The sequence below is a fragment of the Massilia sp. CMS3.1 genome, assembly GCF_051262535.1.
Lineage (GTDB): Bacteria > Pseudomonadota > Gammaproteobacteria > Burkholderiales > Burkholderiaceae_D > Telluria.
The window spans coordinates 1-112,519 of record NZ_JBIMES010000009.1 but is presented as its reverse complement, the minus strand read 5'-3'; the positions used below and the strand labels follow the sequence as shown (position 1 = coordinate 112,519).

The 112,519-nt window shown below is 63.7% G+C and carries 107 protein-coding genes, 1 tRNA gene and 3 pseudogenes (1 of these 111 cut by a window edge); 68 read left to right on the top strand and 43 right to left on the bottom strand.

What is annotated here, in order from left to right:
• Window positions 1-406 carry the 5' portion of a DEAD/DEAH box helicase gene (locus ACHAC9_RS15850; RefSeq protein ID WP_435761054.1) on the bottom strand. The gene continues 2,711 nt to the left of window position 1, outside the view, so the window shows 406 of its 3,117 coding nt (coding positions 1-406); it begins with the start codon at window positions 404-406; its stop codon lies beyond the left edge, outside the window.
• 237 nt (window positions 407-643) lie between these two features.
• Here ACHAC9_RS15850 and ACHAC9_RS15845 point away from each other — a divergent pair, with 237 nt between their 5' ends.
• On the top strand, window positions 644-2,998 hold the full coding sequence (locus tag ACHAC9_RS15845; RefSeq protein WP_435761052.1) for a Tex family protein: 2,355 nt from the start codon (window positions 644-646) through the stop codon (window positions 2,996-2,998).
• Between the two features lie 58 nt (window positions 2,999-3,056).
• On the opposite strand, the gene ACHAC9_RS15840 is transcribed toward ACHAC9_RS15845, so the two are convergent.
• On the bottom strand, window positions 3,057-3,365 hold the full coding sequence (locus tag ACHAC9_RS15840) for a hypothetical protein (protein WP_435761050.1): 309 nt from the start codon (window positions 3,363-3,365) through the stop codon (window positions 3,057-3,059).
• 156 nt (window positions 3,366-3,521) lie between these two features.
• Here ACHAC9_RS15840 and grxD point away from each other — a divergent pair, with 156 nt between their 5' ends.
• Window positions 3,522-3,839, top strand: a complete 318-nt coding sequence (gene grxD / locus ACHAC9_RS15835) for a Grx4 family monothiol glutaredoxin (protein WP_435761048.1) — start codon at window positions 3,522-3,524, stop codon at window positions 3,837-3,839.
• A complete protein-coding gene (locus ACHAC9_RS15830; protein ID WP_435761046.1) occupies window positions 3,832-4,419 on the top strand; it encodes a UbiX family flavin prenyltransferase in 588 nt (195 codons plus the stop codon). Before grxD ends, ACHAC9_RS15830 begins: the two co-directional genes overlap by 8 nt.
• A 14-nt stretch (window positions 4,420-4,433) precedes the next feature.
• Here the strand turns inward: ACHAC9_RS15830 and ACHAC9_RS15825 are convergent, their stop codons facing one another.
• The 3 genes from ACHAC9_RS15825 to ACHAC9_RS15815 all read right to left on the bottom strand — a co-directional run bounded on the left by ACHAC9_RS15825 (window position 4,434) and on the right by ACHAC9_RS15815 (window position 6,472).
• Window positions 4,434-4,607 carry a hypothetical protein gene (locus ACHAC9_RS15825; protein WP_435761044.1) on the bottom strand — a complete coding sequence of 58 codons (174 nt, stop codon included), beginning with the start codon at window positions 4,605-4,607 and terminating at the stop codon, window positions 4,434-4,436.
• A gap of 114 nt (window positions 4,608-4,721) precedes the next feature.
• Window positions 4,722-5,135 (bottom strand): hypothetical protein, encoded by a 414-nt coding sequence (locus tag ACHAC9_RS15820; protein WP_435761042.1) that lies wholly within the window; start codon window positions 5,133-5,135, stop codon window positions 4,722-4,724.
• Window positions 5,136-5,419: 284 nt separating this feature from the next.
• Complete coding sequence (locus tag ACHAC9_RS15815; protein WP_435761040.1) at window positions 5,420-6,472, bottom strand: MBL fold metallo-hydrolase; 1,053 nt, start codon at window positions 6,470-6,472, stop codon at window positions 5,420-5,422.
• Between the two features lie 120 nt (window positions 6,473-6,592).
• Here ACHAC9_RS15815 and ACHAC9_RS15810 point away from each other — a divergent pair, with 120 nt between their 5' ends.
• The 7 genes from ACHAC9_RS15810 to ACHAC9_RS15780 all read left to right on the top strand — a co-directional run bounded on the left by ACHAC9_RS15810 (window position 6,593) and on the right by ACHAC9_RS15780 (window position 13,994).
• Window positions 6,593-7,003: a MerR family transcriptional regulator gene (locus tag ACHAC9_RS15810; RefSeq protein WP_435761038.1), complete on the top strand. Its 411-nt coding sequence runs from the start codon at window positions 6,593-6,595 to the stop codon at window positions 7,001-7,003.
• Between the two features lie 118 nt (window positions 7,004-7,121).
• A complete protein-coding gene (locus tag ACHAC9_RS15805; RefSeq protein WP_435761036.1) occupies window positions 7,122-8,318 on the top strand; it encodes an isovaleryl-CoA dehydrogenase in 1,197 nt (398 codons plus the stop codon).
• A gap of 119 nt (window positions 8,319-8,437) precedes the next feature.
• Window positions 8,438-10,261, top strand: coding sequence for a bifunctional isocitrate dehydrogenase kinase/phosphatase (gene aceK, locus ACHAC9_RS15800; protein ID WP_435761034.1), 1,824 nt, complete (start codon window positions 8,438-8,440; stop codon window positions 10,259-10,261).
• Window positions 10,258-11,457, top strand: a complete 1,200-nt coding sequence (locus tag ACHAC9_RS15795) for an acetyl-CoA C-acyltransferase (protein ID WP_435761032.1) — start codon at window positions 10,258-10,260, stop codon at window positions 11,455-11,457. Before aceK ends, ACHAC9_RS15795 begins: the two co-directional genes overlap by 4 nt.
• Window positions 11,458-11,602: 145 nt before the next feature.
• A complete protein-coding gene (locus tag ACHAC9_RS15790) occupies window positions 11,603-12,271 on the top strand; it encodes an SDR family oxidoreductase (protein ID WP_435761030.1) in 669 nt (222 codons plus the stop codon).
• A gap of 33 nt (window positions 12,272-12,304) precedes the next feature.
• Complete coding sequence (locus ACHAC9_RS15785) at window positions 12,305-13,432, top strand: acyl-CoA dehydrogenase family protein (protein WP_435761028.1); 1,128 nt, start codon at window positions 12,305-12,307, stop codon at window positions 13,430-13,432.
• Between the two features lies 1 nt (window position 13,433).
• Entirely contained in the window at window positions 13,434-13,994 is a 561-nt protein-coding gene (locus ACHAC9_RS15780) for an N-acetyltransferase family protein (RefSeq protein WP_435761026.1), read from the top strand.
• A gap of 132 nt (window positions 13,995-14,126) precedes the next feature.
• On the opposite strand, the gene ACHAC9_RS15775 is transcribed toward ACHAC9_RS15780, so the two are convergent.
• From ACHAC9_RS15775 to ACHAC9_RS15765, 3 genes are all read right to left on the bottom strand, one after another.
• Entirely contained in the window at window positions 14,127-15,188 is a 1,062-nt protein-coding gene (locus ACHAC9_RS15775) for a S66 peptidase family protein (protein WP_435761024.1), read from the bottom strand.
• A gap of 103 nt (window positions 15,189-15,291) precedes the next feature.
• A complete protein-coding gene (locus ACHAC9_RS15770; protein ID WP_435761022.1) occupies window positions 15,292-18,048 on the bottom strand; it encodes a TonB-dependent receptor in 2,757 nt (918 codons plus the stop codon).
• A 185-nt stretch (window positions 18,049-18,233) separates the two neighbouring features.
• Entirely contained in the window at window positions 18,234-20,021 is a 1,788-nt protein-coding gene (locus tag ACHAC9_RS15765; protein WP_435761020.1) for an ABC transporter substrate-binding protein, read from the bottom strand.
• A 249-nt stretch (window positions 20,022-20,270) separates the two neighbouring features.
• On the opposite strand from ACHAC9_RS15765, the gene ACHAC9_RS15760 reads away from it, so the two are divergent.
• The 3 genes from ACHAC9_RS15760 to ACHAC9_RS15750 all read left to right on the top strand — a co-directional run bounded on the left by ACHAC9_RS15760 (window position 20,271) and on the right by ACHAC9_RS15750 (window position 25,858).
• A complete protein-coding gene (locus ACHAC9_RS15760; protein WP_435761018.1) occupies window positions 20,271-21,509 on the top strand; it encodes a nucleoside recognition domain-containing protein in 1,239 nt (412 codons plus the stop codon).
• Between the two features lie 16 nt (window positions 21,510-21,525).
• Window positions 21,526-22,995: a D-alanyl-D-alanine carboxypeptidase/D-alanyl-D-alanine endopeptidase gene (dacB, locus tag ACHAC9_RS15755; protein WP_435761016.1), complete on the top strand. Its 1,470-nt coding sequence runs from the start codon at window positions 21,526-21,528 to the stop codon at window positions 22,993-22,995.
• 394 nt (window positions 22,996-23,389) lie between these two features.
• Window positions 23,390-25,858 (top strand): TonB-dependent receptor plug domain-containing protein, encoded by a 2,469-nt coding sequence (locus ACHAC9_RS15750; protein WP_435761014.1) that lies wholly within the window; start codon window positions 23,390-23,392, stop codon window positions 25,856-25,858.
• A gap of 70 nt (window positions 25,859-25,928) precedes the next feature.
• Here ACHAC9_RS15750 and ACHAC9_RS15745 read toward each other — a convergent pair whose 3' ends face one another.
• The 10 genes and pseudogenes from ACHAC9_RS15745 to ACHAC9_RS15700 form a co-directional block, all read right to left on the bottom strand.
• Window positions 25,929-26,561, bottom strand: a complete 633-nt coding sequence (locus tag ACHAC9_RS15745) for a hypothetical protein (RefSeq protein ID WP_435761012.1) — start codon at window positions 26,559-26,561, stop codon at window positions 25,929-25,931.
• A gap of 167 nt (window positions 26,562-26,728) precedes the next feature.
• Entirely contained in the window at window positions 26,729-27,355 is a 627-nt protein-coding gene (locus ACHAC9_RS15740) for a M15 family metallopeptidase (protein ID WP_435761010.1), read from the bottom strand.
• A complete protein-coding gene (locus ACHAC9_RS15735) occupies window positions 27,352-28,257 on the bottom strand; it encodes a LysR family transcriptional regulator (protein WP_435761008.1) in 906 nt (301 codons plus the stop codon). Before ACHAC9_RS15735 ends, ACHAC9_RS15740 begins: the two co-directional genes overlap by 4 nt.
• Before the next feature lie 311 nt (window positions 28,258-28,568).
• A pseudogene (locus ACHAC9_RS15730) lies at window positions 28,569-29,336 on the bottom strand (N-acetylmuramoyl-L-alanine amidase); the annotation flags it as partial.
• Window positions 29,337-29,366: 30 nt separating this feature from the next.
• On the bottom strand, window positions 29,367-30,290 hold the full coding sequence (locus ACHAC9_RS15725) for a BadF/BadG/BcrA/BcrD ATPase family protein (protein ID WP_435761006.1): 924 nt from the start codon (window positions 30,288-30,290) through the stop codon (window positions 29,367-29,369).
• Between the two features lie 121 nt (window positions 30,291-30,411).
• Window positions 30,412-32,010: a glycoside hydrolase family 10 protein gene (locus ACHAC9_RS15720; RefSeq protein ID WP_435761290.1), complete on the bottom strand. Its 1,599-nt coding sequence runs from the start codon at window positions 32,008-32,010 to the stop codon at window positions 30,412-30,414.
• Window positions 32,011-32,044: 34 nt separating this feature from the next.
• Window positions 32,045-32,890: an acyltransferase family protein gene (locus ACHAC9_RS15715; RefSeq protein ID WP_435761004.1), complete on the bottom strand. Its 846-nt coding sequence runs from the start codon at window positions 32,888-32,890 to the stop codon at window positions 32,045-32,047.
• Between the two features lie 12 nt (window positions 32,891-32,902).
• Complete coding sequence (locus ACHAC9_RS15710; protein ID WP_435761002.1) at window positions 32,903-34,168, bottom strand: MFS transporter; 1,266 nt, start codon at window positions 34,166-34,168, stop codon at window positions 32,903-32,905.
• Between the two features lie 76 nt (window positions 34,169-34,244).
• Window positions 34,245-35,123 carry an N-acetylmuramic acid 6-phosphate etherase gene (gene murQ / locus ACHAC9_RS15705; RefSeq protein WP_435761000.1) on the bottom strand — a complete coding sequence of 293 codons (879 nt, stop codon included), beginning with the start codon at window positions 35,121-35,123 and terminating at the stop codon, window positions 34,245-34,247.
• Window positions 35,124-35,215: 92 nt separating this feature from the next.
• Window positions 35,216-35,959, bottom strand: coding sequence for a GntR family transcriptional regulator (locus ACHAC9_RS15700; RefSeq protein WP_435760999.1), 744 nt, complete (start codon window positions 35,957-35,959; stop codon window positions 35,216-35,218).
• 115 nt (window positions 35,960-36,074) lie between these two features.
• On the opposite strand from ACHAC9_RS15700, the gene ACHAC9_RS15695 reads away from it, so the two are divergent.
• The 14 genes from ACHAC9_RS15695 (at window position 36,075) to ACHAC9_RS15630 (ending at window position 53,367) form a co-directional block, all read left to right on the top strand.
• Window positions 36,075-37,409: a serine hydrolase domain-containing protein gene (locus ACHAC9_RS15695; protein ID WP_435760998.1), complete on the top strand. Its 1,335-nt coding sequence runs from the start codon at window positions 36,075-36,077 to the stop codon at window positions 37,407-37,409.
• A 122-nt stretch (window positions 37,410-37,531) separates the two neighbouring features.
• Window positions 37,532-38,767: a D-amino acid dehydrogenase gene (locus tag ACHAC9_RS15690; RefSeq protein WP_435760997.1), complete on the top strand. Its 1,236-nt coding sequence runs from the start codon at window positions 37,532-37,534 to the stop codon at window positions 38,765-38,767.
• 73 nt (window positions 38,768-38,840) lie between these two features.
• Window positions 38,841-39,899 (top strand): AI-2E family transporter, encoded by a 1,059-nt coding sequence (locus tag ACHAC9_RS15685; protein WP_435760996.1) that lies wholly within the window; start codon window positions 38,841-38,843, stop codon window positions 39,897-39,899.
• Window positions 39,900-39,994: 95 nt separating this feature from the next.
• Entirely contained in the window at window positions 39,995-42,064 is a 2,070-nt protein-coding gene (locus ACHAC9_RS15680; protein ID WP_435760995.1) for a sensor histidine kinase, read from the top strand.
• Window positions 42,065-42,130: 66 nt separating this feature from the next.
• Window positions 42,131-42,577: a YchJ family protein gene (locus ACHAC9_RS15675; protein WP_435760994.1), complete on the top strand. Its 447-nt coding sequence runs from the start codon at window positions 42,131-42,133 to the stop codon at window positions 42,575-42,577.
• Between the two features lie 24 nt (window positions 42,578-42,601).
• Window positions 42,602-44,209: a carboxyl transferase domain-containing protein gene (locus ACHAC9_RS15670; RefSeq protein ID WP_435760993.1), complete on the top strand. Its 1,608-nt coding sequence runs from the start codon at window positions 42,602-42,604 to the stop codon at window positions 44,207-44,209.
• Window positions 44,210-44,218: 9 nt separating this feature from the next.
• Window positions 44,219-45,004, top strand: a complete 786-nt coding sequence (locus ACHAC9_RS15665) for an enoyl-CoA hydratase/isomerase family protein (protein ID WP_435760992.1) — start codon at window positions 44,219-44,221, stop codon at window positions 45,002-45,004.
• A 19-nt stretch (window positions 45,005-45,023) separates the two neighbouring features.
• The gene (locus tag ACHAC9_RS15660) at window positions 45,024-46,364 is read left to right on the top strand and encodes an adenosylmethionine--8-amino-7-oxononanoate transaminase (protein ID WP_435760991.1); all 1,341 of its coding nucleotides are present in this window, start codon (window positions 45,024-45,026) and stop codon (window positions 46,362-46,364) included.
• 2 nt (window positions 46,365-46,366) lie between these two features.
• Window positions 46,367-47,548: an 8-amino-7-oxononanoate synthase gene (bioF, locus tag ACHAC9_RS15655; RefSeq protein ID WP_435760990.1), complete on the top strand. Its 1,182-nt coding sequence runs from the start codon at window positions 46,367-46,369 to the stop codon at window positions 47,546-47,548.
• 62 nt (window positions 47,549-47,610) lie between these two features.
• Window positions 47,611-48,384 (top strand): dethiobiotin synthase, encoded by a 774-nt coding sequence (bioD, locus tag ACHAC9_RS15650; protein WP_435761288.1) that lies wholly within the window; start codon window positions 47,611-47,613, stop codon window positions 48,382-48,384.
• Window positions 48,385-48,394: 10 nt separating this feature from the next.
• Window positions 48,395-49,426 (top strand): biotin synthase BioB, encoded by a 1,032-nt coding sequence (gene bioB, locus ACHAC9_RS15645; RefSeq protein WP_435760989.1) that lies wholly within the window; start codon window positions 48,395-48,397, stop codon window positions 49,424-49,426.
• Window positions 49,427-49,473: 47 nt separating this feature from the next.
• Window positions 49,474-51,516, top strand: a complete 2,043-nt coding sequence (locus tag ACHAC9_RS15640; RefSeq protein ID WP_435760988.1) for an acetyl/propionyl/methylcrotonyl-CoA carboxylase subunit alpha — start codon at window positions 49,474-49,476, stop codon at window positions 51,514-51,516.
• Window positions 51,516-52,445 carry a 2-hydroxyacid dehydrogenase gene (locus ACHAC9_RS15635; protein ID WP_435761286.1) on the top strand — a complete coding sequence of 310 codons (930 nt, stop codon included), beginning with the start codon at window positions 51,516-51,518 and terminating at the stop codon, window positions 52,443-52,445. The genes ACHAC9_RS15640 and ACHAC9_RS15635 overlap by 1 nt, the downstream gene beginning before the upstream one ends.
• 1 nt (window position 52,446) lies before the next feature.
• Window positions 52,447-53,367, top strand: a complete 921-nt coding sequence (locus ACHAC9_RS15630) for a hydroxymethylglutaryl-CoA lyase (protein WP_435760987.1) — start codon at window positions 52,447-52,449, stop codon at window positions 53,365-53,367.
• A 119-nt stretch (window positions 53,368-53,486) separates the two neighbouring features.
• Here the strand turns inward: ACHAC9_RS15630 and ACHAC9_RS15625 are convergent.
• A tRNA-Pro gene (locus ACHAC9_RS15625) sits at window positions 53,487-53,563 on the bottom strand.
• 84 nt (window positions 53,564-53,647) lie between these two features.
• Between ACHAC9_RS15625 and ACHAC9_RS15620 the strand changes: the two genes are divergently transcribed.
• Window positions 53,648-54,256 (top strand): hypothetical protein, encoded by a 609-nt coding sequence (locus ACHAC9_RS15620; RefSeq protein ID WP_435760986.1) that lies wholly within the window; start codon window positions 53,648-53,650, stop codon window positions 54,254-54,256.
• 30 nt (window positions 54,257-54,286) lie between these two features.
• Here the strand turns inward: ACHAC9_RS15620 and rsmI are convergent, their stop codons facing one another.
• Window positions 54,287-55,192: a 16S rRNA (cytidine(1402)-2'-O)-methyltransferase gene (gene rsmI / locus ACHAC9_RS15615; RefSeq protein WP_435760985.1), complete on the bottom strand. Its 906-nt coding sequence runs from the start codon at window positions 55,190-55,192 to the stop codon at window positions 54,287-54,289.
• Between the two features lie 12 nt (window positions 55,193-55,204).
• Between rsmI and ACHAC9_RS15610 the strand changes: the two genes are divergently transcribed.
• From ACHAC9_RS15610 to ACHAC9_RS15585, 6 genes are all read left to right on the top strand, one after another.
• Entirely contained in the window at window positions 55,205-56,467 is a 1,263-nt protein-coding gene (locus ACHAC9_RS15610; RefSeq protein WP_435760984.1) for a penicillin-binding protein activator, read from the top strand.
• 1 nt (window position 56,468) lies between these two features.
• Entirely contained in the window at window positions 56,469-56,828 is a 360-nt protein-coding gene (locus ACHAC9_RS15605) for a YraN family protein (protein ID WP_435760983.1), read from the top strand.
• Window positions 56,829-56,907: 79 nt separating this feature from the next.
• A complete protein-coding gene (locus tag ACHAC9_RS15600) occupies window positions 56,908-57,504 on the top strand; it encodes a phosphoheptose isomerase (RefSeq protein ID WP_435760982.1) in 597 nt (198 codons plus the stop codon).
• Window positions 57,497-58,132, top strand: coding sequence for a BON domain-containing protein (locus ACHAC9_RS15595; protein ID WP_435760981.1), 636 nt, complete (start codon window positions 57,497-57,499; stop codon window positions 58,130-58,132). The genes ACHAC9_RS15600 and ACHAC9_RS15595 overlap by 8 nt, the downstream gene beginning before the upstream one ends.
• 39 nt (window positions 58,133-58,171) lie before the next feature.
• The gene (locus ACHAC9_RS15590; protein ID WP_435760980.1) at window positions 58,172-58,687 is read left to right on the top strand and encodes a peroxiredoxin family protein; all 516 of its coding nucleotides are present in this window, start codon (window positions 58,172-58,174) and stop codon (window positions 58,685-58,687) included.
• 182 nt (window positions 58,688-58,869) lie between these two features.
• Window positions 58,870-59,511 carry a hypothetical protein gene (locus tag ACHAC9_RS15585; protein ID WP_435760979.1) on the top strand — a complete coding sequence of 214 codons (642 nt, stop codon included), beginning with the start codon at window positions 58,870-58,872 and terminating at the stop codon, window positions 59,509-59,511.
• Window positions 59,512-59,516: 5 nt separating this feature from the next.
• On the opposite strand, the gene ACHAC9_RS15580 is transcribed toward ACHAC9_RS15585, so the two are convergent.
• Together ACHAC9_RS15580 and ACHAC9_RS15575 are read right to left on the bottom strand one after the other, a co-directional pair.
• Complete coding sequence (locus tag ACHAC9_RS15580) at window positions 59,517-59,948, bottom strand: PaaI family thioesterase (protein WP_435760978.1); 432 nt, start codon at window positions 59,946-59,948, stop codon at window positions 59,517-59,519.
• 41 nt (window positions 59,949-59,989) lie between these two features.
• Window positions 59,990-61,984, bottom strand: a complete 1,995-nt coding sequence (locus tag ACHAC9_RS15575) for a helicase-related protein (RefSeq protein ID WP_435760977.1) — start codon at window positions 61,982-61,984, stop codon at window positions 59,990-59,992.
• A gap of 254 nt (window positions 61,985-62,238) precedes the next feature.
• On the opposite strand from ACHAC9_RS15575, the gene ACHAC9_RS15570 reads away from it, so the two are divergent.
• The 16 genes from ACHAC9_RS15570 (at window position 62,239) to ACHAC9_RS15495 (ending at window position 77,369) form a co-directional block, all read left to right on the top strand.
• Window positions 62,239-64,077: an ATP-binding protein gene (locus tag ACHAC9_RS15570; protein WP_435760976.1), complete on the top strand. Its 1,839-nt coding sequence runs from the start codon at window positions 62,239-62,241 to the stop codon at window positions 64,075-64,077.
• The gene (locus tag ACHAC9_RS15565) at window positions 64,074-64,478 is read left to right on the top strand and encodes a response regulator (RefSeq protein ID WP_435760975.1); all 405 of its coding nucleotides are present in this window, start codon (window positions 64,074-64,076) and stop codon (window positions 64,476-64,478) included. The genes ACHAC9_RS15570 and ACHAC9_RS15565 overlap by 4 nt, the downstream gene beginning before the upstream one ends.
• Entirely contained in the window at window positions 64,468-65,997 is a 1,530-nt protein-coding gene (locus ACHAC9_RS15560) for an HD domain-containing phosphohydrolase (protein WP_435760974.1), read from the top strand. The genes ACHAC9_RS15565 and ACHAC9_RS15560 overlap by 11 nt, the downstream gene beginning before the upstream one ends.
• 14 nt (window positions 65,998-66,011) lie before the next feature.
• Window positions 66,012-68,036, top strand: coding sequence for an ATPase, T2SS/T4P/T4SS family (locus ACHAC9_RS15555; RefSeq protein WP_435760973.1), 2,025 nt, complete (start codon window positions 66,012-66,014; stop codon window positions 68,034-68,036).
• Window positions 68,037-68,045: 9 nt separating this feature from the next.
• Window positions 68,046-69,179, top strand: coding sequence for a type II secretion system F family protein (locus ACHAC9_RS15550; RefSeq protein ID WP_435760972.1), 1,134 nt, complete (start codon window positions 68,046-68,048; stop codon window positions 69,177-69,179).
• A 120-nt stretch (window positions 69,180-69,299) separates the two neighbouring features.
• On the top strand, window positions 69,300-69,866 hold the full coding sequence (locus tag ACHAC9_RS15545) for a prepilin-type N-terminal cleavage/methylation domain-containing protein (RefSeq protein ID WP_435760971.1): 567 nt from the start codon (window positions 69,300-69,302) through the stop codon (window positions 69,864-69,866).
• 18 nt (window positions 69,867-69,884) lie between these two features.
• Window positions 69,885-70,409 carry a prepilin-type N-terminal cleavage/methylation domain-containing protein gene (locus ACHAC9_RS15540; RefSeq protein ID WP_435760970.1) on the top strand — a complete coding sequence of 175 codons (525 nt, stop codon included), beginning with the start codon at window positions 69,885-69,887 and terminating at the stop codon, window positions 70,407-70,409.
• Window positions 70,406-70,840 carry a type II secretion system protein gene (locus tag ACHAC9_RS15535; protein ID WP_435760969.1) on the top strand — a complete coding sequence of 145 codons (435 nt, stop codon included), beginning with the start codon at window positions 70,406-70,408 and terminating at the stop codon, window positions 70,838-70,840. The genes ACHAC9_RS15540 and ACHAC9_RS15535 overlap by 4 nt, the downstream gene beginning before the upstream one ends.
• A complete protein-coding gene (locus tag ACHAC9_RS15530; RefSeq protein ID WP_435760968.1) occupies window positions 70,837-71,304 on the top strand; it encodes a PilW family protein in 468 nt (155 codons plus the stop codon). Before ACHAC9_RS15535 ends, ACHAC9_RS15530 begins: the two co-directional genes overlap by 4 nt.
• A complete protein-coding gene (locus tag ACHAC9_RS15525; protein WP_435760966.1) occupies window positions 71,301-72,221 on the top strand; it encodes a DNRLRE domain-containing protein in 921 nt (306 codons plus the stop codon). The genes ACHAC9_RS15530 and ACHAC9_RS15525 overlap by 4 nt, the downstream gene beginning before the upstream one ends.
• A gap of 12 nt (window positions 72,222-72,233) precedes the next feature.
• The gene (locus ACHAC9_RS15520; protein WP_435760964.1) at window positions 72,234-73,388 is read left to right on the top strand and encodes a GGDEF domain-containing protein; all 1,155 of its coding nucleotides are present in this window, start codon (window positions 72,234-72,236) and stop codon (window positions 73,386-73,388) included.
• On the top strand, window positions 73,385-74,488 hold the full coding sequence (gene pilM, locus ACHAC9_RS15515; protein WP_435760963.1) for a pilus assembly protein PilM: 1,104 nt from the start codon (window positions 73,385-73,387) through the stop codon (window positions 74,486-74,488). The genes ACHAC9_RS15520 and pilM overlap by 4 nt, the downstream gene beginning before the upstream one ends.
• Window positions 74,481-75,131, top strand: a complete 651-nt coding sequence (locus ACHAC9_RS15510; RefSeq protein ID WP_435760961.1) for a PilN domain-containing protein — start codon at window positions 74,481-74,483, stop codon at window positions 75,129-75,131. The genes pilM and ACHAC9_RS15510 overlap by 8 nt, the downstream gene beginning before the upstream one ends.
• Window positions 75,128-75,694, top strand: coding sequence for a GspMb/PilO family protein (locus ACHAC9_RS15505; protein ID WP_435760960.1), 567 nt, complete (start codon window positions 75,128-75,130; stop codon window positions 75,692-75,694). Before ACHAC9_RS15510 ends, ACHAC9_RS15505 begins: the two co-directional genes overlap by 4 nt.
• Window positions 75,691-76,020, top strand: coding sequence for a hypothetical protein (locus tag ACHAC9_RS15500; protein ID WP_435760958.1), 330 nt, complete (start codon window positions 75,691-75,693; stop codon window positions 76,018-76,020). Before ACHAC9_RS15505 ends, ACHAC9_RS15500 begins: the two co-directional genes overlap by 4 nt.
• 8 nt (window positions 76,021-76,028) lie before the next feature.
• Window positions 76,029-77,369 carry a type II secretion system protein GspD gene (locus ACHAC9_RS15495; protein WP_435760957.1) on the top strand — a complete coding sequence of 447 codons (1,341 nt, stop codon included), beginning with the start codon at window positions 76,029-76,031 and terminating at the stop codon, window positions 77,367-77,369.
• Between the two features lie 71 nt (window positions 77,370-77,440).
• On the opposite strand, the gene lipA is transcribed toward ACHAC9_RS15495, so the two are convergent.
• From lipA to ACHAC9_RS15460, 7 genes are all read right to left on the bottom strand, one after another.
• The gene (lipA, locus tag ACHAC9_RS15490) at window positions 77,441-78,427 is read right to left on the bottom strand and encodes a lipoyl synthase (protein ID WP_435760956.1); all 987 of its coding nucleotides are present in this window, start codon (window positions 78,425-78,427) and stop codon (window positions 77,441-77,443) included.
• A 41-nt stretch (window positions 78,428-78,468) separates the two neighbouring features.
• A complete protein-coding gene (gene lipB, locus ACHAC9_RS15485; RefSeq protein WP_435760955.1) occupies window positions 78,469-79,143 on the bottom strand; it encodes a lipoyl(octanoyl) transferase LipB in 675 nt (224 codons plus the stop codon).
• Window positions 79,144-79,175: 32 nt separating this feature from the next.
• Entirely contained in the window at window positions 79,176-79,442 is a 267-nt protein-coding gene (locus ACHAC9_RS15480; RefSeq protein WP_435760954.1) for a DUF493 family protein, read from the bottom strand.
• A 68-nt stretch (window positions 79,443-79,510) separates the two neighbouring features.
• On the bottom strand, window positions 79,511-81,430 hold the full coding sequence (locus ACHAC9_RS15475; protein ID WP_435760953.1) for a DUF6600 domain-containing protein: 1,920 nt from the start codon (window positions 81,428-81,430) through the stop codon (window positions 79,511-79,513).
• A gap of 127 nt (window positions 81,431-81,557) precedes the next feature.
• On the bottom strand, window positions 81,558-82,193 hold the full coding sequence (locus tag ACHAC9_RS15470) for a LysE family transporter (RefSeq protein ID WP_435760951.1): 636 nt from the start codon (window positions 82,191-82,193) through the stop codon (window positions 81,558-81,560).
• Between the two features lie 102 nt (window positions 82,194-82,295).
• Window positions 82,296-82,580, bottom strand: a complete 285-nt coding sequence (locus ACHAC9_RS15465) for an HU family DNA-binding protein (RefSeq protein WP_435760950.1) — start codon at window positions 82,578-82,580, stop codon at window positions 82,296-82,298.
• Window positions 82,581-82,705: 125 nt separating this feature from the next.
• Complete coding sequence (locus ACHAC9_RS15460; RefSeq protein WP_435760949.1) at window positions 82,706-82,921, bottom strand: BrnA antitoxin family protein; 216 nt, start codon at window positions 82,919-82,921, stop codon at window positions 82,706-82,708.
• A 198-nt stretch (window positions 82,922-83,119) separates the two neighbouring features.
• Between ACHAC9_RS15460 and ACHAC9_RS15455 the strand changes: the two genes are divergently transcribed.
• Window positions 83,120-84,064 (top strand): DUF808 domain-containing protein, encoded by a 945-nt coding sequence (locus ACHAC9_RS15455; protein WP_435760947.1) that lies wholly within the window; start codon window positions 83,120-83,122, stop codon window positions 84,062-84,064.
• Window positions 84,065-84,227: 163 nt separating this feature from the next.
• Window positions 84,228-86,714: a TonB-dependent receptor plug domain-containing protein gene (locus ACHAC9_RS15450; RefSeq protein WP_435760946.1), complete on the top strand. Its 2,487-nt coding sequence runs from the start codon at window positions 84,228-84,230 to the stop codon at window positions 86,712-86,714.
• An 85-nt stretch (window positions 86,715-86,799) separates the two neighbouring features.
• On the opposite strand, the gene ACHAC9_RS15445 is transcribed toward ACHAC9_RS15450, so the two are convergent.
• Complete coding sequence (locus ACHAC9_RS15445) at window positions 86,800-87,267, bottom strand: hypothetical protein (RefSeq protein ID WP_435760944.1); 468 nt, start codon at window positions 87,265-87,267, stop codon at window positions 86,800-86,802.
• A 36-nt stretch (window positions 87,268-87,303) separates the two neighbouring features.
• Here ACHAC9_RS15445 and ACHAC9_RS15440 point away from each other — a divergent pair, with 36 nt between their 5' ends.
• The 3 genes from ACHAC9_RS15440 (at window position 87,304) to ACHAC9_RS15430 (ending at window position 90,142) form a co-directional block, all read left to right on the top strand.
• Window positions 87,304-88,587 carry an SDR family oxidoreductase gene (locus tag ACHAC9_RS15440; protein WP_435760943.1) on the top strand — a complete coding sequence of 428 codons (1,284 nt, stop codon included), beginning with the start codon at window positions 87,304-87,306 and terminating at the stop codon, window positions 88,585-88,587.
• The gene (locus ACHAC9_RS15435; RefSeq protein ID WP_435760941.1) at window positions 88,587-89,051 is read left to right on the top strand and encodes a DUF2269 family protein; all 465 of its coding nucleotides are present in this window, start codon (window positions 88,587-88,589) and stop codon (window positions 89,049-89,051) included. Before ACHAC9_RS15440 ends, ACHAC9_RS15435 begins: the two co-directional genes overlap by 1 nt.
• Window positions 89,052-89,122: 71 nt before the next feature.
• Window positions 89,123-90,142: a zinc-dependent alcohol dehydrogenase family protein gene (locus tag ACHAC9_RS15430; protein WP_435760939.1), complete on the top strand. Its 1,020-nt coding sequence runs from the start codon at window positions 89,123-89,125 to the stop codon at window positions 90,140-90,142.
• Between the two features lie 3 nt (window positions 90,143-90,145).
• Here ACHAC9_RS15430 and ACHAC9_RS15425 read toward each other — a convergent pair whose 3' ends face one another.
• The 4 genes from ACHAC9_RS15425 to ACHAC9_RS15410 form a co-directional block, all read right to left on the bottom strand.
• Complete coding sequence (locus ACHAC9_RS15425; protein WP_435760938.1) at window positions 90,146-90,937, bottom strand: glutaminyl-peptide cyclotransferase; 792 nt, start codon at window positions 90,935-90,937, stop codon at window positions 90,146-90,148.
• A 70-nt stretch (window positions 90,938-91,007) separates the two neighbouring features.
• Entirely contained in the window at window positions 91,008-91,496 is a 489-nt protein-coding gene (locus tag ACHAC9_RS15420) for a DUF6644 family protein (protein WP_435760937.1), read from the bottom strand.
• Window positions 91,496-91,846: a DUF6152 family protein gene (locus ACHAC9_RS15415; RefSeq protein ID WP_435760936.1), complete on the bottom strand. Its 351-nt coding sequence runs from the start codon at window positions 91,844-91,846 to the stop codon at window positions 91,496-91,498. Before ACHAC9_RS15415 ends, ACHAC9_RS15420 begins: the two co-directional genes overlap by 1 nt.
• 67 nt (window positions 91,847-91,913) lie before the next feature.
• Window positions 91,914-92,504 carry a histidine phosphatase family protein gene (locus ACHAC9_RS15410; RefSeq protein WP_435760934.1) on the bottom strand — a complete coding sequence of 197 codons (591 nt, stop codon included), beginning with the start codon at window positions 92,502-92,504 and terminating at the stop codon, window positions 91,914-91,916.
• A 110-nt stretch (window positions 92,505-92,614) separates the two neighbouring features.
• Between ACHAC9_RS15410 and ACHAC9_RS15405 the strand changes: the two genes are divergently transcribed.
• The gene (locus ACHAC9_RS15405; protein WP_435760933.1) at window positions 92,615-93,265 is read left to right on the top strand and encodes a DUF6624 domain-containing protein; all 651 of its coding nucleotides are present in this window, start codon (window positions 92,615-92,617) and stop codon (window positions 93,263-93,265) included.
• 59 nt (window positions 93,266-93,324) lie between these two features.
• Here the strand turns inward: ACHAC9_RS15405 and ACHAC9_RS15400 are convergent, their stop codons facing one another.
• A complete protein-coding gene (locus ACHAC9_RS15400; protein ID WP_435760931.1) occupies window positions 93,325-94,344 on the bottom strand; it encodes a zinc-binding alcohol dehydrogenase family protein in 1,020 nt (339 codons plus the stop codon).
• A gap of 166 nt (window positions 94,345-94,510) precedes the next feature.
• Between ACHAC9_RS15400 and ACHAC9_RS15395 the strand changes: the two genes are divergently transcribed.
• The 5 genes and pseudogenes from ACHAC9_RS15395 to ACHAC9_RS15375 all read left to right on the top strand — a co-directional run bounded on the left by ACHAC9_RS15395 (window position 94,511) and on the right by ACHAC9_RS15375 (window position 99,565).
• Entirely contained in the window at window positions 94,511-95,035 is a 525-nt protein-coding gene (locus ACHAC9_RS15395) for a (2Fe-2S)-binding protein (protein ID WP_435760929.1), read from the top strand.
• Window positions 95,032-96,063: an FAD binding domain-containing protein gene (locus tag ACHAC9_RS15390; RefSeq protein WP_435760928.1), complete on the top strand. Its 1,032-nt coding sequence runs from the start codon at window positions 95,032-95,034 to the stop codon at window positions 96,061-96,063. The genes ACHAC9_RS15395 and ACHAC9_RS15390 overlap by 4 nt, the downstream gene beginning before the upstream one ends.
• Window positions 96,056-98,344, top strand: coding sequence for a xanthine dehydrogenase family protein molybdopterin-binding subunit (locus tag ACHAC9_RS15385; RefSeq protein WP_435760926.1), 2,289 nt, complete (start codon window positions 96,056-96,058; stop codon window positions 98,342-98,344). Before ACHAC9_RS15390 ends, ACHAC9_RS15385 begins: the two co-directional genes overlap by 8 nt.
• A 39-nt stretch (window positions 98,345-98,383) precedes the next feature.
• Window positions 98,384-98,808 (top strand): annotated as a pseudogene (locus ACHAC9_RS15380) (DoxX family protein).
• A gap of 10 nt (window positions 98,809-98,818) precedes the next feature.
• Window positions 98,819-99,565, top strand: coding sequence for an SDR family oxidoreductase (locus tag ACHAC9_RS15375; protein ID WP_435760924.1), 747 nt, complete (start codon window positions 98,819-98,821; stop codon window positions 99,563-99,565).
• A gap of 4 nt (window positions 99,566-99,569) precedes the next feature.
• On the opposite strand, the gene tssG is transcribed toward ACHAC9_RS15375, so the two are convergent.
• From tssG to tssE, 3 genes are read right to left on the bottom strand one after another with little or no spacing between them, the layout of a single operon-like run.
• A complete protein-coding gene (tssG, locus tag ACHAC9_RS15370; protein ID WP_435760923.1) occupies window positions 99,570-100,655 on the bottom strand; it encodes a type VI secretion system baseplate subunit TssG in 1,086 nt (361 codons plus the stop codon).
• The gene (tssF, locus tag ACHAC9_RS15365; RefSeq protein WP_435760921.1) at window positions 100,619-102,460 is read right to left on the bottom strand and encodes a type VI secretion system baseplate subunit TssF; all 1,842 of its coding nucleotides are present in this window, start codon (window positions 102,458-102,460) and stop codon (window positions 100,619-100,621) included. The genes tssG and tssF overlap by 37 nt, the downstream gene beginning before the upstream one ends.
• Before the next feature lie 5 nt (window positions 102,461-102,465).
• Window positions 102,466-102,954 carry a type VI secretion system baseplate subunit TssE gene (tssE, locus tag ACHAC9_RS15360; protein WP_435760919.1) on the bottom strand — a complete coding sequence of 163 codons (489 nt, stop codon included), beginning with the start codon at window positions 102,952-102,954 and terminating at the stop codon, window positions 102,466-102,468.
• Window positions 102,955-103,171: 217 nt separating this feature from the next.
• On the opposite strand from tssE, the gene tssK reads away from it, so the two are divergent.
• From tssK to ACHAC9_RS15340, 4 genes are all read left to right on the top strand, one after another.
• A complete protein-coding gene (gene tssK, locus ACHAC9_RS15355) occupies window positions 103,172-104,512 on the top strand; it encodes a type VI secretion system baseplate subunit TssK (protein WP_435760917.1) in 1,341 nt (446 codons plus the stop codon).
• A gap of 109 nt (window positions 104,513-104,621) precedes the next feature.
• Window positions 104,622-104,885, top strand: coding sequence for a PAAR domain-containing protein (locus ACHAC9_RS15350; RefSeq protein WP_435760915.1), 264 nt, complete (start codon window positions 104,622-104,624; stop codon window positions 104,883-104,885).
• Between the two features lie 11 nt (window positions 104,886-104,896).
• Window positions 104,897-106,168: a hypothetical protein gene (locus ACHAC9_RS15345; protein ID WP_435760914.1), complete on the top strand. Its 1,272-nt coding sequence runs from the start codon at window positions 104,897-104,899 to the stop codon at window positions 106,166-106,168.
• A gap of 121 nt (window positions 106,169-106,289) precedes the next feature.
• Complete coding sequence (locus ACHAC9_RS15340) at window positions 106,290-106,718, top strand: hypothetical protein (RefSeq protein WP_435760913.1); 429 nt, start codon at window positions 106,290-106,292, stop codon at window positions 106,716-106,718.
• A 166-nt stretch (window positions 106,719-106,884) separates the two neighbouring features.
• Here the strand turns inward: ACHAC9_RS15340 and ACHAC9_RS15335 are convergent.
• Window positions 106,885-107,381, bottom strand: a pseudogene (locus ACHAC9_RS15335) (LysR substrate-binding domain-containing protein).
• Between the two features lie 247 nt (window positions 107,382-107,628).
• On the opposite strand from ACHAC9_RS15335, the gene ACHAC9_RS15330 reads away from it, so the two are divergent.
• On the top strand, window positions 107,629-107,898 hold the full coding sequence (locus tag ACHAC9_RS15330; RefSeq protein ID WP_435761298.1) for a hypothetical protein: 270 nt from the start codon (window positions 107,629-107,631) through the stop codon (window positions 107,896-107,898).
• Window positions 107,780-108,082 (top strand): HAD hydrolase-like protein, encoded by a 303-nt coding sequence (locus ACHAC9_RS15325; protein ID WP_435760911.1) that lies wholly within the window; start codon window positions 107,780-107,782, stop codon window positions 108,080-108,082. The genes ACHAC9_RS15330 and ACHAC9_RS15325 overlap by 119 nt, the downstream gene beginning before the upstream one ends.
• A gap of 191 nt (window positions 108,083-108,273) precedes the next feature.
• Here the strand turns inward: ACHAC9_RS15325 and ACHAC9_RS15320 are convergent, their stop codons facing one another.
• From ACHAC9_RS15320 to ACHAC9_RS15310, 3 genes are read right to left on the bottom strand one after another with little or no spacing between them, the layout of a single operon-like run.
• Entirely contained in the window at window positions 108,274-108,801 is a 528-nt protein-coding gene (locus ACHAC9_RS15320; protein WP_435760909.1) for a sterol desaturase family protein, read from the bottom strand.
• The gene (locus ACHAC9_RS15315) at window positions 108,794-109,570 is read right to left on the bottom strand and encodes a fatty acid desaturase (RefSeq protein WP_435760907.1); all 777 of its coding nucleotides are present in this window, start codon (window positions 109,568-109,570) and stop codon (window positions 108,794-108,796) included. Before ACHAC9_RS15315 ends, ACHAC9_RS15320 begins: the two co-directional genes overlap by 8 nt.
• Window positions 109,571-109,581: 11 nt before the next feature.
• On the bottom strand, window positions 109,582-109,788 hold the full coding sequence (locus ACHAC9_RS15310; protein WP_435760906.1) for a hypothetical protein: 207 nt from the start codon (window positions 109,786-109,788) through the stop codon (window positions 109,582-109,584).
• Window positions 109,789-110,437: 649 nt separating this feature from the next.
• Between ACHAC9_RS15310 and ACHAC9_RS15305 the strand changes: the two genes are divergently transcribed.
• Window positions 110,438-110,737: a hypothetical protein gene (locus ACHAC9_RS15305; RefSeq protein WP_435760905.1), complete on the top strand. Its 300-nt coding sequence runs from the start codon at window positions 110,438-110,440 to the stop codon at window positions 110,735-110,737.
• A gap of 1,367 nt (window positions 110,738-112,104) precedes the next feature.
• Here the strand turns inward: ACHAC9_RS15305 and ACHAC9_RS15300 are convergent.
• A complete protein-coding gene (locus ACHAC9_RS15300; RefSeq protein ID WP_435760903.1) occupies window positions 112,105-112,407 on the bottom strand; it encodes a hypothetical protein in 303 nt (100 codons plus the stop codon).
• Window positions 112,408-112,519: the final 112 nt, after the last annotated feature.

Sequence of the window (112,519 nt, the reverse complement as noted above, 5' to 3'; positions counted from 1 at the left end):
CGGTCGCGCTGGTGCTTTGCGAGGAGCCGCTGCGCATCGCGATGAAGAAGCGCACCAGGTCTTCGTCTTCGCCTTCCAGGTAGGCGGGCGGCGCCGACAGTAAGGAAAACACTTCGTTCACGGGACTGGCGGCGGCGACATCACCATTCGGCCGCAGGCGCGCCTTGCACAGGCAGATGGCCACGTGGCGCCCGCCACTGGTCGGCGCCATCACATACACGAACTTGTACTGGATTGCCTTCGGATCAGGGACATCGGCGCTCAGCTTCGGTTGCGGATGCGCCGCCGCTTCGACCCGTTGCAGCCAAGTCGCTACCGGTGCGGGCAGTGCGGGCGCGCGTGCCGGCGTCGCACGCGGTGCCGGGGCATCGTCCGCGTGTTCGCGTGGGTAATCAACTGTGTGCATTGGGTCCTTGAACCTGTATGAAAAAAAACAACAAACGCCATTATCTCTCATACGGGCACTTCAGTTTTGTTCGGAATCTCACGTTGCCGAGAAATGTTTACGTTGTGAAAGACTGGCCTCCGCATCATGGCATATTGCCGGCTTTCAAAAAAGACGTTGGTGCGAATCCGCTGTCAAGACTGGCGCTTCCTTCGCATTTGCGTAACACTGCCCGCCTGACTCACGGATTTTTGCCCCATGCTGCCTTCCATCGAACAACGCCTCGCCATCGAACTGGCCGCCAAGCCGGCGCAAGTCGCCGCCGCCATCGCCCTGCTGGACGAGGGCGCCACGGTCCCCTTCATCGCGCGCTACCGCAAGGAAGCCACAGGCGGACTCGACGACATCCAGCTGCGCCTGCTGGAAGAGCGCCTGCGCTACCTGCGCGAGCTGGAAGAGCGGCGCGCGGCGATCATCGCCTCGATCACCGAACAGAACAAGATGACGCCGGAATTGCTGCAGTCGATCGCCCTGGCCGAAGACAAGACCCGCCTCGAAGATTTGTATTTGCCATATAAACAAAAGCGCCGTACCAAGGCGCAGATTGCGGTCGAAGCCGGTCTTGCGCCACTGGCCGACGATTTACTTGCCGACCCATCGCGCAATCCGGAACAAGAAGCCGCCAACTACCTGCGCGATGCGTTCAGCAATGCCGACGGCGTCAACAACCCGGGCGTGCCGGACACGAAAGCGGCGCTTGACGGCGCGCGCCAGATCCTGATGGAACGTTTTGCCGAAGACGCGACGCTGCTGCAAGCCCTGCGCGCGTATGTGGGCGAGCACGGCGTGGTCGAGTCGAAAGTGGTCGAAGGCAAACAGGACGAAGGTGAAAAGTTCGCCGATTATTTTGACTATTCCGAGCCATTGGCCAGCGTTCCGTCGCACCGGGCGCTGGCGCTGATGCGCGGCCGCCGCGAAGGCATCCTCGACGTCGTGCTGCGCTTGGACACCGAAGCGGAAAAACCAAAATGGGATGCGCCGCACAATCCCTGCGAAAGCCGCATCGCTGCCCGTTTCGGCATCAAGGGTGCGGGCCGTCCGGCCGACAAATGGCTGCTCGACACGGCGCGCTGGACCTGGCGCGTGAAAAGCTTCATGTACATCGAGACCGAATTGATGGGCGCGCTGCGCGAAAAAGCGGAACTCGACGCCATCAACGTGTTTGCACGCAATTTGAAGGCGCTGCTGCTGGCCGCGCCTGCCGGCCAGCGCGCCACCATGGGCCTCGATCCCGGCTTGCGCACCGGCGTCAAAGTGGCCGTGGTCGACGCCACCGGCAAGGTCCTCGACACCGCCACCATCTACCCGCACCAGCCACGTAATGACTGGGACGGTTCCCTGCATGTGCTCGGCCAGTTGGCGGCGAAACACCATGTCTCCCTGATCTCGATCGGCAACGGCACCGCCTCGCGCGAGACGGATAAACTGGCGCAGGATCTGATCAAGGCGAAACCGGAACTGACACTGACGAAAATTGTCGTCTCCGAAGCCGGTGCGTCCGTGTATTCAGCGTCCGAATTCGCTTCGCGCGAACTGCCCGACATGGACGTGTCGATCCGCGGCGCTGTCTCGATTGCGCGCCGCCTGCAGGATCCGCTGGCCGAACTCGTGAAAATCGATCCGAAGTCGATCGGCGTCGGCCAGTACCAGCACGACGTGTCGCAGACCCAGCTCGCGCGCTCGCTCGACGCCGTGGTCGAGGATTGCGTGAATGCGGTCGGTGTCGACGTGAACACGGCCTCGGCGCCGCTGCTGGCGCGGGTGTCCGGCCTGTCGTCAAGTGTCGCCCAGAGCATCGTCAGCTACCGCGACATGAAGGGCGCGTTCGCCTCGCGCGCGGCCTTGAAGGCCGTGCCGCGCCTGGGAGAGAAGACCTTCGAGCAGGCCGCCGGCTTCTTGCGCGTGATGGGCGGCGAGAATCCGCTGGATGCTTCGGCGGTGCACCCGGAATCCTATCCGGTGGTGCAAAAGATCCTGGCCGACGTCAAACGCGACATGAAGGCGCTGGTCGGCGACAGCGCCCTGATCAAGACCTTGAATCCGGCCAGGTATGCGGACGAAAAATTCGGCGTGCCGACCGTGACCGACATTTTAAAAGAGCTGGAAAAGCCGGGGCGCGACCCGCGGCCGGAGTTCACGACCGCCACGTTCAAGGAAGGCGTCGAGGAGATCAGCGACCTGCGCCCGGACATGATCCTGGAAGGCGTCGTCACCAACGTGGCGGCCTTCGGCGCCTTTGTCGACATCGGCGTGCACCAGGATGGGCTGGTGCACATCTCGGCCCTCTCGACTACCTTCGTCAAGGATCCGCACACGGTGGTGAAGGCGGGCCAGGTCGTCAAAGTCAAAGTGCTGGAAGTCGATCCGAAGCGTAAGCGCATTGCGCTGACGATGCGCCTGACGGATTCGGCGCCGCAGCCGGGTGCGCAGCCGCAGCAACGTGGCGACCGCGATGACCGCAAGCGCGTGGCCCAGCATGGGCGCCAGGAACGCCCGGGCGATAAGGATACGGGCGGTGTGATGGCGGCGGCGTTTGCCAAGCTGCGCAAGTAAGCCGTGATCTGCGCAGTTTGACGCGCAGGGCGCACAGGCGCAGGTGTTGATTGCCGATTCAACTAAAAAACTGCGCCATCTCCGGCACGCGTTTGACCAGCACGCCGAACACATACAGCGCCAAACAGGCCAGCCCGATGCGGTTCATGCTGGCCCGCGACATCGCCGCCTGGCCGGTCTTGCTGATGTGGAGCGCGTCGCGCAGCAGCACGGCCGCATAGATCGTCAACGCCAGGCCGGTGATGACGACACCGGCGCCATCGCGCGTGATGCCGCTGACGATGTCATAGATGCCGATAAAGCCAAGCACGGCAACCAGCACGAAATTGAAACCCGCCGAAGGCGCGGCGTTGGGGCGTTGTTGCATGAACGGTTCCTGAATAGTTGGTACGAGAGAAACCGGGCGATCATACCGCATTCGCAGGCCTCTCCAGCCGCGCAAGCGGGCGCTTGCACACTGCACCGCCGCGGTCGATTTCTTATAGAATGGCGCCATCCCCCATTTCCCACCGAAGGCAAGCACATGAGCGACGTACAAACCTGGATCAAAGACACCGTGACCAACACCCCGGTCGTGCTGTTCATGAAGGGCACCGCGCAATTTCCGCAATGCGGCTTCTCCGGCCGCGCCATCCAGATCCTGAAAGCCTGCGGCGTCGATAACATCGCCACCGTCAACGTGCTGGAAGATCCGGAAGTGCGCCAGGGCATCAAGGATTACTCGAACTGGCCAACCGTGCCGCAGCTGTACGTGAATGGCGAGTTCATCGGCGGCACCGACATCATGAACGAGATGTACGCGTCGGGCGAACTGCAGGCGATGTTCCCGAAAAATGCCTGACCAACGTCCGCGGCGGATCGTCGTCGGCATCACCGGCGCGACCGGCGCGGTCTATGGCGTGCGCCTGCTGGAACGGCTGGGCGCCGTCCCGGGCGTCGAGACCCACCTTGTGGTTTCCGACGCGGCCTCCCTGACCCTGCATCAGGAAGTCGGGATGCAAAGGCGCGAGGTCGAGGCCCTGGCCCACGTCGTCCATAAACATCGCGAAATTGGTGCGTCGATTGCCAGCGGCTCGTTCCAGACCGATGGCATGGTGATTGCGCCCTGCTCGATGAAGACGCTCGCCGCTGTGGCCCACGGCCTGGCGGATAACCTGGTCGCACGCGCGGCCGACGTCATTTTGAAAGAACGGCGGCGCCTGGTGCTGATGGTGCGCGAAACGCCGTTGAACCTGGCGCATCTGCGAAATATGACGGCGGTGACGGAGATGGGCGGAATTATTTTCCCGCCGCTGCCGAGCTTTTATCATCGTCCGGCCAGTATCGAGGAGATGGTCGACCACACACTCGACCGGGTACTGGATTTGCTCGACATCGAGAATGCCGCCGCGCCCCGCTGGTCCGGCATGCGTAGCACTTAGAACGGCAATTGCGCTCAGCGCTTCATCATGTAGTCGCCGTCGCCGGCCTTTTTCAATTCCCTTGCTTCTTCCAGCATTCGGCGCTGAGCGATGCGCTTGCGCAGCACCTCCGCATGGCGCGCGGCCGTCATCGGCGGCGCGGTCATGAGTTCTTTGAGCTGGGCAGTGTTCATGTAATTGCTTTTCATTGGCGCACATCCTCGGCTGTGAGAAATCGATTATGCGCCAGTCCAGACAATTTGTACTGCCTGACTCGGAAGAAAATTTGTAAGCGGAAACGCCTTCGTGAAGAAGGCGCCGGCTTACTTGAGGGGGGGTTGGTGGTTCAACCGTACTAGCATACGGATGAACTCGCGTGCCAGTTGCCGGTGGTGCTCGTCGAGGCGCTGCAGGTCGGCGATCAACTTGACGTCGGCCGATTCGAAGCGCGCGCTGGCGCCACCCTCGGCTTGCGTACCCGGGGTTTCGGAACCGCCGAAGCGCAGCCAGTCGGCAGGCACGCCCAGCCATTGGGCGATCATGCGCAACTTTTCCTGGGTCGGAATGGCTTCGCCAACCAGCCATTTGCGGGCCGCATGCACCGTGATGGGACGGCCTTCGAAGCGAATGTTAAATTCGCGCGCCAGGCGGGTCGGGCTGTCCGGTGAGTAATGTGCGTTTTTCAGCGCTTGCTGGAGACGCTCACTAAAGCTCTCCCGTTCGTTCGTGGAATTCATGATGGCACTATTTTCATGCTCGACTACAAACGTCAGTGGATGGGCTGTCATCCCATTTGTGACATTCATCAGGTCGATGACTTAACAAAGAAGTGGAAATTGAAGAGATTTTCCGCGCGTTAGGCGAATCATGCCATAGAATTTCCGAAATGCATGAATGTATCTTGCTCGTGTACGTACGGAAATAAATTTGTTTCGCGTGCGCGACACGCGTGTTCGGCCGATGGCCGTTGTACAGGATGCGGGTGGGCAGGACGCCCCAGGCGGATCCGGCGAAGAATCGTTCAGGTCAGGTGGAAACGGATGATTCCATCGACGCCAGTTACACGTCTTAACATACCATCATTCCAAAGTTTGTGCAGGTGTGCGAGTGCCTCGCCCAGTGCAAAGCTGAGCTGGTGCGCGTCCAGCTGGCGCCGGAACATGATGGGCACGATGTCCATCGCGCTGACCGGCAGCCGGCACGCCTGTTCCACCTCGGCCAGACGCGCCACGTGGTGCTCGCGCAGCTGAGCGATGCGGGTATGCAGGCCGCGGAACGGTTTGCCGTGCGAGGGCAGCACCAGCACGTCGTCCGGGAGCTGTGCGAACTTGTCGAGCGAATCGAGGTATTGCTGCAGCGGGTTGCCTTCGGGTTCGACGGCAAACACGGAAACGTTCGTTGAAATGCGCGGCAAGACCATGTCGCCCGAGATCAGGACATTGCGTTCCTCCGAATACAGCGCCGCATGTTCCGGCGAGTGGCCAAAGCCGGTCATGACGCGCCAGCGCGCATTCCCGATCGGGACCAGTTGCTTGTCCTGCAGCCGGGTATAGGCGGCGGGCACGCTCGGCACCAGCGATGGATAGTAATTGCGGCGGCTGCGCATCTGCTCGAGCATGGCCGGGTCCACTAAGCCGTGGCGTTCGAAATGGGGAATCGCGGAAGGGCCATCGACGCCCGGCAAGGCGGCCGCCATCATGCGCGCAAAGCCGAATTCGCCGGTCGTCGTCCAGAACGGCGCGCTAAAACGGTCGCATAACCAGCCGGACAGGCCGACATGATCCGGGTGGCAATGGGTCGCCAGCACGCGCAGCACGGGTTCGCCTCCCATGGGACCTTCCAACACCTGTTCCCAATTGGCGCGGGTAGCGTCGTTTGCCACGCCGCAATCAATGACGGTGTATCCACTGCGCCCTTCCCGCTCGTCCTTCAATAGCCACAGGTTGATATGGTCGAGCGCAAACGGCAGCCCCATGCGCAGCCACCCCACCCCTGGCGCCACCTCGCGCACGCTGCCAGGGGCAGGCAATTCATCGGCGAAGGGATAAACGAGCTGGGATTCGAGCGGATTCATGTTCGACAATCTTTCGTAGTGATGCTATGCGGGCGCGCTACAATGTGTTCGACGTTGACGTTGACGTAAACGGAAAACATTCTAAGCGATTCTCCGCTCTGCCACTTTCAGCCGCATTTCATGCCCACGACCTACACCATCGCCGAACTGGCGCGCGAATTCGACATCACCGCGCGTGCGATCCGTTTTTACGAAGACCAGGGATTATTGCGCCCGAGCCGCGCAGGCGTGGGCGGACGCAACCGGGTCTACACGCCGCGCGACCGTACGCGCCTGAAACTGACGCTGCGCGGCAAGCGCCTTGGCCTGACGCTGTCGGAAATCAAGAGCATCGTCGACATGTACGAATCCCCCAAAGACACGGTGGCGCAGATCGACCGCTTCCTCGGCGTGCTGTCGCACCAGCGCGAAACGCTCGAGCAGCAACGCGCCGACATCGAGATGGCGCTCGAGGAAATTTCCGCGCACGAAGAAGAATGCCGGCGCCTGCTGGCCGAGAGCACGCCGCCAGGCGCCAGCCAGGCCGCCTGATTGCCGGGGAAGCTGGCCGGCTTCTGCTAGCCGCTACTTGACGTTTACGTTAACGTCACACACGAGTATCATGCAAAGTGCCCATCTACACTGCCAACCCGTTCACCGAGAGGACGACATGCTGCATCTTCCAGGCTTGACCTTTGACCATGGCGAAGACATCGCCGCGCTGCGCGAAGCAGTCCAACAGTTTGCGGCAGCTGAAATCGCGCCGCGCGCCGCAGAGCTCGACCGCACCGACCAGTTCCCGATGGACCTGTGGCGCAAGATGGGCGAACTCGGCGTGCTCGGCATTACCGTCAGCGAGGAATACGGCGGCGCCAACATGGGCTACCTGGCCCATATCGTGGCGATGGAAGAAATCTCGCGCGCGTCGGCCTCGGTCGGCCTGTCCTACGGCGCCCACTCGAACCTGTGCGTGAATCAAATTAAACGCAACGGCAGCGAAGAACAAAAACGCAAATACCTGCCGAAACTGATCTCGGGCGAGCACATCGGCGCACTGGCGATGTCCGAGCCGAACGCCGGTTCCGACGTGGTCAGCATGAAGCTGCGCGCCGACCTGAAGTCCGGTTCGGGTAGCGACCATTACGTCCTGAACGGCAACAAGATGTGGATCACCAACGGTCCGGATGCCGACACCCTGGTGGTCTACGCCAAGACCGACCTGGAAGCCGGCCCGCGCGGCATGACCGCCTTCCTGATCGAAAAGGGTTACAAGGGCTTCTCGATCGCGCAAAAGCTCGACAAGCTCGGCATGCGCGGCTCGCACACCGGCGAACTGGTGTTCCAGGATTGCGAAGTCCCGGTCGAAAACGTGCTGGGCGGCGTCGGCAAGGGCGTCAATGTCCTGATGTCGGGCCTCGATTTCGAGCGCACCGTGCTGTCGGGCGGGCCGCTCGGCATCATGGCTGCCTGCATGGATTCGGTCGTGCCCTACATCCACGAGCGCAAGCAGTTCGGCCAGGCGATCGGCGAATTCCAGCTCATGCAAGGTAAAGTGGCCGACATGTACTCGACCATGATGGCTTGCCGCGCCTATGTGTACGCCGTCGGCCAGGCCTGCGACCGCGCGACCAACGCAGCGGCGATTCGCGCCCTGCGCAAGGACGCTGCCGGCGCCATCCTGTACAGCGCCGAAAAGGCGACCTGGATGGCCGGCGAAGCGATCCAGACCCTGGGCGGGAATGGGTATATCAACGAGTATCCGGTCGGCCGCCTGTGGCGCGATGCCAAGCTGTACGAGATTGGCGCGGGCACCAGCGAGATTCGCCGCATGCTGATCGGGCGTGAGTTGTTTGGCGAGACGATGTAATCGTCGCCGGGAACGCGGCATCGACCGTCCGTTGGGCTTCATCCCCAGCGGACGCCCAACATCCCATCGTTGCATTGCAATAAAATAGCCGATCACCAGACCCAGGCGCGAGACGAACGATGACACAAGTTGCGTTCCCTAAACTGCTGTCTTCCCAGATCGCGTTCGACATCGCGCGCAGCATTCAGGACGGCTTCGACAAGCACTACCGCCTGTTCCGCGAGGCCAGCCAGGCTGCGAAACGCCATTTCGAGACCGCCAACTGGCCCGTCGCCCAGCGCGCCGCGCGCGAACGGATCGACTATTACGACCAGCGCGTGCAGGAAGCCGTGCACGCCCTGGAAGACGACTACGCGCCCGAAGACCTGGCGGACCACGTCTGGCGCGAAATCAAGCTGCACTACATTGGCCTGCTGTCCGGCCACAAGCAGCCGGAACTGGCCGAAACCTTTTTCAATTCGGTCAGCTGCCACATCCTGCACCGTACCTATTACCACAACGATTTTATCTTCGTGCGTCCGGTGATCTCGACCGAGTACATCGATACCGAAGAGCTGCAACCGGTCTACCGCGTGTACTACCCGGCCGCCGACGGCTTGCGTTTTGCGGTGAAACGCATCGTCACCAATTTCCAGCTCGCCTGCCCTTTTGCCGCGCTCGATCGCGACGTCGCGCTGGTAGAAGCACGCATGCTCGACACCTTCGGCCTGCATCAAACCGAGCCGAACCAGCAATTCCAGGTGCTGTCGAACCTGTTCTTCCGTAACAAGGGTGCGTATATCGTCGGCCGCGCCATCAACGGCGCGCGCGACTACCCGTTCGTGATTCCCGTGCTGCACAACCGGCGCGGCGAACTCGTGCTCGACACCGTGTTGACCGACCCGGAACAGATCGGGATCCTGTTCTCGTTTACGCGCGCTTATTTTTTGGTCGACATGGAAGTGCCCTCGGCCTATGTGGAATTCCTGCGCAGCCTGATGCCACGCAAGCCCAAGAGCGAGATCTACACCCTGCTTGGCCTGCAAAAACAGGGCAAGACCCTGTTCTACCGGGATTACCTGCAGCACCTGAAACACAGCTCGGACCGTTTTCACAGTGCGCCCGGCATCCGCGGCCTGGTCATGCTGGTGTTTGAATTGCCTTCCTTTCCGTACGTGTTCAAGGTCATCAAGGATTTTTATCCGCCACCGAAAGACACGACGCGCGCGCAGATCAAAGAAAAGTATTTGCTCGTCAAACACCACGACCGGGTCGGGCGCATGGCCGATACGCTCGAATATTCGGACGTCGCCTTTCCACTGGCGCGCTTTAGCGAAGAATTACTGGCCGAACTGCGCCGGCATGCGCCCTCGCTGGTCGAGATCGAAGGCGAGCGCATCATCGTCAAGCACCTGTACATCGAGCGCCGCATGGTGCCGCTGAATATGTACCTGACCGAAGCCGAAAAAGCTGGTGACGAGGCGCGCATCGAACACGGCATTCTGGAATACGGGAATGCGATCCGCGACCTGGTCGCCGCGAATATTTTTCCGGGCGATATGCTGTATAAAAATTTCGGTGTCACGCGCCAGGGCCGGGTCGTGTTCTACGATTACGATGAGATCGAAGCCATCACCGACTGCGTGTTTCGCGATATTCCCGAGGCACGCAACGAGGAAGAGGAAATGGCGGCTGAGCCCTGGTACCCAATCGGGAAACATGACGTATTTCCCGAGCAGTTTGGCCGTTTCCTGCTTGGAAATTCGAGGATTCGCCACTATTTTCTGAAGCACCACGCGGACCTGTTGACGCGCGCCTGGTGGCAGGCCCACAAGGACCACATCCTGGCAGGCGAAGTACACGACATTTTTCCTTACCCGCAGCACATCCGTTTTCACCACCCGATTACCACCCCGGCGCCTTCATCTACATACGCGCCATCCTTTTGGAGAACCAACACATGAATGATCCAGTCGTTATCGTCGGCGCCGCCCGTACACCGATGGGCGCCTTCCAGGGCGATTTTTCCTCGAAAACGGCGAGCGACCTCGGTGCGGTGGCCATCAAGGCCGCGGTCGAGCGCGCCGGGGTCGATCCGCAAATCGTCGAGCACGTCTATTTCGGTAACTGCCTGATGGCCGGCCAGGGCCAGGCCCCGGCACGCCAGGCGCTCATCAAAGCCGGCCTGCCGCTCTCCACGGGCGCGGTCACCCTGTCGAAAATGTGCGGCTCGGCCATGCAGAGCGCCATCTTCGCCAATGATGCCCTGCTCGCCGGCAGCGCCGACGTCGTCGTCGCAGGCGGCATGGAATCGATGACCAACGCCCCCTACCTGATCCCGAAGGCACGCGGCGGCTACCGCATCGGCCACGCGCCGATGTTCGACCACATGATGTTCGACGGCCTGGAAGACGCCTATTCGCGCAACGAAAAGACCGGCGAAGGCCGTTCGATGGGCACCTTTGCCGAAGAATGCGTGGCCTCGTACGGGTTCACCCGTGAAGAGCAGGATCATTTTGCGATTACCTCTGTAAAACGCGCCCAGGCCGCCAACAACGACGGCTCGTTCGACTGGGAAATCGCACCGGTCAGCGTCACCTCGCGTAGCGGCGACATCGTGGTCGAGAAGGATGAAGGCCCATTGAAGGCGAAGATCGACAAGATCCCGACGCTGCGTGCGGCGTTCAAAAAGGACGGCACTGTGACCGCCGCGTCCTCCTCGTCGATCAACGATGGCGCCGCGGCGCTGGTCATGATGCGCGAGTCAACAGCCAGGAAACTCGGCCTCACGCCGATCGCGCGCGTCATCGGCCACGCTACCCACGCGCAGGAACCAAACCTGTTCACGACCGCCCCGATCGGCGCGATGCACAAGCTGTTTAAAAAGACCGGCTGGACGGCTGGCGACGTCGACCTGTACGAGATCAACGAAGCCTTTGCCGCCGTGCCGATGGCCGCCATGCGCGATTTAAGCATCCCGCACGACAAGGTGAATATCCACGGCGGCGCCTGCGCGCTGGGCCACCCGATCGGCGCTTCGGGCGCGCGCATCGTCGTCACCTTGCTGGGCGCCTTGAAGAAGACCGGCGGCAAGCGCGGTGTGGCGGCCCTGTGCATCGGTGGCGGTGAAGCGACCGCGATGGCGATCGAGATGGTGTAAGTTGGATGGTCTCCGGGTGCGTTTCGACCCGGAAGCGTTGTACCGCGTGGGCTCTTGAGCCCACCCGGTACAACCGTACGAAATCGAAACGTAATTTTCGCCGCGAACGTTCGCGATTCACTGTTTGACCTGACGGAGTCACACCATGCCTACTGCCCTGATCATCGGCGCCTCGCGCGGCATCGGCCGCGAGCTGGCGCGCCAATACCGCGCCGACGGCTGGCGCGTGATCGCCACCGCCCGCAAACAGCAAGACCTCGACGAACTGGGCCAACTCGGCGCCGAAGCGCATGCACTCGACGTCACGCACGCCGACGCGAGCGCCGCCCTCGGCTTGACGCTCGATGGCGAAACAATCGACAGCGCCTGGCTGGTCGCCGGCCTGTACGGCCCGCGCGACGACGGCTTTCCCACGCAAGACGATTTCGACAGCGTGATGCACACCAACGTGCTGGCCGCGATGCGCCTGCTGCCGATCGTCGCGCCACAAGTGGCCGCGGCGCAGGGCAAACTCGGCGTGCTGTCCTCGCGCATGGGTTCCATCGGCGCACGCAACAGCACCATCGGCTCGCTGTACCGCGCCAGCAAGGCGGCCCTGAATTCCGTACTGCGCGACACGGCACTGACGTTCGGCCCGCAAGGCGCCACCTGCGTCGCCTTCCACCCCGGCTGGGTCCAGACCGACATGGGCGGTGCAAGCGCGGCCATGAACGTCGAAGACAGCGTGCGCGACCTGCGCGCAACCCTGGCAAGCATCACGCCTGACGCGAACGGCACTTTCCTGAACCACGACGGCGACCCGATTCCCTGGTAAGCCGAATAACAAGTCAACAAGACAAGAGACACCATGATCCTGACCGAAGAACACCAGATGATCCGCGACGCCCTGCGCAGCTTTGCGCAGGAACGCCTGGCCCCGCAAGCGGCCCGCTGGGACAAGGAACATTACTTTCCGAAAGCCGAACTGAAGGAACTGGCCCAGCTCGGCGCCTTCGGCGTGGCGGTGCCGGAGCAGTACGGCGGCGCGGGCCTCGACTACGTGTCGCTGGCGCTGGTGCTGGAAGAAATCGCCGCCGGCGACGGCGGCATCTCGACCATCATTTCGGTCAACAACTGCCCGGTCTGCAGCATCGCGATGATGTACGCGAGCGAAGCGCAAAAGCAGCAATGGTTAATTCCCCTGGCGCAGGGTGAACTGCTGGGCGCCTTCGCACTCACGGAACCGCACACCGGCAGCGACGCCGCCGCCCTGCGCACCACCGCGGTACGCGATGGCGATGAATACGTCATCAACGGCACCAAGCAGTTCATCACCAGCGGCAAGTACGGCGACGTCGCGATTGTCATGGCCGTGACCGACAAGGCGGCGGGTAAAAAAGGCATCAGCGCGTTCTGGGTACCGGTGAACACGCCCGGCTACATCGTCGCCGGCCTGGAACAGAAGATGGGCCAGCATTCGTCGGACACGGCGCAGATCGTGTTCGAGAATTGCCGCGTCCCGGCCGCGAACCTGATCGGTGAAGAAGGCATGGGTTATAAAATCGCCCTGTCGGGCCTCGAAGGCGGGCGCATCGGCATCGCTTCGCAATCGGTCGGCATGGCGCGTGCAGCCTTCGAGGCAGCGCTGGCCTACGCCAAGGACCGAACCAGCTTCGGCAAACCGATTTTCGAACATCAGGCGGTGCAGTTCCGCCTGTCGGAAATGGCGATGCAGATCGAAGCGGCGCGCCAGTTGATCCTGCACGCGGCCTCGATGAAGGACGCGGGACTGCCCTGCCTGAAGGAAGCGGCAATGGCAAAATTGTTTGCCTCCGAGATGGCCGAGCGCGTAGTGTCGAACGCAATGCAGGTCTTCGGCGGTTACGGTTATGTGTCCGACTTCCCGATCGAGCGCATCTACCGCGACGTGCGCGTCTGCCAGATTTATGAGGGCACGAGCGACATCCAGAAAATCCTGATCGCACGAGCGCTCTGAGGTGCACGCAGCCGCCTTACCCACGATCCGCAGCGTCGTGCCCGCCGACCTGCCGGCCCTGTTCGTCTATCTCGACGACCACCTGCAAGACAACGGCCGCGACGGCACGCCGCTGTTCCAGCCGATGGCGCGCGCCGATTCGCGCTTCCCGGTCGACAAGCGCGCCGCGTTTGCGCTCGGCCTGGGCGCGGGAGTCGGCGCCCCCGGCTGGCGCCGCGCCTGGATGGCGCTCGATGGAGATGGCGCCATCTGCGGCCACGTCGACCTGCGCGCGCGGCCCGAGCGGGCGTCCAGCCACCGCTGCCTGCTCGGCATGGGCGTGCACCGCGATTTTCGGCGCCAGGGATTGGGTGAGCGCCTGCTGGCCACTGCGCTCGACTGGGCCCGTGGGCAGGCTGCGCTCGATTGGGCCGACCTCGAGGTGCTGTCATCGAACCTGCCGGCACGCCGCTTGTATGAGCGCTGCGGTTTTACCTTTGCCGGCGAATTGCCCGACCTGTTTCGTATCGACGGCGAGCAGCACGGTTACGTGTACATGACTCTTCACCTAGCTGGGGTCTGACATTCGGACACGTCCTCTGCCGTAATATTCAGGCAATGCCTTTTTGAAACGCAGCGACTACCAGGTTCGGGCGGGGCTGAAAGTATGGCTGTGCTCGTGTCCGAATGTCAGACCCCAGCCTTTTACAAGCGCCTAGCTGACTGCGCTTTCCAGCAGCGTCACCGTCTGCCGCTCGGTATCGAGGGTGGCGCGAATCCCCATCGGGATCGTGAACTGGTCGCGGATATGCCCGATCGAGTAGCCCGTCACGGCTGGAACCGAGAGCGGCTGCAAGTGGATGTCCAAGGTCTGGTCGAGGGTCAGCGAGCTATCCTCGTGCTCCGGCCCGCAGTCTTCGCAGATGCCGACCATCACGCCCGCCGCTGTCGACAAGCCGACGGATAAATCGAGCTGGGTCATCCAGCGGTCGATCCGGTACGGCGCCTCGTTGACTTCTTCCAGGAACAGGATGCTGTCTTTAAAATCCGCCGCATACGGCGTGCCGGCCAGCGCTGCGACCAGGCTCAGGTTGCCGCCCATGAGGGGGCCGGTCGCCGTTCCGCCGTGCACGGTGCGCATGGCGAAATGGGGCTTGTCGAGCGCGCGCCGGCTGTTTTCCAGCGCCATCGGAATCGTGTACGTCGGCTGCGGGTCGGTCAGCACCGCCATCATGTGCTCGATCGCATAATCCGTCATCGTCGACGACGCCACCGGGCCGTGGAAGCTCACCAGTCCCGCGTGCTTGTAGATGGCCAGGTGCAGCGCCGTGATGTCCGAGTAGCCCAACAAAATTTTCGGGTTGGCGCGGATCAGCTTGAAATCGAGGTGGGCCAGCAGCGAGATGCAGCCGGAGCCGCCGCGGATCGGCCAGATCATGTTGATTTCCGGGTCGCCGAACATGGCGTGCAGATCGGCCAGGCGCTGCGGTACGCTGCCGGCGTAGTTGCCGTGCACTGCGCGCAGGGACGCGCCTTCGCGTACTTTGAACCCCAGTGCTTCGATGTTGCGGCGCGCCTTGGCGATCGATTTCTCGGTGGCGTAGCCGCCCGGCGCGATCAGGGCGACGGTATCGCCAGGCCGCAGGCGCGGAGGTTTGATCAGCGGTGTCATTTTTAATGGTGCGACACGGCGCCGGCGTCGAGCGGCGGCGGCCGGCATTGGCAGCAATGCGGCCGCTGCCAGCCAGGCCGCGAAGGCGCGCCGGCTGGTGCTCATGCCACCCTCGTTCGGGGAATCAACATGTGACGAAAAAAAGTAACAACCCGTGCCGGGCAAGCGCGGAAGCGCTGCCTGAGGCACGGGCCGCCTGCACGCACAATCAGAAGAACTTGTACGAGAGGTTCAGCGTGTAGGCACGCCCACGCGGATCGGCAACCCGTGGATCCCAGCCGGCGCCGACGACGTCGTCGACGTTGTGCGCGGTGAAGGACGGATCGCGGTCGAACAGGTTCTGGACACCGAAGGTGATCGACGTATTTTTAAAACCCTTGTACGTCGTCGCCAGGCCGAAGCGGGTATAGCTCGACACGTCCGGATCGAAACCCGGCGGCGGCGTACCCTTGCCGGCGTTCGGCAATTGATCCTTGTAGCCCGACGCGAAGTTATTGCTCACCAGGACGTTCCAATCGCCACGGGTCACGCTGAAGGTGGCGCTGTGCTTCCATTTCAGGTACAGGTCGCGCGTGAAGAACAGGCCGACGTATTCCTTGTACGGCTGGCCTTCGATTTCGGCGAATTTAAAACTGTCGGTCCAGGTGCCGTCCAGAGTCGCGTTCCACTTCCAGCCGCCTTCGAACTTGCCGTCGCCGCGCAGGCCGAGGTCGATGCCGCGGGTCTTCGCGCCCGCCGCATTGATCCAGCCGGCCTGGATGTACTGGATCGTGCCGTCCGGATTGCGGATGATGTTGTCCGACAGCGCGACCGGGTTCTGCAGCACGATGGTTGGCGTGCGGTTCAGGATCCGATCCTTCATGTTGATCGCCCACCAGTCGAGCGAAGCCGAGAAGCCCTTGAAGGGCTCGATCACGATACCGAGCGTGCCCTGCTTCGAGGTTTCCGGCTTCAGGTTCTGGTTGCCGCCTGAGAGGTAATCGAAACGATCCGGTGCACAGAAACGCGGATCGTTCGGATTGGCCGCGCAACCGACGGTGTCGACCACGCCGCTCGACATTTCCTGCGGCAGTGCGCCGGTATAAAGCTGGGTAAAGCTCGGGGCCAGGAAGCCCTTGTTGGCAGAGCCGCGGAATAGCAGCCAGCTCGCCGGCTGGTAGCGGAAGGCGATCTTCGGATTCGTGGTCGCACCGATCACGCTGTAATCGTCGCGGCGCACGGCCAGTTGCAGTTCGAGGTCGGTCGTGACCGGAACGATGAACTCGGCAAACAGCGCCTTCACGTCGCGCGTGGCCTTCGGCAGGTTGGCGTTGCCCGGCGACAACAGGATCGGATCGGCCGCCACGTCCTGGGTGTACAGGTAGCTCTCGCGGCGCAAGTCGAAGCCGGCCGCCATCGCCAGCTTACCCGCTGGCAGCTGGAACAGTTCGCCCGACACGGTGCCGTCGAGCTGGGTCATGGTCGTCTTGCCGGTCTGGAAGGCGCCGCGGTATTTGGTGCGTTCGAGCGCATCGATGGCCGCCTGGGTCTGGCTGCCGTCGATCGACCAAGGATTGACGATGCCGCTGCCCAGCACGCTGTAGAAATCGTTCGTGTAGGCGTAGCCGTCGAGCAGCTCCATGTGGGTCTTGCTCTGCGCTTTCGACAGGCCGAGCTTGTAGTCCCAGTTGCGCAGCGTGCCTTCCATGCCGACCAGAAGGCGCCCGCTCTCGGTCGTGTTTTCCTGGGTGCGGTTGCCCAGCGGATTGGCGCGCCACTTGTAGATGATCGGCAGGTTGCGGTTGTAAGTCGGGATGAAGGGCGTCAGGTCCTGGTAATACTGGCCGCCGACTGGATAGGCGTTACGGTTGGCCAGCGAGGTCGAGATCTGGGCCGGGGTCAGGATCGAGATGACTTGCGAACGCGAACCGATCGCCTCGACAAACAGCTTGTGCTCGGGCGCCAGTTTATAGGTGCCGCGCAGCAGCAAATTCGTCTGTTCCGACGGCGACTGCATGACGTAGTCGCCACCGTAGTCGTAGGCGCAGGAATAGGTCGAGCGCAGCGGTGAGGTCACGTCTTTCCACAGAGCACTCTGATATTGCGACATGCCTTCGACGCTGTCGCACTTGCCCTGGAAGCTCAGTGGATTAGCTTGCAGATAGGTGTTGCTGTCGCCTGGCACCTTGAAACCGGTGCCGAGGGCAGTGCCTGCACCGGTCAGCTGGTTGGCGAACGGAGTGCCGGTGGTGTCCGGCGACAGGCCGCGTTGCGGCTGGAAGCCGTTCGCGAACGCGCGCTGGCGCGACTCGAGCTTTTCGTTTTTCGTGAAGGCAACCGTGCCCATGACGTTGAAGCCGTCGTTTTCCAGGTCGCCGTGGCCGACGATCAGCGAGCCGCGGTGGATGTTGCCGCCGCCTGCTTCGGTGACGTTGGTATACGCCGACGCTTCCGCGCCCTGGTAGTCGGTTTTGAGGATGATGTTCATGACGCCACCGATCGCATCGGTGCCGTAGATGGCCGAGGCGCCATCCTTCAGGATCTCGATGCGGGCAATCGCCGCCATCGGAATCGAATTCAGGTCGACCGCCTTGCCGCTCTTGCCGTGGGTCGGCGCGCGGCGGCCATTGATCAGGACCAGGGTGCTGTTCGGTCCCAGGCCGCGGAACGAAGCGAAGCTAGCGCCGCCGCTGACGCGGTCGGCGTCCGGGCCGAACACGTTATTGCCCGAGGTCGGGTTGTCGGCGCCGGTACCGTTCGCCGAAATCATGCTCATCAGTTGCTCGGCCGAGGTGATGCCCTGCTTTTGCAGCATGTCGGCACTGATGACCTGCACCGGCAGCGCGCCTTCTTTCGCCACGCGCTTGATGCTCGAACCCGTGATCTCGACGCGTGCCATCGGGGTATTCGGTTGCAATTCCTGTGCAACCGCCGGGCTCACCACCCCGATCAGGGCAATCAGATGGGCTAATTTCTTTAACTTCACGCGTCTCTCCTATGGATTCCGTCAATCGACTCACTGGGCGGCGATAAATCGCTGGTCATCGTAATGTCATGGCATCACGTTATCTTGTCGTTTCGAGACTACGCCCGGCCTCTGGCGCCATCCAATGAAATAACCGGCTGGAAGTATAACTTCCGGGAATATTTATAAACGGAAATTCGACGGGTCTAGCGCTGCTGCTGGGACAAACGTGCCCTTTGCGCCACATCCACGTCGAGATAGCGCCAGGACGTCAATTCGACCGGATGACGCTTGTAGTTTTTTAGCCACGGATGCCGGATATCGGCGGAGACCGAATGGGTCAGCGGCACCCACGGGTTGTAGGCGTGGATCAGCTGGTTCATCTCGAAGTACAGCCGTTGGCGTGCCGGACCGTCGGCCAGCACGCGTGCCGCCTCGTAGCGGGTGTTGTACGCTGGCAAATTAAAACGTGCATAGTTGGCGCGGCCGGCGTTCGGGCCGTACAGCAGCTGGTAAAAATTCTCGCCGTCAGGGAAGTCGGCAATCCAGTTACTCTCGAACATCGTCACCTTGCCCAGGCGCGAGGCCTTGATGATCTCCGTCTTCTTGTCCGATTTGAACACGACGCGCAGGCCGATCGAATTCAGGCATTTTCTCCACAGTTCGTCGCGCAGGCGCCCGCCGACCGTCGCTTCGCTGTGCATGCTCAAGGTCAAGGGTTTGCCATCGGGAGCAAGACGGAACCCTACCCCATCGCGCTTGCCGTAGCCGTGGCGGTCCAGTAAGGCGTTCGCCAGCGCCGGATTGTAGGGAACCGGAGAGCGGTAGGCAGGGTCGTAGCCCAGCACGTTTGGCGGCAGCGGCGACTCGGCCTTGATCGCAAACCCTTTCTTTAACAGCGAGATGTCTTCCGCATTGTTGTAGGCGAGCGCGATGGCGCGGCGCAGGGCGATCCGGTCCTCCGTGTAGCCGCCCAGCACCGGGTCGTTCATGTTCATCCACATGTAATAGGTCTGCAGCACCGGAAACCGCGACAGCTGCATGCCGCGTTGCCGCAGTTCCGGTTTGAGTGCGCCGTCGCGGATCACCATGTCCGTCATCGATTCGGGCACCTGCTCGAGATAGTCGTATTCGCCTTTCAAAAAGCCGAGCATGCGGCCTTGGAATTCTTCGGCGATTTTCACTTCGACGCGGTCCACGCGCGGCAGGCGCTTGCCGGCCAGCGCTGCGGCAATGTTCTGGTCTTCCGGATCCTTGCCCGGCGTGGCGCTGAACACGGCGCTCGAATACGGGTTCGCCAGCAGCACGATGCGGTCGCTTCTCTTCCAGTCGCCGATCATGAAGGGACCGGTGCCCACCGGGTGGTTCCCGGCCTGGCCCGGATAGGCTTCGATCACTTCGCGCGCCACCACGCTCGATGCCGGTGTCGCCATATAAAACAGGAAGTTATTATCCGGCTCCTTCAGGCGGATGCGCAGGGTGGTACGGTCGAGTGCCTGCAAGCCGGGAATCGCCGTGTCATGGCTGAACTGTTTTTTCAGGGCCTCGTCGCCGGCGAGCTTGCCGTCGAACATATACGACCAGGGCGATTTGATGGCCGGGTCGTACAGGCGCTGGAGGCTGTAGACGTAGTCCTGCGCCGTCATCTCGCGCCTGACACCCTTGAACGCCGGATCGGGCGTGAAATAAATGCCGGGCCGGATTTTAAATGTGTAGGTGCGCCCGTCGGCGCTGACTTCCGGCATGGCGCTCGCCGTGTTCGGGCGCAATGTGACGGGGCGCGCAAGGTAGTCGTAGCGCAGCAGCGGATCGAACAGGTTTTCCAGCAGGGAGAGCGTGGCAATGTCCGAGGCGGCGGCCGGATCGAGGCCGGTTTCGCCCGTCGACAGGAACATGTACAGCACTTTTTCGCCCCCTACTGGGCCTGCCGGCGGGGCGGCAAGCGCCACGCCGGCAGCGAGCAGCAAAGTACAAAAGGAGGCGTGAAGTGTCATGGTGCAAGTCCTGGTTGAGCGTTGCGTATGATAGGCGCGCGGCCTGCGGCAAGCAAACCAAACGCTGGGCGCATAACTTTTCTGCATGGCGCGGCTGCATTCTTTCATCCTTGCACCTTGCTCTGCGCCTATACTCTGCGCTGCAGAATCGTGCGCATGAGTGCCGTGACGATCGTCTGCGGCTGTTGAACCAGCGGCGTCATCCGGAACCATGGGCCGGACGACCCCGCCCGCTTATCGGACCCACGCATGGCATTAAATTACATCTGGACTGGCTTTTTCCTCGTCGGCTTCGTTGCAGCGCTTGCCCAATGGCTGTTTTTAGGCGACAACGAAATTTTTAAACGCGTCATCGACGGTACCTTCAGTTCCGCCAAGATGGCAGTGATGGACATCGCCCTGCCGCTGGCCGGCGTGATGACGCTCTGGCTGGGCATCATGAACATCGGCGAAAAGGCCGGCGCCATCAACCTGTTCGCACGCATCATCGCACCCTTCTTTTCCCGCATCTTTCCAGGCGTACCGCGCGAGCACCCCGCGAATGGCCACATGGTCATGAATTTTTCGGCGAATATCCTGGGACTCGACAATGCCGCGACCCCGTTCGGCCTGAAGGCGATGGAAAGCCTGCAGACACTGAACCCGCACAAGGAAGAAGCAAGCGATGCCCAGATCATGTTCCTGGTCATCCAGACCTCGGGCCTGACGGTGATTCCGCTGGCGATCATGGCCCAGCGCGCCATCCTCGGCGCGGCGAATCCGGCGGATATTTTTATTCCGACCCTGATCGCCACCTTCTGCTCGACCTTCACCGGCATCGTTGCCGTCAGCCTGCGCCAGCGCATCAACCTGCTCGACCCGGTCGTGTTCGGCTGGATCGGCGGCCTGACGGCGATCATCGGCGCCCTCGTGTTTTATCTCACCAATTACCTGGCCAAGTCGGAGATCGAGCTGGTATCGGTGGTTGCTGCCAACCTGATCCTCTTTTCCATCATCGCCGCCTTCATGGTGGCGGCGCTGCGCAAGGGGATCAATGTGTTCGAAGCGTTTATCGAAGGGGCGAAAGGCGGCATCGAAACCTCGCTGAAGATCATTCCCTACCTGGTCGGCATGCTGGTGGCCATCAGCGTGGTGCGCAACTCGGGCATCCTGGGCCTGATCGTCAACGCCTTCGAATGGGTATTTACCCAGCTTGGCCTGCGCACCGACTTCGTCGGCGCCCTGCCCACCGCCCTGATGAAGCCTTTGTCCGGCAGCGGCTCGCGCGCGATGATGATCGACGCGATGACGACCTATGGCGTCGACTCCTTCGTCGGCCGCCTGGCCTCGATCCTGCAAGGCGCAGCCGACACCACCTTCTATATCGTCGCCCTGTATTTCGGCTCGGTCGGCATTCGCAAGACCCGCTACGCGATCGGTTATGGATTGCTGGCCGACCTCGCGGGCGTGATTGCCGCCATTTTCGTCGCCTATCTCTTCTTCGGTTAATCGATCAAGGAGCCGCATGTTGCGCCAACTCGCCCTCGCCGCCGCCCTCCTCGCCGGTTTCCCGGCACAGGCCCAGTTGCCGCAACCGGTGACGCAACTGCTGGCACAGCACGGCATGACGCCCGACTCCGTCAGCGCCCTGGTGCTGCGCGGCGACCAGGTCATCGTGTCGCACCTGGCCGAGCGCCCCATGCAGCCGGCCTCCACCATGAAACTGGTGACGACCCTGGTCAGTCTCGAGCACCTGGGACCGGTGTTTCGCGGACGCACCGAGATGCTGACAAACGGCGAACTCAAGAAGGGCGTGTTACAGGGCGACCTGGTGCTGCGCGGCGGGGCCGATGCCGACTTGTCCGGGGAAGTGCTGGAAGGCATGCTGCGTGCGCTGCACAATGCCGGCATCAGGCGCGTCAACGGTAACCTGGTACTCGACCGCAGCCTGTTCCAGCCGGCGCGTCTTGATGTCGGCCTGCCGCCCTTCGACGAGTCGCCCGAGGCGTATTACAACGTCATTCCCGACGCGCTCCTGATCAACAAGAACATGCTGCAGATTGACATGCGCTCGACGGATAAACGCCTGCAGATCGACATGCAGCCGGCGCTGTCCGGCGTGACGATCGCCTCGAACATGACGCTGGTCGACGCCGATTGTACAAAATGGGAAGACGGCTGGAAGCTGCCGCAAGCGGTGCGCGCCCCGAATGGCAAGCTGCGGGTCGTGTTGCAGGGAACCTACCCGAAGAACTGCGCCAGGACCAACAGCATCAATGTCCTTGATCGTGACGACTATATCGACGGCCTGTTTCGCCTGAAGTGGAAACAGCTGGGTGGCAAGCTGAGCGGCAAGACGGTCGCTGGTACGGCGCCGCTTGACGCGCGCCTGCTGGCCGAACACCGTGCGCGGGCGCTGCCGGAGGTGGTGCGCGATACAAACAAACCGTCGGACAATGCGCTGGCGCGCACGCTGTTCCTGAGCCTGGGCGCCCTGGAAGCGGACCCGGTGCTGGGCAGCCGGCCACTGCCGGCCCTCCCGGACCACACCACCTATACCCGTGCCGACGGCGCGGTGCGCAACTGGATGCGCGCGCGCGGCATCGACGACAGCGGTTTTGTCATCGACAACGGGTCGGGCCTGTCGCGCATCGAACGCATCAGTCCGGCGCAGATGGGCGGCTTGTTACGCGCCGGCCTGCGCAGCAACTGGGCGCCTGAGTTCCTGGCCAGCATGCCGATTGCCGGGACCGACGGCACCATGCGCCGGCGCCTGAACGGCAGCCCGGCCGCGGGGCGCGCCCGCCTGAAAACCGGGACACTGCGCAATGTGGTGGCCGTGGCAGGGTATGTGCCGGATGCGAACGGCGTGCAGCACGTGGTGGTGGCGATGCTCAATGACGACCTGGCCGGCGACGGGCGCGGGCGCGCCGTGGTCGATGCGCTGGTGGATTGGGTGGCGAAGTCGGGGGGCGTGGCGCCAGCCGCGCAGTAGGTTTCGTCGGGTGGGCCGGGCGGCGAAAGGCTCTTGAGCCCACGCTGTTTCACAATCTGAGCTGTGTTCGCCTGAACCGGCGCCAACTGCCGATGTGCATTCTGACTTGACGAATGCCGGACGCGCAATGTGTAGGCGACCGCCGTACCGCGTGGGCTCGAGAGCCCACCCTACGCCTGTGCTGGCCGCGCAAGCTCAACCAATCGAGCTTACTGCCTTTTCTCTTGTCCCGCACACAATATTGCTGCGATGACACATAAAAACAACGCCCCATTTGTGTGCGTTGTATGTAATTACGTCAATTGTTAATATGACTTTCACGTATGGAAACATAGCCATACGTCATGACCGTATTCCGAGGCAATCCGCTTCGAACATCAAGAAAAGAGAGAACATGACGAGACCTGCCTGCCATCCCTTCCGCCAAACCCTGCTCGCGACCGCCCTGCTGGCGGCGCTGTATCCTGCTGCTGCGCAAGAGACGGGCACTACGACTTCCACGACGGGCGCCGCCGACGACAGCACGCCGGCCCGCGTTGTCGTGCTCGGTTCGCGTTCGAGCGCCAAGACCGCGCTCGATACGGCAGCGCCCGTGGGACTGATCAATGCGAAGGACATGCAGACCGCCGGTCCCCTGGAACTCGGCAAGCTGCTGCAAACGCTCGATCCGTCGTTCAATTTCTCGACCACTTTCATCAGCGACGGCACCGACATCATTCGTCCGGCCACCCTGCGCGGCCTCGGTCCCGACCAGCTGCTGGTGCTGGTGAACGGCAAGCGCCGCCACCAGCAAGCGCTGGTCAACGTCCAGCAAACCATTGGCCGCGGTTCGGCCGGTACCGACATCAATGCCATTCCCATGTCGGCAATCAGTCACATCGAAGTGCTGCGTGACGGCGCCGCCGCCCAGTACGGGTCGGATGCGATCGCCGGCGTGATCAATATCGTCCTCAAATCGCAGATCAAGGAAACGCAGGTCAGCAGCTCGGTCGGCACCACCTCCGAGGGCGACGGCGACATGATCTCGGCCAGCGCCAACACCGGCTTTGCGCTCGGCACCGACGGTGGCTACGTGAACCTGTCGGTCGAAGGCCGCCGCCGCGGCGAAACCAACCGCGCCGGCGTCGACACGCTGCGTGTCGATCCACCGCGCGTCACCCAGCGCATCGGCGACAGCCTGGCCAAGGATGCCTTCCTGTGGGTGAATGCCGCCCTGCCGCGCACCAAGGACAGCGAATTCTATGCCTTCGGCGGCACCTCGAAGCGCTCCGGCGATTCGGCCGGCTTCTACCGCACCGCGGGCGACGCCCGCAACGTGCCGGCCGTCTACCCGAACGGTTTTCTCCCGAACATCGTCACGACGGTGAAAGACAGCTCGTTCGCCGTCGGCTACCGCCACGACCTGGCCAACGACTGGAAGTTCGACACCAGCGTGAACCACGGCCGCAGCCAGCTGAAATTCCATGAGCGCGAGTCGATCAACGTCAGCTACTGGTACGAGCCAAGGCCAAGCGGCGGCATCTATGCCGAGTCCCCGTTGGAAGCCGATACCGGCACCCTGAAATTCAACCAGACCACCTTCAATGCCGACCTGCGCGGCCCGATCGACCTGGGCGGCCGCAAGGTCTCGCTGGCGGCTGGTTTCGAATACCGCACCGACAATTACGAAATCGAGGCCGGCGACGCGGTCTCGTACCAGTACGGCCGCACCAACAACCCGGCGATCGTCATCCGCGACCAGACCGGCGGGATTGCCGCTTCCGGCGCCCAGGGCTTCCCTGGCTACACGCCATCGACCGCAGTCGACGAAGGCCGACATAACATCGCCTTCTACATCGATGCCGAGCACAATCTCACCGACAAGCTGCTGGTGGCCGGTGCGGTCCGTTACGAAAAATACTCGGACTTCGGCAGCACCACGACCGGTAAGCTCTCGATGCGCTACGACCCGTCGCGCACTGTCGGCCTGCGCGGCAGCGTCTCGACCGGCTTCCGTGCGCCGTCGGTGCAGCAGAAGTTCTACAGCTCGGTGTCGACCAACCTGAACGCGGCCGGCGTGCTGACCGAAACCCTGACCGCGCGTGAAGGCAGTGCCGTCACTCGCGCCTTCGGCATCGCTCCGCTGAAGGAAGAGACCTCGAAGAACGCCAGCATCGGCATCGTGCTGCGCCCGATGCAGAACTTCTCGGTCACGGCCGACCTGTACCGCATCGATATCGACGATCGCATTGTCTTCTCGAGCAACATCGCACCGGAAGCTGGCGCCGGCCCGATCCGTGCCATCCTCGACCCGCTGAAGGTCGGCCAGGCGCAGTTCTTCACCAACGCGATCGACACCAGCACCAACGGTTTCGATCTGGTGGCGGAGCACACCACGCGCTGGCCTGGTTCGACCCTGGTGCTGTCCGGCCAGCTCGGCTTCAACGAGACCGAAGTCAAGGCGCGCCGCTCGCAGTCGCCAGTCTTGAGCGGCGCCCAGCTGTTCGACGACACGCAGGTCACGCTGATCGAACGCGGCCAGCCGCGCCAGCACCATGTGGTCGCCGCCGACTACACGGCTGGCCCGTGGAATGTGAACACCCGCGCCAACTACTTCGGCGAAGTGCAGGGCCAGGGCTTCACCCCCGGGTTCGTGCAGACCTGGGAAGCGAAGTGGCTGGTCGACCTGAGCGTGCGCTATGCCTTCACCAAGCGCCTCTCCCTGGCCGTCGGTGCAAACAACCTGTTCGACACCTACCCCACCGAGTGGGACAAGGAGCGCGCAGCGCCGTTCCCGCAACTGGGCTTCACCCACTGCTGGGAAACCTGCCCGATCGGCGTCAACGGGCGCCAGATGTACGCCCGCGTCGACTACGCGTTTTAAGGCTTAGCCCCCGCTAGAGCGTGTGAAAAATCTCGTTTTGTTCACACGCTCCAACCCCGGGCACGCAGCGTCAGGGTTTCGACGCCTGCGTGCCTCCTGCCGATGAAGGCTCCAGCCACGGAGCCCCTGCCACGTCGGGCCTGGCCTCGACCAGCGCCACCTGCGCCTTCGTCGTTTCGCGGATCGTGCGCACGACGTCGAGCATCGTTTTTTCGGCGAATTTTTCGGGGGTGCCAAGCACCATGCCGCTGGCCCGGCGCGGCCACTCGAGCCAGCCGCCCTCTTTCTTGGTGAAGGCGGCGTACATGTCGAGGTGGTAGCCGGTTTTATATTGATACAGGCAGGCGACGATATGCATGTCTTGTCCGCCGCGCACGTCGGGGCGGGCTTTGGCGGTCCAGCTGGCGCCGTCGCAGCTCGGTCCACGCGCGGCGCCGGGGGCGTCGGCCAGTTTGAAGCGGCCCGGCTGGTCGAGCACCTCGGTCGTTTCAGGCAGGGGCGTGGCCAGCGTGGCGTTCTGGATGTTGCGGCTGATGCCCTCGCTGGCCGCACGCACCACGCTTGGGGCCGGCGCCTCGGTTTTAATATCGAATACCCGGACATACTCGATCGTCCGGTCGCGCGCCGTGAACAGGTCACCTGCCGCCGTTCCGCACCCTGCCAGCGCCGTTGCCACGGCAGCGGCCATCATCAATCGTTTCATTGCGCACCTCTCTTGTCCGTTGGAAGAATGGTATTGCGCGAGAGGAAAAGAAGCGGACTCGTCAAGCCGCGGCATCAATCTCTCGTCAGTACCAGGAGATTGTCCGGGTCCAAAGAGTGCCGAAGGATGAGAAAACTCAAGTGTGCGCCGAAGTGGCGGAAATGATGTCAGAGCACGCGGCGAAAGCGCGTGCGCACGCGTTCGCGGTCGCCGCAGTCGAAATGCCACCATTCGGTATTGATCCCGGCGAAGCCGGCGCCGCACATGGCGCCGCGCAGCAGGCGGCGGTTGGCGACCTGTTGTTCGCTCAGTTTTCCAGTGGCCAGAAAACCTTCTTCCAGCGCCGGGTGCGACAAATCGGTCATGTCGTCGAAGCCTGTGCCCATGTCGAGTTCGCGTCCCGCGGCGTCGAGGATGGTCACGTCGAGCGCCATGCCGTAGGAGTGGATCGAGCCGCGCGCCGGATTCGCCAGGTACATCTGCAGGCCGGTGCCCTCCAGCGCATCCCACAGCTGCTGCTGCACCCGTTGCGGGCGCAGGGCGTCGAGCACGAGCAAGGTGTGGCCCGGTGCATGTTCGGCCAGCCAGGCGACTGCCGTTTCCAGGGCCGCGGCCGCTTCATGGTGCAGCCAGGCGCAGTCGAAAGGCGAGTACAGGTCGCGGCCGACGAAGTTGTTGGCGCCGGCGTAGCGCAGGTCGACCCCGATCCCCGCGATCGACGCCAGACACCGGAACTCTTCGCTGCCGGCGATGTCTTCGCTGGCAAGCGTCAAGCGCAGGTCCTGGCTATTCATGCACTTCCCTTTTCAAGACAGGTGCGGGCGGTCGCGCCGATGCAATTGGCCAGTTCGCGCGCGCCGTGCGACAGCGGCGCATGATTCGCCGTCAACAAATACAGCTGGACCGGCATGCCCGGGTCCCACTGGCGGCGCTGCACTTTATCAAGCGCTGCCGAGGCCGCCGTGAACGGATCCACCACCGCCGTGCCGGCGCCCGCTTCGACCAGCGAACGGGCGATCTGATAGGTCTGCACCACGGTGCGAAACACGGGCTGCACGCCCTGCGCTTCACAGGCGGCGACGACAATTTCACCGATCGGGTCGTCGTCGGCCAGGCCGATCAATTCACCGGTAAGACCTTCGGGACCGATCGGCTGCGCGCATTCGGCGGCGCTCCAGGTGCCGGCGGGCGCGATCACCGTCAGCATGCCCTGGGCGATCGGTTCGGCGACGATGCCGGGGTGGCGCGGGTCCTGCAGCGACAGCGCGAGATCGGCCTCGCCCAGGCGCAGCGCGTTGACGATTTCGCTGGTGTGGTAAGTCGCCAGTTCGCAACGCGTCTGGACGAAATCACGGCGCCAGGCCGTCATCGCCTGCGGCAGCACGCTGATGGCCAAGGTCGGCGTCGACACCAGGCGCACGGTCTCGACCGCCCGGCCCTTGAGACTGGCGGCCAGGCGGCGGATGCCCTGCAGGTCGCGATGGAGTTTTTCGGTCTCGATGAACAGGCGGTGCGCTTCCGGCTTCGGATAGAGTTTTCCGCGCACACGCTCGAACAGCGGCATGCCCAGCTGCAGCTCGGCATGCTGCAGCACTTTCGTCACGGCCGGCTGCGAGATGTGCAAGACCTGGGCGGCACCGCTGATGGTGCCGACCTGCATGATGGCGTGGAAAACTTCGATGTGGCGCAGGCGCATGGTTCACTCCTTGGAGACGCCCGTACGGGGTGGGCAGGCCGAAGGATACAGGGAAACGGCGTGCACCGCGAACGTCACTGTGGGGTGCCTGCAACCGGTGCGGCGGGTGTCGTCGTCGGTTGCGGCGCAGGCGGGACGGACAGCGTCGGCGGCGTTACCGGCGGCACGGGTTGCGCGGGCTGCGTCGGTTGCAGCGGCTGCACCGGCCGCATCTCCGGGACCACCGGGACCGCCGGCTGCGGGGCCGGCACCGGCATCGGCAGCGCCGGCACGCTCGGCACGGCCGGCAGCGGCGCGCTGGCCGGTGTCGTCAGTACTTCCAGCATGGCGGCCGTTTCCGCATCCGGTTCGCCGGCGATATTCGCCGGGCGGTATTTCATCTGGAAGGCGGCAATGACCGTCTTCGTCGGCTGGTCGAACACGCCGCTCTGGGAGAGTGCAAAACCGTGGCTGGCCAGCTTCTTCTGGAACCAGACCGCGTCCGGGGTCTGGATGTCGAACACCTGGCGCACGGCGGCGACGCGGTTCGCATCCGGCCACACGACCAGACCCGCCTTGGCCAGCTGGTACCACGGGAACATCGGACCCGGATCCTGCTTGCGCAGCGGAGCGATATCGCTGTGGCCGATGACGTTTTCCGGCTGGATGCCGTGGCGCGCGACGATCCCTTTGAGCAGCGGGATCAGGGCGTCGATCTGGGTTTGCGGGAACGGCGCGTAGACGCGTCCTGCCGGGGTATCCTTCCAGCCGGCATTCACGATCTCGATGCCGATCGAACTGTTGTTGAGCTGGGTGTACCCCTTCCAGCTCGAGATGCCGGCGTGGTAGGCGGCGCGGGTTTCGTCGACCAGGCCATACACGGTCGGCTTGACGTCGTCGGTGAGCAGGTAGTGGGAGCTCACTTGCTGCTCGGTCAGGATCTTCAGCGAGGACGGTTTGTCCGCGACGGTGTAGTGCAGCACCAGGAAGCGCACGCGGCTGGCCTGGCCCGTGGCCGAATAAGTCTTGTCGATGCCGTCGGGCGCGCTGGCACAACCGGCCAGCAAGGCGATCAGGAGGGTAGCTGCGAGGGATTTCATGGTGGTCCGTTTACATTAAAAAATCAGTGATCAAGGTGGGGTGTCGTCGAGGGCGGCCAGGCGGGCGGCGGCGTGGTGCGCACGCATCGCGCACTGCGTGATGATGGTATCCGGCGGCAGGCTGGCGCGCATGCTCGCTGCGATCGACGGGTGCAGCTCGGCGGCGCGGCCGCCCAGCGCCACCGGGCGCGGCCCGAAACGGCGAATCAGCGCCATGGCAAGGCGGCCCAGTTCGCGGCCGGCTTCTTCCAGAATCGCCGCGGCCGCCGCATCCTGCGCGGCGCTGGCGGCAACGGCCAAGGCCAGCTTGCCGACTTCGCCGCGTTCCTGTCCATAGATGAACTGGCGAGAATATGCCCAGTCCGATCCGCCGACGTATGCGAAGACGGCGCGCGCCATGGCGGAATCTTCCCAGCTGCCGGGCGCTTCATCCTCGAGGCGCCAGATGTGGCGCAGCGCTTCGCGCGCGATCCAGAATCCGCCGCCGCCATCGTCGAGCACGACGCCGCGTCCGCCGGCGCGATGAAACTGTCCGCCGGCATCGATGAAGGCGCCGATCGAGCCGGTGCCGGCATACACCAGGTAGCCTTCGCCGGGCGTAAAACTGGCGCGGTAGGCGATCTCGATGTCGTTGCACATGGCAATCGCCGCGGCTTGGATGCCGAGCAGTTCGGCCAGCCAGAGCGTCAATTGGGCGCCGTCGCCGCCGAAACCGGTGAGGCCGGCGCGCACGCGGACCGGCTGCGCTATCGCGAGCACGTCCTGGGCAAGCGTGGCAAAGGTGGCGTGCACGCTGGCGCGGCCATCGGGTTTGCTCATCTGCAGGGCGGACAGGCCGGCGACCGTGCCTTCGGCCAGGAGGGCGCCGTCCCCGGTCGCCAGCGCCCAGCGCGTCTGGGTGCCGCCGGCATCGATGCCCAGGCCGATGCCTGTATGAGGTCGAGAATTCAACATGAAGCGAGTGTAGGTCGGGGCGGCCAATGATGCGAATACATGGTGGCCGTCATTGCATGAGTAGAAGTGATGAATAAGGCCGTCAAACCATGAAGAAACGCACTATATCCTTCGGCAAACCTTAGAGCTTGCCCCAGACTTGAACGCGGTCGCCTTCGATACCCAGGCGATCCACGGCACCCACGAACACCGCATCCGGCGCCCCGAGCCGCGCATCGTCCGGCACCGTCCAGTCGACCTTCGACGCCGGCACGACCGTGAACTTCCACTCGTTGCCATGGCGCGCCCATACCGTGTACAGCGCGTTCGCCTTGCCGGCCGCCAGTTTTAAATCGACCCCTTTGGCAGTACGCACCGCTTTTACGCGCGGCAAGCCCGGTTTCACGTTGCCCAGCCAGGGCGTGGCCGGCACCAGGGCGGGCGTTGCATACGATCCCGTGCTCAGCTGGTCGGTGATGCCCTTGCGGTTCTGCATCAGGGCAACCATGCTGAAGTGTACGTGACCGCCCGCCTGCGGGCGCGCACGGGTGGAGGCGATCTGGTCGATGATTTCCTGCGGCTGATAATCCTTGCTCGGCGCGCCGATGCGGCTGGTGAACAGGCCCGGCCAGATGTGGCGGCCCTGCGTATTCTGGCCGATCCAGTAGTCGAGCAGCACATCGTACGCCTGCGGCGCCTGGCTACGCGCCCAGTACAGCTGCGGCGTGAAATAGTCGAGCCAGCCATTCTGCAGCCAGAGTTCCGCATCCGCGTACAGTTTGTCGTACTGCGAAAAGCCGGCGATGCCGCGCGGACGGCGGTCCGGGCGGCCCAGGCCAAAGGGACTGATACCGAAGCGCACCCAGCTCTTTTCGCGGTGGATGCCCTGGTACATGTCTTTAATTAAATCGTTGACGTTCTGACGGCGCCAGGATGGGCGGTCGAGCCTGCCGCCTCTGGCGAGATAACGCTCCCAGGCCGGCGTGTCCGGGAAATCGAGCTCGGCTTTCATCCCCGGCTTGCCGTCCAGCGCCGCCATGTTGCCGGCCACCGTTGGCGTCGCTTCGATCGGGTAGGGATAAAAATAATCGTCGATGTGCACGCCGTCGATGTCGTAGCGGCGCACCACGTCGAGCACCACGTCGAGCGTCTGCTTCGACGCCGATTCCTCGCCCGGGTCCATCCACATGAACTTGCCGTAGCGGCGCACGGCGGACGGGTTGGCACGGGTGATGTGATTACTTGCCACCGGCGAACGGGCGCCGTCGTGGCGCGCGCGGTAGGGGTTGAACCAGGCGTGCAGTTCGAGGCCGCGCGCATGCGCCTCCGTCACCCAGAATTTCAAGGGGTCGTACCAGGGCTGCGGCGCCTGGCCCTGGGCGCCGGTGAGATACTCCGACCAGGGTTCGATCGGCGAAGCATACATGGCGTCGGCCGAGGGACGCACCTGCAGCACGATCGCGTTCAAATTCATGGCCCTGGCGCGGTCGAGGATGGCGATGGCTTCCGCCTGCTGCTGCGGGGCTTTTAAATTTTGGCGGCTCGGCCAGTCGATATTCGCGACCGTCGAGACCCAGGCGGCGCGGAACTCGCGCGGCGCGGCGGGCGGGAACTTGCCGCTGGCGACAATCCTGTCCTTTGGCGTCGTCACGCTTTTTTGCGTGGTCGAGCAGCTCGCCAGGAAACCGCTCAGGGACAACATGCCCGCCAAGCCCGCCAGCGCCAACGCGCGTTTTTTCATATCAGCCACTACCGCTCCCACATGTTGTTGATCGTTATACTTTGACAAACCATTTTTTGCGCCACATGCCCCACGCCAGCGCGAACATGCAGGCGTTGAACAGCAGCGCGTACAGCGTGCGGCCCAGCGATACCGTGGTGCCATCCTGGGTCAGCTTGATACACCCGAGCATCTTCGCCACCAGCCCCGAGAACGCGAAGATGAACAGCGCATTCATGCCGTAGATCTGGAACGGCCGGGTCCAGCGCGCCGCCGCTTCACGCACGCCGGCATGGGGATTCACATCCAGCAGCCAGAAGAAGGCGCTGAATAGTAGCAAAGCCCAGCCCGTCATCAGGAAACAATAGGAAGGCGTCCACAGGCTTTTGTTGATCGGCATGAGGATGGCGTCGGCAATCACCCCCAACCAGAGGAACAGCAAGCCGGCCAGCAACAGCCAGACGGTCTGCTCGGTGCGGATGAGCAGCTGCATGCGCCAGCCGCAATAGACGACGGTTGGCGCCGCGAGCAGCGTGCACAGGGCGATGCGCTGCAGTACGCCAGGAATCCGTACGGTCTCAACATTGAAATGCGGGATCAGGTTCAGCAGGAAGCCGATCAGGAAGATGAGCACCGCACGTTTTGCCAGTTTAATGAGCAGCTGCGGCTTGTCGGCGCCTTGCTCCGCCAGGCGGCCCAGCGAGAGCGCCATCGCCACGCCGCCAATAAACAGGAAGAAGGGGAAGATGGTGTCGGTAAACGTCCAGCCGTGCCATGGGGCGTGGGCCAGTTGCGAATACAGGCTGCTCCAGTCGCCGGGGTTGTTGACCAGCACCATGGCGGCAATGGTAAAACCGCGGAAGGCGTCGAGCGAGTTCAGGCGGCCAGGAACAGCATGCATTTCCAAACGCCCTTACTTCTTCCCGAACTCCGGATCAATCTTCACCAGCCCGGCCATAATGAATGCCGGAATCGTCGCAATACACACCCAGATAAAGAAGTTTTTATAGCCCAGGTATTCCTGCAAATCTCCGCTCCACATGCCAGGCACCATCATGCCCAGCGCCATCAGGCCAGTGCAGATCGCATAGTGCGCGGTCTTGTGTTCGCCATCGGCGACCATGATCATGTACAGCATCATGGCGGTAAAACCGAAGCCATAGCCAAATTGCTCGATCGCGAGGAAGGCCGAGATCAGGTAGAGACTTGTCGGCTGCGCCTGCGACAGATACACGAACACCAGGTCCGGCAAATGCACGGCAAACACCATCAGCCACAGGCAGCGTTTCAAACCCAGGCGCGAAATCAGGTAGCCGCCGGCCAGGCCGCCGATGGTGAGCGAAATGATGCCGATCGTGCCGTAGGCCCAGCCGTACTGGGCAGTCGTCAAGCCGAGGCCGCCTTCCGCCAACGGATCCTTCAGGAAGGGCGCCACCAGTTTCAGGAGTTGCGCTTCGCCGAGGCGGAAGGTCAAAATGAAACCGAGGATCAGCCAGATATCGCGCTTGCGGAAGAACGAACCAAAGGTACCGAAGAATTCGCGCAGCGGATTGGCGCCCTTGGCGACCGCGTGATCGGCTTCCGGCGTCGGCAGCACCAGCTGGTGCCAGGCAAAGGCCAGGGTAAACACGCCGGCCAGTACAAAGAAGACAATCGACCAGGCCTTGTGCGCGTCGCCCAGGGAGACGGCGAGATAACCGGCCAGCACCACCAGCGGCCCCTGCCCGGCCAGCGTCGCCAAACGGTAAAAGGTGCTGCGCACGCCGACGAAGGCCGCCTGGTCCTTCTGGCGCAGGCCCAGCATATAAAAGCCGTCGGCCGAGATGTCGTGGGTGGCGGAGCTGAATGCCATCAGCCACATGACGGCCAGGCTGACGCTGAAGAATGCGGGCAGGTGCAGCACCGTGCCGACCGCCACCAGCGAGGCGGCCACGGCCAGTTGCAGCAGCACCGTCCAGCGCCGCTTGGTGCCGAACATATCCACAACGGGCGACCACAGCGGCTTTATCACCCAGGGCAGGTAGAGCAGGCTGGTGTAGAAGGCGATGTCGGAGTTCGACACCCCCAGGTCCTTGTACATGATGACCGACAGGCTCATCGCGACGACATACGGAATGGCCTGGGCAAAGTACAGCGATGGCACCCACAGCCACGGACTTTTCGCTTGAGAATTTTTCATGAGGCTTTCGTGATCGGGAATCATTTAACCGGCTCGCCCGCTGCGAGAGCGGCAGGCAAGCCCCTCCCAGTCACGGCTAAGCCAAGGCCTGGCGCACGCTGCCGTGCGCCGCTTCCAATACAGCCCGTGCTCGCTCGACATCGGTTTTTTTGGACAAGGCCACGATCGCGGTCTTGACGTGGAAATCGCATTGTTCCAGCACCGCGCGCGCCGCCTCTTCGTCGACGCCGGTGGCGAACGCGGTCAGGCGGATGGCGCGCCGTACCAGCTTGGCGTTGGTCGCCTTCAAGTCTACCATCAGGTTGCCGTAAACCTTGTTCAAACGCACCATCAAGGCACTCGAAAAAGTGTTCAAGGCAATCTTTTGCGCGGTCCCGGCCTTTAGGCGCGTGCTGCCGGAAATGACTTCCATGCCGGTGTCGAGGGTGACGCCGATGTCCGCCTCGTTCGCGACCGGGGCGTCGACATTGTTGGCAAAACCGATCGTCAAAGCGCCCAGCTCGCGTGCGGCGCGCAGGGCGCCCAGCACATAGGGCGTGCCACCGGAGGCGGCGATGAGTAAAACGACGTCGTCGTTTGTCACGTTCAGGGAACGCAGGTCGGCCGCGCCCTGGACAATATCGTCCTCGGCCCCTTCGACGGCGACGAACATCGCGTCGTTGCCGCCGGCCAGCAGCGCCACGGCGCGCCCATGCGGCCAGGAGAAGGTCGGGTACAGTTCAACGCTGTCGAGCACACCGAGGCGGCCCGAGGTGCCGGCGCCGACATAGATCAGGCGTCCACCCGCCTCCACCCGCGGCAGCGCGGCGGCCACCGCGGCGGCGATGCGCGGCGCGGCGGCGCGCACGGCATTGACTGCATTCATCTGGTCGTCCACCAGCACATTCACCAGGTCCGCGGTGGGGTACTGGTCGAGCAGGACGTGGTCCTGGGCTGGGGTTTCGGTTTTCAGCATGATGGCGGTCCGGCGGAGTATCGATAAAACCAGTGTAATACCAATTGAAGGAGCCCAGCCATGAAAGGAAGGGACAAACGCATACCAAAAAGTTATGCCGGCGCGCGCCGCAGCTCGGCCACGAAATCATAGTAATCGCTGCGGCAATACGAATGCGTCAGTTCCACGGCAACGCCCGATTCCAGGTAGCCGACGCGGGTGATGAACAGCACCGCCTGCCCTTCCGGCACGCCCAGTTGATGCGCCAGTTCGGTGGAAGCGTTCATCGCGCGGATGTGCTGCAGCGCGCGCACCGGCATCTGCCCGCCGCGTTCCAGGTGGGCATACAAGGAATGGTCGACTGCCTCGGGATCGGGCAGCACGCTGGCCGGGATCACGCTCGTTTCATAGGCCATCACCACATCGTCGGCCAGGCGCAATCGCTCCAGGCGTGCCACCCGGGCGCCGGGCGACAGGCCCAGCGCCAGTTGCTCGTCGGCGTCGGCCGCCACCACGTCGCGCCGCAGCCAGCGCGAATTGGGCGTGTAGCCGCGCTGCTGCAACTGCTCGGAAAAGCTCGACAGGTTCGATAATGGCTGCTCGATGCGCGGGGCAATGTAGTTGCCGGAACCGCGACGGCGCACGACCAGCCCCTGCTCGACCAGTTGATCGATCGCTTTACGCGCCGTGACGCGCGAGACGCCCTGCTGCTCGGACAGCGTGCGTTCTGAGGGCAGCGCCTGGTCGGCCTGGTAGCGGCCCTCGCGCACGTCCCGGGTGAGTTTGCGCGCCAGCTGCAGGTACAGGGGCGAGCTATCGTTGAGATCGATCTTGAAATCGATGGTGGCTTGGTTCATGTTCTTCTGCGGGTATGGATCACCGCCAGTGTAAGGGGAGTGCGCGCCAGGCAGGCTGAAAATTCTGCCATTTGCAGATTATGATGTTGCATACGCGTCGATACGAGGGGACGGCATGAATGGAAACAGGAGAACACTGCTTGGACTGGGCCTATTCGGTGCATTCGAGCCGGTGCTGGCGGCGCTTCCCGTGAGCGGCGGTGCTCGTGCGTTTACAACGCTCGAGCGCGAGCTGGCGGCCATCGTCACGGACCCTGCCTGCGAACTGGCGAGCCTGTCGGTGCTGGCGATCCGCGACGGCAAGCTCGCTTATGAAGGCCAGTTCGGCCGGCGCCGGATCGGCAACGGAGAAGGCCCGGACCTGCCTGCGAACCGGGACACCCTGTATCGGATCGCCTCGATCTCGAAGATGATGACGACCCTCGGCCTGATGCGCCTGGTCGAGGAGGGAAAGGCCGAACTCGACGCCGATGTTTCCGCCTACCTGGGCTTTACGCTGCGCAATCCCCGCTTCCCCGAGCGAGCGATCACCCTGCGCCACCTGCTCACCCACACGTCCTCGCTGCGCGACGACGCCGGTTATTCCTTCCCGGCCGGCACCGCCTTGCAGGAGTGCGTCACGCCCGGCGCGCGCCTCCATGGCGAGGGCAAGATGTGGGCAAGGGAGGCCGGGGCCGGCGACTATTTCACGTATTGCAACCTCGGCTGGGGCGTCATCGGTACCCTGATGGAGCGGATCACGGGCGAGCGTTTCGACCGCCTCATGGGGCGCCTGCTGCTGCAACCGCTCGGTCTGACGGCCGGCTACAACCCGTCCGCACTACCGCCGGCGGCGCTCACTAACCTCGCCACCTTGTACCGCAAGCGCACGCTCGACACTGAAATCTGGAGTGCACATGGCCCCTGGATCGCCCAGGTCGATGACTACCATACACGGCCACCGAGCCCGCCACCGGGCATCGAGCGCTACGTCATCGGCGAGAACGCCACGCCCTTCAGCCCGACGGGGGGCCTGCGCATTTCGGCGCGCGACCTGGGGGTCGTCATGCTGATGCTGATGAACGGCGGCGTGCATGAGGGACGACGCATCCTGCAGACCGGCACGCTCGCGCGCATGTTCGCGCGCCAGTGGACCGCGGACGGTAACAACGGCAACGGTGATACGTCGAATGGCTTTTTCAACTGCTGGGGCCTGGGCAATGCCCAGTTCCCGGACCAGCCGGGACGGCGCCTGGTCGAGGGCGGTTTTGATGCGCTCGGGCACCTGGGCGACGCTTATGGCTTGCGCTCGGTGTTCGCGGCGGATCTGCAAGGCCGCAGCGGCATGATCGTGCTCGCCGGCGGTACCTCGAGCGACCCTGGTCTGCAAAAAGGCCGGTACTCGGCGCTGGCGCGCTATGAGGAACGTATATTGACGAGCATGTTTCGGCACGCCATCGCCGATCAGTAAAAGACATTGTCACTGGCATCCTCATGACTGCCGGTTATGGCGTGGCGTCCCACTTTCATTGGCCCTCTGCGCCGCCAGCCCCTAAGCTCTTCCCCTATGTCAGTAAATAACGGTGTAGCGGGATGCAGCAAGTAATCGTCATCGGTGGCGGCGTGGTGGGTCTGACTTCGGCCTGGTGGCTGCTCGAGGCCGGCTTTGGCGTGACCGTCGTCGAGCGTGCGCCGGAAGTGGCCAGCGGCGCCAGTTACGGCAATGGCGGCCAGCTGAGCTACCGCTATGTCTCTCCGCTGGCCGACGCCGGCGTGCCCTTGAAGGCCATTGCATGGCTGTTCCAGGAACACGGCCCGCTGCGTTTCAAACCCGAACTCGACCTGCGCCAGTGGACCTGGCTGGCCAGCTTCCTCGGCCAGTGCACCGCGTCTGCCAACCGCCGCACTACGGCAAAATTGCTGGAACTGGGAGAGTTGTCCCGGTCAAGCATGAAGGGGCTGGAAAACATCGTCTCGCCCGACGATTTCGCCTGGCGCGATGCCGGCAAACTCGTGGTGTACCGGTCGTCGAAGCTGTTCGAGCAAGCGGCCGGCAAGGCCACGGCCGGCGAGATCTGGAGCGGCGCCGAATGCGCAACGCGCGAACCCGCGCTGGCCGCGGCCCGCGTGCAGCTTGCAGGCGGCATCTACAACAACGGCGAAGCAGTGGCCGATTGCCACGCCTTTTGCGTGGCGCTCGCTGAGCGCGTGCGCCTGCACCCGCGGTTTAACGGGTTTGTCCAGGCCGACGTGACGCGCATCGCGGCGACCGGCGGCAAAGTCGTGGGTCTGGATACGAGTGTCGGCGCGATCGGCGGCGACGCCTTCGTGCTGGCGGCCGGCATCGAAAGCCGCAATCTCGCCGCGCATGTCGGCATCAGGCTGCCGCTCTACCCTTTGAAGGGTTACAGCCTGACGGCGCCGATCCGGCCAGGGGACACCGCGCCCGAGATCAGCGTGACCGACTTCGAGCGCAAGGTGCTGTATGCGCGCATCGGCGACAAGCTGCGCGTGGCGGCGATGGTCGACATCGTCGGCGAAGACGTGCAACTCGATCCGAAGCGCATCGACAGCCTGACGCGGCAAGTACAGGAAACCATGCCGCACGCGGCCGACTACGGACGCCTGTCCGCCTGGGCCGGCCTGCGCCCGGCCACGCCGAACAGCGCGCCGATCATCGGCGCCACGCGCCTGTCGAACCTGTGGCTGAACGTCGGCCACGGCCCGCTCGGTTTTACCTTTGCCGCCGGCACCGCACGCGTGCTGGCCGACCTGATGCTGGAGAAAGCGCCGCCGTTTGCGCTGGACATGCTGGCGCTGCAGCGCTGAGGCGAGGGCGGCGCATGGGCGCGCCCCGAATGCACTATCATGAGCACAAGATTATAAAAAGAGCATCGGCATCATGATCCAGTACAACCTGCAGCAAAAATTCTTCCTGCTCCTCCTGGCCCTGGTCACCCTGGCCTTCATCTACATCCTGCTGCCGTATTCCGGCGCCATCTTCTGGGGCGTGGTGCTGGCCATCCTGTTTTCCTCGCTCCACCGCCGCATACTGCGCGAAACGAAGCACAAGCCGACGCTCGCCGCCCTGATCACGCTGCTGTTGATCATCGTGATGGTGATCCTGCCGCTGTCCCTGATCACGGCCTCGCTGGTGAAGCAGGCGGCCGCGGTGTACGAGATGATCAATTCGGGGCAAATCAATTTTGGTGCCTATTTCCTGAGCATCATGAAAGCGCTGCCCCAGTGGATGGTGAACCTGCTGGAACGCTTCGAGCTGACCGACCTTGCGTCCTTGCAGCAAAAACTGTCGGAAGGCGCTGCCCAGGTCAGCCAGACGGTGGCGCGCCAGGCCATCGCGATCGGCAGCAAAACCTTCGACTTCCTGGTCGGCCTGTTCGTGATGCTGTATTTATTGTTCTTCCTGCTGCGCGATGGCCAGTCGCTGGCCACCCGCATCAAGCATGCTTTCCCGCTCGGCAGCAAATACAAGCAGCGCCTGTTCAACAACTTCACGACCGTGATCCGCGCCACCGTCAAGGGCAATGTGCTGGTCGCCATGGCGCAAGGGGCGCTCGGTGGACTGATTTTCTGGTTCCTCGGGGTCGAGGGACCGCTGCTGTGGGCCGTGGTGATGGCCTTCCTGTCGCTGCTGCCGGCCGTCGGCGCAGCCATCGTCTGGGCGCCCGTCGCCATTTATTTCCTCGTCACGGGTGCGATCTGGCAGGGCGTGGTCCTGATCGCCTTCGGCGTGATCGTTATTGGCCTGGTCGATAACGTGCTGCGTCCGCTTCTGGTGGGCAAGGATACGAAGATGCCGGACTACCTGGTACTGCTCTCGACGATTGGCGGCATGGCCCTGTTCGGCTTGAACGGTTTCGTGATCGGTCCGGTCATCGCGGCGCTGTTCCTCGCGTGCTGGGATTTGTTTGTGTCGACCGAGGAATTCCAGCTGCATTGACAAGATGGCCCGGGCAAGGTGTGATAGTCGAGCGGACCACGTAAAACTATGACATCATGCCGCGCGCAACCCTTTTACGCTCGCCTCCGGACCCCATGTCGCTCGACCCAACACCCGCCCCATCAGGCCTCGACCGCCGCGCCAGTTCCGAGAGACGGTTCCAGGAATTGTTCGAGCAGGCGCCGACCAGCATCCAGATCCTCGGGCCCGGGGGCTACACGCTGCGCGTGAACCAGGCATGGCAAGACCTGTGGCACATCCGTGCCGGTACGCCGCTGCACGCCTTCGTCCTCAGCACTGACTACTGCCTGCTGCAAGACCCGCAACTGGTCACCAGCGGCGTGGCCGCCTATCTGGCGCGGGCACTGGACGGGGAATCGGTGGAAATTCCGGCCATCTACTACGACGTCGGCGAGCTGGGGACCAGCGGCCGGCCGCGCTGGGTCACCGCGCGTGCGCACCCGATCAAGGATGGTGCCGGGCGCACCGTCGAAGTGATGCTGATGCACGAGGACATCACCGATCAGGTGGCGGCCGAAACGGCGCTGCGCGAGCGCGAAGAACGCTTCCGCTCGCTCGTCATGGCGACCTCGCAGATTATCTGGACGAATACGCCTGACGGCCGCGTGCTTGACGATTCGCCGTCATGGCGCGCCTTTACCGGCCAGTCTTACGACGAGTGGAAGGACTTCGGCTGGCTTGACGCCCTGCATCCGGATGACCGCGAAAAAACCCGGTCTGTCTGGATTGCGTGCGTCGCGAGCCAATCGGTCTTCGAGACCGAATACCGCCTGCGCCGGATCGACGGCATGTACCGCTGGACCGCTGTCAAAGGCATTCCTCTGGTCGACGCCCACGGCGCCGTGCGCGAGTGGGTCGGCGCGAATACCGACATTCACGAGAAGGTGATGGCGCAAACCGAACTGGCCGAGCGTCTCGAGCACGAACGGCGCCATTCGGCCCTGCTGGTCAAAGTGGCGCAGGCTTCGCGTACCCTCGGCAGCGCCCTGTCGAGCGATGACATCGCGGCAGGATTGGTCGAGGAAGTGCGCAATATTCTCGAGGTGCATCAGGCAGTCGTCTCCCTGACCGAAGGAGAAAACTGGGCGCAGGCGATCAATGCCGTGTCGATGTCCGAGAAATACGCGGCCTTCCGGAGCTATGCGACAAAAACCGATGGCTCCGGCATCTACGCCGAGGTATGCCGTACCAACCAGGTCATGCGCCTGACCCAGGCGGAGCTGGAAGCCCATCCGGCCTGGAAAGGTTTCGGCGACCACGCAGCGCAGCATCCGGCCATGCGCGGCTGGCTCGCCGTGCCGCTGGTCGACCGCAAGGGCAGGAATATCGGCCTGATCCAGGCATCGGACAAGTTCGAGGGCGATTTTACCGAGCAGGACGAGGCGATATTGGTGCAGCTGGCCTCGATTGCCGCGAACGGTTTTGAAAATGCCCGCCTGTACAGTTCCTTGAAAGAGCAGGACCGCCGCAAGGACGAGTTCCTTGCGATGCTGGCGCATGAACTGCGCAACCCGCTGGCGCCGATCGCCTCCGCCGCCGAGCTGCTGAAAATCGGCATCGCCAGCGAGGAACGGGTGCGCCGTTCGAGCGAAGTCATCAGCCGGCAAGTAAAACACATGACCTCGCTGATCGACGACCTGCTCGACATCTCGCGCGTCACGCGCGGCCTGATTCAACTGGAAAACGTCGTGGTCGATATGCGCGCCACCATCCGCAGCGCCGTCGAGCAAGCGCGGCCCCTGATCGAGGCGCGCGAACATGTCTTGACAATCGAACAGGATCCCGCTGACACCCAGGTCGCGGGTGACCCGAACCGGCTGGTGCAGGTCGTGGCCAATCTGTTGAACAATGCGGCGAAATACACACCGCGCGGCGGACGCATCCTGCTGGCGGTCGAGCGCGATGCGAAAAGCGTGCACATCCGCGTGCAGGACAACGGCATCGGCATCGACAAGAATTTGTTGCCGCACGTATTCGACCTGTTCACCCAGGCCGAACGCACGCCGGACCGTTCACAAGGCGGGCTCGGGATCGGCCTGGCGCTGGTGAAAAACGTTGTGGGGCTGCACGGCGGAACGGTGACGGCGCACAGCGAAGGGCCGGGCGCGGGCAGCACCTTGACGGTGTCGCTGCAAACAATTTAGGCAGGGCTAGTTCCTGTAGCCAGTCCGCCAGCGTCGGTCTGCCTGAAAATCGCGGATAATCGCCGCATGTCCACACCGACCAATTCGCCCAAGACCTGCCCCTGCGGCGGGGCCTCGTTTGCCACCTGCTGCGGCCCCTTCATTGCCGGCGACGCCCTGCCGCCCACGGCCGAAGCGCTGATGCGCTCACGCTACACGGCCTACACCCAGCGCAATGACACCTACCTGCGCGCGACCTGGCATGCCAGCACGCGGCCCGTCGACGCCATCGTCGACCCGGACGAGCACCTGCGCTGGCTCGGCCTCGAGATAAAATCTGCTTTACGTTTACGTCAACGTAAAGCAGAATTGCCGGATCATCCAGAGTGTGACACCGTTGAATTCGTCGCGCGCTTCAAGGTGGGTGGGTGCGCGCACCGGCTGCACGAGACCAGCCGCTTCCTGCGCGAACCCGATCCGGACCTGGGCGGCACGCCGCGCTGGTTCTACCTGGACGGCACATTTCCCAAGTAAGAACAGATTAAAACAGAGGACGGCATGCCCCATATCGAGAGCAAACTCAACCCACGCGGCGACGATTTCAAAGCCAATGTCGCGGCCATGCAGGTCATCGTCGACGATTTACGGTCGAAAGTGGCGGCGATTGCCAAGGGCGGCGGCGAAGCAGCCAGCGCGAAACACGTCGCGCGCGGCAAACTGCTGCCGCGCGACCGCGTGCAGATGCTGCTCGATCCCGGTACCCCCTTCCTCGAGTTCTCCCAGCTTGCCGCCTACGACATGTACGACGGCGCAGCGCCTGCCGCCGGCATCATCACGGGCATTGGCCGCGTCGCCGGCCAGGAGTGCGTGATCGTCTGTAACGATGCCACCGTCAAGGGCGGCACCTATTATCCGATGACGGTCAAAAAACACCTGCGCGCCCAGGAAATCGCCGAGCAAAACAATTTGCCCTGCATTTACCTGGTCGACTCGGGCGGTGCCAACCTGCCGAACCAGGACGACGTGTTCCCGGACCGCGACCATTTCGGACGCATTTTCTTTAACCAGGCCAACCTGTCCGCCAAGGGCATTCCGCAGATCGCCGTCGTCATGGGGTCCTGCACCGCCGGCGGCGCGTATGTACCCGCGATGAGCGACGAGTCGATCATCGTCAAGGAACAAGGCACCATTTTCCTGGGCGGCCCGCCTTTGGTCAAAGCGGCGACCGGTGAAGTCGTCACCGCCGAAGACCTGGGTGGCGGCGACGTCCACACCCGGCTCTCGGGCGTGGTCGACCATCTGGCGCAGAACGATTTACACGCGCTGTCGCTGGCGCGCACGATTGTCTCGAACCTGAACCGCACCAAGCTGGTGCAGGGTGCAACGCGCGCGTCGACAGAACCGGCCTATTCTCCGCAAGAGTTGTACGGCGTGATTCCCGTCGATACGCGCAAGCCCTTCGATGTGCGCGAAGTCATCGCGCGCGTGGTCGACGGCAGCGAATTCGACGAATTCAAGGCGCGATACGGCACCACGCTGGTGTGCGGCTTCGCCCACATCTACGGCGTGAAAGTCGGCATCATCGCGAACAATGGCATCCTGTTCTCGGAGTCGGCTTTAAAAGGGACGCATTTTATTGAACTGTGCTGCCAGCGCAAGATCCCGCTCGTGTTCCTGCAGAACATCACCGGCTTCATGGTCGGTAGAAAATATGAAAACGAGGGCATCGCCCGGAATGGCGCCAAGATGGTGACGGCCGTCGCCACGGCCGCGGTACCAAAATTCACGGTCATCATCGGCGGCAGTTTTGGCGCCGGCAACTACGGCATGTGCGGCCGCGCGTTTTCTCCGCGCTTCTTGTGGATGTGGCCGAACGCGCGCATTTCCGTGATGGGCGGCGACCAGGCGGCGTCGGTGCTGGCGACAGTCAAACGCGACGGCATCGAGGGTAAAGGCGGACAGTGGAGTGGCGAAGAGGAAGCCGCGTTCAAGCAGCCGATCAAGGAACAATATGAACACCAGGGCCACCCGTATTACGCCAGTGCGCGCCTGTGGGATGACGGCGTCATCGATCCGGCCGACACGCGCATGGTGCTGGGGCTGGGCCTGTCGGCGGCATTGAACGCGCCGATCGAAGAGACGAAGTTCGGCGTCTTCCGGATGTAAGGCGTGAACATGAACTACGAGACCCTCACCATCACGGTGGCCGACAAGGTCGCCACCGTCACCCTGAACCGCCCGGAGCTGCGCAACGCGTTCAATGAAAGCGCGATCGCCGAACTGGCGCTGGCCTTCGATGAACTCGGCCGCAATGAACTGGTGCGCGCGGTCGTGCTGGCGGCGAACGGCCCGGCCTTCTGCGCCGGCGCCGATTTGAACTGGATGAAGAAAATGGCCGGCTACTCGCATGACGAGAACCGCGCCGACGCTTCTCGCCTGGCCGACATGCTGCGCACGATTTACCTGTGCCCGAAGCCGACGGTGGCCAAGGTGCAGGGCGACTGCTATGCCGGCGGCATGGGCCTGGTCGCTGCCTGCGACATCGTTGTCGCCGCGGAAGGAGTAAACTTCTGCCTTTCGGAAGTCAAATTGGGGCTGATCCCGGCGACCATTTCTCCGTATGTGATCAAGGCGATGGGCGAGCAGGCCGCGCGCCGCTATTTTTTGACGGCCGAGCGGTTCGACACGGCGGCGGCGCTGCGGATCGGCTTTGCGCACGAAGTGGTGGCGCCTGACGCACTCGACACCACGGTGGCGGGACTGGTGAAAGCACTGGTCTCGAACAGCCCGAACGCCGTGCTCGAAGCGAAAAAGCTGGTGCGCGACGTCGTCGGCCAGCCGGTGGGCGATGCCCTCCTGCTCGATACCGCCGAGCGCATCGCCGCGATCCGGGCATCGAGCGAAGGACGCGAAGGCGTGGCATCCTTCCTCGAGAAACGCAAGCCGGCGTGGCTGAACTAGACAAGCAACGGGATTCATTGTGAAGCACCAGACATCGTCCGACTGGATCGCACGCAGCCTGCGCAGCGTGTGGCACCCCTGCACGCAGATGCAGCACCACGAACAGGTGCCACTGATCGCGGTCGCCCGGGCCAAGGGAGCCTGGCTGTACGACCACGAAGAGCGGCGCTATCTCGACGCCATCAGCTCCTGGTGGGTGAACCTGTTCGGCCATGCGAATCCGCGCATCAATGCGGCCTTGAAGGACCAGCTCGACACGCTGGAACACGCGATGCTGGCCGGTTTCACCCACGAGCCGGTGATTGAACTGTCGGAGCAGCTGGCCGCGCTGACCGGGCACGCGCTCGGCCACGCCTTCTATGCGTCCGACGGCGCCTCGGCGGTCGAGATCGCGATGAAGATGAGTTTTCACGCGTGGCGCAATGCGGGTTTCAGCGACAAGCAGGAATTCGTCTGCCTGCAGGGCAGCTATCACGGCGAGACCATCGGCGCCTTGTCGGTGACCGATGTCCCGCTGTTCAAGGACGCTTACGGCCCGCTCTTGCGCGCATCCCACGTGGTGGCTTCGCCCGATGCGCGCAACGCGATGGAAGGCGAGTCCGACCAGGACGTGGCGCGCCGTGCCATACAAGATGTGGAACGGCTGTTCGAAGAGCGCGGCAACAAGATTGCGGCGATCATTGTCGAGCCGCTGGTGCAGTGCGCGACCGGCATGGCGATGCACGATCCGCTCTACCTGGAACTGCTGCGCGAACTGTGCGACCGCCACCACGTGCACCTGATCGCCGACGAGATCGCGGTCGGGTGTGGGCGCACCGGCACCTTCTTCGCCTGCGAGCAGGCCGCGATCTGGCCGGATTTCCTGTGTCTGTCGAAAGGCATCAGCGGCGGCTATCTGCCGCTGTCGCTGGTGCTCACTACCGACGCCATTTATCAGTCGTTCTACAGCGAAGACATCAGGCGCGGCTTTCTGCATTCGCACTCGTACACGGGTAACGCGCTGGCCTGCCGCGCGGCCTTGGCGACCTTGCAGATTTTCCGCGACGACGACGTGTTGAACCGCAATCGCGCGCTGGCGACGAAACTCACGATTGCGATGGCGCCGCTGGCCGGGCACGCGCGCGTGCGCCACTTCCGCCAGCGCGGCATGATCTTCGCGTTCGATGCGATCGAGCCGGATGCCGAGCGGGCGTCGAGCTTCGCACGGCGCTTTTTTACTAGCGCCATCGACAACGAACTGCTGCTGCGCCCGATCGGCCGCACCGTGTATGTGATGCCGCCGTATGTGCTGGACGAGGAAGAAATCGACTTGCTCGGTGTGCGCGTTAAATCCGTGTTCGACTCCGTGATGGCAACATGAGCATGGACCTGATCGACAGCGTCAACCGCCAGCTGGCCGCCCTGGACGAGGCAAGCCTCATCCGGCGCCGCCGTGTCGCCGATACGCGCTGCACGCCGCTGCTGGTGGTCGACGGGCGCGCCATGCTGGCCTTTTGCAGCAACGATTACCTGGGCCTGGCCGCGCATCCGCGCGTGGTCGATGCGCTGCGCGCCGGCGCCCAGCTGTACGGCGCCGGCAGCGGTGCCTCGCACCTGATCAGCGGCCATAGCCGCGCCCACGCCATCTTGGAAGAACGCCTGGCCGAATTCGCCGCGCCCCATATCGAGGACGCGCGCGCGCTGTATTTAAGTACCGGCTACATGGCCAATCTCGCCGTGCTGACCGCGCTCGGCGCGGACAGTGACGCGGTCATCTTCTCCGAGGCGCTGAACCACGCCTCGCTGATCGACGGCGCGCGCCTGGCGAAAGCACATGTGACGGTCTACCCGCACGGTGATGTAGCGGCGCTCGATGCACTGCTGGGCGCGAGCAGCGCCCCCACCAAGATCGTCGTCACCGATGCCGTCTTCAGCATGGACGGCAACCTGGCGCCTCTGCCGCAACTGCTGACCCTGTGCGAACGCCACGGCGCCTGGCTAGTTGTCGACGATGCCCACGGCTTCGGCGTGCTCGGCGCCCAGGGACGCGGCGCCCTGGAACATTTCGGCTTGCGCTCACCGAACATCGTGTATGTCGGCACGCTCGGCAAAGCAGCCGGTGTCAGCGGCGCCTTCATCGCCGCCCACGCCAGCGTGATCGAATTGATGATCCAGCGCGCCCGCCCCTACATCTACACGACGGCCGCGCCGCCGGCGCTGGCGCATGCCTTGTTGACCAGTCTCGACATCATCACGGGCGACGAAGGCGCGGCCCTGCGCAGCCACCTGGAACTGCTCATTGCGCAGCTGGACACGGAACTGCGCCTGCAGCGCTGGCAGCGCGTCGTCTCGCACACGCCGATCCAGCCGATTCTCATCGGCCCGAATGACGAGGCGCTGCGCATCGCCGCGGCGCTGCATGGACGCGGCCTGTGGGTGCCGGCGATCCGCCCGCCGACCGTGCCTCAAGGGACGGCGCGCCTGCGCGTCACTCTGTCGGCGGCGCATACCCATGACGAAGTCGCCCAACTGGCGACGGCACTCAACGAACTGGAGGCCATGTGATAAATAACCTGAACGATCCGCAGGAACCGGAGGTCGAGACCGCCCCGCCGCCTCCCCCCGTGCTGCCGGAGCTGGACCAGGAACCGGTCAGCGCGCCGGGAGAAGCACTGCTGGCCGAAGGTATTCCACTGCGCTTTTGCTGCTTTGTCACCGGCACCGACACCGAGATCGGCAAGACCCTGGTCTCGAGCGCCATCCTGCACAACCTGGTCGAGAGCGGCCAGCGCGCCTGCGGCATGAAGCCGGTCGCCGCCGGCGCCGAGATGCGTGACGGCGAACTGCATAACGAAGACGCCGACATGTTAGCGAGCGCCGGCAATGTCCACCTGCCGCGCAGCATCACGACCCCCTACCTGCTGCGCGCAGCCTGCGCTCCGCATATCGCGGCCAGCATCGAAGGCGTCAGTATCGAACCGGTACCGATCATCGCGGCCTACGCCGAAATCCTGGCGGCGTCCGATGCCGTCGTGGTCGAAGGCGTGGGCGGCTTTTGCGTACCGTTTTCCGACAGTTTTGACAGCGCCGAGCTGGCAACGCAACTCAATCTGCCGGTGATCCTGGTCGTCGGCATGCGCCTGGGCTGCATCAGCCACGCATTGCTGACGGTGGAAGCCATCGTCGCGCGCAATCTGGTGCTGGCCGGCTGGGTCGCCAATACGGTGGATCCTGAGATGCCCTTTTTTGACGAGAACCTGCAGGCGCTCGCCGCACGCATCCCGGCCCCGATGCTGGGAATCGTGCCGCGCCTCGAACAAGCTACAGCCGCCAACGCGGCCCGATTCATCGATCTCGCGGGACTGCCGGGATGGCCGTCCCGCGGAATCGGCACCAACTGAAGGATTTATCATGAATGCTCCCCACACCGTCGCCCTCCACCGTCCTGTCGCCATCGCCGAACGCCTTGACGCCACCTGGCCACTGGCCGACGTACTGGCGCTGTTCGACCTGCCTTTCAACGAGCTGATGTTCCGCGCTCAAAGCGCGCACCGCACCCACTTCCCCGACGGCGACGTCGAACTGGCAACCCTGCTGTCGATTAAAACCGGCGGCTGCGAGGAAGACTGCAGCTACTGCCCGCAGGCGGCGCGTTACGACACCGGCGTGGAAGCGAAGAAAATCCTCGACATCGACACCGTGCTCGATGCCGCGCGCCAGGCCAAGGCCAGCGGCGCCACGCGCTTTTGCATGGGCGCCGCCTGGCGCAGCCCGAAAGAGCGCGACATGGCGAAGGTCGAAGAGATGGTGCGCGAAGTAAAAGCGCTGGGCATGGAAACCTGCGCCACGCTAGGCATGCTCGAAGAGGGACAAGCCGAGCAGCTGAAAAAAGCGGGCCTGGATTTTTATAATCACAACATCGACACCGCGCCCGATTTCTATAACAACGTCATCTCGACCCGCGAATACCAGGACCGCCTCGATACGCTGGGGCGCGTGCGCCAGGCAGGATTGAAGGTCTGCTGCGGCGGCATCGTCGGCATGGGAGAAACGCGCGAGCAGCGCGCAGGCCTGCTGGCGCAGCTGGCGAACCTGAATCCCTATCCGGAATCGGTGCCGGTGAACCACCTGGTGCAAGTCGAAGGCACGCCGCTGCACGGCTTGGCCCCGCTCGATCCGCTCGAATTCGTGCGCACCATCGCCGTGGCGCGCATCACGATGCCCGAAGCGCGCGTGCGCCTGTCGGCCGGCCGGCGCCAGCTCGGCGAAGCGGTGCAGGCGATGTGCTTCATGGCCGGCGCGAATTCGATTTTCTACGGCGACAAGCTGCTCACAACGGGCAATCCGGAAGCCGAAGACGACCGCACGCTGCTGGCGAAACTGGGCCTCAAAACCCGTTCGGCCACGCTGGAGTCGGCGCCGAAGGAAGCCTGCGGCTGCTAAGCCTTTCTCCTTCGATTACTACGAAAAATATATAGCGAGACTAACGCATGTTCAACAAAATCCTCATCGCCAACCGTGGCGAAATCGCCTGCCGTGTCGCCGCCACCGCGCGCCGCATGGGTATCCGCACCGTCGCCGTGTATTCGGACGCGGACGCAGGCTCGAAGCACGTTGCGGTCTGCGATGAGGCGGTCTGGATCGGACCGGCCGCCGCCAAGGAAAGCTATCTGCGCGCCGAGAAAATCATCGAAGTGGCAAAGGCCACCGGCGCCCAGGCGATCCACCCGGGCTACGGCTTCCTGTCCGAGAACGCGGAGTTCGCCGAAGCCTGCGACAAGGCGGGCCTGGTATTCATCGGCCCGCCCGGCTCCTCGATGCGCGCGATGGGTTCGAAGTCGGCCGCGAAACAGTTGATGGAGGGAGCCAACGTCCCCCTGGTGCCGGGCTACCATGGCGAGAACCAGGACCCCGAATTCCTGCGCCGGCAGGCCGACGCCATCGGTTATCCGGTGCTGCTGAAAGCCAGCGCCGGCGGCGGCGGCAAGGGCATGCGCGTGGTCGAGCGCAGCGAAGATTTCGTCGCCGCGCTGGCTTCCTGCAAGCGTGAAGCGATCAGTTCGTTCGGCGACGACAAGGTGCTGGTCGAAAAATACCTGACCCGTCCGCGCCACATCGAGATCCAGGTGTTTGCCGATACATTGGGCAACTGCGTTTACCTGCACGAGCGCGACTGCTCGGTGCAGCGCCGCCACCAGAAGGTGATGGAAGAAGCGCCGGCCCCCGGCATGCCGCTCGATCGCCGTGCGGCGATGGGCGAAGCGGCGGTTGCCGCGGCGCGTGCCGTCGGCTACGTCGGCGCAGGTACCGTCGAATTCATCGCCAACCAGGACGGTTCGTTCTACTTCATGGAGATGAACACCCGCCTGCAGGTCGAGCATCCGGTGACCGAGATGATCACCGGGACCGACCTGGTCGAGTGGCAGCTGCGCGTGGCCTTTGGCGAAGCGCTGCCGAAAAAGCAGAGTGAATTGGCGATCCACGGCCACGCGATCGAGGCGCGCATCTATGCTGAGAATCCCGAGAAGGGTTTTTTGCCGTCGATCGGCACGCTGCGCCACATGGATACGCCGTTCGCCGTGAATTTCGAACTCGGCGGCGTCGCGGGCGTGGAGCCGGCCGCCGTGCGCATCGATTCGGGCGTGCGCGAGGGCGATGCGATTTCTCCGTTCTACGATCCGATGATCGCCAAACTGATCGTCTGGGGCGTGGACCGCACGCAAGCGCTGGCGCGCCTGTCGCAAGCCCTGAGCGAGTTCCAGATCGTGGGCCTGGCCACGAATATCGCATTCCTTAAACGCCTGGTCGAAGGCGAGGCCTTCGCCACGGCCGACCTGGATACGGGCCTGATCGAGAGAAATGGCGCGACGCTGTTCCCGCCCTCGAAAGCGGCGCCTGCCGGTGCGCTGGCGCTGGCTGCCGTTGCCCTGATCGAAGCGGAAAAGGGACAATCGGCCGGCGCCTCGGCGAACGCCTTTGATCCGTGGGGCCAGGCGCAAGGCTGGCGCCTGAATGGCGACTACCGCCGTCAGCTGTCGTTCGCTGACGACTACGCGGCCGGCCTGGAAGGCGGCGCATACAGGATCGGCGTCGTGTATCACGCGCAGGGCTGGGAACTCGAGGTCGATGGCCTCAAGCAGGCTTTGAGCGTCAGCGGTCACCAGGGCGGGACGCTGTCGGTCCGCCTCGGCGAACAATCGATGCACGGGACCGTGCGCCGCGACGGCGCTTTGTTCCACGTCTTCACCAATGGCGAACATTTTGCCCTGGCTTACAACGACCCGATGGCGCATGCCGGCGAGGCGGAAGCCGCCGGTGGACGCCTCACTGCGCCGATGCCCGGTAAAGTCGTCGCCGTGATGGTCGAAGCTGGTCAGGAAGTGAAAAAGGGCGACCCGCTCGTCATCATGGAAGCGATGAAGATGGAGCACACGATCGCGGCACCAGGCGACGGCTTGGTGGAAGAGGTGCTGTACGCGGTCGGCGACCAGGTGGCGGACGGCGCGCCGCTGCTGGCTTTCAAGGCGGCATGATGCGCGTCCTGCTGTACCGGGGTGATGGCCAGATCGGCCAATGGGCCGAGGACCTGGCGCGCGCGCTGCCGGGTGTGGAGACGCTCGGCTGGCAGGAGGGCGAAACGCTCGTCCCGTGCGACTACGCCCTGGTGTGGAATCCGGCGCCGGGCCTGCTATCGCAACTGGCAGACGTCAAGGCGATCTTCCTGATGGGCGCGGGGGTCGATGCCATTTTAAAATTCGGCGACGCACTGCCGGCCGTGCCGATCGTGCGCCTGGGCGACGCCGGCATGGCGGTGCAGATGGCGGAGTATGTGGCCTACGCGACGCTGCGTTACTTTCGCCGCTTCGACGAGTACGAGGAGCAGGCGCGCCATGGCCTGTGGGCGCCCTTGCCTGAGTATGAGAAGCAAGCGTTTACGATCGGCGTGATGGGGCTCGGCAAACTCGGACTGCGTGTGGCCGAGACCATGCGTGGGTTCGGCTTTCCGGTGCGCGGCTGGAGCCGCACGCCGAAAGAGGTGCCGAGCGTCGACTGCTTCGCCGGCATGGAGTCGTTGGACGCGTTTTTGAGCGGCACGCGCGTGCTGGTGTCGCTGCTGCCGCTCACCCTCGACACCAACAACCTGCTCGACCGGCGGCGCATGTCGACCTTGCCGAAAGGCGCCTATCTCATCAACGTCGCGCGCGGTGCGCAGGTCGCGGAACCGGACTTGCTGGCCTTGATCCGCGCCGGGCACATCGCCGGCGCCACGCTCGACGTGTTTCGCAACGAACCGCTGCCGGCGCCGCACCCGTTCTGGGACGAGCCGCGCATCACGATCACGCCGCACATCTCCGCACTGACCGTGCGCGCTGACGCCGTGCGCCAGATCGCGCTTAAAATCGCCGCCTTCGAGGCGGGATACCCGGTGGACGATGTCGTCGACCGCAACCTGGGATACTGAAATGAACAGCCAAGCCAGCCTGCCGCAGAAGGTCAAAGTCGTCGAAGTCGGTCCGCGCGACGGCCTGCAGAACGAAAAGGACACCATCAGCGCCGCGGTGAAAATCGAGCTGGTCGACCGTCTTTCACGCGCGGGTTTTACGAATGTCGAGGCGGCGTCGTTCGTGTCGCCGAAATGGGTGCCGCAGATGGCCACCAGCGCGGAAGTCATGGCGGGAATCACCCGCCTGCCGGGAACGATCTATTCGGCCCTGACGCCGAACATGCAGGGGTTCGAGGCGGCGCTGGCAAGCCGTGCCGACGAAGTCGTGATCTTCGGTTCGGCCTCGGAAGCGTTCTCGCAAAAGAACATCAACTGTTCGATCGCCGAATCGATCGCGCGCTTCGAACCGGTTGCCAGGGCGGCCAAGGCGAATGGCCTGCGCCTGCGCGGCAGCATCAGCACGGCCTTTGGCTGCCCCTACCAGGGTGAGGTGCCGTTAGACGCCGTGGCCGACGTGGTGCGGCGCATGCGCGACCTCGGTTGCGACGAGATCGACATCGCCGACACGATCGGCGTGGCGACCGCGCGCAAGACCCAGGAAGTGATGCTGGCAGCGGCGCGCGAATTCCCGCTGCAGCAGTTATCAGGCCACTTCCACGATACCTACGGCCAGGCGCTGGCGAACATCTATGCCAGTCTGGAGGTGGGCGTGCAGATTTTCCATTCGTCGGTGTCGGGCCTGGGCGGCTGCCCGTATGCCAAGGGCGCGACCGGGAACGTGGCGACCGAAGACGTGCTGTATTTGCTGCACGGCCTCGGTATCGACACCGGGATCGACCTCGACCAGGTGGTCGACGCCGGCCAGTTCATCTCGCAGCAGCTGGGGAGAAAAGGCGCGAGCCGCGCAGGTAACGCCATCGCAGCGAAACGCCTCGGCTGAACCAATAAAAAGGCGCCCGGTCGAAACTTGTTCGACGAGGCGCTTTTTTCATGGTCGGTGAACGGTGAACGTTAACGAAAAAAGCCGACAACTTTCGCTGTCGGCTTTTCTCTCAATGCTGGTCGGAGTACAAGGATTCGAACCTTGGACCCCCTGGTCCCAAACCAGGTGCGCTACCGGGCTGCGCTACACTCCGAAGACACGCATCATAGCGGTTGGGATTGTTTTGGTCAAGGTCGGGTTTTCATTTTTTTGGATGGCGCGGGTATCAGGATAGACAATGGTGACATTGGCAGCGCGTGGTGGTGCCGCTTTCGAGGGCGGCGCGGGACGGGCGAATCGGCGCATCGCGGTCGGAATCGCGCTCTCGCTCGTCGTGCATGCGCTGGTGCTGAACATGGGGCGGAGCCAATCGCGGCGCGATGGCGAGGAAGCGCCGCGTTCGATCGCCGTGCGCTTGCGCCCACCTCCTCCCCCTGCGCCGCGGGTCGAGGAGCCGGCGCCTGTCAGGCCTGCTGCGCGTCCGGCACGCAGTGCGCAAGGCGCAGCAGCGCGGCCCGTGATCGCGGTCGATCCGGCGCCGCAACCGGCGCAGCCTGACCCCTTCACGGTACAACAGGCGCCGGAGCCGGCGGACGAACCGGACACCCCGCGCTTCGACCGCGAGGCCGCGCGCAAGATGGCGCGCTCACTGGCCGACATCCGCGACCCTGCCAAGGAGGGCACGGCCATCGGCCAGTTTCCCGACAAGCCGCTCGAAACCGAAACCCGCGCCGCGCGCGCGATCGGGGCGGCGAAGCGGAGAAACTGCAAGGACGGGGTGCCGGGAGGGCTATTCGCGCCGCTGTTGATGTTGGCGGACAAGAAGGATAGCGGGTGCAAGTGGTGAAGAACCAGAACAGCCGCGAACCGTTCGCGATTACTCGCCTTTTATCTGCAAGGCCCGCTCATACAGCGCATTCTTCTTGCGCCCCGTGATCTGCGCGGTGAGATTCGCCGCCTGCTTGACGCTGCATTCGGCGAGCAAAATGTTCAGGATGCGCTCCGCTTCCACATCCTGCGCATCGGTCTCGATCGTCGCCCCTTCCACCAGCACGACGAATTCGCCGCGCTCGCGGTGCTGGTCGGACTTGACCCAGGCCAGCGCCTCCCCCAGCGGGCAGCGGTGGATTTCCTCGAACATTTTGGTCAGCTCGCGCGCGAAGACGACCTGGCGCGTCGGCTCGAACACCCCAACCAAGGCTTCGACGCAATCGACGATCCGGTGCGGTGCCTCGTAAATGACCAGCGTCGCCGGCTCGCGCGCCAGCGCCGTCAAGGCCGCTTCGCGCTGCTTCGACTTGGCCGGCAAAAAGCCGACAAAATTGAAACGGTCGTTGACCAGGCCACTGCTTGACAACGCGGTGACCGCCGCCGAGGCGCCCGGCAGCGGGATCACGCGCAGGCCGGCTGCGCGCACGGCATCGACGATGCGCGCGCCCGGATCGGAGACGGCGGGCGTGCCGGCATCCGACACCAGGGCCACGCGCTCGCCGGCGCGCAGGCGCAGCACCAGCTTGTCGGCCACTTCGCGCTCGTTGTGCTGATGCGCCGCGACCATCTGTTTGTTCAAGCCGTAACGGGTGAGCAGCGCGCCGGTTTTGCGGGTATCCTCACAGGCGACCACGTCAGCCAGCGCCAGCAAGTGCAGCGCGCGCAGCGTGATGTCGGTGGCATTCCCGATCGGGGTGGCCACCACGTATAATGTTGCTGTAGGATAAGACTGTTGAGCTGCCTCGGCCATCACGGGGAGCTGGGCGATATCGATGGACTGGTTGTCGGTCATGTTGAGGATACGATGCGCGTAAAAAGTCTAAAAAATGTCATTGCCACCGCTGTGGTCGGCCTGATTGCCGGCTTGGCTGGATGCAGCAGCACGCCCCTGCCGCCCGATATGGGTTGCGGCGTACCGGGCGGATTGTGCGCGCCCGCCTTGCCAAACACAAGTGCGCGCCCCTACGAGCCGCCCCCGCCGACGCCGGAACCGGGCTCGGAAACCAGCACCTCGCCGGTGGAACTGTATCCCGTCACCGGCGCGCCGCAAGCGCAGGCCCGGCCGGCCGGCGGCACGGCGCGCATCGCCCTGCTGCTGCCGCTACAGTCGCCCGGCCTCGGCCAGGCTGCCGAGGCCGTACGCGCGGGCTTCATGGCCGGTCATGAACGCGACCGCGCCGGGATCGAGGTGAATGTGATTCCCAGCGGAGATTCGCCCGAATCGACCCTGCAGGCGTATGCCCGCGCCCTTGAACAGAACGACATCATCGTCGGCCCGCTGGCACGCTCGAGCGTGGCCGCGATCGTTGCCGGTAATGTCGTGACGAAACCGACGCTGGCCCTGAACCACCCGCAGACCGACCGCCCGCTGCCGCCCCAGTTGCTCGTGGTCGGCCTGTCGCTGGAAGAAGAAGCGCGGCAGGTGGCCGAGTGGGCTGCGAAAGAACACCCGACCGGGCGCGCCCTCGTGCTCGGCGGCAAAGCGGCCTGGCAGCAGCGCGCCGCCGGTGCGTTCACAAGCCGCTGGACGCGCCTGGGCCACGACAACGCGACCGTCGAACTGCCGAGCATTGACGGCTATGTCGACGCCAATGCGCTGGCCGCACTGCGCTCGCGCCTAGAGACCGACCGTCCCGCACTGGTGTTTGCCGCGCTCGACGCCGGCGCCCTGCGCCAGGTGCGCAGCGCCCTCGGCACCTCGTTGCCGACATATGCGCTCTCGGTCGCCAATCCGGGCCGCGCGCCGGGCCTGTCGGTGCCGGAACTCGATGGCGTGCGCCTAGTCGACCTGCCCTGGACCATCCAGCCGGATCACCCTGCAGTGATGGCCTACCCGCGCCCGGTCGACGCCGACTCGCTCGACATGCAGCGTTTATATGCGCTCGGTATCGACGCCTTCCAGGTAGCACGCACGCTGGCGCAGCAGCCGGGCACGAACTTCGAGCTCGATGGCGTCACCGGCCGCCTGTCGGTGCGCCAGAACGATGGCGCCTGGACGCTGCGGCGCGACGAAGCAGCCGCCGTCTACCGCGACGGCATCGGTTACGAAGCGGTGGCCGGGAAGTGAGATGGGGCCGCCGCGCCTGTCGGAGAAGCAGTCCCAGGGCCGCGATTGGGAGCAAACCGCCCTGCGCTACCTGCGCCGTCACGGCCTGCTCCTGATCGAAGCCAATTTCACCTGTAAAGGCGGTGAGATCGACCTCATCATGCGCGACGGCGAGTCGCTCGTGTTCGTGGAAGTGCGCCAGCGCGCCGACCGCCGTCACGGCGGGGCCGCCGCCAGCATCACTCCCAGTAAAATCCGGAGATTGGTGCGCGCCGCCCAGGTCTACCTGCAACGCCTTCCCACCCTGCCGCCCTGCCGTTTCGACGTCGTCGCCATCGATGGCGAAGAACTGGAGTGGCTGCGCGACGCGATTCAAGTTTGACAGGCCTGATCCGGCAGTTGTAAGCAAACTTTACATTGCTTTGCCGCCCGCACGCGCTACTACACTATAATCTTCGGCTATGAATACTCAACGCATCCTTGCTCACTTCCAGGAGAGCGCCGACCTGAAACTGCGGTCGGCCGCGGCTCTGTCGCAACCCATTTCGCAGGCGATCGAACTGATGTTCGGCGCCCTGTCCAACGGTAACAAGATCCTGGCATGCGGTAACGGCGGTTCGGCCGCCGACTGCCAGCACTTCGCGGCCGAACTGGTCGGCCGCTTCGAGCGCGAGCGCTTCCCGCTGCCGGCCATCGCGCTGACCACCGATACCTCGATCATGACGGCCGTCGGCAACGACTATAGTTTCCGCGAGATTTACTCGAAGCAGGTGCAAGCCTTCGGCCAGGCCGGCGACATCCTGCTGGCGATCTCGACCTCGGGCAATTCGGGCAACGTGCTGGCCGCCGTCGAGGCCGCGCTCGAACGCGAGATGCGCGTCGTTGCCTTGACCGGCAAGGATGGCGGCGCGCTGGCCAAGCTCCTGACCGACGCCGACGTCCACATCAACGTACAGCACAGCCGTACCGCGCGTATCCAGGAAGTGCATCTGGTCGCCATTCACTGCATTTGCGACGGCATCGACGTCGCGCTTTTCGGAGGAGACGAGAATGAATAAACCCGGCCTGAAGGGCCCCCTGGCAAAAGCCGTCCTGTGTCTGGCCATGCTGGGCTCGCTGCAGGGCTGCGTGCCGCTGGTCATCGGCGGCGCCGCGATGGGTGCGGCCGCCACCATGGACCGCCGCACGCTGGGCGCGCAGACCGAGGACAAGTCGATCACGGTGAAGGCTGAAGTGCAGGTGCCGAAACTGGTCGGCAGCGCCGGCCACGTGAACATCGCCAGCTACAACCGCAAGGTCTTGCTCACCGGCGAAGTGCGCGACGAGGCGATGAAAGCGGCGATCGAGCGCGAAGTGCGCGGCATCGAAAACGTCGCCTCCGTCATCAACGAACTGGTGGTGGCGGGCCCGTCGAGCTACACCTCGCGCTCGTCGGACGCTTTGATCACGGGTAACGTCAAGGGCAGCCTGGTCGAGATGAAAACGATCTCGGCAACCTCGTTCAAGGTCGTCACCGAGCGCGGCACCGTCTACATGATGGGCCGCGTGACCCAGCGCGAAGGCGACCTGGCAGCCAAGATCGCCCAGAGCGTCGCGGGCGTGCAGCGCGTCGTGAAAATCTTTGAATACATGACCGAAGAAGAACTGCGTACGCAGTTCCCGAAGACGTCCTCGGTCGCCCTGTAATCCCGGCGGGGCCTGGCCCCGCTTTTTTTCGCCTGCGCCATGACTGCTCGCACCCCTTCTTGGATCAAATCCGCCGCCATCGGCCTGGCTTTGCTGGCGCTGGCGGGCGTCGGCTACCTGAGCTTCGCGCGCGGCGAAAAAGCCCCCGAGGTCACGTTCATCAGCATCGCCGGCGACAAGATCAGTACCGCGAACTTGCGCGGCAAGGTCGTGATGGTCAATTTTTGGGCAACCTCGTGCACCACGTGCGTGAAGGAGATGCCGGCCATGGTCGATACCTACAACAAGTTCAAGGGCCAGGGACTGGAATTCGTGGCGGTCGCCATGCAGTACGACCCGCCGAATTACGTGCTCAACTTTACCGAGACGCGCAAGCTGCCCTTCATCGTCGCCCTCGACTCGGGCGGAGATATCGCCAAATCCTTCGGCGACGTCACCCTGACGCCGACTACCTTTGTCATCGGCAAGGATGGCACCATCCTCAAGCGCTATGTCGGCGAACCGGATTTCACCGAAGTGCATGCCCTGCTGCAAAAGGCGCTGGCCGCCGGCTGAACCTGTCACTGCGGCCGTGCTCGCCTTGCCGTGATGCCGATCTGTCATTACACTGGATTGACCGCATAGGCGACGCGAATGCTACAGCACGCCTGACTTAGCGCAAGCCTGCGGTGCCGGAACGGGCCAAGCTTGATGCATTCGCTGGCTACGCTGTTGTGGCCATGCGCAAAGGAGATGCAATGGGTTATTTGTTCCCCCGAATAGGCATGTTCGCCGCGCTGCTCGCGCTGGCTGCCTGCGCCGGACCGCGGCCGAAGGCGCTCGCCGTGCTGCATTACCAGCATGTCGCGAATGCGCACGAAATTCGTTTTACGAATCCCATCCCGCTGTCGGCCGCCTTGTACCGGGTCGGCCATCTGACGCCGGTCGATTCGCAAGGTTTCTGGGCCATCTTCGTGCTGTGCAATGCCGACATCACGGAATACGCGGGGCGCGGCTTTCGTTACAACGTCAACAATTTTCGGGTCAGCCACGAGGGACGCGAGTTCGGCGGCCTGTCCCCCTATTCGCTGCGCTACCAGGGCCAGGTCGACCTGAACAATGCGGGCGACACGATGCCGATCCTCGACGCCGTCGCCGCCGAAATCCAGGAAGGACCGCCGACGCAGCTTTTCCAGAGCGGCTTCTATCCCGACCTGAACTACCGCTTCGCCATCTTCGTGCCGAAGGCGCTCGACAATTACGCCGGCGAGGAGTTGACGCTCACCTATACAGGCCAGCCGGCTATCCTGGTGGGGAATGGCAAGCCGCCGTCGGACTTGCCGGCCGTCGGCGGCAGCGCGGGCGGAGTGGCCGCCGCCTGCGTGCCGCCGCTCCCTTGAGAGCGTTACGCGCTCGCTTGCTTGGGATATAAAATCATTTGCGTGCAGCGGAACAAGGCGATCGTCTTGCCGTTCGACTTGTCCGTCACTTTGACGTCCCACACCTGGGTCGTGCGCCCCATGTGCACGACGTTCGCCACGGCGACAATCGTTCCCTCGCGCGCGGTGCTGAAATGGTTCGATTTCAGTTCGATGGTGGTGAAACTCTGCGCGCCTTCGGGCAGGTTGGCGATGCAGGCGTAACCGGCGGCGGTATCGGCCAAGGTCACCACGCTGCCTGCGTGCAGGTAGCCGTTCGGCGCCAGCAGATGCGGTTTGATGGGCAGCTGCGCGGTCATGCTCTGGTGGCCGATCTCGGTGATTTCGATGCCGAGGTAGCCGGGCAGCGTGCCGATGCCGCGCTGATTAAAACTCTCTAAGCTGTGTTGGGTGGTCATGGTGGATTGTCCGGTAGCGAATTTGCTATCGTACACCGGGATCAGGCCCGACGTTTCTGCTTGCCGGGCTTGCTCACCGTACTCCCCTGGCGCTTGCGCGTCGCTGCGTTCTGCTGCTGCAGCAGCGAATCGACCCGCTCGGACGCTTCGCGTGCCAGTTGCTGGGCTTCCAGGATGCTGGGGAAGAACTCGGGTTCGCGGTAACCCAGCCAGGCATAGGCCGAATACAGGCGGCAGGTGTCTTCGACTTCCTGCAGGTTCTTCCAGAGCAGCCCTTCCGGCTTCGGCGTGAGGCGGGAAATTTTCTTTTTTGCCAGCGACAAGGCCCAGTGCTCCCAGGCGCTTTGCAGCATCGGTACCCGGCTCGAGATGGGCACCAGGGAGAGCATGAATTTATCGGCCACCGACAGGTCCAGGGTGTCGAGCCATTCGGCGCGTTCGTTCTGCTCTTGCGTGATGCGCGGATAGAAAAAACCGTCCGGCACGTCGATATTATGGACAAAACGCCGCAGGAGTTTGACCAGGGAAGTCTCCCTGGTCACCGACGAGATCCTGTGCAACTGCTCGAGCGAGGGCGCGACGGCAAAGCCGGTGGCCGGCACCGGCGCGATTTTTTCCTTCATCAGGGCGCGCATGACTTCATGGGTATCGTCGTCGTAGCCGGCGACAAAACCCTCTTCGTGCACGCCGTAGCGCCCAGCGCGGCCGGCGATCTGTTTTGCCAGCGCCGCCGAAATCTCTTCTTCCTCGACCCCGTTGTATTTCACCGCAGTCGTCATCACGATGCGCGCGATCGGCATGTTCAGGCCCATGGCGAGGGCATCGGTGCCGACCACGATATCGGCCTTGCCCTCCCGGAAACGCTCGGCCTGGGCGCGCCGCACTTCGGGCGACAGGTTGCCGTAGACGGTCGCCACCGACAATCCCTTCTCGGTGATCATGTCGCGCCACATCAGGACCTCGCGCCGCGAGAAGGCGATGACGGCATCGCCCCGGCGCAGGTTCGAGAGTTTGCGCACCGGTCCCGGCTCCATCGCCAGCGGCGCCATGCGTTTCAGTATGTGCACTTCGAGCGGCACTTCCAGCCGTTCGGCCAGCGCCTCGATCGCGCGGCGCGCTTCCGGCGCCCCGACCAGGTACACGGTGGCGGCCGGCGCGCCGCAGACGGCGGCGGTCCAGGCGGCGCCGCGGTCGCGGTCGGCGAGCATCTGGATTTCGTCGATCACCGCCACTTCGATCGGCGTTTTACTGTCCAGCATCTCGACCGTGCTGGCCACGTGCGTGCTGCCTTCGGCGATACGCCGCTCTTCCCCCGTGATCAGGCTCACGTTCAAAGGCTCGCCATGGGGACGCGCCGCTTGCAGGCGCTCGTAGTTTTCCAGCGCCAAGAGGCGCAGTGGGGCCAGGTAGGCGCCGCTGCCCGCTTTCGCCAGCGCTTCCATCGCGCGGTGGGTTTTACCGGAATTCGTCGGCCCCAACAAGGCGATGAACTTTCTCTGCATGCGGCTGGCCACCTCGAACGATTCCGGGTACTCGGCCAAATTGATACTTTCCTTGGTACGGGCAGCGTGCCGCTCTTCCTGCTCGCGTTCGATCGCGTGATCCACCCGCTGGCGGATGCGCTCGAACACGTAGTCGGCCGGTTCCGAAGTTTCGAGTTCGTCGAGCACCCCCAGGAACAGGCGCGGGTCGAACCCGGCGTCGTCGGCCTGTTCGGCGATGTCGCGCACAAACTCCTCGGCGTCGAGATGGAGTTCGGCCAATGCCTTGTCGCCGGTGCGCTCCTCGATCAGTTCGCGCCGGGTAATCAAGTCCATCTTGCGCCATTTGCCCGGCTTGGCCAGCACACCGCGTGCCGGCACCAGCGCATAGGGCACACGCAAGCCTTCATAGCTGACTTCGCCGGAGAAGCGCAGAAACACCCGCCCTTCCATCTTGACCAGTTCGATGCCGCGAGCGGCCAGGTCGAGTTCGCGTTCAAGGAAAGCGTCGTCGCCCGTGTCGTTGTCGGAAGCGTCGTAACGTGGATTGCTCATGTGTCGTAAAGGTGATGTCTGCTTGTTATCACTATAGCGCGGATGGGGCCAACCTCCTGTTCCGCATTGCGGCGGCACAGCCACGCTGAACTGTACGATTCGTCCAAAAGTGTGTCCTGCTATCGACAAAAGTTTAACCAGATGGACCGGCGACGCAGAATGTTATTTTCCTCAAAGAAATTTTCCACTATAGTCGGAAGCTTAGCCACCACTTACGTCGCCCTGCGCCCATACCGCCCGGAAGCACGCCAATCATGAAAAATAACCGGATCGGCCTGATTCTTGTCGGCTCCATGCTGGCGGTAATCACATTGGTGGTGACGCTGCTGCTGCAGCGCCAGCAAACCGAGCGCGCCGAACAAGTACGCGCACAAGGCCTGGGCATGGTGCGTTCGCTCGCCGCGTTGCCGCAGGCCGTGCTGGTGCCGGCCAGGGGCGTACCTGGCGTGCTCGATTCGATCCTGGCCTACCGCGACAATCCCGATTTCGCCTACGCGGCTGTGAGCGCCGAGAATGGCCGCAGCCTGGCCGAGGTGGCCAGCGCCGGCACCCTGGTGCCGCCCGCCGCCCCGCTGGCCCTGACCGGTTTCGCCGAGCGCGCCATTCCCGCCGGCCATAACGGACGCGCGATCCGTGAATTCCATGGCCCGCTGGCCAGCGCCGACGAGAAAACGCAGGTGCGCATCGGTTATTTTGAAGCGCGCACACCGTTTAACATGCAAGACCTGCCCTTCTATGCGCTGATTGCGCTGGCGATGTTTCTGCTCGTCCCGCTGATCTACCTCGTGATCAAGCGCGAAATGGCGCCGCTGGCCGCGCTCGGCGAGCAGTTGCGCACCGTCGCTGCCGCCGCCCAGGCCGGTACCGGCCAGACGCTGCCGGTGCCGGCCGCCGCCGACAGCGACGCCGACGTACGCGGCCTGGCGCATAAATTGAACCGTTATCTCGACCAGGCCAGCACGCGCATCCGCGAACTGGAACAGGAAAGCGTGGCGAACATGGCCAGCGGGCGCCTGCTCGAATACGGCAGCAACAAGATGCAGGCGGTGCTGCAATGCCTGCCTGACGGTTTACTCGTGCTCGACCCGGCCGGCGAAGTGACTTTTGCGACCGGCAAAATCGAGCCACTGCTCGGTGTGCCGGTGAGCGAGGTGCTGTCGCAACCGGTGGAGGCCTGGTGCCGCGATCCCGAACTGCGCGCGATGCTGGCACGCTTCCGTAGTGCCGGGCTCGACACGCGCAGCCAGATGACCATCGAATTCAACCCGGCCGGCGTGCCCGGCAAGCGCCTGTGGGCCACTGCCCAGGCGCTGCTCGGCCACTCGATGGCCTACGGCACCCTGGTGGTGCTGCGCGACGCCACCCGCGAACACCTGGCGCGCCAGGCCGGCAACGATTTCGTCGCCCACGTCGCGCATGAACTGAAGTCGCCGCTGAACGTGATCGGCATGTACGGCGAGATGCTGGCCGACGTCGGCGAAGACGACCCGGCGGTGCGGGTCGAGGCGATCAACGTGATCCAGGACGAGGTCGAGCGCATGAGTTCACTGGTGAACAACCTGCTCAACGTGAGCAAGCTCGAGATGGGCAGCATGCGGCCAGAACGCCATCGTGTAAAACTCGACGACCTGCTGCGCGACGCGTATCAGCAGGCACGAACGCGCGCCGAAGCCAAGGGCATCCGCCTCGACCTGCAGGTGGCGCGCGACCTGGCCGCCGTCTCGATCGACAAGGACCTGTTCCGCATTTCCCTGAACAACCTGCTCAATAACGCGATCAAATACAACCAGGCCGGCGGCACCGTGGTGCTGGCCGCCGACGAAAGCGATACCGATGTCGTCATCGCCGTACGCGACAGCGGCATCGGCATGACGCCGGAAGACCGCGAGCGCGTGACCGAGAAATTCTTCCGCGTGCGTGAAACCGGTACTGAACAGCGCGGCGGCCACGGCCTCGGGCTGTACCTGACGAACCAGATCATCGAACTGCACCACGGTCGCCTGACGATCGACAGCGAACTCGGACACGGCAGCGTGTTCTCGATCCACTTGAAAAAAATGCCGGCCCTGGTCGAAGGAGGCCAAGTCCTATGAACAAACGCACGATCCTGCTCGTCGACGACGAGCCCCACGTGATCCGCGTGCTGCGCCTGATGCTCGAGCGCGAAGGTTACGAGGTCGCTAGCGCCAACGATGGCGCGGAAGCACTCGAGAAGATGAGCGCGCGCCGTCCCGACGTGATGGTCAGCGACATCCAGATGGCCGGCATGGACGGGCGCGAATTGTGCCGCACCACGCGCGCGCGCTATCCGGATGACAGGTTCCCGATCTTCGTGATGACCTCGATGACCGCATCGGGCGAGCGCGAATGGGTAAGAGAACTGCCCAATGTCGACTTCCTCGAAAAACCGCTCAGCCCGCGTCAATTGATTGCACGCCTGACGACCTATTTTGCAAACGCCGCCACCTCGCCGGAGAATACCCATGCAGCTTGATGCCCTGACCGACCTCGATTTCACCCGTTATGCGCGCTGGCTGCGCCGCACCACCGGCGTCCTGCATGACTTCGCGGTGTGCGCGCCAACCGGCGCCCTGGTCTGGTCGTCCCTGCCCGACAGCGATATCGGACACTGGATCGGCACCCGATGTGCGGCCGGCTTCGCCTGGCCCTGCGACGGCGAGGGCATGCAGCGCATGGATGCCGACGGCGCCACGCTGCTGTACATGGCGATCCACGCCAGGACCGGCCTGCTCGGCTATCTGGCGGTAAGGATTGCCAACCCGGTTGCCAGCCTGACGGAGGCTCCGCTGGCCTGGGACGGCCTGGCCGAAACCTTCGAGGACATCGCTGCCGGCATCGCCGACGAATATACCGCCAAGCGCGAACTCAATACCATGGCGCAGGAGCTGTCCGAGCGCTACGAAGAACTGCACCTGGTGTACGCGATCGACAAGCAGGTCCAGCAACTCGAACCGGGCGCCGACCTGTTCGAACGCCTGCTGCAAAGCTGGGCCGAACACATGGACGCCGACGTCGCCGCCTTCGTGAAACCGGGCGAAAACCTGTGCGTGCACGCCACGAACCTGTCGGCGCCGATCCACAACCTGGACTTGGTGCTGGTCGAGATGCGCGGCGATCTGTACCGCTTCACGCATTCGGCGCGCGCGCCGATCGTCATCAACGACGTCGACGATCCGCGCCGCGCCTACATCTTCACCGACCTGCCGTTCAAATTGCTGTGCTGCCCGGTGATTCATGAGCGCAGCGTGGTGGCGATCCTGGTGCTGGCAAATCACCTGGCAAAGCCCGACTTTTCGAACAGCGACCGCAAACTCGGCGAACTGCTGGCGAACCAGCTGTCGGGCTTGTCGAAGATGTACGGCATGCTGGCGGAAACGCAAAAATTCAACGACCAGATGGCGAATGCCCTGATCGAGGCGGTCGAAGCGAAAGACCCCTACACGCGTGGTCACTCCGAGCGCGTGCACCACATCACGATGGAAATCGGTGCGCTGATGAACCTGGGTTCGCGCGACACCGACGACCTGTTCTGGGGATCGCTCCTGCACGACGTGGGTAAAATCGGCATTCCCGACGCGGTGCTGTGCAAACCGGGCCGCCTCACGGCCGACGAGTTCACTTTCATTAAAGTGCACCCGGAGCGCAGCTACGAAATCCTGCGCCACATCGACCGTTTGAAAGGCGCGGTGCCGGGCGCACGCCACCACCAGGAAAAATACGACGGCACCGGCTACCCGCATGGGCTCAAGGGCAACGATATTCCCCTGCACGCGCGCATCATCGCGGTGGCCGACACCTACGATTCGATCACCAGCTCGCGCGCCTATCGCGCCGGGCGCAGCCACGAAGTGGCGATGGCCGAAATTGCGCGTGTGGCCGGCAGCCAGCTCGACCCGGCCATCATCAAGGTGTTCGAGGAGGTCTGCGCCAGCGAGCCGGAATGGATCGCGCGCTTCAAGATCGCGCGCGACGTCGTGGAAGCGGCAGCGTGAAAGCCGCAGCCTAAATGAGTGAAGCTGTCACCCGCAGCCGTATCGGCTCGATGACCTACCTGGCGCCGTCGATGGCGCTGGTAGCAAGCGATGCCATCGATGCGGTGGAAAGCGCGATTGCCGAATGCATCACCCAGCACCAGGTCAGCATCGTGCTCGACCTGGGCAAGGTGCCGCTCCTGTCCGGGCGCGCGCTGGAACTGATGACGCGCGCGGCGAACCGGCTCGGGGCGCTGGGCGGCTGGCTGAAACTGGCCTATCCGAGCCCACTGCTGCTCGACATCCTGAAGGTGACGGGCGTGGCCGACCAAGTTGAGTTATATGATGCTCCGCCCGCCTCGGCAAAGCCGGTGCGCTCTGGTGGCCAGTTGAAACTGGGCGATATCCTGGTCGAACGCGGCATCGTGACGGCAAGCCAGGTGGCGGAAGCGGCGAGATTGCAGGAGCAGACCGGCAAGCGCATGGGTTTCATCATGGTCGAGAAAAAATGGCTGTCCGAAGCCGCGCTGTTCCAGGCGCTGGCCGAGCAGCTCGACCTGCCTTTTGTGAGCCTGCGCGCAGGCCTGTACGACCCGGTTGCCGTCTCGCTGCTCGAACGCGACGTGGCGAAACGCCTGAACGTGATCCCGCTGTTCGTGGTCGAGAATACGCTGACGATCGCCACCGGCGAGCCGCAGGCGGTGCACAGCATCGACGAGATCCGCACCCGCACCGGCTGCCGCATTCGGGTGGCGATGGCGCCGCCGGCCGACATCAACCGGGTGCGCGACGACGCCTACGGCGGCACGATGCCGGACTTTATCCACAGCGAGGCAAACGACCTGGAACTGGTGGAAAACCAGATCCCGGACGACTACACGCAGATCGACCAGATGGCCGGCGCCAGCCCGGTGATCAACATGGTCAATGCCGTGATCCAGCGCGCGATCCACGACAACGCCAGCGACATCCACATCGAGATCTCGCGGAATAAATCGCGCATCCGCCTGCGCATCGACGGCATCCTGTACGAGGTCATGTCGCCACGCGTCGAGCTGCACCCGGCGATCGTCTCGCGTTTGAAAGTGATGGCGCACCTCGACATCGCCGAGCGCAGGCTACCGCAGGACGGCCGCATCCAGGTCATGACGCAAGGCCGCACGGTCGACCTGCGCTTCTCGTCGCTGCCCGGCATCTACGGCGAAAAGGTCGTGCTGCGCGTGCTGGATAAAAACCAGTCGATCCTCGACGTGGATAAACTGGGGATGAACAAGGGAGCGGTCGACGCCTTCAAACGCCTGCTCGGGCGCAGCCATGGGCTAATCCTGGTCACCGGCCCGACGGGCAGCGGCAAGACCACCAGCCTGTACGCGGCGATCAACTACCTGAAAAGTATCGAAAAGAACATCGTCACGATCGAGGATCCGGTCGAGTACCAGCTCGACATCATCAACCAGAACCAGGTGAACGATGCGATCGGGCTGACCTTCCCGAAGATCCTGAAACACGTGCTGCGCCAGGACCCGGACATCATCATGGTCGGTGAAGTGCGCGACCGCCAGACGGCCGAGATCGCGGTGCAGGCCGCGCTCACGGGTCACCTGGTGCTCACCACACTGCACACGAACGACACGCTGGGCGCCGTCGCGCGCCTGGTCGAGATGGGCGTCGAGCCGTATTTGCTGTCCTCGGCCTTGATCGGCGTGATGGCGCAGCGCCTGGTGCGCCGCATCTGTCCGGCCTGTAAAACGGGCTACCTGGTGCCGCCGACCGCGGCCGCGGCCTACGGTTACAAGGGAGAAGGCAACCTGAAACTGCAAAAAGGCCGTGGCTGCCCGTCGTGCTACGACTCCGGCTACAAGGGCCGGCTGGGCATCTACGAGATGCTCGAAGTGGGCACGGATTTGCAGCGCATGATCGTGGCCAATGCCAGCAAGGACGCGATGACGCAGCACGTGGCCGATAGCGGCCACCGCGACCTGTACGCCGACGGCATGGAACGCGCCTTCGGCGGCGACACCACGCCCGAAGAAATCGCGCGCGTCGTGCATTCTCAATAAAGGACCCGTATGGCACTTGAATGGGATGACCCAACGGGTACCCCGGCCGCCACGCCGGCAGGCGTGGCCGGCGGGCGCAAGCGGACGTGGAATTTTAGTTCTGAATCGCGCATCGGCAGCGCCGACCGCGTGATGTTTACGGAGCGCCTGGTGCTGCTGCTGGAAACGGGCGTGCCCCTGCACGACGCGCTGGGCGCGCTGCACGAGCAGGCCGGCAAGCCACGCTTGAAAGCGATCATCGGCGAAGTCGCCAACGACATCGTCAGCGGCCGGCGCTTTTCCGAAGCGCTGGAAAAACACCCGGAACTGTTCCCGCCCACCTACATCAACCTGATCGGCGCCAGCGAGGCCGGCGGCTTCCTGGCCGAGGTACTCGAGCAGCTGGTCGAGATGGACGAAAAGCAGGAGCGGCTGCGCAGCACGATCGTCTCGGCGCTGTCGTACCCGGGTTTCCTGATTGTGTTTTCGATCCTGGTGGTGGTGTTCATCCTGGTCGCCGTGTTCCCGAAATTCTCGGTGATGTTTACGGCGATTTATGACGAATTGCCGATCACGACCAAGGTGTTCATCTTCGCCAGCGAGCTCCTGACGAAGAATGGCATCGTCTTTGGCGGTGCGCTGCTGGCCCTGGTCGCCACTGCCATCGTGGCGCTGCGGCGCCCGGATGCGCGCGAATGGCTCGACCGCATGAAGCTGCGCCTGCCATTCGTCAAGGACATCTTCATCAAGATCTACCTGACGCGCCTGATGCGCGTGATGGGCATTTCGCTCGAGCGCGGCGTGACCATCCTCGCCACCCTTGGCGCTTGCCGCGACGTGATTCCGAACGCCGAATTTCAGCGCTTCATCGGCGAACTCGAGGTGCAGGTGACCGAAGGACGGGGGATTGCGGCGGGGTTTCGCGACAGCCCCTTGATTCCGGTCAGCGTGAAACAGATGATCGACACCGGCGAGCGGACCGGCTCGCTTGGCAAGGTCATGGGCCGGGTTGCCGACTACTACGAACGGGATCTGACGCGTCAGCTGAACAGCATGGCGAAGATGGCCGAACCCGTGATGCTGCTGGTGATGGGCATCCTGGTGGGGACCATCGTGACCTCGATCATCCTGCCTATTTTCAAAATGTCAAAAGCCGTGCATTAAAAAACCACACATGTAAAAGTTAATGCGCAATGGCAACAATTGAGTCTGGGCTTCATGCTAATCTTCCTTTTCTCCCCTAAATTTGCCGAAACGCAATCCGTTCGCAGCTAACTACTTAAAATGATGACAACCTCCACTTTCCGCCGCCACGCTGCCAAAGGCTTTACGCTGATCGAACTCCTGATCGTCGTGATCATCATCGCGATTCTCGCGGCGATTGCGATTCCACAGTTTTCGAACAGTTCCGGTGACGCGCAAGAGTCGGCCGCGATTGCCAACCTGACAACGATGCGTTCGGCGGTCGAACTGTATCGTGCGCAGCACAATAGTACTTATCCATCGCGCGCTCCAACCGGGACGGCACCAGCTTGCACGGGCGGTACTGCCGGCTCCGCCACGGACAACACCGAGGCGACCTTGATCGCCCAGTTGACGACGTACAGCAATGCTGGCGGCCATACCTGCAGTATTAACGCTCCTGGCTACACCTACGGTCCGTATCTGCGCGCGATCCCGGTCGAGCCACTTACCAGCTCGAGCGTTGTTACCGTCGTGACAGCCGCTGCAACTACCCTACCAAACGCCACCACTACAGTGGGCTGGCGTTTCGTCAACACAGACGGCACGTTCCAGATCAACACCACCAAACTGGCGCGTGACGGTACTACCCTGTTGTCTGCCAAGTAAACGCAGTAAGGAGTCGTCGTGCTGCTTCGTCCCGGGGTACGGCAAGCAGGGGTCAGTCTCGCTGAAATGCTGACCGTCGTTGCGGTCATCAGCGTGGCTGCCGTCATTGCCATACCCCAGGCGTCGTCCTTGTCCCCCGCTGCCGCCGATGCGGCGGCAGCGGAAGTCGCCCGGGCAGTGCGGTTTGCCCAGCGCGAGGCGATCCGCACCGGGAAATACCAGCTGGTCAGCGTGGATCCCGCCACCCAGGAACTGCGGGTCGCATCGGCCGGGATCACCACCCTGCATCCCGTCGACAAACGCCCCTACAAGATCAGCTTTGCCGGAAACGCCATGCCGCGTGCGACGATTGCCAATTCCCTCTTCAAATACGAAGACACGACCACCACCAATTACGCCTCCTTCGGCCCGGATGGCAGTCCGTCCTACGTCGGCTCGAAGGGCATCGAAGCGCTCGAGGAAGAAGGCAAGATCACGATCCGCCACGGCAATGTGGAACGCGTCGTGCGCGTTGCGCCGGTGACGGGCCGGGTGTCGTTTTGAACGCCGCAGCCCGCCAGCACGGTTTCTCGTTTGTGGAAATCATGGTCGCCGTCGTCCTGCTGGCGATGTGCGCCGTGCCGATGGGCGAGGCGATCAGGAACGGCCTCATGGCATCGCGGATCGGTATGGAAAAGGCGCGGGAACTGCGTTGCATGAGAAATACGATGGAAACCATTTTGGCGGAGCCGTACCAGACTTTATGGGAAGTGGCCGATGCGGCCGCCAGGAACAAGCCCGTCACGTATATGCTTCCTGCCGACGCTTCATGCGACGGTATCGCGCGCGCGCTGTCCATCACCATGACCGAGCAGTACTTCGACAATCCAGTGACCTTGACCACGGGTTCCGGCAGCCGGCGCGAATCGGCTTTGCTGACCATCGCCCTCACCTCGGACAAGGGCTATCCCTTCACCACCCTGGTGGCGCGATGAGCCCGCGCCGCTGCACCCGGCAACATGGCATCAGCCTGGTCGAGCTGCTGCTCGGGCTGGCCATTACGGCCCTCATCATGGGACCGCTGGTGCCGATGCTGCAAACCGCATCGGCCGCCGCGCGCATCTCGGGCGACCGGGTGGCGCTCGAACGGGATGCCGATTTCGCCCTCGAACGGATTGCCGCGCGTATTCGCATCACGGCGCCGTCGAAAGCGGAGCTGGACAAGCCCAACAGCGAGTGGCTCAAGCCTGCCGTCTACAGCGTCAGCGGCGGTGTGCTGGTCGAGCAGCAGGGCTCGGCCATTTACACGCTGGCCGAATCGGTCACAGCCTTCAGCCTGACGGCCTCCGCTACCGACAGCCAGCATCCGCTGGTGACGGTGAGCCTGAGTTTGGGCCTGCCGAACGGTGGCGCCAGCACGAGCGCGAGCGCCACCGTGCGCATGGGAAGCGCGCGATGAGCCGTGCACGCCAACAAGGCATCCTGCTGCTGCCGGTGGCGCTGACGCTGGCCATCATCGGTGCACTTGCCTATACGATGACACGTGACGGCAGCATGAACGTCGCGGCAGTGGACGCCCAGTACGATATCGACGTGGCGCGCTACCTGGCCACGAGCGGCGTCCAGCTGGCCAAATGGCGCGCCTCCAAAAGCGATTGCAACAGTAACTACGACGAAGATTATTTCGGTACGCCCGATCTGCCTGGCGGGACCGTCGCCGTCAGCGACATCGACTGGAACAAGGGCAAAATCACTGTCAGCCTGACGACAAAAAACAGCAAGGCGGTGCACGCGCTGACCAGGAGCGTGCAGGTCTACGATGTCAAGGACCCCAAGGACAAGGTCATCATCGGCGATGGCGACGACGACACCACGATCATCCGGAATAACAACACCATCCAGTCCAGCGAAAAATCGCTGCTGGCCACTGACGGCGATGCCCATCCCCTGGTCTACTTCGAGCTTCCTGGCGAACTGGACAAGGCATCGATCATCCAGGCCGACCTGAAGTTGACCAAGGAAGGGTCGGCCTCGACGCAAACAAACCGTTCGCTGGCCGTGCACCGCATTACCACCGCATGGTCGCACGGCAGCGCGACCTGGGTGAAGGCAACCGGCACTCCCTGGGCGGCGCCGGGCGGTGACTACGTGGCTACCCCCGCGGCCAGCGTGACGATCGACCCGAACGCGCCCAGCCAGTACAACGGCATCTACACACTGCGCATCGATTCGCTGGTACAGGGCTGGGCCGACGGCGCGTTGCCGAACTACGGCATGCTGCTCAAGCCGACCCGCCTGGTGAACGCGAAATTCGTCAGTTTCGACGGCTCGAACAAACCCCAACTCGACGTGCGCTACTACCTGCGCTGCAGTTAAACCCGACAGGCCATGAAAACAACTGCCTCCACCTTCAGCGATCTGTCCGGCGTCTGGTCCTGCCTCGATTTCGGCGTGCCGGAACTGCGCGACTACGCCACGCCCGTGATCACCCATGAAACCCGGCGCGGCGTCGCCCTGTTGAGCCTTGTCGCCCTGCTGTTCCTGGCGCTGGCCACCGCCATGTCGGCCGTGTTCGAGCTGGGCAGCGGCTACACGTATACCTATTCGGTGCTGTGCGCCCTCGCCCTGCACGTCTACCTGTCGAGCGCGAAGGTCGAGCAGCTGCGCGCCCTGTACCTGCTGGCGATGCTGCTGCTGGTGGTGTGCGGCTCGTCCCTGGTGCTGCTGGCCCAGCGCTCGGGCCACCTGCACGCGATGCTGCTCTTGAGCGTGGCGGTCCTGATCATGCTGGTGCCGGTCGTGCCCTGGGGCTTGCGCGAAGCGGCGCTCACCACCGGCGCCATTTATTTGATGTTTACCGCCTCGACTTACCTCTCGCGCTTTCGCTTCGCGGCGCTCGACTTGTGGGTGCTGCAATGCCTGATGCTGGTGGCGGCCGTGATCTCGCTGGCGCTGGTCGCGCGCGCGCTCGGCTTGCGCAAGCACGACCTGACGATGCGGTTTCATTTAGAGCAGGCTCAGCGCGAGCTGACCGAGCTGGTCAACCGCGATCACCTGACCGGCGCCTGGAACCGGCGCCACATCGAGCGCGACTTCGACCGCGTGGTGGCGCACCACCATGGCGCCTGCGTGTCCTGCTGGTTCGGCCTGTTCGACATCGACCGTTTCAAATCGATCAACGACACCTTCGGCCACGGCCGCGGCGACGAGGTGCTGCGCGCGGTGCACGCGGCCTTCGGCGACCTGGCCGGCGACCTCGAATACCTGGCGCGCCTGGGCGGCGACGAATTCGCGCTGCTGATGTGCGGACCAGACGTACCAGCGCGCGTTGCAGCGGCGCTCGCCTCGATCTCGTCGAAAATGGCATCTCCCCTGCCCGGCGGTGTGGCGCCGACCGTCAGCCTGGGCCTGGTGCAGCTCCAGGCCGACGGCTGCTTGAGCTTTGACTGCGCCTATAAATTGGCGGACGAATTGCTGTACGAGGCCAAGCATGCGGGCGGCAACGCGATCCGCGTGAACCTGCCCGTAAAGGCGGCCGCATGAAGTCCTGGCTCGCCTCGCTGACAAGCAAAGGCGCCGCGGCGCCGACGCCGATCGGCGTCGATTTCGCCGCCCAGCGCCTGAACATGCTGCAGACCGCCCCCACGCCCGCTGGCCTGGTGGTGCGCGCGGCGCTGTCGCTTCCTTACCCGTTCGAGCGCGCGCAGCTGCTGGCGGACCCGCGCCGCCTGAAAGCGTTCGTGCGCGAAGCCTTGGCCGCCGCACCGTTCGCCGGACGGCGCGTGGTGTCGGTGCTGGCGCCGAGCGAAGTGCGCATCCTGCCGCTGACGGTGCACGTGCCAAGCGGCCAGAGCGAGCCGCAGGCGGTAGCCAAGGCCGTGCGCGAACAGCTGGGCAGCACGGCCACCGACTCGGTGGTCGACTATTACCAGGTGCGCAGCGTCGAGGCAGCCGGCCCGGAAAAGCAGGTGCTGGCGGCGGTCGCCGCCTCGGCCAACGTGCTGGCCTACCTGGAAACGCTGCGCTGCGCCGGTATGGAGCCGGTCGCGCTCGACATCGGCCCGGCTGCCATTGCGCGCCTGCTGGCGGCGATGCAGGAAGATTTTGATCAGTCGGTCCTGTTGATCAATTTCGGCGCCAGCAAAAGTTATCTGACCGTGATCTGGGGTCGCCGCCTGATGCTCGATCGCGAGATCGACTTCGGCGAAATGCAGCTGGTCGACCGCCTGTCACGCGCGCTCGGGCTGTCCAACGAAGTAGCGCTGGCGCTGCTGCGCGAGCACGGTATCGGCACCCCGGCCGGCGCCCCGCACGGGGCAGGCGGCGCGCCCGACATCGGACGCACGGTGCGCGAGATCCTGTACCAGGAATTCGCGGCGCTGGCCGAGGAACTGGTACGCACGCAAGTGTATGTCGCTTCGCGCACGCGCGGCAGCGCGATCAGCCGCGTGTACCTGAACGGCAGCGTGGCGCGTTACCGCCATATCGGGCAGCGCGTCGAAGAACTGGTGCGCCTGCCGGTCGAACTGCTCGACCCATTCAAAGCCTTCAGCGGCACACCCCTGTCGACCCCGGTCGGCAGCGACACGCACGGCATCGCCCTGGCCGCCGGCCTGGCATTGCGGAGAGAAGCCCGTGGCTGATATCGACATGATCCCGCGCAGCTACCGCGAGGGGGTACGGACACGGCGCACGCTGACCATCTACGGCGCCGCCCTGGCGCTGCTTCTGGTGGCCGGCGGCGGCGCCAGCGCGTTCCTGCGCTGGCGCCTGGCCCTGGAAACGCCACGCCTGGAACAGGGGCGCGCCACATCGACCCAGGCCAGCGCGATGCGCACCCAGCTCACTAGCGCACAGGCACGCAAGGATGTCCTGGTCGAGAACGTGGCGGCGCTTGGCGCCCTGCGCGGCGCCGGCGAAGTCGCGGCGCTGGCATCGGTACTCGATGGCGCGATCAACGACAAGGTCTGGTTCGAGCAGCTGCGCTTTTCGCGCACCCAGGAGTTGCTGCAGGCGGCGCCACCCGCGCCGCCGCCGCCCGGCACCGTGCAGGCGCGCGCAGCACAAACCGGCGCGGTGCAGGCCTGGCGCCTGGGCAGCCATATCGAGATCGCAGGCGGGGCCCTCGACAACCGTGCGATGACGCTGTTCCTGTCGACGCTCGCTGCCGATCCGGCATTCACCGACGTGCGCTTCCTGAACAGCAGCACGGCGACGATTGAAGACGGCGGGGCGGTCAGCTTCAAGGCCGCCGCCACGCTCGTCAAGCGCGAGGAAAAACAATGAACGCCGCCCTGATCCGCAAGGCCGCCGCGCTGCCGGCGCGCCAGCTGCACCTGATGGGCGCGGGCCTGCTGCTGATCGTCGCCGCCGCGCTCTGGTTGTATGCGCTGCGCGCGCCGCTGGCGGCCCTGCGCGCGGTGCGCGCCGAGCAGGCGCAGCTGGAGCTGCTCGGCAGCGACCCGCGCCTCCTGGCCGCGCAACTGGCGGTGCTCGGGACTGATAACGACGCGCTCGTGAAACGGCTTGGCGCCACGCCCGCGCAGCCACCGGCGCAACTGCTGGTGCGCCTGGTGGGCGAGCTCGGGGCGCTGGCCCAGGCCCAGGGCGTCACCCTGCACGGGGTCAGTCCGGCGCCCGATGAAATGGTGCTCGCTTTCACCCAGGCCGGCTTCGACGCCGATGTCAGCGGTCCGTATGCCAACCTGCTGGCGTGGATGAGCGCAATCGAGCGCGCGCAGCCGAATCTCGCCATTGCCGGCTTCGAGATGCGCCCGGCCGAGACACCGGGCCAGGTCGTCATGAAGATCCGTATCGCGGCATTCCGGCCGCAGGAGAGCACCCCATGAAGCACATCATGACCGCATGCCTGGCACTGGCGCTGCTGCCGACGCTCGCTTGCGCCCAGGCGCGGCTACTACGCGACCCGTTCGCGCGCCCCGCCCTGCCGGCACCCGCCGTCGCGGCTGAACCGGAGGTGCCGCAGGTGCTGCCGGAACTGCGCGCCGTCATGGTCGGACCCAGCCGCGCGCTGGCGAACATCAATGGCCAGATCCTCGCCGTCGGCGAGTGGTTTGGCGACTATCAACTGATCAAGGTGGAAGAACGCGGCGTCACGCTCACCAAGCGTGGCGTGAAAAGCGTTCTGGTACTGAACGAGGCAAGCCGCAAATGAAGCAGAACGTGTTAACTTTGACCGTCATGGCAGCGCTCCTGGCCGCCGGCCTGAACGCCGGCGCCGCGCCGCGCAGCCCGGGCAAGGGCGCGCAACCCGCCACCGCCGTGTCCTCGACGACCACGCCGGTCACCGGTGCCCCCACCTCGTTCGTGTTTCGCGACACCCCGATCGCCGAGCTGTTCGAGATGATCTCGCGCCACGAACGGGTCAACATCATGTTGGGGAAAGGCGTGACCGGCAACGTGGCGGTCAGCCTGTACGACATGACGCCGCGCCAGGCGATCTACGCGATTGCGGAAGCCGGCGGCTACCAGGTGCTCACGCGCGACAACGGCTATGTGATCGTCAACCCGGCGCAAGCGGCAACGAGCGAGGTCGTACCAAGCGGGCAGATGGAAGTGAAGGCATTGAAGGTGCTGTACTCGGAGCCGCAACTGGTGGCCGACATCCTCACGAAACACGTCGGCCGCGGCGGCAAGGTCACCGTGCTGCCGGCGCGCCGCATGATCGTGGTCGAGGACACGGCGGAAGGCGTTAAACGCATCATCGCCCTGCTGCGCGAAATCGACACCCAGCCGCAGCAGATCATGATCGAAGCGAAGATCCTCGAGATCACGCTCGACGATAACGAGAACTTCGGCATCGAGTGGAACAAGGTGTTCAGCGGCACCGGCGAGAACATCAGCCGCATCGGCACCAGCGGCCTGGTGCCGCGCGGCGGAGCGGGCCTGGTCTTCAACCTGGTCAACAAGAATGTCGACCTGTACTTGAACGCGCTGAGCAACAAGGGGCGCGTGCGCACGCTGGCCACGCCAAAGCTGCTGACGCTGGAAAACCAGGAAGCGACGACGAATATCGGCGACAAGCTGGGCTACCGCGTCACGACCACGCTCAATAATGTCACCACCGAAACCATCGAGTTCCTCGAAACCGGCGTGATCCTGCGCGTCACGCCCTCGGTCGACAGCGACGGGCGCATCGCGATGCGGGTGCGCCCGGAAGTGAGTTCCGGCTCCTTCCTGGGCGGAATCCCGTCGAAGAAGACGACCGAAGTGAATACCCAGCTGGTGGCGGAAAACGGTCAATCGATCCTGATCGGCGGCCTGATCAAGGCGAGCGCGGGCAAGCGCCGCACCGGCGTACCGCTGCTGGGCGACGTGCCCGGCATCGGCAAGCTGTTTTCGAACACCGAGGAAACCGGCAGCTCGACCGAGCTGATTGTCGTGATCACGCCGCGCATTGTGCCGACACAGCCGGTTGGCGTGGACGCGCAGGTGATCGAGCGTGTCGAACGAACCGAAGCGGAATTGAACAACAAGTTCAAGGGGCCGGCAGCCTTGCAGTAATTGCGCGGCGGCGCCCGAATAAAAAACGGCCTCCTCGGAGGCCGTTCTGCTGTACGCGGCAGGCTGGCTGCTTACGCCGCCACACCCGCGCTATGCGCCTGCACGTCCGCGTGGTACGAGCTGCGCACCATGGCGCCAACGGCCGCGTGCACGAAACCCATCTCGTAGGCCGCTTCCTCGAATTTTTTAAATTGATCCGGGTGCACATAGCGGCGCACCGGCAGGTGCGAGTTCGACGGAGACAGGTACTGGCCGATGGTCAGCATCTCGACATTGTGCTCGCGCATGTCGCGCATCACCTGCAGGATCTCATCGTCGGTCTCGCCGAGGCCGACCATGATGCCGGATTTCGTCACCGCGTTCGGGTACAGCGCTTTAAAGTCGCGCAGCAGTTCCAGCGAGTGCTTGTAGTCGGCGCCGGGACGGGCTTCCTTGTACAGGCGCGGCACGGTTTCCAGGTTGTGGTTCATCACGTCCGGCAAGCCGTCGGCGAAGATCGCCAGGGCTTTCGCCAGGCGGCCACGGAAGTCGGGCACCAGCACTTCGATCTTCGTGTTCGGCGACAGGGCGCGCGTTTTGGAAATGCAGTCGACAAAGTGACCGGCGCCGCCGTCGCGTAAGTCGTCGCGGTCGACCGAGGTGATCACGACATACGACAGGCGCAGGTCGGCAATCGTCTTGGCCAGGTTGCCCGGCTCATCCACGTCGAGCGGGTCCGGGCGGCCGTGGCCGACGTCGCAGAACGGGCAACGGCGCGTGCACTTGTCGCCCATGATCATGAAGGTCGCCGTGCCCTTGCCGAAGCATTCGCCGATGTTCGGGCAGCTCGCTTCTTCGCAGACGGTCACCAGCTTGTTTGCGCGCAGGATGTCCTTGATCTCGTAGAAGCGCGAGGAGGCGGTAGCGGCTTTTACCCGGATCCAGTCCGGCTTTTTCAGGCGCTCGGCGTCGGCGATCGGCACGATCTTGATCGGGATGCGCGAGGTTTTATTCGCGCCCTTTTGCTTGTCGAGGGCGTTGTAGGCGGGATTCAGACCGGTATCGGTGTCGGTAGTCATATCGCTCGAGCCCAGCGGGCTGTCAGTAGGAGTTGTTCGGGTCAAAGGGGGGCCAGTTGCTGCGCAAGTGCCTGCGCCAGCGCTTCTTGCACATCAGGCAGCGGCACCTCGACGCCCATGGTGCGCATGTCGACCGTGGACAGGCCGGAATAGCCGCAGGGATTAATCCACGAAAACGGCGCCAGGTCCATCGCCACATTCAGCGAGACCCCGTGGTAGGTACAGCCATTGCCGCGCACTTTCAGCCCCAGTGCGGCGATTTTTGCGCCGCGACGCGGGCCGGCGGCGATATAAATGCCGGGCGCACCGGCAACGCGTTCACCGCCGAGATTATACGCCGCCAGCACGTCGATGACCGCCTGTTCGATTTTTTCCACAAACTGCCGGGCGTATAACTTGCCGCCCGGCTTGTTGCGGCGCAGATCCATCAGCAGGTAGATCACGGCCTGGCCGGGACCGTGGTAGGTCACTTCGCCGCCGCGGTCGGTCTGGACGACCGGAATCTCGTGTGCCGGCACACCGGGCCCGGCCAGCAAGTGGCCGCGGTCGGCGCCCAGGCCCAAGGTAAACACCGGCGGATGCTCGACGATCCAGAGTTCGTCCGGGGTCTCGGGCGTACGTGCATCCGTAAACGCGCGCATCGCGGCAAACACGGGTTCGTAGTCGGCACGGCCCAGCGCGCGGATGAGCGCTCTGGCGGGGCGGGCGGGGTGCATGGGATCCGGGCGGGAAAGTGACAGCCCCGACATTACATGACGATCTTGACCATCGGGTGCGCCGACAATGCGCGATATAACTCGTCGAGCTGGGCGCGGCTGGTGGCGCGCACGGTGCAGGTCAGGCCAGTGTAGTTGCCCTTCGCTGAAGGACGCACTTCCAGGCGGCCGTCGTGAAAGGTCGGGTCGAAGCCCGTGACCACCTCGGTGATCGTGGTGGCGAAGGCGTCGTGCGTCGGGCCCATCACCTTGATCGGGAAGTCGCTCGGGTATTCAATGAGGGAGTCTTTCGGGTCCATGACGGCTCCTGTGCAAAACGACATTGTAGCCAATGCGAGACTGGCGCGTGAAAGTCACGGCGAATACCTCAACGTTCCATCTGGCGTAGACCATCGCGCTGGCGCGGACCATCTCCGCCACGGCGCGCCGGCGCCTCGCGCGGGGCCGGCGAAACCTGCGGCGGCGCAGCGGCAGGGGCGGGCGGCGGACTCGGCATCGCACGCGGCGGCGGCGCCACTGCCGTTTCGCTCTGCCGTTGCATGTGCGCCTGTGCCTGGGCTTGCGCCCGCGCCGCCGCCGCTTCCATCGCCCCGCCCGCGCCGCCACGCTGTGTGAACGGCTGCGGCGCCGGCTGGGGTGGCGCCACCGCCGCCGGCGCACCGGTCGCGGCATCATCACGCCCCCCGAAACGACGCTGGCGCGGGCCATCTTCGAGAGCGTCACGCCCATCGCGGCCATCGCGTCCGCGCCAGTCGCGCCCCCCGCCTGGCGCCGGCGAGGTCGTGATCAGGCCCGGCTGGCGCACGAAGCCCGCCTGGGGCGGCTGCGGCACGGGGGGCGGCGCCGTCGTGATCGTTCCCGGCTGGGCCTGCACGCCTGGCGCCGGCTGAGCGGCACCCCGTTGCGCGTCGCGGCGCCAGCCGTCATTGCCGTCGCGCCTGCCATCCGGGCGGCCATCGCCATCGTTGTAGCGGCGTTCGCGGCGGTTGTCGGACCCATCGCGCCCATCGCGCCCATCCAGGCGGCGCGCATCGTCCTGATTGCGCTCGCGCCAGCCGCGCGGCACCGGCGGCTGGGCGCCGGGTGTACCTTGCCAGTTCGCTAGTGGGGTAAGCCGCGCTTCGTGCCTGACCACGACTTCGCCGCGCTGGCCGAAACGGTCCTGGGGCACCACGGTCAGGCCGCGCTGGCGGTAATCGTGCGCGCCGTCACGGCGGCCGTCGCGCTTGCCGTCGTGCGCGTTCAGGCGCCGCAAGTGCGTGTCCGACAAGCGGTAGCCGGGCACGAAGCGATCGTAGGGCGACAAGGGATACCAGCCCTGGGCCAGCGAGGAGCCGGCATGGATACTCCAGCCCGCGCCGCCGACCCAGCCGACCAGGGCCGGTGCCCAGACCGGCCGGCTCTCGAGCCGGCCCGGCGCCCAGGCCCAGCGGTTATGCACGTGGACCCAGCGGCCATAGTGAAACGGCGCATAGCCCCAGGGCGCGTTGTCGACCCAGGTCCAGCCCCAGGGCGCGATCCAGGTCCAGCGGCCGTCGCGGTAGGGCACCCAGGTCGAGGCGACCGAGGGCAGCCACAGGGCGCCATATTCGCTGTCGTCGCGCCAGCTGCCATGGCGGTCGAGGTCCTCGACGCCGGTCATCTCGGCCGGCACATAGCGGGTGGCGCGCACCGCCTCGCTCTCGCGGTCGCGCACCAGCGCCCATTCGTCGAAGGCGTCGGTGACGGCTTGCGTCATGCGCAAGTCGAGGCCCTGCACCTCGGCGCTGCGCCCGCTGCGCACGGTCAGGCGCTCGCCGCCGCCCTCGACGGTGGCCACGCCGTCGAACACGCGGATGCTGCTGGTATCGCGCACGCGCTCGGCGTCCACGCGCAAGCGTCCCGGCCCCTGCAGCAGCACGCGCGCCTGCGGCGTGGTGAGTTCAAAACTGCCTGCCAGCTCCTCGTTGACGACGCGGATGCTGGCGCTGCCGTACTGCAGGCGCAGGCGCAGCTGGTCGTCATCGAGCTGCAAGACTTCCAGGGCCGAGTCGCCGTCGAGGCGGATGGCGGTCGAGCCGATGCGAAGTTCGGTGCGCGCGCCCGGCGCCGTGGAGATGGTCTGGTTCGAGGTGACCGGCCAGTTGACCAGCGCCGCATTCGTCGCTTCGCCGGCGCTCTTGACGCTCACTTGTCCTTGCGTCAGGGCGACACGGCCGACCCGGGCCGGCGGGTCAATCGCCAGCGCCAGGGTGGAACAGACCGCCAGCGCCAGCAGCGTCGCGGTTTTCAGGATGGGCAGGTGCATCGAAGGCTCCAGGCGGTAGGGACGGAATGCGTCGACCTGATTACAGCGCAGGCAGGCAAGGGGAGGCAACCGGAATTACAGACGGTTGCACATCCTGCACAAGCGACACAATCAGGAGAAGCGCGCGCTACGCAGTGCGCTTGACGAAAAACAGCATCGAACCGACCACGACCAGCACCGCGCCAAAAAAACGGTTCTGGATGCGCATCGCGCGCGGATCGCGAAACAGGCGCTGCATCGAGGATGCCAAGGTCGCGTAACCATGCATCACGATGCTGTCGATGGAGACCATCGTGATGCCCAGGATCACCAGTTGCGGCAGCAGCGCGGCATCTTTCGAAATAAATTGCGGCAGCACCGCGACCATGAAGATAATGCCCTTCGGATTGGTCGCATTCGTGAGAAAACCGGTCAGCACGCGCTTGCCGAAAGAAGGGTGCGCGGCCAGTCCCGCGCTGCTGGCGGTCGGGCCGGTCTCCGTTTTGGAACGCCATTGCGACACGCCCAGGTAAATCAGGTACAGCGCGCCCACCACTTTGACGACGAAAAATGCCGTGGGCGAGGCCAGCAGCAGCGAGCCGACGCCGGCGCCGGCAATGGCCAGCACCAGGATCAGGCCGAACTGCAGGCCGAGCACGGTGGCGCTGGCCTTTTTGACGCCATAGGCCAGGCCGTGCGACATCGACAGCACAGCCCCGGAGCCGGGAGAAATGGCGATCACGGTGCCGGCGATGACGAAGGCGATCCAGGTAGCGAAAGACATGGGGAAACTCGGGAAAACGAACTGGCGGGAGGAGGGGGATGGCGCGCGGCGTCATGCCACGGCGCCATGCCGGATAAGAGCGCTGACGCTCCTGATTCTGGATTACTTCTTGCGCGGGTTGACGGCAGCCTTCAAGGTCGCGCCGGCGGAGAAACGCGGGGTTTTCGATGCGCCGATCTTGATGACCTCGCCCGTTGCCGGGTTGCGGCCCTTGCGCGCCGCGCGCTTGGTGATCGAGAACGTGCCGAAGCCGGTAATGCCGACCGTGTCGCCTTTTTTCAGACGCTCCGTGATGATCTCGAGGATCGTGTTGACCGCGCTGTTGGCAGCGGTACCGGACATCTCGGTACGCTTGGCAAATTCCGCGATCAGTTCGCCTTTTTTCATGGTGCCTCCGGGGTTGAAAGAGCGGAAAGAGTAGCACAAATGTTTGCCACTTGTAACTTTCCCGCACCCTTCAACAGGACGCCACGATTGTGTCCGCCGTTTCCAGCCATTTCAAGGCGCGCCCGTCAGAGCAGGCTCGGTTCGGCGCCGGCGGCGGCAAGGCGGGTGCGCAGGGCTGCGTTGATCAGGGTCTGGTAGCCGGTGCCGCAGCGCTCGGACAGGTTGCGGAATTCGTCCAGCACCTCGTCGTCAAGGTAGATCGTGATGCGCGTCTTGCGCTTTGGCGGCCGGGTGCGGCGCATCGGGGTGGCGGTCTGGTTCGGGGTGCTTGTCATCATCATGGTCTCCGTCGCTGGGCGAGGCTGGCGCAGCGCAGCCTTCGATACTGACTATACGTATGCGGACCGAAGACCCCCCGGCAAAAGCGACGAGCTGCAGATTTTCGGGACTGAAACGCAATTTATCGCGCTGAACCGTGTGCGTGCGGCGCCTGCGCTCGGTTAAGATGCTGCCATATTGCTAATTTCAGGAGTAGTTCCATGGCTGCAGGCAGTTTGCTCGCTTTACTCGACGATATCGCCACCGTACTCGACGACGTCACCTTGATGACCAAAGTGGCGGCCAAGAAGACCGCCGGCGTGCTCGGCGACGACCTTGCGCTGAACGCCCAACAGGTGACGGGCGTCGATTCCACGCGCGAACTGCCGGTGGTATGGGCAGTGGCCAAGGGTTCGATGTGGAACAAGGCGATCCTGGTGCCGGCGGCGCTCCTGATCTCGGCCTTCGCGCCATGGCTGATCATTCCGCTCCTGATGATCGGCGGCGCCTTCCTGTGCTTCGAAGGGGCCGAAAAACTGGCCCATAAATTCCTGCACAGCCCGGAGGAAGACGCGGCCCACAAGGAACGCCTGGCCGCGGCGCTGGCCGGCCAGCAGGACATGGTTGCCGTCGAGAAGGACAAGATCAAGGGCGCGATCCGCACCGACTTCATCCTCTCGGCCGAGATCATCGTCATCTCGCTGGGCACGGTGTCGCAGATGCCGTTCATGCAACAGGTAGCAGTGCTGGTCCTGATTTCTCTCTTGATGACGGTCGGGGTTTACGGCCTGGTCGCCGGCATCGTCAAGATCGACGACGCCGGCCTGTATCTGATCAAGAAGACGAGCGCTTTCGCGCAGGGGGTTGGCCGCATGCTGCTGGCACTGGCGCCGCGCCTGATGAAATTCCTGTCGATCGTCGGTACCGCGGCGATGTTCATGGTCGGCGGCGGCATCATCAGCCACAACTGGGAACTGCTGCACCATTATTCCGAAGGCATGGCAACGGCCATGGGCGACGTGCCGGTCATCGGCGGCGTGCTGCACGCCCTTGGCCCGGTCATCTTCGACGCCCTGGTCGGACTCGTGGTCGGCGCGCTCATCGTGCTGGTGGTGACCCTGGTAAACAAGATGCGTGGCAAGAAAGTGCCGGCAGCAGCGCATTGAATTTTTGGAAAATCGGCCGAGGCCGATTTTCCTTACATCATCCTGACGTACTGACAACTGTTGCATTCTGTACTACAGCAACCCTTGCAAATTGACATGTCCGGGTGTGCCCTCCAGACTGGTCCGAGCAGTAGGCTCAGATCATTCACTCGAGGGTAAATCAATGCAAAGAACGACGAAGAAAACGGTGCTGGCCTTGTCGATCGCGGCGATGTTCGCGGGCACGGCGCAGGCCCAGGAAAGCACCGCCACCGAAGGCACGACCGCAACCGTCGTGGTCACCGGCACCCGCGTGGCGAACCGCAGCGCGCTCGACACCGCCGCCGCGGTCGACATCATCTCCGCCGAGACCCTGAAGAACACCGGCACGACCGAGATGAACCAGGCGCTGTCGGTGGCGCTGCCATCCCTCAACTTCCCGCGTCCTTCGCTGACCGACGGCACCGACACCATCCGCCCGGCCACGCTGCGCGGCATGGCGCCCGACCAGACCCTGGTGCTGGTGAACTCGAAACGCCGCCATTCGTCGTCCCTCGTCAACCTGAACGGCAGCGTCGGCCGCGGCTCGGCGGCGGTCGACATGAACACGATCCCGACCGCGATCGTCAAGAACATCGAAGTGCTGCGCGACGGCGCCGCCGCCCAGTACGGCTCGGACGCGATTTCCGGCGTCATCAACCTGCGCCTGCGCAACGACCGCGATGGCGGCGAAGCGAGCATCACCTACGGCGCGCGCTTCACCGAATACGACCTGTTCAACGGCGCGCTCCCGGCCGGCGGCACTTGGGATGGCCCGGCCTCGCGCGAGCGCGCCGACGGCCAGAGCGCCACGGCCAGCGTCTGGAAAGGCTTGCCGCTGGGGGACGCCGGCCACCTGACGATTGCCGCCGAGTACAAGGACCAGTCGCGCACCGAGCGCGGCGGTTATGACGTGCGCCAGCAATACCCGCGACTGGCCAATGGCGCGTTTGACCCGCGCGAAAACACGATCAACCGGTTCAATGCCTGGTACGGCGATCCTGAAATGCAGCAGACGACCTTCTTCGCCAACGCCGGCAACGACCTCGGCAACGGCGTGAAAGTCTATGGCTGGGCCAGCTTCCAGGAACGCGACGCGCGTTCGGCCGGCTTTTTCCGCATGGCGCAGGATGTGCGCAACATACCCTCGATCTATCCGGACGGCTTCCTGCCGCTGATCTCGCCGAAAGTGCAGGATTTCAGCATGGCTGGCGGCGTCACCTGGTCGCTGGGCAACTGGGACATGGACACCTCGCTCGTCTACGGCAAGAACAAGATGCAGTTCCAGATCGAGAACACGCTGAACCGCTCGATCGGCCCGACCAGCAAGACCGCATTCGATTCCGGCGGCTTTTCCTATGACCAGCTGGTGTTCAACCTGACCGGCGTGCGCTCGCTCGACGTGGCTGGCCTGTCATCGCCGCTGAACATTGCCGTCGGCACCGAAGTGCGCCGCGAAGGCTACGAATTGTTCGCGGGCGAGCCGGACTCCTACCGCTACGGAGGCGTGGTGCTGCCGAACGGCCTGCCGTCCGCGGCGGGCGCCCAGGTGTTCCCCGGCTTCCGCCCGGCCAATGAGATCGATACCCACCGCACCGCGACGGGCGCCTTCATCGACCTGGAAGCAAACATCACGCCGCAATTGTTAGCCTCGGTCGCGGTGCGCGGCGAGCATTATTCGGACTTCGGTGAAAGCCTGGCCGGCAAACTCGCGGGTCGCTACGATTTCACTAAAACCTTCGCCATCCGCGGCTCGGTGCAAAACGGCTTCCGCGCACCGTCGCCGCAACAGCAGAATTTCACCTCGACTTCGACCAACTTCATCGACGGCGTGCCGTTCGAGATCACGACCTTCAAGCCGACCGATCCGGTGGCGCTGGCACTCGGTGCGCAACCGCTTGATGCAGAGAAATCAGTGAACTTGTCGCTGGGCGCGGTGCTGCGCTTCGACCGCGTCAGCCTGACAGTCGACGCTTACCGGATCAAGATTCGCGACCGCATCGTACTGTCGGAAAATCTGACCCAGGTGAACGTACGCAATTACATCGCCTCGCAGGGATTCATCGGCGTGGGCGGCGGGCGCTTCTTCATCAATGGCGTCGACACCACCACCGACGGCGTCGACATCGTCATGAACTGGCCGATCAATGCCGGGCAGGCAGGGCGCTTCGATGCCACGCTGGCAGCCAATTTCAATCGCACGGAAGTGACGAAGACGCCGGTCACGGCCCAGCTCGCAGCCTTGACGCCGGCACCGGTGCTGTTCGACCGTGTCAACATCATCGCGATCGAGGAAGGCCAGCCGAAGAACAAGGTCAGCGCCAACGTCAACTGGAAACTGGGTCAGTGGGGCGCTACTGCGCGCGCCACCCGCTACGGCAAGACGATGACGCCTGGCACGAGTGCCGCCCTTGACTTCCCGCTCGCCGCGAAGACCGTCGTCGACCTCGAGGGCCGCTACGCCCTGACGCCGAAGATGACGCTGGCGCTTGGTGCCGACAATGTGTTCGACCAGTATCCGGAAACGCTGCCGCCGGCGCTGAACACGACGGGCAACACGCCGTTCTCGAACTACTCGCCGTTCGGCCGTTCGGGCCGCTTCGTCTACGCGCGCGCCAACTACACGTTCTGATGCGCCCATAACACAGGCCGTACAAGGTAAAAAAAACGCGCCCGGGGAGCTTCCCGGGCGCGTTTTTTTACCTTGTCAGGCGATCTTATCTGCGGCGCAGTGCGATCGCGCCGAGCGCCATGCCAACGGCAAAGGCGGCATAGACGCCGGCCAGCGACTTTTTCGACAGACGCTTTTCAAAACCGGGTTTCAGCCGCTCGGGGGTCAGTTTGTAGTCGACGAAGCAGGAAATGGCGGACGTCGCGGCGGACGCGGCCAGCGTGACCCGCAAATCCTTGCGGTCGAGCTTTTCGCCTGCCAGCTTTTCGAACAGTACTGCCCAGAAGGTTGAGCTGACATGGTGAATCGCGTAACCGGTGATCGTGTACTTCAGCGAAAAGCCGTCGTGCTCGGCTGCTTCGTCGCCCCAGATCCAGTGGCTGATCGCGTTCGTCGGCGCAAAGGCGCTGCCGGCCTCGGTGCGTCCGAGCATCGCCAGCGCGGCGGTCGAGACGATACTGGAAGCGGCGCCGCCAACCAGGCCGCGTTGCAATGATGTGGTCCAATCTGACATAGTGATTATCCTTGTTGAATCGATAAAGGGAAGTGCATGCGGATCTTGCTTACAGGCGCCAGCGGTTTTATTGGCCAGCACTTGTTAACAGCGCTGCTGGCCGAAGGCCACCACGTGGTGTGCGCCGTGCGCACACCAGCAAACAGTGACAATCCGCGCCTGAGCTACATCCACGCTGACTTCGCCAACGATACCGACAAATCCGTTTGGCTGGCGCGCCTTTCCAAGGTCGAGGCCGTCATCAACACGGTCGGCATTTTCCGCGAGGCGGGGCGCCAGACCTTCGAGCGCCTGCATACCCTGGCGCCGTGCGCGCTGTTCGCCGCCTGCGCCGAATCCGAAGACGTGCGGATGGTGATCCAGTTCTCGGCCCTGGGCGCCGATGGCGAAGCGGACACGCCGTATCACTTGTCGAAAAAAGCGGCAGACGACTATCTTGCCTCATTGCCGCTGCGCGCCTACATCGTCCAGCCATCGCTGGTCTACGGGGCCGACGGCGCCAGTGCGCGCGTTTTTAGAACCCTGGCCAGCATGCCGCTAACAATGCGTTTCGGCAGCGCGCCGCAATTGGTGCAGCCGGTGCATATCGACGACCTGGTGGCCGCCGTGAATGCCCTGCTGCGCCAGCGCATGCCGCTGGCGGCAGGCAGCAGCTCCATGCGCGTGCCGCTGGTCGGACCCGAGGCCTTGCCGTTCACCGACTACCTGGCGCGCCTGCGCGCGGCGCTGGGCATGGGGCGCCAGTTGCTGCTACCGCTGCCCGACGGGCTTGCGCGGCTGCTGGCCAAAGCCGGGCGCTGGGTGCCCGGCGCCTTGCTCGACGAAGACGCGCTGCGCATGCTCAACCGCGGCAATACGGGCGACGCGCTTCTGATCACGCATCTGCTGGGCCGACCGCCAACGCCGATCGCCGCCTTCATTACGTCGCCGCGTGCCGAACGCACGCTGGCGAAACTCGGCTGGCTGCTGCCGACGCTACGCTGGAGCATCGTCACGGTCTGGATCGCCACCGCCATCGTGTCGTTCGGCCTGTATCCGGTCGAGCAAAGCTACGATTTATTGGCGCGCACCGGGATTCCACCGCCCCTGCGGCCGCTGATGCTGTATGGCGCGGCAAGCTTCGACTTGTTGCTTGGACTCGGCATCGCTTTCTTGCCGCGGCGGCGCCCGTTATGGCTCGCACAATTGGCCCTGATCGGTTTTTACACGGTCGTGATAGCGTTCAAGCTGCCTGAATTCCTGCTGCATCCGTATGGGCCGCTGACCAAGAATTTGCCGATGCTGGCCGCCATCTGGCTGCTGTATGAACTGGAGGAATAATGGAGTACGTCGTCATTAAATGGCTGCACATCATGTCGTCGACCTTCCTGTTCGGCACCGGCATCGGCTCGGCCTGGTACATGCTGTTCGCCAACATCAGCCGCGACGTACGTGCGATTGCCGTCGTCAGCCGCAATGTCGTGATCGCCGACTGGGTGTTTACGGCGACCACGGCGATCATCCAGCCGGCCACGGGCTTTTACATGATCCACCTGGCCGGCTACCCGCTGCACAGCAAGTGGATCATGTGGTCGATCGCGCTGTACGTGCTGGCCGGCGCCTGCTGGCTGCCCGTGGTCTGGATCCAGATGCGCCTGCGCGATCTCGCTGCGGAAGCGGCGCGCACGCAGTCCGAACTGCCGGCGCAGTACTGGCGTTACTTTAAAACCTGGGTCGCGCTCGGCGTGCCGGCATTCATCGCCTTTGTCGCCATCTTCTGGCTGATGGTGGCGAAACCGGTATAAAGGCAAGCGGAACGGCACTGCAGGGCGGGCGCAGTAGAATGGCCCGCACCTAATCAATCATGGAGAACACGATGCGGGCTTACCAGATTCTGCCGGGCGACAACATCGACGGCTTGGAGTGCGTGGATTTTACCCAGCGTGAGCTGGCGCTGGGCGAAGTGCGGATCCGCGTGCATGCGGTCTCGCTGAACTACCGCGACCTGATGGTTGCCAGCGGCAACTATCTGGTGAATGTGGATAACCCGATCATTCCCTGCTCGGACGGCGCCGGCGAAGTCCTCGCCGTCGGCCATGGCGTCTCGACATTGCAGGTCGGCGACCGGGTTGCCGCTTCCTTCTTCCCGCACTGGCAGGATGGGCGCACCTCCCCCGGTAAAATCCGCCATGCGCTGGGCGGCGACATCGACGGCATGCTGGCCGAAGAGGTCGTGCTGCACGAGGATGCCTTGGTCAAAATTCCGCCGCAGCTGAGCTATGTGGAGGCGTCCACCATGCCTTGCGCCGGTGTCACCGCATGGAATGCGATTTTCGAGTCGAGCAACGGCATCAAGCCGGGCGACACCGTGCTGCTGCTGGGCACCGGCGGCGTCTCGGTGCTGGGTTTACAACTGGCGAAGGCGGCCGGGCTGCGCACGATCATCACTTCGTCTTCCGACGACAAATTGCAGCGCGCGCGCGAACTGGGCGCCCATCACACGATCAACTACCGCACCACGCCGGAGTGGCAGGAAGAAGTATTGCGCGCGACCCTCGGCACCGGCGCCGACGTGGTGCTCGAAGTGGGCGGGCAGGGGACAGTCAACCGCTCGGTGGCGTCCGCCGCGATGGGCGGCAGCGTGGCCATCATTGGCGGCGTCAGCGGCTTTGGCGGCGAAGTCAATCCGGCGACCTTACTTGCCGGCGCCAAGCGCATGGTCGGGATTTTCGTCGGCAGCCGTGCGATGCTCGAGCAAGTCATGCGCTTTGCCGCCACGAGCGAGATCAAGCCGGTGGTCGACCGCGTGTTCGGTTTCGACCAGGCCCGGGAAGCGTACCGCTACATGGAATCGGGCTCGCACTTCGGCAAGGTCGTGATTTCCGTTAGCGGCTGAGGTCTATCGCCCCTCGAAGCGCACCAGTTCGATTTCAAATAATTTCGGCCAGAACTTGCCGGTAACGTAGAGCTTGCGATGCTTGCCATCGTAAGCGATACCGTTGAGTACCGCGTCGGCCGAGCTGGTGCCGCGTTGTTCGCGCGGCAGCAGATTGGTGAGGTCGATCCAGCCGGTCACCTTGCCGGAGCCCGGGTCGATGCGGGCGATGAGGTCGGTGCCCCAGACGTTCGCATACAGTTCGCCGTTGACGATTTCCAGCTCGTTCAGGGAATCGATCGGCTTGCCCTCGGCCGTCACCTGCACGCGCCGCACTTCCTTCAAGCTGGCCGGGTCGAGCACGCGGATGCTGGCACTGCCGTCGCTCATGTAGACGCTCTTCGCGTCGCTCGCCAGGCCCCAGCCTTCGCCTTCATAGGGAAACTTCCCCTTCATCGTAAAAGTTTTGGCATCGAACACATAGCCGATCTTCGATTGCCAGGTCAGGCCGAGGATGTTGTTGCCGACAGCAGTCGACCCTTCGCCAAACACGTTTGGCGGCAGGTCCGCCTGTTGCAATACCTTGCCGGTTTTCAGGTCGAGGCGGCGCAAGCTCGAGCGACCGGTGATGCCCGTCGTTTCGAACAGCTGGCCGTCGCGGAAGAACAGTCCTTGCGTAAACGCGCGCGGATCGTGCGGATAGGTGTTCTTGACGACAAAGCCATACACGGGAATGGCGGCCACGGCGATGTTAGAGGCGCAGGCTGAGAGGACAAGCGCGGTAATGGCAGTGGCAATGACGGAGGGTTTCGGCATGCTGGAACGGGCACGGTTGTTCAAAAGGGCACTGTAGCATGAGGCGGGCAGGGCCGCAGTCAGGGTAAGGCTAGAGGTAGGCCAGCATACGGCCACAGGTGATGACGCCGAGCCAGAGCAGGATCGACAGCGCAGCGCCCGCACGCGCCAGCGGCGGCGCCCTCCCGTCGCGGTCCCAGGCGGCCACGTTCCGGTAAGGCAGCAAGTGGAAGGCCAGTGCATTCAGTCCGGCAAGGGCAATGAGCACCAGCTTGACTATCAACGCCGGATTGTTCGCCAGTTCCACCGGGTGCGCGGAAAACAGCAGCAACCCTGCCGGCACCACCAGCAGCACGCTTGCCAGCGCCCAGCGCAACACATGATCGCCGAGGGCGCTGACGGGCAAGCTGCGGGCGAAGCCGAGCACGCGCAGGTCGAACAGCACGACACCGCCCACCAGCACCGAAAAGCCGGCAATATGAACGATCTCGACGATGGGGTAGAGCCAGGCGCCCTCGCGCATCGCTTGCGACAGGGGCGTCATCGCCAGCGTGTGCAGCACGCCGGCGCCGCCCGCCATCAGCGCAGCTCCGTCTTCTTGCCCTCGATCGTGATGTTCTCGGCGCGCAATTCGTCGCCCTTGCCGCGATGCGGGTAGCCATGCACGGTGGCGCGCTGGCCCGGCACCAGTTTTTCGCGCGCCAGACCGCGGGCGTCCATGCGCGAAGGCGGCGCCAGTACGACGTGCCAGGTTTTGTTGTCGGCCGTTTTCAGGCGCACGAAGCCGTGTGGCTGTTCGTAGCCGGCCTGTTCGATCGTGCCGGACAGATCGAGCGGTTTATCGGCCTGGTATTCGCTCCAGCCGTGGTGGGCAAAGACGGTGCCGGTGCTGAGTATCAGCCCGGCGGCAAGCAGGATAGGGCGTTTCATGAGGGATCTCCCGTTACGCGACCGTGCCGATTCTACGCTTGAAAATAGCGCGACAGGTGGCGCGCGTCTATCGTGCCCGCGCTTTTTCATCACGCGGGACGGAAAGGCGCCCGATCACCTCCAGCTTGCCGCCGCGCTGCGTGAACAACACCATTTCGCCCGGCGCGAGGGAGTACCCGGTCAGGGCGCGGATGTTGACGTCGTGGGTGACCAGCACCAGTGGCGTCGTTTCCTGGCGTGCCGCCAGGCGCGCGCGCAGGTCGCGCAGTTTCGCGGCCGATGCGTTCGCGTCGTCGTTGAACATCGAGTCCAGGCCCGGCACCGGTTGCGCGCTATTAAAAGCCAGGCGCGCGGTGTCGAGGCAGCGGCACCAGCGGCTCGACCAGACGGCGCCCGGGGTCACCTTGTGGCGGCCGAAGGCGGCGCCGATCGCGCGCGCGTCGGCGCGGCCCGCGTCCGACAAGTTGCGCTGGGTCGCGCAATCGCCCAGCTTGAAACCTGGCGGGTCGCCAATACCGGGGTTCGTCGCCGCATGCCGCATCATGACCGTCACGCCGCCGCCACGCAGTGCCTGCCAGAGGGCATCCTCACCCAGCTCGGCCGCCCGGAGCGGCATGCTGATAAAAGCCAGCAGCAACAGAATGAAACGCGCTTTCATGGGGTCTCCGGGTCGGCATGGTGGTTCAGGCATTATGCGTCCGCTGCTCCCGGTCCGGCACACGACGAACCGCTTATGTTACGCTTTATTCATTGTTTTTTGAGAACGAGATGATGGGAAGTCTTCGCAGCTTGCAGTTCCTGGTTCCATTCGTTGCCGCCATTCCCGTGCCGGCGCAGGCCGCGCCGGTATGCGCATCGTATGCGGACCAGCTGGCGGTCATGGTGGAAGCGGCCGAGGCCGTGCGCAGCCGTGTCGATTACCTGGCGCCGCTTGAAGATCCGGTGGCGGCGCGCCACCGCGCACAACTGGAACTGGTCGAGCGCGACAATGCGGCGCGCCTGGTCAGCTTGATGGCGGCCTGCGGCTGGCCGCGCCACAGCGTGGAAGGCGTGCAAGCGGCGCGCAGTGCCTGGCTGGTGGCCCAGCAACGCAGCGAGGATCTAGGCTTCCAGCGCCAGGTGGTGCGCCAACTCGAGCTGGCCGCGCTCGATGATGAAGCATCCATGCTGCATCTCGCCACGGCCTCGGACCGGCTGGCAGTCAGGGAAGGCCGGCCGCAGCGCTACGGCACCCAGCTGCGCCAGGTGCATCCCTGCGCCTGGGACTATTACCCGTTCGACGATCCGGCGCGCGTCGAGGCACGCCGCAAGCGGCTCGGCTTGCCGTCGCTGGAAGCGCACAAGCGCGCCATCAACACGATGATCATCACGGAAAATTGCTCCGCACCAGGCCTGGAAACCGGAACCGTAAAACGCTGAAACATACGATTTATATTGTTTATTTTGTATAAATAATATAAACGATATGATGTTTAACTTTAGCCTCCAAAACCCTCGAGTACCACCTTGCCGCTGGCCGCGCCGCTTTCGATAAAGGCGTGGGCGCGGCGCAGGTTCGCGGCAGTAATGGCGCCCATGTTCCGGGCCAGCGTGGTGCGGATGCGCCCGTCCTCGACCAGCTGCGCGACCTCGTTCAGCAGGCGGTGCTGGGCCTGCAAATCCGGCGTGTTGAACAGCGAACGGGTAAACATCAGCTCCCAGTGCAGCGAGATGCTCTTGCGTTTCAGGAGGCGCACGTCGATCGGTTCCGGGTCGTCGATCAGCGCCAGTTTTCCCTGCGGTTTGATCGCATTCACGAGCGCATTAAAATGTTTGTCCGTGTGGGTCAGGCTGATCGCGTAGTCGACTTCGCCGAGACCCGCGTCGGTCAAGGCCGTGTCGAGCGGCGTGCTGTGGTCGATTACGTGATGGGCGCCGAAAATGCGCGCCCACTCTCTCGTCTCGGGGCGCGAGGCGGTGCCGATCACGGTCATGCCGGTCAGCTGGCGCGCCAGTTGCACCAGGATCGAGCCGACGCCGCCGGCGGCGCCGACCACCAATAACTTTTCGCCGGCATGGCCACCGAATTCCAGGCCCAGGCGGTCGAACAGCAATTCCCAGGCCGTAATCGCGGTCAGTGGCAGGGCCGCCGCTTCGGCAAATCCCAGCGTGGTCGGCATGCGCCCGACGATGCGCTCGTCGACCAGCTGCAGTTCGCTGTTGCTGCCCGCGCGGTGGATCGCCCCGGCGTACCAGACCCGGTCGCCGGGACGGAACAGCGTCACTTCCGGGCCGACGGCGCGCACGATGCCGCTCGCGTCCCAGCCCAGCACCTTCGGTTCGGCCTGCGCCTGTGCCGGCAAACCACGCCGCACCTTGGTGTCGACCGGATTGACGGACACCGCATGGACGTCGACCAGCAGGTCGTGGCCGGTGGCTACCGGGTCGGGAAGAACGATGTCCTGCAGGGCATTCTCGTTGTCGGCGGGCAGGGATGCGAATGCGGCGATGGCTTTCATGATGACCTCTTGTCGGATTGAATGGGCTCTAGTGTAGCCACTGGGCTAATTGTGCGCCGGTTACCACGCGCTTGCCACTAAGATGGTCGTAACGGAATGACAACAGCATTCCACACTGCCTGCCGCTTGCGCATGCCACTGCACCCGACCCCGGAAAGGATTCACCATGACCGCTCCCGAGCGCTATCCGCTCACCCTGCGCATCAACGGACAGCAACACGACATGGAACTCGAAGCCTGGGTGACCCTGCTGGACCTGCTGCGCGAGCGCCTCGACCTCACCGGTTCAAAGAAGGGCTGCGACCACGGCCAGTGCGGCGCCTGCACGGTCCTCGTCGACGGCAAGCGCATCAATTCCTGCATGACGCTGGCCGTGATGCAGAACGGCCGCGAGATCACCACCATCGAGGGCCTGGCCAAAGATGGCCAATTACATCCGCTGCAACAAGCCTTTATCGACAACGATGCCTTCCAGTGCGGCTACTGCACGCCGGGCCAGATCTGTTCGGCCATCGGCCTGATCAACGAAGGGCAAGCCAAAACGGTGGCCGAAGTGCGCGAACTGATGAGCGGGAACGTGTGCCGCTGCGGCGCCTATCCCGGCATCCGCAAGGCGGTGTGCGCGGTGGCCGGCATTACCGACCTGGACAACGCCGTGCGCCCGGTCGTGACCGGAACGGTGCCCGCATGAATCCATTTACTTTTGCCCAAGCCGAGAACGCCGAGGCCGCCCTCGCGCAGGTTGCGGGAAACGCCAGCTTCGCCGGCGAAGCCGTGCGCTTTATTGCCGGCGGCACCAACCTGATCGACCTGATGAAAGAGGGCGTGATGGTGTCGAGCCGCCTGGTCGACATCAACCGCCTGCCGCTCGACGGGATCGAGGAAGACGGCGACGGCCTGCGCCTGGGCGCTACTGCCCGCAACGCCGACACGGCCTACCACCCGCTGGTGCGCGAACACTATCCGCTGCTGACGGCGGCGATCCTGGCCGGCGCGTCTCCCCAGCTGCGCAACATGGCCAGCAATGGCGGCAACCTGCTGCAGCGAACGCGCTGCTATTATTTTTATGATGTTGCCACGCCCTGCAACAAACGCGATCCCGGCAGCGGCTGTTCCGCGATCGGGGGCATCACCAAGCAGCACGCCATTCTCGGCGCCAGCGCCCACTGCATCGCGACCCACCCGTCCGACATGTGCGTGGCGCTCGCCGCACTCGAGGCCACCGTGCATGTCGAATCGGCACGCGGCAAACGCAGCATTCCGTTCGCCGAATTCCACCGCCTGCCGGACGACGCACCGCAGTACGACACCGTGCTCGAAGCCGACGAACTGATCACCGAAATCACCCTGCCGGACGCGCGCCGCTATGCGCGCCACTCGGCCTACATCAAGATCCGCGAGCGCCTGTCGTATGCGTTCGCGCTGGTGTCGGTGGCGGCGGCGCTCGATATCGGCTCGGACGGCATCATCCGCAGCGCCCGTATCGCGCTCGGTTCGGTCGCCCATAAACCGTGGCGAAAACCGGAGGCAGAAGCGCTGCTCGAGGGGCAGCGCGACGATCCTGCCCTGTTCGGCCGCGTGGCCGACCTGCTGCTGGAAGGCGCCGTCGGCCAGGGCCACAACGATTTCAAGATAGGGCTGGCGCGCAAGGCCATCGTGCGTGCGCTGCAGACCGCGGTGCAAGGCACCGTCACCAATACCGGAGAGCCCCATGACTGACCTGATCCAGGCCCTGCACACCCCCGTCGCCGAACCGGGCACCGGGCAAGTCGTCACCGGCGGCGCCGTCTCGCGCGTCGACGGCCGCGCCAAGGTCACGGGCGCGGCGCGCTATGCGGCCGAATACCCCGCTCCCGATTTACTCTATGGCGTGGTCGTCAGCGGCGCGATCGCCAAGGGCCGCATCCTCGACATCGATATCGAGGAAGCCATGGCTTTGGACGGCGTAGTCGAGGTGATGAGCCACCTGAACCGCCCGAAGGTGCGTTCCTTCGACATCGCCTACAAGGACATGACGGCGCCGGCCGGCTCGCCCTTCCGCCCTTTGTACGACGACCGGATTATTTATAACGGCCAGCCGGTGGCGCTGGTGCTGGCCGAGACCTTCGAGGCGGCGCGCCGCGCGGCGGCGCTGGTGCGCATCCGCTACGAAGAAGAAGACCACGACACGCGCCTGACGGCGAACCTGGACCGCGCCTACAAACCGCGTCCGCTGAAAGCCGGGTATGAGCCGCCGCCGCCGGAAAAGGGCGATGCCGAGAAAGCCTTCAAGGCCGCTCCCGTCAAGATCGAGGCCGAGTTCTATCACGGCGTCGAGCACCACAATCCGCTCGAACTGTTCGCCTCGACCGTGATTCGTGAAGAGAACGGTCACCTGACCATCTACGACAAGACGCAAAGCTCGCAGAACAGCCGCTGGTATGTCTCGCACGTGTTCGGCCTGTCAAAGGACAAGGTCACGGTGCGCAACCCGTACGTCGGCGGCGCCTTCGGTTCCGGCCTGCGTCCGCAATACCAGTTGACGCTGGCCGTGATGGCATCCCTGAAATTAAAACGCTCGGTGCGCGTGCAGCTGACGCGCCAGCAGATGTTCAGTTTCGGGCATCGCCCGGAGACGGTGCAATGGGTCAAACTCGCGGCCGACCGCGACGGCACGCTGCGCTCGATCCAGCACGAAGCGATCGCCGAAACCTCGCAGATCGAGGATTACATCGAGGTCGTGGTGAACTGGTCGGGGCTGCTGTACGCCTGCGAGAACATCAAGCTCGGTTATAAACTGGTGAGCCTGGACCAGTACACGCCGCTCGACATGCGCGCCCCTGGTGCGGCACACGGCATGCATGCGCTGGAAGTGGCGATGGACGAGCTGTCGTATGAACTCAAGATGGACCCGCTCTCGCTGCGTCTGAAAAACTACGCCGAACGCTCGCCGGTCGACGACAAGCCGTATTCGAGCAAGGAGCTGCGTGCCTGTTATGAACAGGGCGCCGAACAATTCGGCTGGTCGCAACGTCCGCTGGCGCCGCGCGCGCGCAAGGAGGGCTCGGAATTCGTCGGCTGGGGCATGGCGACCGGGGTCTGGGATGCGATGCAGATGTTCGCCCGCGCCAGCGCCGTGATGCATGCGGACGGCACACTCGTGGTCTCGAGCGCGGCGACCGACATCGGTACCGGCACCTACACCGTGATGGCGACGATCGCCGCCGAAGCCATGGGTATGCCGCTCGAGCGCGTCAAATTCCAGCTGGGCGACTCGACCCTGCCGGCCGCGCCCATCGAAGGCGGCTCCTCGCACGTGGCCACCGTCGGTTCGGCCGTGGCCGGCGTGTGCGACAAGCTGCAATTGACGCTGCTGCGTTATGCCCAGGCGGACCCCGACTCGCCGTTTCGCGACAAGCGTTTAAGGGATGTCGAATTCAAAGGCGGCGTGATGCGCCTGAAGAAGGACCCGAACACCTTCATTTCGCTCGGCACCATCGTCGGGCGCAGCGGGCGCGAGCGGATTGAAGAAAAATACCTGATGCTGCCGGCGATGCTGAAACAGCGCAAATTCCGGCGCCTGGTGCACTCGGCCGTGTTCGTCGAAGTGCGGGTCGACGAGGAACTCGGCGTGGTGCGCGTGACGCGCGTGGTCAGCGCGATTGCGGCCGGACGCATCATGAACACGAAGACAGCGACCAGCCAGATCGTCGGCGGCGTGGTCTGGGGCATCAGCCAGGCGCTGCATGAAGAAAGCCATACCGACCACCGCTTCGGGCGCTTCATGAACCACAATTTGTCGGAGTACCACGTCGCGGTGAACGCCGATATCCACGATATCGACGTCGTCTTTGTCGAGGAGGACGACCGCATCGTCAGCCGCCTGGGGGCCAAGGGCGTCGGCGAGATCGGCCTGGTCAGCGTGGCGGCGGCGGTGAGTAACGCGATCTATCATGCGACCGGCAAGCGGATCCGCAGTACGCCGATCACGCCCGAGAAGGTGCTCGCCGGTGGTCCGTAAGGCACAGGTGACATCAGGAGCGATTCCATGAGAACCGAGATGCCCCACGCGAATGCCGCCATCGACACCGCGCGCGAAGACCTCGGCCGGCTCGTCTTGCGCGTCTCCCTGGCGCTGCTGCTGCTGCACGGCGTGTCCAAGTTACTGGGCGGCGTCGGCTTCATTACCGGCATGCTCGAAAAAATGGGCTTACCAGGGCGATTGACTACCGGGTGTACGTCGGGGAAGTCATCGCGCCGCTGCTGATCCTGGTCGGCGTGTGGACGCGCCTGGCCGCCCTACTGGTGGCCGGCAACATGGTGGTCTCCGTGCTGCTGGTGCATACGAAGGAATTTTTTACCATGACGCAGAGCGGCGGATGGGCGCTCGAATTGCAGGGAAGGTACTTCTTTGCGGCGATTGCGCTTGCCCTGTTAGGGGCGGGCCGCTACAGCCTCGGCGGGCGCGCCGGCAAGTGGAATTGAAAGAGAACCCATGACACAACTGAACGGAAAAGCGGCAATCGTCACCGGCGCCTCGCGCGGCATCGGAAGGGCCATTGCGCTGCGCCTGGCGCAGGATGGTTTTGCGGTTACGGTCAACTACGCCAGCCGCGCAGCCGATGCGGATGCGGTGGTCGAGGCCATCGTGGCGGCGGGCGGCCGCGCGCTCGCGCTGCAGGGCGACGTCGCCAAGGCGCAAGACTGCGCGCGCCTGTTCGACGACACCGAGAAGGCGTTTGGCGGCGTCGACGTCGTCATCAACAACGCCGGCGTGATCCAACCCGGCACGACCATGCTGGCCGACACCGATGACGCGCTCTATGACCGTATCTTTTCGATCAATACGCGCGGCACCTTCCACATGCTGCGCCTGGCCGCGACGCGCATGCGCGAGAACGGGCGCATCGTCAACTTCTCGACCAGCGCCATCGGTCTCGCCCTGCCGGGATATGCAGTCTACGCCGGCTCAAAAGCGGCGGTCGAAACGTTTACGAATATCTTTGCCAAGGAGTTGCGCGGAAAAGGCATTTCGGTGACGGCGCTGGCGCCGGGACCGACCGCGACCGAGCTGTTCCTGGACGGGAAACCGGCGGAACTGGTCGAACGCCTGGCCAGGGCCGCGCCGCTCGAGCGCCTCGGCACGCCCGAGGATATTGCGAACACAGTGGCGTTCCTGGTCGGCCCGCAAGGCGAATGGGTGAATGGGCAGACGCTGCGGGTGAATGGCGGGATCGTGTAAGCGTCTATTCCAGGCGCAAGCTGTAGTGCACGTCGTTGCGGTCTTTCTTCTGCGGACCGGCAACCAGATACGTCCCCCAGCCGAGGCGTCCGGCATGGCGTTCTCCGGACAACGTGGCGCCGTGCACGTCGGCTGCGCGCAGTACCAGTTCGACCTCGTATTCGAGGGTGAGCCCGGTGAACATCGTGGTCAAACTTTTCAGGGCACGCGCGGCCAGCCCGCCCGGAAGAAAAGCCTCGAACCCGGCGCCGTCGAGCGGCCCGACCACCAGGCGCAGGCGCAGATCGCGCTGCCAGACCCGCTCGCCGGCAATCGCGCACGTGCCGAGCGTCGCGCTGTCGCAGCCCAGGGTGCTCTGCTGCAGGGGCGGGACGGCGTACCAGGCGCCGACGAACTGTTCGACCTTGATCGGCTGCCCGAAATATTCGGACAGCACGCGCGCCATCTGCACGCTCGAGACGGGCCGCTGGCGCAGTGAAGCCGCGAAATAGCCGAGCGACTCGTCGCGTACGGCGCCATGCTCGGGCCGTCCCAGGCGCTGCCGCAACGCGGGGTTGCCCAGTCCAGCAAGCCCCAATAGCAGCGGCAGGAAACTGTCCTTGCCCCCAAGTTCATACTTCAGGTGCAAGCGGTACTTGCGCCAGGCTTCATAAAACAGCGCCAGCGAGCGGTTCGAAAAGGTGTCGAGGAAGGCGCGCGCGCCGTCGTCCTTGTCGGCAAATTGCTGCTCGGCGACGCGCTCGGTGTAATGCACCGGCAGCACGCCGTGATTACCGAGCAAACCCATGAAGGTCGGCGTGACGCGGATCCATTTCAAGGTGGACGCGCGCAGCGCCGCGCCGAGCGCCGCCGCGGTCGGCTCGATCGTGCGCGGTTCGGCCTGAATCGCCTCCAACTGGCTGGCCGGAAAGCGCAGCGAGGTCGAATTCTGAAAGCGCAGGAAGGCCGCGACGACACCGTGCTGGGGCGTGCCATGCCGGCGCAGCCAGAGTTCGAGCATGCGCACCGCCTGGAAGTACTCGAAGCGGTACGGTTCCCGGAACAGGCGCTCGATTACAGCAGGCTCAAATCGCCGCTTTTGGGGTGGCATGTGAATAACTCTTCTCCGGTTTTCGCCGAGACCAGCACCAGTTGGATAAAACTGTTGGCGTGCACGTACAGGGCCAGAAAACGCTCGACGATGTGGGCAAAGGCGTGGATACCGCTGCCGACAAAGGCTTCTTCATCGATGCACAGGCGCACCTGCACCCCGCGCACCAGGCAATTGAAAGGGTTCCCGGAAAGCCAGGCGCTGGTCGCTTTCTGTTCGATGGCGGTAATGCCGCCGATCTGGCGCTGCGAAGAGGGAGAGCGCGGCAAATCGTAGAGCGCCAGCATCTCGCGAAACGCCTCCACGCCGCCCGCGCTGATCGACAGGTGGTTCAGGGACAGGTGCGAAATCAGGCGCCAGTGCGCGCTGCGCCCGCTGGGAAAACGCCAGGAACTCGTCGGTTTGCGCAAAAAACTGATCGTGCGCACGTTTGATCCGCCCTCGAGGAACAAATCGCCCCCCTCCTGACCATAACTGAGCAGCGAAGGCAGGTCCCGGTTCGAGCAAGTCAGTTCCAGGTTCAAGGTATCGGTCTCGACCGCGGCGGGATCGAAATCGATGTCGACGATCGCAATTTGCGTTTCGAAACCGGGGCTGCGCTCGGCCAGTGTCTCGTCGCGCCGCATCGCCCAGTAATGGCCGTTCTGCTCGGGGGTCTGGGCATGCTGCAGCGAATAAAAGGGGCGAAACTGGATCACGCTTTCGCCTTGCGGCGTCTGGCGCACCAGGTTCACCGAATCGATCGATTGCACCTCGAAGGCAAAGGCGCGCCGGGCATCGGCCAGCACCGGATAGCTGGCGGTGGTATGCGTCAGGCGGATCGGCTCGCCGCGCTGGCGGAACAGGTTGATGACCGGTGTACAGCCGAGCAGCACGTTGTTCGTCGACAGGGTACCGAGCATGCGCGCCGTGTTCGAATCGCTGCGGATACCGGATAAGGCCAGGTGCAGCGTGACCGATTTCGCGCCGGGAACAAGCGCGCCCAGCATGGCCAGGTCGATGTCGAAAAAATTGAATTTCTCGGGGAAGCAAAAATATTCGGTCAGCAAACGGTAAGCGGCATGCGAGCGGGCCGGGAAATCGATCAGCGATTCGTCTTCGTCAAACCCGGCGGGCTGGATCGGAATGGCCGGCAGCGCCACCCAGCGCCCATTGTCGTCGGCTTCGGCATACGCCGCCACCGTGCGCATGAACAGGGCGTCGCGCAGGGCGGCGCAAAACGACGGTTCGCCATCGAGGAAGAAGCGCAGCCTGGGCAGGTCGAGCCCGTTAAAATCGATTTGCTCGACGCTGCCGGTCAGCGTAAAACTGATGCTGGCGCTGGCGCCGGCGGGAGGCCGCAGCGCGTCGGGCGCACGCAGGATGTCGGAAAAACGGGCGCCTGTCAGCGTCAGCGGGGCAATCGCCACCGGATAGACGGTGCGAAAAATGCAGGCGGCGCCGCGCACCGGGCGCGTGGCGAGCTGGGTGCCGCGCGGGATGGTGGCGGCCGCGCTCTGCTGCTTGGACGCGCCCGTCACATCCATGCGCGCGATCGAGCACGAGGGAAAGGGCCGCAGGTAATGCGGGTACAACACATCAAACAAGGCTTCCGTGAATTCCGGGTAGTCGTCGTCGAGCCGCTTGGCGATGCGCGCGTTTAACAAGGCGAACGACTCGATCATGCGCTGCGTGTGGGGGTCTTCGCATACCTCTCCGCTGATCAAGAGGCGGCCGGCGATTTTCGGATAGCGTTCGGCGAATTCGCGCAGGTTGCGGCGCAGGTAGCCCAGTTCGCTTTCGTAATACGGCAGTAGTTGTTCCAATTTTTTTATGCTCCCGCCGGCGCGGCGCGCCCGGCCTTGCTGATGCTGTAACTCAGGGTCGATGGCTGCAACACGGCATCGAAATTCACGGCTTCCTGCGAGGTGCTGGCCACCAATACCCCGGTGATCGAAAAGTCGAGCCGGTTGACGGCGCCATGGCGCATTTCCAGTGAAGCCTTGACCTTGCGCAGGCGCGGCTCATGGCAAGCAATGGCCTGTTCGATGCATTCACAAATAAACGCACGGTCCGACGGGCTCGACAGGGACAGCTCGGCGAAATCCTTCATGCCATAGCTGACGATCGAGCTGGCGCACTCGGGATAGGCTGTCAAGAAACCTTCGGGCAGCACCGCGCGGGTATTCAACAAGGCTTCCAGGTCGCGTGCCACGGCATCCTTCATGTCCTCGATCGACAGGCGCGACAGGTTGCCGCTGCCGACGCGCAGCGGCACCCCGAGCAGGCGGTCGAACAAGCCTGGCGTAAAACCTTTCATCCGATTCCCCTGTTGAAGGCCGACAAGCTCCGTAGTGTTACCGCGCACGCCTCCCCAAACGTTGAAAAAAAATAAGGAAACGCCATCGCCCGTTGTGGCGTTGTGCAAACCAGACGTTTGAGGAATCGCAAATCCCGACCGGGGAGGGCAGTGCTACTGTTTCCGTTGGTAAAAGTTGCGCGCAACGGAACATCACATACGAGGGATGACAGCCGACATGACCAGCAAAGTACTCTGGGGAGAGGGTTTATTGCTGCGCCCCCAGCATTTCCAGCGCCAGGACCAGTACCACGAGCACTGCCTGCAAAAAGGCATCAAGGCGGTGCATCCGTATGCCTGGGGCGTGGAACGGCTGCAGGTCGACCGCGAAGCCCTGGCGAACAATGTGCTGCGCATCCTCGACCTCGCATTGCGCTTCCAGGACGGAGAACTGGTCGACGCGCCGAACACGGATAGCCTGCCCGACACGGTCGACCTGAGCACCCTGCAGCAATCCCAGCAAAGCGTGACGTATTACGCCGCGCTGCCGGGCTTGAAACCATTCAGCGGCAATGTTGCGACCCAGGGGCAAGCCGCCAATACCGCCCGTTTCATCCAGGTGAACCAGGAGACGGCCGACCTCTACACGCAAGCGGCCCCGGTGCAACTGGCCTACCTGAAAAAATCGGTGCGCCTCGTTTCCGACACCGATCCGCGCGACGCCTACGTGCACTTTCCCTTGCTGCGCCTGCGCCGTGCGACGGTCGGCGGCTTCGAACTCGACCCGACGTTTGTGCCGCCGAGCCTGTCGATCGGCGCTGCGCCGCCGCTGTTCCAGCAATTGCGGCGCCTGCTCGACGCGCTGCAGGCCAAGGTCAGCGCCCTGTATGGCCACCACCGCGAGCCGAGCCGCAACGTGATCGAATTTCGCTCGGGCGACATGTCCTCGTTCTGGCTGTTGCATACGGCCAGTTCGGCCTACGCCACATTGAGTCACCATTTTCATCATCCGAGCCTGCATCCGGAGCGGCTGTACGAACAATTGCTCGATGTCGCAGGCGGTTTGATGACCTTTTCGAAAAGCTGGACCCTGGCCGATTTGCCGTCCTACCAGCACGGCGATCCGGGCCCAGGTTTCACCAAGCTGCACACGATCATCCGCGAATTGCTCGACACCGTGATCTCATCGAAGTATTTCGCGATCGCCCTGAGCGAGGTGCGGCCGTCGTACCACATCGGCGCCATTGACTCGGGCAAGATCGACGACAAGACGATCTTTTATATTGCCGTCTCGGCCGACATCCCGGCCGTGCAGCTGGTCGACGTCGTGCCCCTGCGTTTCAAAGTCGGGGCCCCGGACGACGTCGAAAAATTCGTCCTGTCGGCGCTCCCGGGCGTGCGCCTGCAATACACGCCGCAACCGCCCGCCGCCCTGGCGGTGCGGCCCGACACCTGCTACTTCATGCTCGAATCAAAAGGGCAGATGTACGAGCGCATGCTCAAGGCGCAATCGATTTCGCTGTATGTACCAGCCGGGATGAAAGAATTAAAACTGGAGCTGCTGGCCGTGACGGCTTGACCACTGTCATCGACCGTAGGGTGGAGTCCTGACTCCACGCGGATTCAACCACCACCAACAGCACAGGCAACAGCCCCGCGCACCCGGACTGACCTGATTGGAGACCTCCATGTCCGGACCATTAATCGTACTCGGCGACAAAACCTCCCACGGCGGCTCGGTCATCGAAGCCTCCCCCCACAGCGACAGCGGCGGCGTTCCCATCGCGCGCATCGGCGACAAGACCGTCTGCCCGAAACACGGACCGAACCCGATCGTCAGCGGCGATGCGACCTTGATCATCGACGGCCAGCCCGCTGCCCGCCACGGCGACAAGACCGCCTGCGGCGCCTCCCTGATCGCCAGCCAGCAGGCCACGATCGACAACATTTAATTGACAAGCCCATGCCCTCGACCACTGCCCCGCCGTCACGCCCACTGCCCGGCTGGCTGAAACGCGCCCTGTTCGCCGCCGGTATAGTCCGTCCCAAGGCCGCTGCCCCTGCCGCCGGCGCAGCTGTGCAGCCGGCGCCGGCCAGTGCACCGTCCGCGCTCCCTCTGGCGATCCTGGCGGCGGCCCTGCGCGCCCCGCACGGCGCTTCCCCGGAAGAGCTGGCAGCGGCGATTGCAGGGAACAAGGCGCGCCTTGACCTCGATCCGGAACTGGTCGACGACGACGGTTTTCCCATCGTGAGCGCGCGCAGCGACGCCGCAGTCGATGACGCGGTCAAGGACGAGATCGCCGAATGGCTGATCTTGAGCGGCATGGCAGAGCTGCACCTGGACGAGGCGCAGTGGCGTGCATTGACCCTCGGAACCGCCGTGGTGCGCGACCTGGCGGGTGAGGCGCTCATGCAATGGATGCCGGCGCAAAACGCGCCGCCGCCATTGCGCTTGATGACGATCCTGCCGGCCAGCTGGACAGTCGAACAGCGCCATGCGGCGGGACTCTGGTTCAAGCATACGGTGGGGCAATTCGGCTGGCCTGTGGACCATTTGACCCGGATCGACGTCGCGCCCGACGCCGCCCCTGCCGGCATCCTCGGCCAGTGCGCTGTCGACAGCCAGGTGCCGAATAGCCGCGTCGCCACCATGCTCGTCGCCTGCGATTCGCATATCGAGCAGGAGACAGTCGACCGCTGGGCAGGGAACAACTCGCTGTGCACGACGGCGCGGGCCGGGGGCCGTATTACCGGCGAAGGCGCAGCCGGCGTGCTGCTCACCAGCCTGGAAAGCGCCCGCCAGAGCGCCGACGCCGTGTTCGCCCAGCTGTACCCGCTCTCTGAAACGCGGCGGGAAGTCCCGGGCGACAGCGCCAAACGGCTTGACCCACAACGCCTGGTGGACCTGGCGGAGCGTGCCGTCCACGCGGCAGGCAGGCAGCTGGCGGACGTCGCCACGCTGGCCGCCGACACCGACCACCGCGCCAGCCGCACTCTGGAACTGATGGGACTGGCGTCCTCGGCGCTGCCGCAGCTCGATGGCACGACGGACGTCTTGCGCGCGGGCGCCACGACCGGGACCTGCGGCGCCGTGCCCTTCCTGTGCGCCCTCGCACTGGCGCGCCACGCAGCCCTGGCGAGCAACGCGCCGGCCCTGTTCGTCAGCAACGACGATCCGCTTACCTGCACCATGGCGCTGGTCGGCCCGCCACTTCCACCCGCCATGCCGGCATGAACCAGGCTTCATGAACACGCCGTGCGAAGGCGCCTACAGACTTTCAGCCCGCGCTCCTATTCGTGTGCCGCCATAAACGACTACCATCGAACCCACGGTCAATCACGCCAGGGAGTCAATCATGGTTGGGAACAAGCAATTCGATATCGGCGCCAACAACAACGGCACCCATAACCCGGGAACGCGCGGACCGGATTCGCTGTCGGGCAGGTCCGATCCCGCCGATCCGGATACCGGACAGCGCCAGGGGGACGCCGGCCACTACACCGGCGCGCCAGGCAAGGATAGCGAACGCGCGGGCGGCATCGTCAGCGCGCCGCCGGAGAGCAATGTCGGGCCGGCGGGCGCGCCGCAAAGCAGCCGCGGCAGTGCCAGCACGGACGTGTCACGCGAGACAAGTGCGGCAGCAGGGGGCGGCAAGCCTGGCACCCCGGCCGCAGGCAATGAAGACGATCAGGGCAAATCGGTCGATGCGTCCATGACCGGTACGGGCGTCGACGCGCTGGCTGAACAAAGCCCGGACAAGCCGGGCGGCGCCGACGCGCGCTGAACTGGCAGCGAGCGCAGCGCTACCAAGACAGGAACGATTGGCAACACGAATGCCGCTGGCGACAACGGCATAAAAGCCGCTCCTTCCACATGCCGGTAGGAGAAAGGAGGATTACATCGAGCGCATGCTGCGCAATGTGACGCCTTACCTCCCGCAGCCAGGCACATCAAGCCCATGACCTGATCAGGGATGCCGCCTCGGTCATCATGAAGTCTTTAAGAACACCCGCTGCCGGCGACAGCCGTTTGGCTGCCAGATGCGTGATATGCCAGTGGCGCACGATCGGCAGTCCTTCCATATCGACCAGGGCGAGGTGTCCGGAACCGAGTTCCTGACGAATGGTCCTGAGCGACAAACAACTCATCCCCATTCCCGCCATCGCCGCCTGCTTGATGGTTTCGTTGCTCGGCATTTCCATCACCACCGGGGGTGAATACCCTGTTCCGCGAACAGGCGCTCCATCGCCTGTAGCGTTCCCGAGCCGTTCTCGCGCACGACGAATTCCTGGTCGTTCAGGATCGACAGCGGGGCGTTGCGGCGCCGCGAAAAGGGGTGGCTTGGGGCGCAGATGACGCCCAGCGGATTGGTCGCGAACGCGTAGGCGACGCAATCGATCGTCTCCGGCGCACGTCCCATGAGCACCAGGTCGACTTCATTGCGCATCAATAAAGCCATGATGCTTTCACGATGGTGAATTTGCAGGCTGACCTCGATATCCGGGAATTATTTGCGAAACAGCACCAGCAGCATCGGCACGAAATAGTTGGCGGTGCTGACCATCGCCAGTTCGACCCGCCCCTTGCGGATGCCTTGCGGCGCCGCCATCGCGGGTCGACAGCGCGCCGGACATTTTCGAAGCCGTCAGGCGCCTGTTGCTGGGCTTGGGCGCGCCTCCCTGTCGTTTAATGCCGTGCGCGGCTTCATCGGCCATGGCGTGCCGACCCTGATCCGGCGCGTGCTGCGCGCGAGTAGCGCCACCCGCATCGACGAGGTGCTGGCGCTGGCGCTGTTCCAGCGCCACTACCGGGACACCAACGGGCGCTACGGCGACGTGTATCGGCGTGCGCGCGGGTCTCGCAGCCTTGCAGCAAGCCGGCTACTGGCTCGGCTGCGTCACCAACAAGTTTCAGGAGCCGACCGCTGCCTTGCTGGACATCCACGCGCTGGCGCCCTGGTTTGACGTCGTGGTGGCGGGTGACACACTGGGCCAGATGAAACCCGCTCCGGAACCGCTGCTGCACGCCTGCCGCGCCCTGCAGGCCAGGCAGGAGATTTCCAATCTCTATATTGTCGGCGGGCGCTCATCCAGGAGCCGACATTCCCGGCGTGGTTGGCCCTGCCGACGCGATCGGCCTGGGCGATAGCAACGGAACGGCGCATTTACCGCGCTATTGGCAGCAAGCTCCGAGCAAGTGGTCCGGCAGTCTGAGACCAGCGCGTCTCGACCACTACGATCAAAAAGCTTGCTCTGCTCGGCGTTGATTTGGAGGACGTGGCCGCAACGCGCATCATCATGCGTGAAACACCGCGCAAAGACCTGTGGCAGCGCCCTTGATCAGTGCCCGGATGGGCACTGGTTCTGGTCTTCTCCAGCGCTGGTGGGAAAACTCCGGCTGTTGTCCTGCAGCTTCTTGCGCAGCATGACGGCAGGCTCGGCATAGACGAATCCAAATGACACACAGCCATCTCTGCCCTTTACTGCGTGATGCAATCGGTGGGCCTGGTAGACGCGCTTGAGGTAGCCTTTGCGCGGCACATACTTGAACGGCCAACGCTGATGCACTAGACCGTCGTGCATGAAAAAATACAACACGCCGTAGATCGTTATGCCAACGGCGATCCACCACAAAGGCCACAACCAAGTTCCTCCGAAGTACAGTGCAATGGAGAACGCGGCGAAAACAACAGCATAGAGATCGTTTTTCTCCAGCGCCGCGTCATGCGGTTCGTGGTGGGACTTATGCCAGCCCCAGCCCCAGCCATGCATGATGTGCTCGTGCGACCAGGCCGCAAACCATTCCATGAAGGCTACGGCCCCCACCACGAGCATCATGGGGATAAGGTAATGCAACAGGCTATTCATTCTCGACCTTAGGATATTGCAGGTTGATTGTCGACCGGCGGTGCGCCGGCAGTTTCCACCACGACACCCATGGCGCGTCGTGGTGCTCATGATGGTAGCCGAAATGAAAGCAGGTCAGCAGGGATATGAAATGCGAAAGGTCGTTGCTGCGGGCGCAGTGCCGATCGTCGAACGGTATGTCATCGACGCGGTGCGGACGATAGGTGCCGAAATAGAATAGCTGCACAGATGACAGCAGCGCGGGCAAAGCCCAGAAAACTAACATGGTCGGGAAGCGCTCACGCAGGATGAACAAGTAGATGACCACGGCGACGGTCAGCATCCCAAATTCACGCCAGCCAAAGTAGTGGCGAAAGAATTTGAAGTACCACGGCCAGAAGCTACTGGAATGATCGATATCGAAATCGGGATCATCGGCCGTGCCGGCATTACGATGGTGGGCGTGATGGTTTTCGTAGAGCTTGTTATATGAAAAGCCGGCATAGATGAAGACGCAAAAGCAGCCGATGGCGCGGTTCAGCCACGGATGCTGCGGCGCCAGCGAGCCGTGCATCGTGTCATGGGCGACAATAAACAGGCCAACGCTCAGCCAGCACTGTAGGGCAACGACAACAGGTGCCGCGAGCCAAAGCCATGTCGCCGCCCAGTCGACCAGGAAGATCGCGCCGACATGGACGGCCAGCCAAGTGCCTATAACCAGGCTCGCAAACACCAGCCCGACCACTGTAGTAGCACTGCTGACCCGGCTATCGATCGTCGATGTCGCCATGTTGGATATCCCTAGGACCGAAGCGTTAACCTGGACACCAGCAGGGCCAGCGTCGTACCCACGATGGCCACGTCCAGTAGCCAGCCCAGTTCCGGCAGCAGATCCATCAGGTCTTCTCCGCGCCAGAGCACACTATGATAGGCCTCGATGGTCCAAGCGTTCGGCGCGTACCAGCCGATATCCTGCAGCCATGGTGGCAACATGTATGGTAGAACCATGTTTGATTTTTACGGCCGAATGCTAACATAGATACGTGCTTGGGCTAGCGGGAGACGTCATTCGCAACTGATTCCACGAATAAACCTTGACATTGTCTTCAGCGGGAAAGCGGGTTCGCAGGGAATTTTCGGGTTCGACGAAATCTTCTTTGAACAAGCGACTCTCCCGGAGCGCGATATGGAAGAGATCGACTTTGCTACGCATTTGCTTGGTAAACGGATCAGCGTCCCTTACTGGTCAGCTCGATGACTATCCTTCCGGTTATCCCGTTTTTGAGGTGTTGGATAGTGGCTGGGCGTAGGAAGAAGACAAGCGCCTCGGCTATACCCAGAAGCAACGCGAATGGATAATCGTGACGGCTGGTGCCTGTGTCAGTGTCTTTTCAAAACACGAATCAGAGATTCGTGAGGCAGTCTGACCTGTAGCTGCCTAGCTATTGACACTACGTGGCCGCCTTCTGTCATCCATTCGCATACGCTTTGGCTGTATCGACGCACTACCAGCCTTTGTACCTTGATCACCGGTGATTGAGTCGGGCCGGCATAGCTGCGCCCTAAGACGGATGCTGACCAGCCATGTGCAGGCGCTCTAGCTAAACTAAGCTGCGACGCAGCCATTCGGGTGCGGTTCTCTGGATGAGGGGAGATCATGAAAGACGAAGCGCGATCAGGCTACAAGCCGGTACAGGACGATGTGCTGAAGACATTGGGCGTTGCAGTAATCGCGGGACAGGGTGTGGAGCGCCTGATGAGCACGTGCCTGACGTTCCCGTTGCACGGCAAGCCACTGCAGACTGTGGAACAGCTTCAGGCCCTGCTTGTGCTGCATTCGAAAGCCACTTTGGGGCAACTGCTCAAGGCGCTGCGGCAGCGGCGGATCTCCATCCCACCTTCGACGACCAGTTGGATCGCTTCCTCCAATGTCGCAACGTCATCGCGCATCGGCTAAACGACGTCCCCGGCGGTTTTGACCTACATTCCGATGAGGGACGGGGAAGGCTAAAGGCTTTCCTGCTCCAGTACATGGATGACGGTCAAAACGTCAGTATGGTGTTGCTGGGCGTGTTGCGGGAATAGGCGCGTCAAGAGGGCATTGATCTTCCAAGCGAGCGATATTTGAGCCAGCGAATGCAGGACCACCTTGACGCCAATGTCGTGCCGAACCTGGAAGTCTTGATCAGGTCCAAAGAACTTGGCGCGTAGCCAAAAGTCTTAAATGCGGATTGACGTGTCCCACCTTGCCCGGTGCAACCGGCAGATTGGCAGCAACCGGCCTATTCCGTTGAAAAACTCGGGCAAGAATGACGCCGCTGGACTCGCTCCCAAAATTAGGTACAAACTGTACCTTCTGAAGCTGAGCCAGATGTTCACGTGCTTTAGCATGATGTTCTATTAAGCGTGTGAAATCTCGGGCCATGGGCGCCTGTCCAAACTTCGATTGATCGAGAAAGAGCATGCAAACTAAAAAAAAGCCCATGTGGCCAAATCATGGCACACATGGGCTGCTACATCATGTAACTGTTTAACGCCGTTTATTCAGCCAAACTTTGACGAACTTAGTTCTTAGCTGACAAACATAATTTGCGGTTGACCGACATAATTCAGTCTGTTCAAGGTGTCGTGAAGTGACAAATAATGTGGGGAATTCTCCCTAATCGGTCAGGTCATTGCGGATAATTTTTAGCGGTTGAGCTTTGCCCTCCCGCCGCGACTGGCGCCCTTCAAGTACGGTGCCTGCCAAGTAAAGGCGGCGGTTGCAGCGCACCTGATGTGACCAATAGCGGCACCAGCCCGAAGCGGCGCTTCAGGTGGCGGTCCATAGCCGCTTGACCGTTCCCGGTACTTCTTCAGAATCACTCACTGTTGCTTCGCGCCGACCGGCCAAGTACGCTTAATACTGCTGGCCCGGATCACATACATTGGGTGAACTCCCGATATGCGGTTCGATAGATTTCCCGGAATCAAATAATCTTCTTGGTCCGAAGAGACCTGACGACTTCGGCGGCTCCGAATCCAGGCAATAGTGATACTAGAATGACCCTCGGAATCTGTTTGGTAAGGATCGCCCACGCCTTGTAGCATCGTGTCGAACGCGGGCGTTGGCTAGGGCCGCGCGATCATCGATACGTGGGCGTCCGCCTTTCGGCGATCGCAATGAGCCGGAAGATGAGCTGCTATAAGCGACCGCAGGTCTTCAGGAAGTAGTGCTCGGGCGATGGCATCAGTCCGTCTACGAACAAGGAGGCTATGTTAGTGCCTGGACTGAGCCTGCGAAGGTCCGCAATCGACCCGAAGCAGCCATTGACCCTGACTCGGCTAAGCCTCTTTAAGATCGCGGAACCAAGCCGGCCAGTCATCATGAACTGCGTAATGGGCGACGAACTCAGCGGCTGTTTTTCCGCTGACCTTTTTCTCAGCCAAATAGCTTAATTGGGTGATTAGGTCTTCGTGATCGAGTACTACTTCGAAGCCCTCATTTGCGATCTGCGAAGGAACGCAAAAGTCATCCGTAAGTGCGATGTACTTTGCCTCACTGCCCCATGTGAGTGGCGGTTTGGCGACCAATAACATGTCGTCCGACACCTCGCGCACTTTCGCTACTGCTTCTTCCAGATTCACCTCTTCTCTCCTACGTCACGTTCTTGACCACATGATAGTTGTCCACTCGACGTTGTCTTAGTCCGCTTTTGGCCGGTAGCAGTCTGCCAGCGAATGACCGCAACCGACCCAG

Excerpts from the sequence above, each read along its gene's own strand:
- ACHAC9_RS15845 (WP_435761052.1), top strand. The coding sequence starts at position 644 with ATGCTGCCTTCCATCGAACAACGCCTCGCCATCGAACTGGCCGCCAAG.
- ACHAC9_RS15840 (WP_435761050.1), bottom strand. The coding sequence starts at position 3,365 with ATGCAACAACGCCCCAACGCCGCGCCTTCGGCGGGTTTCAATTTCGTG.
- grxD (WP_435761048.1), top strand. The coding sequence starts at position 3,522 with ATGAGCGACGTACAAACCTGGATCAAAGACACCGTGACCAACACCCCG.
- ACHAC9_RS15830 (WP_435761046.1), top strand. The coding sequence starts at position 3,832 with ATGCCTGACCAACGTCCGCGGCGGATCGTCGTCGGCATCACCGGCGCG.
- ACHAC9_RS15825 (WP_435761044.1), bottom strand. The coding sequence starts at position 4,607 with ATGAAAAGCAATTACATGAACACTGCCCAGCTCAAAGAACTCATGACC.
- ACHAC9_RS15820 (WP_435761042.1), bottom strand. The coding sequence starts at position 5,135 with ATGAATTCCACGAACGAACGGGAGAGCTTTAGTGAGCGTCTCCAGCAA.
- ACHAC9_RS15815 (WP_435761040.1), bottom strand. The coding sequence starts at position 6,472 with ATGAATCCGCTCGAATCCCAGCTCGTTTATCCCTTCGCCGATGAATTG.
- ACHAC9_RS15810 (WP_435761038.1), top strand. The coding sequence starts at position 6,593 with ATGCCCACGACCTACACCATCGCCGAACTGGCGCGCGAATTCGACATC.
- ACHAC9_RS15805 (WP_435761036.1), top strand. The coding sequence starts at position 7,122 with ATGCTGCATCTTCCAGGCTTGACCTTTGACCATGGCGAAGACATCGCC.
- aceK (WP_435761034.1), top strand. The coding sequence starts at position 8,438 with ATGACACAAGTTGCGTTCCCTAAACTGCTGTCTTCCCAGATCGCGTTC.
- ACHAC9_RS15795 (WP_435761032.1), top strand. The coding sequence starts at position 10,258 with ATGAATGATCCAGTCGTTATCGTCGGCGCCGCCCGTACACCGATGGGC.
- ACHAC9_RS15790 (WP_435761030.1), top strand. The coding sequence starts at position 11,603 with ATGCCTACTGCCCTGATCATCGGCGCCTCGCGCGGCATCGGCCGCGAG.
- ACHAC9_RS15785 (WP_435761028.1), top strand. The coding sequence starts at position 12,305 with ATGATCCTGACCGAAGAACACCAGATGATCCGCGACGCCCTGCGCAGC.
- ACHAC9_RS15775 (WP_435761024.1), bottom strand. The coding sequence starts at position 15,188 with ATGAGCACCAGCCGGCGCGCCTTCGCGGCCTGGCTGGCAGCGGCCGCA.
- ACHAC9_RS15765 (WP_435761020.1), bottom strand. The coding sequence starts at position 20,021 with ATGACACTTCACGCCTCCTTTTGTACTTTGCTGCTCGCTGCCGGCGTG.
- ACHAC9_RS15760 (WP_435761018.1), top strand. The coding sequence starts at position 20,271 with ATGGCATTAAATTACATCTGGACTGGCTTTTTCCTCGTCGGCTTCGTT.
- dacB (WP_435761016.1), top strand. The coding sequence starts at position 21,526 with ATGTTGCGCCAACTCGCCCTCGCCGCCGCCCTCCTCGCCGGTTTCCCG.
- ACHAC9_RS15750 (WP_435761014.1), top strand. The coding sequence starts at position 23,390 with ATGACGAGACCTGCCTGCCATCCCTTCCGCCAAACCCTGCTCGCGACC.
- ACHAC9_RS15745 (WP_435761012.1), bottom strand. The coding sequence starts at position 26,561 with ATGAAACGATTGATGATGGCCGCTGCCGTGGCAACGGCGCTGGCAGGG.
- ACHAC9_RS15740 (WP_435761010.1), bottom strand. The coding sequence starts at position 27,355 with ATGAATAGCCAGGACCTGCGCTTGACGCTTGCCAGCGAAGACATCGCC.
- ACHAC9_RS15735 (WP_435761008.1), bottom strand. The coding sequence starts at position 28,257 with ATGCGCCTGCGCCACATCGAAGTTTTCCACGCCATCATGCAGGTCGGC.
- ACHAC9_RS15725 (WP_435761006.1), bottom strand. The coding sequence starts at position 30,290 with ATGTTGAATTCTCGACCTCATACAGGCATCGGCCTGGGCATCGATGCC.
- ACHAC9_RS15720 (WP_435761290.1), bottom strand. The coding sequence starts at position 32,010 with ATGAAAAAACGCGCGTTGGCGCTGGCGGGCTTGGCGGGCATGTTGTCC.
- ACHAC9_RS15715 (WP_435761004.1), bottom strand. The coding sequence starts at position 32,890 with ATGCATGCTGTTCCTGGCCGCCTGAACTCGCTCGACGCCTTCCGCGGT.
- ACHAC9_RS15710 (WP_435761002.1), bottom strand. The coding sequence starts at position 34,168 with ATGAAAAATTCTCAAGCGAAAAGTCCGTGGCTGTGGGTGCCATCGCTG.
- murQ (WP_435761000.1), bottom strand. The coding sequence starts at position 35,123 with ATGCTGAAAACCGAAACCCCAGCCCAGGACCACGTCCTGCTCGACCAG.
- ACHAC9_RS15700 (WP_435760999.1), bottom strand. The coding sequence starts at position 35,959 with ATGAACCAAGCCACCATCGATTTCAAGATCGATCTCAACGATAGCTCG.
- ACHAC9_RS15695 (WP_435760998.1), top strand. The coding sequence starts at position 36,075 with ATGAATGGAAACAGGAGAACACTGCTTGGACTGGGCCTATTCGGTGCA.
- ACHAC9_RS15690 (WP_435760997.1), top strand. The coding sequence starts at position 37,532 with ATGCAGCAAGTAATCGTCATCGGTGGCGGCGTGGTGGGTCTGACTTCG.
- ACHAC9_RS15685 (WP_435760996.1), top strand. The coding sequence starts at position 38,841 with ATGATCCAGTACAACCTGCAGCAAAAATTCTTCCTGCTCCTCCTGGCC.
- ACHAC9_RS15680 (WP_435760995.1), top strand. The coding sequence starts at position 39,995 with ATGTCGCTCGACCCAACACCCGCCCCATCAGGCCTCGACCGCCGCGCC.
- ACHAC9_RS15675 (WP_435760994.1), top strand. The coding sequence starts at position 42,131 with ATGTCCACACCGACCAATTCGCCCAAGACCTGCCCCTGCGGCGGGGCC.
- ACHAC9_RS15670 (WP_435760993.1), top strand. The coding sequence starts at position 42,602 with ATGCCCCATATCGAGAGCAAACTCAACCCACGCGGCGACGATTTCAAA.
- ACHAC9_RS15665 (WP_435760992.1), top strand. The coding sequence starts at position 44,219 with ATGAACTACGAGACCCTCACCATCACGGTGGCCGACAAGGTCGCCACC.
- bioF (WP_435760990.1), top strand. The coding sequence starts at position 46,367 with ATGGACCTGATCGACAGCGTCAACCGCCAGCTGGCCGCCCTGGACGAG.
- bioB (WP_435760989.1), top strand. The coding sequence starts at position 48,395 with ATGAATGCTCCCCACACCGTCGCCCTCCACCGTCCTGTCGCCATCGCC.
- ACHAC9_RS15640 (WP_435760988.1), top strand. The coding sequence starts at position 49,474 with ATGTTCAACAAAATCCTCATCGCCAACCGTGGCGAAATCGCCTGCCGT.
- ACHAC9_RS15635 (WP_435761286.1), top strand. The coding sequence starts at position 51,516 with ATGCGCGTCCTGCTGTACCGGGGTGATGGCCAGATCGGCCAATGGGCC.
- ACHAC9_RS15630 (WP_435760987.1), top strand. The coding sequence starts at position 52,447 with ATGAACAGCCAAGCCAGCCTGCCGCAGAAGGTCAAAGTCGTCGAAGTC.
- ACHAC9_RS15620 (WP_435760986.1), top strand. The coding sequence starts at position 53,648 with ATGGTGACATTGGCAGCGCGTGGTGGTGCCGCTTTCGAGGGCGGCGCG.
- rsmI (WP_435760985.1), bottom strand. The coding sequence starts at position 55,192 with ATGACCGACAACCAGTCCATCGATATCGCCCAGCTCCCCGTGATGGCC.
- ACHAC9_RS15610 (WP_435760984.1), top strand. The coding sequence starts at position 55,205 with ATGCGCGTAAAAAGTCTAAAAAATGTCATTGCCACCGCTGTGGTCGGC.
- ACHAC9_RS15605 (WP_435760983.1), top strand. The coding sequence starts at position 56,469 with ATGGGGCCGCCGCGCCTGTCGGAGAAGCAGTCCCAGGGCCGCGATTGG.
- ACHAC9_RS15600 (WP_435760982.1), top strand. The coding sequence starts at position 56,908 with ATGAATACTCAACGCATCCTTGCTCACTTCCAGGAGAGCGCCGACCTG.
- ACHAC9_RS15595 (WP_435760981.1), top strand. The coding sequence starts at position 57,497 with ATGAATAAACCCGGCCTGAAGGGCCCCCTGGCAAAAGCCGTCCTGTGT.
- ACHAC9_RS15590 (WP_435760980.1), top strand. The coding sequence starts at position 58,172 with ATGACTGCTCGCACCCCTTCTTGGATCAAATCCGCCGCCATCGGCCTG.
- ACHAC9_RS15585 (WP_435760979.1), top strand. The coding sequence starts at position 58,870 with ATGGGTTATTTGTTCCCCCGAATAGGCATGTTCGCCGCGCTGCTCGCG.
- ACHAC9_RS15580 (WP_435760978.1), bottom strand. The coding sequence starts at position 59,948 with ATGACCACCCAACACAGCTTAGAGAGTTTTAATCAGCGCGGCATCGGC.
- ACHAC9_RS15575 (WP_435760977.1), bottom strand. The coding sequence starts at position 61,984 with ATGAGCAATCCACGTTACGACGCTTCCGACAACGACACGGGCGACGAC.
- ACHAC9_RS15570 (WP_435760976.1), top strand. The coding sequence starts at position 62,239 with ATGAAAAATAACCGGATCGGCCTGATTCTTGTCGGCTCCATGCTGGCG.
- ACHAC9_RS15565 (WP_435760975.1), top strand. The coding sequence starts at position 64,074 with ATGAACAAACGCACGATCCTGCTCGTCGACGACGAGCCCCACGTGATC.
- ACHAC9_RS15560 (WP_435760974.1), top strand. The coding sequence starts at position 64,468 with ATGCAGCTTGATGCCCTGACCGACCTCGATTTCACCCGTTATGCGCGC.
- ACHAC9_RS15555 (WP_435760973.1), top strand. The coding sequence starts at position 66,012 with ATGAGTGAAGCTGTCACCCGCAGCCGTATCGGCTCGATGACCTACCTG.
- ACHAC9_RS15550 (WP_435760972.1), top strand. The coding sequence starts at position 68,046 with ATGGCACTTGAATGGGATGACCCAACGGGTACCCCGGCCGCCACGCCG.
- ACHAC9_RS15545 (WP_435760971.1), top strand. The coding sequence starts at position 69,300 with ATGATGACAACCTCCACTTTCCGCCGCCACGCTGCCAAAGGCTTTACG.
- ACHAC9_RS15530 (WP_435760968.1), top strand. The coding sequence starts at position 70,837 with ATGAGCCCGCGCCGCTGCACCCGGCAACATGGCATCAGCCTGGTCGAG.
- ACHAC9_RS15525 (WP_435760966.1), top strand. The coding sequence starts at position 71,301 with ATGAGCCGTGCACGCCAACAAGGCATCCTGCTGCTGCCGGTGGCGCTG.
- ACHAC9_RS15520 (WP_435760964.1), top strand. The coding sequence starts at position 72,234 with ATGAAAACAACTGCCTCCACCTTCAGCGATCTGTCCGGCGTCTGGTCC.
- pilM (WP_435760963.1), top strand. The coding sequence starts at position 73,385 with ATGAAGTCCTGGCTCGCCTCGCTGACAAGCAAAGGCGCCGCGGCGCCG.
- ACHAC9_RS15505 (WP_435760960.1), top strand. The coding sequence starts at position 75,128 with ATGAACGCCGCCCTGATCCGCAAGGCCGCCGCGCTGCCGGCGCGCCAG.
- ACHAC9_RS15500 (WP_435760958.1), top strand. The coding sequence starts at position 75,691 with ATGAAGCACATCATGACCGCATGCCTGGCACTGGCGCTGCTGCCGACG.
- lipA (WP_435760956.1), bottom strand. The coding sequence starts at position 78,427 with ATGACTACCGACACCGATACCGGTCTGAATCCCGCCTACAACGCCCTC.
- lipB (WP_435760955.1), bottom strand. The coding sequence starts at position 79,143 with ATGCACCCCGCCCGCCCCGCCAGAGCGCTCATCCGCGCGCTGGGCCGT.
- ACHAC9_RS15480 (WP_435760954.1), bottom strand. The coding sequence starts at position 79,442 with ATGGACCCGAAAGACTCCCTCATTGAATACCCGAGCGACTTCCCGATC.
- ACHAC9_RS15475 (WP_435760953.1), bottom strand. The coding sequence starts at position 81,430 with ATGCACCTGCCCATCCTGAAAACCGCGACGCTGCTGGCGCTGGCGGTC.
- ACHAC9_RS15470 (WP_435760951.1), bottom strand. The coding sequence starts at position 82,193 with ATGTCTTTCGCTACCTGGATCGCCTTCGTCATCGCCGGCACCGTGATC.
- ACHAC9_RS15465 (WP_435760950.1), bottom strand. The coding sequence starts at position 82,580 with ATGAAAAAAGGCGAACTGATCGCGGAATTTGCCAAGCGTACCGAGATG.
- ACHAC9_RS15460 (WP_435760949.1), bottom strand. The coding sequence starts at position 82,921 with ATGATGATGACAAGCACCCCGAACCAGACCGCCACCCCGATGCGCCGC.
- ACHAC9_RS15455 (WP_435760947.1), top strand. The coding sequence starts at position 83,120 with ATGGCTGCAGGCAGTTTGCTCGCTTTACTCGACGATATCGCCACCGTA.
- ACHAC9_RS15450 (WP_435760946.1), top strand. The coding sequence starts at position 84,228 with ATGCAAAGAACGACGAAGAAAACGGTGCTGGCCTTGTCGATCGCGGCG.
- ACHAC9_RS15445 (WP_435760944.1), bottom strand. The coding sequence starts at position 87,267 with ATGTCAGATTGGACCACATCATTGCAACGCGGCCTGGTTGGCGGCGCC.
- ACHAC9_RS15440 (WP_435760943.1), top strand. The coding sequence starts at position 87,304 with ATGCGGATCTTGCTTACAGGCGCCAGCGGTTTTATTGGCCAGCACTTG.
- ACHAC9_RS15435 (WP_435760941.1), top strand. The coding sequence starts at position 88,587 with ATGGAGTACGTCGTCATTAAATGGCTGCACATCATGTCGTCGACCTTC.
- ACHAC9_RS15430 (WP_435760939.1), top strand. The coding sequence starts at position 89,123 with ATGCGGGCTTACCAGATTCTGCCGGGCGACAACATCGACGGCTTGGAG.
- ACHAC9_RS15425 (WP_435760938.1), bottom strand. The coding sequence starts at position 90,937 with ATGCCGAAACCCTCCGTCATTGCCACTGCCATTACCGCGCTTGTCCTC.
- ACHAC9_RS15420 (WP_435760937.1), bottom strand. The coding sequence starts at position 91,496 with ATGGCGGGCGGCGCCGGCGTGCTGCACACGCTGGCGATGACGCCCCTG.
- ACHAC9_RS15415 (WP_435760936.1), bottom strand. The coding sequence starts at position 91,846 with ATGAAACGCCCTATCCTGCTTGCCGCCGGGCTGATACTCAGCACCGGC.
- ACHAC9_RS15410 (WP_435760934.1), bottom strand. The coding sequence starts at position 92,504 with ATGAAAGCGCGTTTCATTCTGTTGCTGCTGGCTTTTATCAGCATGCCG.
- ACHAC9_RS15405 (WP_435760933.1), top strand. The coding sequence starts at position 92,615 with ATGATGGGAAGTCTTCGCAGCTTGCAGTTCCTGGTTCCATTCGTTGCC.
- ACHAC9_RS15400 (WP_435760931.1), bottom strand. The coding sequence starts at position 94,344 with ATGAAAGCCATCGCCGCATTCGCATCCCTGCCCGCCGACAACGAGAAT.
- ACHAC9_RS15395 (WP_435760929.1), top strand. The coding sequence starts at position 94,511 with ATGACCGCTCCCGAGCGCTATCCGCTCACCCTGCGCATCAACGGACAG.
- ACHAC9_RS15390 (WP_435760928.1), top strand. The coding sequence starts at position 95,032 with ATGAATCCATTTACTTTTGCCCAAGCCGAGAACGCCGAGGCCGCCCTC.
- ACHAC9_RS15385 (WP_435760926.1), top strand. The coding sequence starts at position 96,056 with ATGACTGACCTGATCCAGGCCCTGCACACCCCCGTCGCCGAACCGGGC.
- ACHAC9_RS15375 (WP_435760924.1), top strand. The coding sequence starts at position 98,819 with ATGACACAACTGAACGGAAAAGCGGCAATCGTCACCGGCGCCTCGCGC.
- tssG (WP_435760923.1), bottom strand. The coding sequence starts at position 100,655 with ATGCCACCCCAAAAGCGGCGATTTGAGCCTGCTGTAATCGAGCGCCTG.
- tssE (WP_435760919.1), bottom strand. The coding sequence starts at position 102,954 with ATGAAAGGTTTTACGCCAGGCTTGTTCGACCGCCTGCTCGGGGTGCCG.
- tssK (WP_435760917.1), top strand. The coding sequence starts at position 103,172 with ATGACCAGCAAAGTACTCTGGGGAGAGGGTTTATTGCTGCGCCCCCAG.
- ACHAC9_RS15350 (WP_435760915.1), top strand. The coding sequence starts at position 104,622 with ATGTCCGGACCATTAATCGTACTCGGCGACAAAACCTCCCACGGCGGC.
- ACHAC9_RS15345 (WP_435760914.1), top strand. The coding sequence starts at position 104,897 with ATGCCCTCGACCACTGCCCCGCCGTCACGCCCACTGCCCGGCTGGCTG.
- ACHAC9_RS15340 (WP_435760913.1), top strand. The coding sequence starts at position 106,290 with ATGGTTGGGAACAAGCAATTCGATATCGGCGCCAACAACAACGGCACC.
- ACHAC9_RS15320 (WP_435760909.1), bottom strand. The coding sequence starts at position 108,801 with ATGAATAGCCTGTTGCATTACCTTATCCCCATGATGCTCGTGGTGGGG.
- ACHAC9_RS15315 (WP_435760907.1), bottom strand. The coding sequence starts at position 109,570 with ATGGCGACATCGACGATCGATAGCCGGGTCAGCAGTGCTACTACAGTG.
- ACHAC9_RS15310 (WP_435760906.1), bottom strand. The coding sequence starts at position 109,788 with ATGGTTCTACCATACATGTTGCCACCATGGCTGCAGGATATCGGCTGG.
- ACHAC9_RS15305 (WP_435760905.1), top strand. The coding sequence starts at position 110,438 with ATGAAAGACGAAGCGCGATCAGGCTACAAGCCGGTACAGGACGATGTG.